Genomic DNA, 103206 nt, shown 5'->3' on the forward strand with positions numbered 1-103206 from the left:
TGAGCGAAACTCTTGCAATGACAATGAAGCCGAATGCAAATCCACGCGCAGGGAATTTGCAATGGACTGACCGCGAACGCAATACTGGCCGCACACCCGGAACCGACGCGGAGGCCATGGCGATGCCCGGAGGCAGACTGACCCATAACGAGCGACGGGAGATCGCCGAGGGACTCGGGGCAGGGCTCACCTACACCGAGATCGCCGGGCGACTGGACAGGCCGATCTCCACCGTCACCCGGGAGGTGGCCCGCAACGGCGGCCCCACCGCCTACCGGGCCGACGCCGCGCAGCACGCCACCGCGGGGCGCGCCCGCCGCCGCAGGCGGCCCCCGGCCCCGGCCGCCTCCCCGGCGGCGGGCGACGTCCGCGGACGCGACCCGGAGGCCGTCCTCGAACTGGAGGAACAGTTCACGGCGATGATGGTCGGCACGGGTCTGCCGCGGATGACCGCCCGCGTACTGACGTGCCTGTACGTCACCGATGGCGGCAGTCTGACCGCCACCGAGCTCGCCCAGCGCCTCCAGGTCAGCCCGGCCTCCGTCTCCAAGGCGGTCGGCGAACTCGAACAGCAGGAGCTCATCAGGCGTGAACGCGACGCCGGCAGGCGGCGCGACCGGTACGTCATCGACGCCGACGCCTGGTTCCGCGGCTGGATGGCCAGCGCCCGCCAGAACGCCCAGCTGGCCGACTTCGCCCTTCGCGGCGCCCGGGTCCTCGGCGCCACGACACCCGCCGGCATCCGGATGCAGGACATCGGCCACTTCTTCGAGCACGTCGGCCAGGCCATGATCCAGGCGGCCGAACAGTGGCGGCAGGCCGACGCCGCGCGGCGGAACACACCCGGCTGAGGCGACGGCGGCCCTGCGCGCGTCAACGCCGAATGCCGCCGCGCCGCGGAGGAGCGGCGGCGCGGCGGCACTGGCTGGGCAGTCCCCGGTGGTCAGGCGCCGTGCGGCTCCCGGACCGCCGGGACCGGGTACACCGAGCCGTCGTACGAGGCCGCGAGGAAGGTGTCCGCCTCCGGCGCGTAGTGGAGGCCGGAGATGCCGGCGGTGGTCGGCTTGCCGACGTACGGCCAGGTTCCGGTGCGCGTGTCGTAGACGGCGACCGTGCCCCCGTACGAGCCGGTGGCCACCAGGGCTCCGTCGGTGGAGGCGGCGACGCACTTGACGGAGTGGTCGTGCGGGGTGGGTACGGCCGTCGCGCCGTCGCCGTCCCACAGGCGCAGGACCAGGTCCCGGCTGACGCTGGCGAACCGGCCGCCGGGCAGCGGTGCGCAGCCGTTGGCGATCCGGGTGTGCGCCTCCTCCACGCGCGCGGTCTCCTGGAGGGTCCGCGTGCTGAACCAGCTGGCCGAGGCGTCCGCGCACACCGCGAAGATCGTGTCGCCCGATACGGCCAGGCCCTTCACGGCGTTGGCGAGCAGCGGGAGCGTCGCCACGTGCTCGACGACCCCGTCCGCCCGTACGGCGAAGACGAGGCCCTCACCGGTGTAGGCGCCGACGACCACGTGCGGTACGCCGTCGCGCTCGAAGGCGGCCGCGCAGTTCAGCGGGGAGCGGTGCTGGTGGAGCGTCTCGCCGGTGTCGGCGTCGAAGACCCGGCCCAGCTGGCCTCCGGTGAGCACCCTGCCGCCCACGGGGACCAGGAAGTTGCACAGGCTGTCCGGACGTCCCCCCTCGACCCCGTCGACGCGGACGACGCCCGCGTCCCCGACGGTGTAGGTGCGCCCGTCCGGCAGGGTGGTGACGGCGTTCACGCACCGCGTGCCCTCCACCAGCTCCAGGTTCCAGGTCGCGGAGGCGGTGTCGTACGTCGCGTACGTGGAGCCGAAGGTGGCGAAGGCGAGCGTGTGGTCGTCGAGGAAGGCACAGGACCGGGCCCAGATCTCCGCGGGGAACTCGGTGGTGTGCAGCGGACGCAGCCCCTCGGCCGTGTCCCAGACGCGCAGGGAGCGGTCGTAGCTGAGGCTGACGAGGGCGCCGGTCGCGGAGTTGAGGACGAGGCGCTTGATGCCGGCGTCGTGGGCCGGGAAGTACTCGGTCTCGCCGTTCTCGATGCGGATGATGGCCCCGTCGTCGTTGCCGGCGAACACCACGCCGCCGCGCGTGATCGCGATGGTGTCCGTCTCGACGCCGTCGAGGTCGATGTCCGCGGTCATCTCGCCCGTGGCGAGCGACCAGCGCTTGATCGTCCCGTCGTCGCTGGAGGAGATCAGCTCGCCGGTGGCGGGCAGCCACTCGACGGAGATCACATCGGCGGTGTGTCCCTCGAAGCGGCGGACCACGGCGCCGGTGAAGTCGTAGACGCGGACCGTGTGGTCGCGGGAGGCGGTGGCGACCAGCTGCTGCTCCGGGTGGAAGACGGACATCTCCACGTCGTCCTTCTGGTCCCCGAGCACCGCGCGCAGCCGCAGGTCGGGGACCGACCACAGGCGCGCGGAGTAATCGCTGGAGGAGGTGACGAGCAGCGAGCCGTCCGGGCTGAACGCCACCTGGTTGACCAGATGGTCGTGCACGCCGCGGGCCAGGGGCGTGTGCCCGGCGGCGTCCCAGAGGATGACCTGGTTGTCGTAGCCGGCGGTGGCCACGTAGCGGTCACCGAAGGTGGCGACCCCGCTGATCGGGCCCTGGTGTTTGATCACGCGATCTTCTCCTTGAGGCTGATGGTGTGCAGCGTCTTGTCGGCCTTCGCCGTGAGGTAAGAGATGTTGTGGGGGTTGGCGAACACCCCCGTCCGTACGGTGCTGCGCACGGCGATGCCGTGCCGGGTCAACTGGCCGGACTTGTCGGGGTTGTTCGTGAGCAGATCGACCTCGGTGACCCCGAGCGTCCGCAGCATCTGCGCCGCGGCCGTGTAGTCCCGCAGGTCGTCCCCGAGGCCCAGGGCGCGGTTGGCCTCGTACGTGTCCAGGCCGTCGTCCTGGAGCCGGTACGCGTCGAGCTTGTTGTAGAGCCCGATGCCGCGCCCTTCCTGGCGCAGGTAGAGCAGCACTCCGCCGACGCCGTCGATCATCCGCAGGGCCTCGTGCAGCTGCGGACCGCAGTCGCACCGGGCCGATCCGAAGACGTCGCCGGTCAGGCACTCCGAGTGGAGGCGGACCAGGGGGACTCCGTCGGCCGGGAGGACCCCCAGGCGCAGGGCCAGGTGCTCCTTGCCGTCGGCCAGTCCGTCGAAGGTCATCACCTGTGCGTCGAACTGGGGGCCGGTCCCGAAGTCGAGCGGTACGCGCACTTCGGAGCGGACCGTGGCACGGGACCGGAGGGGGCCCGGGTGGGCCGTCCTGCGGGATACTTCGGCAACTTCCTGCATGGTGATTCCTCCTAGACGTTCGATGCGGAGGCGACCGGCGCGGACGGCCGGGCCCAGTCCTTGCGGCCGCGCCTCAGGTACCAGAGGGCGGAGCACGCGCCGAGGCCCAGCACGAGGAACGTCCCCCGTGCTCCGACGGCCTCGGTCAGCGCCGGGGTGATTGCGGGCGAGAGCAGTGCGGCGCCGCCGGTGATGAGCCACATCAGCCCCGAGGCGCGCCCCAGCACCGGGCCTGGCAGGTACTTGACCCGCATCATCACGACGGTGCTCAGGACGGCGCCCTCGCCGAGCGCGCCGAGCGCGACCGCCGCGAGGAACACCGGCCACCAGGGCACGGCGAGCAGCAGCAGCGACAGGCCGCAGGCCGTCATGCCCAGCGTCAGGGAGATCCACGGGCGGATCCGCTTGCGCTGGGCGACGAGCAGGTTGCCGGCGAGCATGCACGCGTTCATCACGGTGATGACGGCGCTCACGGAGCGGTCGGAGAGGTGCCAGGTGTGGCCCAGCGAGTAGACGACCAGGGCCTCGAAGCCCGCACCGCAGGTGATGGCGAGCACCACCTGCACGATGAGCATGTCGAGGACGCGGCGGTCCGCGGCGATCGCCTTCCAGCCTTCGGAGAGCTTCCAGTGGCGGCCCCCTCCCGGCGCGCCCGGCTGCACGCGGGGCGGGTGCACCCCCGCCGCCCAGACCGCGATCGGGGCGAAGAAGGTGGCCAGGTTGAGCCACAGCAGACCCTCGTGGCCCATGAAGGGCAGGCAGAGGGAGAAGACCACGGGGCCGATGAGGGTGGCGGCGAAGAACAGGCTGTTCAGCGTCCCTCGTGCCCGCACCGGGCAGTCGGGGAACATCCCCGGCACCCCGGTCATCCAGCCCGTCCGGTACGCGGCTCCGCCGATCGCGACGAGCAGCGCGCAGACGAAGAGCGAGGCCGGGGTGGGCGTGCCCGCGTGCAGGACGAGGTTCATGGCCAGGGCCGCGGCGGCCTGCAGCAGCAGGCCCGGTACGACCAGGGCCCGCGGCCCCCAGCGGTCGGCCACCCAGCCCAGGGAGGGTGCGAGGAGCATGCCGAGGGGGACCGCGGCGGCCAGCAGGGTCATGATGGCGAGCGAGCCGGTCAGCCGGTAGGCGAGCAACGGCAGGGCCGTGGCGTACATCGCCTCGCCGATGTTGTTGATCGCGTTTCCCGCGGCGAACACCGTGAACCGCGGGTTCTGGAAGGGCGAGGGCTCGACCACCGCGTCCGAGCCGGAGGCCGGGCCCGCCTTGGGCGTGGTGGCCGCGGGAGCGCTCATCGTGCGCCGGCGTTCGGGTAGTCGCCGGCGGAGGTGGGCAGCCACAGGTCGCGCACGGCGGTCAGGACGCTGTCCTTGCGGTCGCGGTCCAGCCGGTAGAGCCGCAGGAATCCGCCGCGGCCGCCGATGACGACGTACGTGGTGCCGTTCTGGCCGCGCAGCAGGGCGATGCCCTTGGGGAAGTCGGGCAGGTCCTCGTGGAGCCCGAGCAGTTCACCGGATTCGTGGTCGTACGCCGCGACCTGGAGGCCGTACGTGATCGCGACGAGGATGCCGTCGGCCACGACGCAGTTCTCGCCGGTGTTGTCGAGCAACTCGGTGAAGCGCTGGTCGAGTCGGGGTCGGCCGACCTCGAACTCCTTGATGCCTCCGCCACCGGTGGCGCGTACCCGGTCGCCGTCGACGAGCAGGCGCTTGGGGTAGCCGCCGAGTTCGGTGGTCCAGGTGGCCTCTCCCTCGGCGGAGTAGGCGGCCATCACCCCGTTGCGGGTGGCGATGAGCCGGCTGCCGTCCTCCAGGTAGGCGCTCGCCCAGGCGCTGGCGGGCAGGCCGTCGATCCGGGACAGCTCCTCGCCGGTCGCGGCGTCGAGCTCGATCGCGCCGGCGTTGCAGGCGACGAGCAGCCGGCTGCCGTCGGGGGACCGGCTGAGCGTGTGCGAGATGGCGGGCATCTCCCGCTCCCACACCACCTGGCCGGCGCCGGAGACGCGGCGTACGGTCCCCGGCCAGAAGACTCCTGCCCAGCCGCCGTCGTCGAGGGTGACGAGGCGGCGAGTGAAGCCGAGGCCCGAGAACTCCTGTCCGGCCAGGACCAGCGCCGGGTGGCCCGGGACCTGCTCGACCAGGCGCAGCAGGGCGGTGCCGTCGTCGGTCGCGGCCAGCAGGGCGCTGTCGTCGCCCGGGACGGGCTGGAGGTCCCACACGCACTGGCGCTCGTAGCCGAGCCGGGCGCGTACGGTGCCGTCCGCCGTCAGCGCGGTCACCTCACCGTCCTGGGTGAGCGTGTAGACGTCGCCGTACTCGTCGACGGTGATGTCGATGATCTGGTGGCTGAAGCCGCCGACGCGCTTGGCCACGCGCAGCTCGGGGTCGGTGTTGTCGAAGATCAGCAGCTCGCCGTCGAAGCCGCCGGTGTAGACGGAGGTGAAGTCGGGCGAGAAGACGAGGCCTTCGACGTCGTTGCGCGCGTAGTCGAACCGCTCGCCGACGGTGCCGTCGAGACCGAGGGTGATCACGCCGTTGGCGATGTTGTGGGTCTCGTCGATGCCCGCGTCGCCGAGGGCCCAGAGGCGGTCGTGCCGGGCGTCGTAGACGACCCGGTGGACGTTGGACCTGTCGACCTGGACGACCGTCGGAAAGGAGAGCTCGGGCAGCGAGCCGAGGTGGATGCGGCCGGACCGGTCGGAGACGGCGTGCACCCCGGGGGCGTCGGTGCAGAACCATTCGAGCATGTCGTAGCCGTGCGGCCACTCGGTGATCCGCTCGATGGTGAAGGTCTCCAGGTCGATGACGACCAGCTGGAAGTACCCGTTGTTCGTGTAGAGCTTGCCGTCCCAGACGCCGATGCCGCGGAGCATCGTGGGGGCGGGCTGCTCGCCTTCGAGGAGCAGGGAGGTGTCGGCGGTCGCGGCGGCGTCGAGGCGGTCGGAGAGCCGCAGGGTGTCGGCGTGCCAGCGGGAGATCGTGCCCGCCTTGTCGCGCGTGACGATCCAGTCGTCGACGAAGGTGACGGCGTAGACCGGGTCGCCTGCCGGGTCCTGCGACGGGGCGGAGGAATGGGACGAACTCAGCACGTTGAGATCGCGGTCGAGCCAGTGCAGACCACCACGGGCATCCGCGCCCAGGAGGCCCCGGCCGGGACTGTTCACGATGCGGGTAAGGCGCTCCAGGTTCGCCACGGAAATACCTCCTGTTGATGAATGGATGCAATGGGACAGCCCCCGGGGAAAGCCGATCGCTTTCCCCGGGAGACGAGTGCCCGAGGGGTTCACCCCTCAGCCGCGATGCGGTTTGCGCATCAGATGTCGTGACGGACGACACGGCGAATGATCTTCTCCACGGAAATCACCTCCTTCAGCGGACGGGACACCGGGAGCGATCCGGCCCGGAAGGGCTCAGATCCTGTTGTTGACGACGCGACGGACGACATTCTTCTTCACGGAATTCACCTCCTTCGCGATGCGGGGACGGCGGCCCGGGAACGGAGAATCAGATGTCGTGGCGGACGACGCGGCGAACGATCTTCTCCATGGACATCACCTCCTTCTGCGGGTGGGGGATGGATGTGCCCGGCCGGAGACCACGGTCTCGACGGGCAGGTCTGTGGGTGCGTCCGAGGGGCCCGGTCTAGGCCGCGACGGGGACTCGGCGGTGGCCGCGCACCGCGGCGACGGTGGCGTCGACGAGGCCTTCGAGCTCCGCCACCACCGAGGGCTCGGTGATGGTCCCTTCGTGGCCGACCAGGAGCTCGGCGTTGCCGATGGCCACCCGCGCGTGGTCGACCAGTACGGCGCCGCACCGTTCGAGGACCCTGCGGGTGTCGGGCTGCGCGTCGGCGCCGCCGTACGTCCCCGGGGAAGCGGTGAGGAGCGCGACGGGCTTGCCGGAGAGCGAACTCGCCTTCCACGGCCGGGAGAGCCAGTCGAGGGCGTTCTTCAACGCCCCTGTCATGGCGCCGTTGTAGGACGGCGTGCTGATGATCGCGGCATCGGACGCGATGAGCAGCTCGCGTGCGGCGCGCACCTCCGCCGGCCCGGGACCCACGTCCAGATCCTCGTTGTAGTGGGGAAGATCGGCGACCTTGATCTCCCATGTGCGGAATTCACCTTCACGCCGGTCGAGAATGCTGCGGATGGTGGCGAGAGCAGCACTGTTCACCGAGTGCCGGCGCAGACTTCCCGACACGAGAACGATCCTGGCCATAACTCAACTCCCTACCGGTCGGCGACCCTCCGTCTCGTTGGCGGTTGGCCTTCCTCGTAGGAATGAGATTGCCGTCTGGAATGCAGTGGCGAGAACTCTGTTTTCAGGCTGAATCAAGTCGCGGCCGAATTGGTCCCGGAATCTCTCCTTCCCGCCCGGGCGGCCCGGGTGGGGAATACGTCCGGTCGGCCGCTCCGCAGATGGCGCGCTGCCCGTGGGGCGTGAGGGGGGTGGGAACGACCGGTTGGACCGGCCGTGGAGGGCGGTGGAGGGCGGTGGCGCACCGGTGGAAGGGTCCACAACCGGCCAGAGGATCTCCGCGGCCGTCCCGGGCCCGGTGATCGGAGCGGCTTCCGGAGCCGGCCCCTCGGGGGGGGCGGCTCAACTGCTCACCGAGGGGCGGTCGTTGGCCGGAACGCGGTCACGGCCACCGCGGAGCGCGTCGGGAGACGCGAACGCCGCCCCCCGAGCTCGGCGAGCTCGAACGGGCGGCGGAGAGGGCATGCGCGGCAGCGGATGCCGCCGTCTTCACGGCACCCGCCACGGAGACCCCGCGGCGGGTGGGGTGGGGGTGGTCGGACGGGTGTCAGGAGGTGGTCTCGCCGAGATAGGCGGCGCGGACGCGGGGGTCGTCGAGGAGGTCGTGTGCCGGGGCGTGCATGGTGATCCGGCCCGTTTCCAGGACGTAGCCGCGGTCGGCGATCCTGAGGGCCTGGGCGGCGTTCTGTTCGACCAGGAGCACCGTGGTGCCCTGGGCGTTGATCTCCTTGATGATCTCGAAGATCTGGGCCACGACCAGCGGTGCCAGGCCCATCGACGGCTCGTCGAGGAGCAGCAGTTCGGGGCGGCCCATCAGGGCGCGCCCCATGGCGAGCATCTGCTGCTCGCCGCCGGAGAGGGTACCGGCCTGCTGGGTGCGCCGCTCGGCCAGGCGGGGGAAGAGGGCGAACACCCGGTCCAGGTCCTCCTGTCGCAGCCGCTTGAAGCGGTAGGCGCCCATGTGGAGGTTCTCCAGGACCGTCATGTCGGGGAAGACCCTGCGGCCCTCCGGCGAGTGGCCGATGCCGAGCCCCACGACCGAGTGGGAGGGGATGCCGTCGATGCGCTCCCCGTGGAACCGCACCGCTCCCGCAGTGGGTCTGTGCAGGCCGGAGACGGTGCGCAGGGTGGTCGTCTTGCCGGCGCCGTTGGCGCCGAGCAGTGCGACCACCTCGCCCTCGCGCACGACCATGTCGACGCCCCCCAGCGCGCTGATCGCACCGTAGGACACGTGCAGATCGGTGAGTTCCAGGATCGCTCGCGCCGGTGTGGTGGCGGCGGTCCGGTGCTGGTGCCGTGTCGCGACGGTCATCGGGTGTCCCCCTGCCGAGAGTTCGTTTCGCGGACGCCGAGGTAGGCCTCCACGACCCCCGGGTCGCGCTGTACCGCGGACGGCGAGCCGGAGGCGATGACCTTGCCGAAGTTGAGCACGGTCACCCGGTCGGCCACCGAGGTCACCAGGGGCATGTCGTGCTCGATCAGCAGCACGCTGATGTCGAGTTCATGGTTGATGCGGCGGATCAGCGCGGCCAGTTCCCGCTTCTCGGTGGGGTTGGTGCCCGCCGCCGGCTCGTCCAGGAGGAGCAGCCGGGGGCCGGTGGCCAGCGCCCTGGCGATCTCCAACCGGCGCTGGTCGCCGTAGGACAGGGAGTCGGCCCGCTCCTCGGCCCGGTCGTCGAGGCCCACCAGTGCGAGCAGGCGCCGGGCCCTTTCCTCGGCGGCGCGTTCCTCCGCCTTCGCCCGGGGCAGGCCCAGCATGATGGCCAGCGGTCCGGAGCGGGTGGCGCTCTCGGCGGCGACCTTGACGTTCTCCAGCGCGGTCAGGGCGGAGAAGAGGCGGATGTTCTGGAAGGTGCGGGCCACGCCGAGCCGGTTGATGTGGTGGGGCTTGCGGCCGAGCAGGCTGTGTTCCGTACCGGCGTCGGCCCGCAGGAGTACGCGCCCCTCCTGCGGTGTGTAGGCGCCGGTGAGCGAGTTGAACAAGGAGGTCTTGCCCGCGCCGTTGGGGCCGATCACCGCGTGGATCTCGCCCCGGCACACCGTGAGGTCCACTTCGGAGAGGGAGACCAGGCCGCCGAAGCGCAGGGTCACGCCCGATACCTGCAGGACGGGAGCGGAGGCGGGGAGTGCCGGTGCCGTGCGTTCTGCGAGTGTGGTCGTCATGATGCCTCCCGCGTGCGGACGGTGCGCCTGCGGCGCCTGGCGGGCAGGAGTCCCTGCGGACGGTAGATCATCATGACCACCAGCAGGGCGCCCAGGTACATGAACCGGTCCTTCTGGTCCACCACGTCCTTCAGGCCGTGCGGCAGATAGGCCAGCAGTGCGGCTCCCAGCAGGACGCCGGGGATGGAGCCCATCCCGCCGAAGATCACGTAGGCGAGGACCAGCACCGAGTACAGCAGCGGGAAGTTCTCGGGGTTGATGAAGCCGACCTTGCTGGCGTAGACGGCGCCGGCGACTCCGGAGGTGGAGGCGCCGATGGCGAAGGCCATCAGCTTGTACTTCACCGTGTCCACGCCGTGCGCGGCCGCGGCGACCTCGTCCTCGCGGATGGCCTCCCAGGTGCGTCCGATCTTGGAGCGCACCAGCTTGCGGAAGAGCAGAACCAGGCCCGTGATCAGGCCGATGAGCAGCCACAGGTAGTCCAGCGGGTCCAGGCCCCAGCGGTACTGGACGGGGCCGAGGTCCACGGAGAAGTGCGGGATGCCGAAGACCCCGAGGGAGCCGCCCGTCACCGATTCGGCGTTCTTGGCGATCAGGTAGATGATCTCGTGGAAGCCGAGGGTGACGATGGCGAGGTAGTCGCCGCGCAGGCGCAGGGTGGGGGCCCCGAGCAGGATGCCCGCGAGGAGGCAGGTGACCATCGCGACCGGGATGGACAGGAACGGGTTCAGCTCGAACGGCGGCTTGACGGGCAGCTGTCCGCTCCAGAAGGCGGTGCTGTAGCTGCCGATCGCGAAGAAGGCCACGAAGCCGAGGTCGAGCAGGCCGGCCCAGCCGATCACGACGTTGAGGCCGAGGGCGAGCAGGATGTAGATGCCGACCCAGTCGACCAGTACCTGGTTCGTGGACCGGTCGAACAGCAGCGGCAGGAGCACGGCCGCGGCCAGCCCGGCCACGACCAGCGCCACACGCAGCCGGGGGCGGCTCTCGAGCGCCGGGCGGATCCGGGTCAGCGGCGCGGCGGCGGCCCTGGCGCCGACGGCCACGGCGCGGCGCGGGGCGGCGCCGAACTCGGCGACGGCCCAGAGGGCGAAGGCCGCGGCGATCCAGGCCCACAGCGCGGTTCCGGTGAAGGTCGTACGGAGGGAGAACAACAGGTCCGCTCCGGATCCCTGCTCCCCGGTCATCACTGCGAGCAGGACGCCGACGGCGGTGAGGGAGCACAGCCTGCGCCAGCGCGGACGCCGGTACCAACGGACCCTGCGCAGGGCCGCCAGGGCCTCGGCGGAGGGGCGGCCGGCGGCGGCAGCGGCCGGGGCCGGGGCCCGCCCGGGGGCCACCGCCTTGGTGTCGTGCAGCACGGTGCTCATGCCGTCCTCCCGAGCTTCGCGCCGAGGATGCCGGTCGGGCGGAACATCAGTACGACGACCAGGACCGCGAAGGCCGCGACGTAGCGCCATTCCTCGCCGAACAGCGGAACGTTGTAGGTCTCGACGAGGCCGAGGAGCATCCCGCCCAGCATGGCTCCGCGGATGTTGCCGATGCCACCGAGGACGGCCGCGGCGAAGGCCGTGATGCCGGGGATGAAGCCCATCGTGAACGAGACCTGGCTGTTGAGCCCGAAGAGGAATCCGGCGATTCCGCCGAGGACCCCGCCGATCACGAACGTACGGGAGACGATCCTGTCGATGTCGACGCCCATCAGGCCCGCGGCCTCGGGGTCCTGTGCGACGGCGCGGATGGCGGAGCCCAGCTTGGTGCGGCGCACCAGCAGGTCCAGGCCCACGATCATCGCCAGCGCGGCGACGATCAGCAGCAGCTTGACGACGTCGACCGGTGCCCCGAGGACGTGGAAGAGCACGCCGTTGTCGAACAGCGCGGGCATGGCCTTGGGGTCGCGTCCGAAGAGCTTGCCCGCGAGGTTGTAGAGGAAGAACGAGGCGCCGATGGCGCTGATCAGGAAGATCAGCGCGGGCGCGTTGCGCTTGCGCAGCGGCCGGTAGGCGACCTTCTCCAGACCGAAGGCGGTGCCCGCCCCGACCAGGCCGGAGACGACCAGGCCGAGGAGGACCAGCAGGACGGAGACCAGTCCGGAGGGGTGGCCGGGGGCGACCTCGGTGAGCACGATCAGCGCTCCGAAGCCGCCCAGCATGAACACCTCGCTGTGCGCGAAGTTGATCAGCTTGAGCACGCCGTAGACCAGGGTGTAGCCGATGGCGATCACGGAGTACAGCGCGCCGAGGGCGAGGCCCGGGACCAGGTAGTCTCGGAATTCCAGGAGTGTCATCGGTGGTCAGCCCGCGCTCACCAGCGTGTCGACGTCGCCCTTGAGGGTGATCCGGCCGCCCTTGACCTCGCTGAGGTAGATGCCGTTGCCGGCGAACTCGCCGTTCTCCTTGAACGAGAACTGCCGGGTGAGGCCCTTGTAGGTGGCCTTCTTCACCTTCTCCAGGACGGCTTCGCGCCGCACGTCGCCACCGTCGCCGCCGCCGAGCGACTTGATCTGCTCGATGATGAGGTTGGTGGCGTCGTAGGACTCGGCCGCGTACAGGCCGGGCGCGGCCTTGTACTCCGTCTTGTAGTCCTCGGCGAACTGCTTGGTGCCCGGGTCGACATTGGCGTCCAGGCACTGGCAGGTCAGCAGCCAGCCCTCGGCGGCGTCGCCGGCCAGCTCGGTGAACTTCTTGTCGTACGTCCCGTCGCTGGCGATCTTCGGCTTGTCGAAGCCGACGTCCTTGAGCTTCTTGGCGAAGGGCGCCGCGTCCGAGTAGAGCCCGTTGTAGACGAGCGCGTCGGCGCCGGAGTGCTTCACGGCGGTGGCGGCGGCGGTGTAGTCGGGGGTCTTCGCCGGGACGCTGGCCTTGACCACCTCGACGCCGGCCTCCTTGAACTGCTTCTCGGCGACCTTGGACAGGCCGACGCCGTACTCGCTCTTGTCGTCGACGACGTAGACCTTCTTGGTCTGGAGCTGCTTGGTGAAGTACGTGACCATGGCGCCGCCCTGGGCGTTGTCGTTCGGGACGGAGCGCACGAAGGAGCGGAAGCCGAGCTCCGGCAGGCCGGGGTTGCTGGCGTGGGAGACGGAGACCAGGCCTGCCTCCGAGTACAGCCGGCCCGAGGCCTTGGCCGCACCGGAGAAGGCGGGGCCGACCAGGCCGAGGACGCTCTCGTCGTCGATGAGCTTCTGCGCCGCGGCCGGGGACTGGTCCGGGGAGCCGGCGTCGTCGGAGGGTGCGTACTCGACGTGGAAGGGCAGGTCACCGCGGGCGTTGGCCTGCTTGACGGCCAGCTTGACGCCGTTCTCCATGTTCACGCCGATCGCGGAGCTCTCGCCCGTGAGCGGACCCTGGAAGCCGATCTTGTAGATCGCCTTCCCGTCGCTGCCGACGGCGGCGGCACCGCCGCCCTTGTTGCAGCCGGTCAGCGCGGTCGCCCCCGTGACGACGAGTGCGACGAACATCGACAACTTGATGCGGTTCACTTCTGCTCCCTGCGGCTGTCCGTGGATTGACAGGGGCGGCTTGCTCTACCCCCCGAAACCGCACGTCGATCGCGTGCGACTGGGGCACAGTAGTCAGCGGTGCCGCGCAGGGCCGCGGGTGCGTTTTCAGAGCTGTCAGGTCCGCGAGGAGCTGTCAGGTACGAGGACGTACGGGCACGGCCGGTGGCGGCCGGCCGCGCCCGCGTACGTCTTCTCGCGCGGCCGGGCCGCCTTCACCCGGCGGTGCGGCCGCCACGTCGGCTCCGGAAGCCGAACAGGACGCCCACGAGGGCGAGCAGGAGAAGCGCCAGCCACGGACCGTTCCCGCCCGTCAGCCTGGTGGCGTCGTCCTTGAGCCCGTCCCAGACGCTCTGCTCCGGCGCCCGGACGGAGCCGCCCAGCCAGACCGAACCGTCAGGCGTGGTGACCGGTTTGGCGGCGGAGCCCTGCGCAGCCTGGGTGACCTGCGGGTACCGCTGTTGCACTTCGGCCGCGCCCACGGTGGTCAGCCGGACGTTCGTCAGGTCGGCCCCGCCGTAGACGTACCGGGTGACGCGTCGGACACCGCCGTCGGTGGTCTCCCGCGTGACGTCGAACTCCTTCTCGCGGTACGAGCGGACGTAGTCGTCGAAGACCTGCTTGGGCCGCCAGGTGCCGTCCAGCTTGGCCGGCCCCAGGTCCTTGGAGTCGATGATCTTGTCGAACGAGGTCCGGTGCCCCTGTTGGTGCCGCTCGCGGACCCACTGCGCGATGATCCGCGCCATGAAAGCGCGGCGCAGGGGTGCGTACTCCGGCGCGGAGTTCACCGCCTTCACCACCTCGGGCAGCACGAGGGTGCGCTCCAGTTCCTCGTTGCGGGCGTCGGTGGCCGGGTCGGAGGTGCACGGTTGGGAGTACGGGTCGTCGATGTGGTCCGACTTCGTCTTCACGTCGAGCAGCGCCTTGAGGATGTAGAGCGACCCGCCGTCCTCGCGCACCTCCACCTGCCCGGGCACGATCCACATCCGGGCGGAGAAGCAGAGCGAGCCGTCCGCCCCCGGCTGGATCTGCTGCCAGTACTTCGCCCCCGTCTCCGAGTCGGGGTGCAGGATCTTCGCCTCGGTGCGCTTCATCTGGAGGTCCGCCTCCAGCATGGCCTTCCCCGCGTTGGTCTCCCCCAGGGCGGGATCGACGATGCGGTCCGGTTCGGTGGGGTTGAGGTTCACCCAGAACTTCTGCGGGTCGAGCACCAGCCAGGTCCGCAGGTCGTCGCCCTGGTTCTCGACCATGCGCACCCCGAGCCCGGCGTCCTGCTGGTAGCCCTCCGGCAGCGCCTGCGAGGAGTACGCGTACCGCACCCCGCCCGGGCCGTCGGAGAAGTAGCGCATCTCCAGCGTCGAGAAGTCCACCCCGCCGTAGGCCGTACCGGACGGTGCGAGCGCCTGGTCCAGTGCCCCCGGCCGCGCACTCCCGTCCGCCTGGCCGCACGGACCCGCGGCCGGGCGCAGGGACATCGCCATGACGGTCCGTCCGCCGCCGCTCCCCATCGAGATGCACTGGGAGGCCTGGCTGCCCGGCACCGGCAGCGCCGCCTTGGCTTGCTTCTCCTTCTTCTTCCGCTCCGCCCTGAGCTGGGAGAGGCTCTGACTCGTGATGGCCGCCACCCGGTTCGCCGAAGCCTTCTTGTCCTGGCTGGTCTCGTACGGCGTCCCGGACTTGAATTTCTCCTCGGGGATGCTGCTGGTGAGCTTCTCGCAGGGCCCGCAGCGGCCCCGGTCCGAGTATCCGGCGACCGCCTTCGCCTTCAACTGGTCGATCGCCTTGGCCCGCAGACCGAGCACTCCGAGGACGGTGTTCAAGATCTTGTCGTAGATGACCGACTCGGAGTGGTTCCAGCCCGGGTCGTTGACGGCGGCGAACTCCAGCAGTGGGCCGTCCCCCGCGATGCCGATCTCGTCGAAGAGCGCCTCATTGCCCTCGCGCCTGAGCAGCCGGCCGTAACCGGTGTAGTAGTCGGTCTTGGTCGGGTCCTCCCCGAACGTCCTGGTGATCGACTCCAGATGGAGCGCGCGGAGGTCGGTCAGGTCGAACCAGATGACGGCGAGGTTGCGCGTGCCGTCCTCCATCTTGAGCCGCTCGTGGGCCTCGATGCCGGCCCGGCTGATCGGGTTCGCCAGGAGCTCGCGCGCGATGTCCGCGAACTCGCCCGCGACCTCGGACGGGCCGGGAGACGGCGTCGGCGCCGCCCACGCCGGAGGTACGGGCAGGCCGACGGACAGCAGCGCGACGGCCAGCACCACTGCTCGCACGCAGCGGCTCCACCTGCCCGGCCCCGGGCGCCGGACACTACTCACCGGCATGGCCACGTCCGTCCTCCGGCGGGATCACACCCGCGGCGTCCAGGTATTCGGTCAGTGCCGGGCCCGAACCCATGGCCTCCTCACCCCGCCGGTAGGCGCGGCGGCTCGCCACCGCGAGGGCGCCGAGGACCAGCACGGCGACCCCGCCCGCCCCGGCGAGCGAGGTGCCGGTCGAGCAGGTCCGGTGACGGCCCAGATCACCGATGTCCATGGACGGCTTGTAGCCGATGCCGACCACGCAGGCCGAAGCGGGCGGGGCCGACAGCAGTGTGCTGCAGGCGAGCAGGGCGGCGGCCCCGGCGATCCGCGCGGCGGCTCGACGGCCCGTCATGAGCCGGCCCCCGTTCGTACGCCCTTCAGCCGCAGTATTCGTGCGCGCAACTCGTCTCCCTGTGCTTCGAGGTCCGGATTTCCCTGCACCCGCCGGCTCACGAGCTCCAACTGCGCGCTGTGCAGGCGGTGCAGCCGCAGGGCCGCCTGCCGCCCGTACCGGCGACCGGTATGCGCCACCGCCCAGAGGCGCAGCGTGGGTGAGACCAGGACGGGCTCCTCCGCCCGCGTGACGGCCGATTGGCCTGTCGCGGCCTCCGCTGCCGTCGCGGCCCGCAGGGCCGTGCCGCGCCCGCGCAGTCCGAGCACCAGGAGCACCACGGCCAGTGCCATGAACGGCAGTTGCGGGAGCAGCCAGAGCAGTGGCGAGACCACCAGGGTGTCCATCGCGCTGCCGGTGTCGACGTGGCCCCGCAACTGCGAGGACAGCCACCCGGAGAGCGTCTCGGCCGCCGTGGCCCCGCCTGCCGCCGCCACCAGGGCCGCCGAGGCGACCAGCCCGCGGCGCTGCGCCCGGGCCGCGAGCGCGAGGCCGGCTCCCAGCAGCGCCCCGAAGACCACCTGTCCGCCGAGCAGGCCGACCGACTGCCGGATCCAGTACTCGAAGCCGCCGGTCGTCCCGAAGAAGGAGCCGAACGAGCCGTAGATCTTGATGAACAGGATGCTCTCCACGAAGCTGTAGCCGAGCCCTACGGCGGCGCCGAGGGTCAGGCCGGTCACCGCGTCGGTGACGGGGTACCGGAACAGCAGCAGGAGCAGCAGCACACCGGCCGCGATGACGAGTGCGTTGACCACGCCGAGGTGCACGATCACGAGGTCGATGGTGCGGAACTGATTCCTGGCGAACTGGCCGAGGTCGCTGCCGGAGGGGCTCAGGTAGCCGTTGATGGTGGCGAACGCGAGGCCGGTGTAGGCGCGGCCGAGACCGAAGACGATCAGTGCGCCCCAGCCGAACGCCGCCAGCAGCGCGGCGAGCGGCACCCGGGCGAACCGCACCCCGGCGCGCAGCAGGAGCAGCACGAAGGCGGTACTGGGCAGGCAGGCCAGCGTCACCGGGAAGTACTCGACCACCACCACCAGCGGGATCAGTCCGAACGGCAGCAGCAGGAACGCCAGCGTCACCCATGTCAGCACCGCCGCCCGCCGGTCGGGCTGCCGCGTGACGGCGACGAACACCTGGATCAGGACGCCCACCACGATGCCCGCCAGCACGCTCCAGAAGACGGCGCGCGGCATCGACAGCACCCGGTCGAGCGAGCCCGGGAAGCCCGGCATCCTGGCGAGCTCGGGCGGCAGCTTGTAGAAGATCGACAGGGCCGGTTCGTCGGGCAGCAGCCGATGGCGGGTCAGGTTCCCCAGCAGCTCGACCAGGTACAGCGCGATGGCGCCACGGGCGATCAGCAGTGCCCTCGCGGTGGCCGCCCGGTCGTCCCGGAGGGCCTGGAACACGCGTCCGTTCACGATCCGCCTCCCGGCAGGCCGGGGAGGGCGGGCATGGATGTGGGGAGCCCGGGGAAATCGGTCGGGAAGTCCGTCGGGAAGTCCGTCGGGAAACCGGACGGGCGGCCCGTCGGAAAGTCCGTCGGGAAGCCCGTCGGGAAGCCGGACGGGAGACCCGTCGGGCGGCCCGTCGGCAAGGACGTCGGCAGCGAGGGCAGCTTCGGCAGCTGCGGGACGCTCACGTCGTTGGCTCCGGAGAGGTCGATCACCAGCGTGGCGGCCAGGAGCACCGCCCCGAGGAGCCCTGCGCCCAGCACCACCCGGATCTGGCGGCCTGGCGGGCCGCCGGGGGCGGGCTCGGGGACGGGTTCGGGCAGCGGTTCGGTCACGCCAGACTCCACTCACCTGGACAGCAGCAGCACACGTCAGGTCCCGGCGCACAGCCGCGGACGCATCGACAGGACGCTACGAGGGACCGATGAAATCGCCCTGAAACGGTGTCGCGCGGTGCCGCCCCGCACACGGCCGGGCCGGAGGGGGAAGGAGCACCGATCCATGGCGTCACGTTCCCGGTACGCGCCGTGGCCGTGGCCCCGCCTCAGCCGGCCCCGGCTCGCAGGCGGCCACGAAACGCGGTTGGGTGGGTGGAGAGGGGCGTGCCCCCCGGCGGGCCCGGCGCCGCGGTACTCCCCCGCACCCGACGGAGGTGGGCGCCATGCCCGGACCCGGACCGACATCCGCCCGTGGCCGCCGCGCCGGCGCAGCCCTCGCCGTGACGGCGGCGATCTGCTCGACGGTCCTCGCCGCCCCCGGATCCGCCACCGCGTACGGGCCGCCGTCCCCCTCGGCGAGCGTCCCGCGGCTGGACTGGAGCCCCTGCACGCCGGACAGCCCGTACGACTGCGCCACCGCCCGGGTCCCGCTCGACCACGCCGATCCAGCCGGCCGCACCATCGACCTGGCCGTCGTCCGGCGCAAGGCGAGCGACACCGCCCACCGCATCGGCACCCTCTTCGTGAACCCGGGCGGTCCCGGCGGCCCGGGCACGGTACAGGTGCCGCAGAACTTCGACGCCCTCCCGAAGACGCTGCGGGAGCGGTTCGACATCGTCAGCTGGGACCCGCGCGGCATCGGCAGCAGCACGGCGGTGAACTGCTTCGCCGACGCCGCCGAGGCCGAGGCCTGGGGCAAGACCAAACCGACCGGCTTCCCCGTGGGCGAGAAGGAACGGAAGAAGTGGATCGCCGCCTACGAAGACCTCGGACGGCGCTGCGAGAAGCGCGACCCCGCCCTCCTGCGCCACGTCTCGACCACCGACACCGCCCGGGACCTGGACCTGCTCCGCCGGGCGGTGGGCGAGGAGCGGCTCAACTACCTCGGCGTCTCCTACGGCACCATCCTGGGCGCCACCTACGCGAACCTGTTCCCCGACAAGGTCCGCGCCATGGTCCTGGACAGCAACATCGACCCCAGGGCCTGGACGAACGACGCCCGCCCGGTCGCGGAGACCACGACCCACCTGCGCATGGGTGCCGACCGTAGCGCCGCGGCCACCCTGCACCGGTTCCTCGACCTGTGCGGGTCGGCCCCCACGGACCGCTGCGCCTTCTCCGCCGGCACTCCGCAGGGGACCCGCGACAAGTTCGACCGGCTGATGCAACGCCTGCGGGAGCGCCCCGTGGGCCCGTGGACGTACGCCGCGACGGTGGCCGACACGGTGAGCAGCCTCTACATCGTGGACCCCGGATGGAAGGACCTCGCCGCCCGCCTGCAGGAGCTGTGGCGGGGCAAGGCGCCGAAGCCGCCCGTGTTCCCCGCCCCTCCCCCCGTCGCCGATCCCTCCCCGTACCTCGGGGAGGAGCAGGCCTCGGCCGTGTGGTGCGGCGACAGCCCCAACCCGCGCGATCCCGCCGCGTACCAGCGGCTGGAGGAGGACAGCGCACGGCGGGCGGGCGACGCCGGCCGCTACTGGACCTGGTCGGGAGAACCGTGCGCCACCTGGCCGGCCCGGGCGGCCGACCGGTACGAGGGCCCGTGGAACACGCCCACGGCACACCCCGTCCTGGTGGTCGGCACCAGGTACGACCCCTCCACCCCCTACGCGGACGCCGAGGCCATGGCGAAGGAACTGGCCGGCGCCCGCCTCCTCACCCACGAGGGCTACGGTCACACGGCCCTGTTCAACAACGCCAGCAGCTGCGTCAACGCGTACGAGAGCCGCTACTTCGTCGACGGCACGCTCCCGCCCCCGGGGACGACGTGCCGGCCGGACGAACAGCCCTTCTCCTGAAGGCGGAGGGCAGCAGGGCGCCCAGGCCCTGCGTCGACGGCACCGTGACGCGGTCGCACCCCGGACCGCGAGCTGTCAGGCCGCGGCGGGGGCCGCGCGCCGGGCGAGAGCGTCGGAGGCCTTGACGGTGACGTAGAGGGAGGCCGCCAGGGTGACGACGAGCAGCGCGCCCACCGCGAAGACGCTGCCGGTGGAGACCGCGGACGGGCTTCCCGCCTCGGAACGGGCGGAGCCGCTGAGGAAGGGGACCACCGCCAGGACCGCGATCCCGAGGACGACCTCGCCCCAGACGACCTTGGGGAAGTGCCGCAGGGTCAGGTGCAGGAGCGAGGAAGCGTCGTCGTCCTGGCGGGCCTTGACGATGCGGGGCATCAGCCAGAACTGGTTGACCGCGCCGGCCGCCACCATGCCGAGCACGAGGAGGATCTTGACGAGCAGGAAGAGTCCGTAGGTCGTCGTCCACAGCTGGCTGACGGAGCCCACGTGCTTCCAGCTCAGCCACAGTCCGGAAGTGAGCACCGCGCCGACGCAGACGAGGGCGACGAGCGAGAAGCGCCGCCAGATGTCGGCCCACAGCAGGCCCGCGTCCTCGCCCAGCCGGCGGCGGGAGGTGGCGAGGACGGCGAGGAAGGCCAGGCCGCCGACCCAGACCACGCCGCTGACGATGTGGACTTGGCCGAACACCAGGTCCAGCACCTTCTCCGCGTTCTTGGGGGCGGTGGCCGGCACGGCCGCGATGAGCGTCACCGCGAGGCTCAGCGGCAGGGCCGTCAGCGCGACGGTGTTGAGGTGTCGCCGCGCACGCGGCAGGAACAGTGCGATCAGGACGGCGGAGGCGAGCAGCAGCACGGTGTTCTGGACCAGGTAGATCGTGCCCTGGGCGATCCAGGCGTCCTTGCCCGCCGGGGCCCGGAGGAAGTCCCAGATCCGGGCCGGGGAGAGCGCGTCGCCGAACGGCATGCCCTTTCCGGCCCGGGCCAGCCGGGCCGCAAGCTGGAAGTAGCCGGCGACGAGCAGGACCACCCCGGCCCAGGCCAGGTAACTCGCCGTTCTTCGTCTGGTGACCGCCACGTCGTCGCCGTGACTCGTCGACTCGCGCAGGGATGGACGCACCGATGCCGCGTAGGTGACCGTCGAGCCGATGGCCCCGGACAGGCCGATGAAGTAACCGGCCTTGGTGAGTACTCGCCAGGACGCGGGCATGGTGTAGTCGGCCGAGGCGGCCAGATGTATGAATTGCATAAAGTGAGGCTAGCCTAAGTAAAGCAAGCCTCACCTACCTCGACCCCGGACATGGTGGAACCTTTACCGACCCTCTCGTACGGCGGCCCGTGCGTCAGGACGCCGGCCGGTGGAGCCAAGGTGCGCTGGTTGCCCAGAACATGACGTCCGCGCCCAGGCGCCGGCCGCCGAAGTCGACGAACTCCTCCTTGGTGTAGGGCTTGCCGGTCGAGGGGTTGGTGTACTCGAAGTCCGGTTCCTGCACCGCCATCGCCACCATGGGGAGCTTCCCGCGATACCGCTCGAAGAAGGGGTAGGAGTTCTCCATCTGCGCCGGACGGTTCGGCAGCACGTCGGGTCCGCCGAGACCCACTCCGTGGGCCTCGGCGAATGCGAAGGCCCTCTCCATGTAGCCGTGGTCGTTGTTCCACTCACCGGGCCAGAAGTTCACGTACTGGATGAACCGCGTGCGCTTGAAGACCTTGGCGCCGAAGGCCATGTTGTCGAGTTCGGCCCGGAAGTACGACTCGTCGGTGTAGCCGGTGCGGTCCTTGGCCAGGTCCACCTGGGTGGCGGTCTCCGGAAGGTTCACCCCCGCGAGCCGTCCGTCGAAGCGGTCGGCCAGCGCCGCGAGCAGGCTCTGGAAGCGCCGGCGCACCTCGGGGTTCCACTGGGCAGCGACGGCTCCGGGTTCGCCGGGGCCCAGTCCGCTCTCGTTCGTGGTCGGCGCGGCGCCGCCGGCGTACACGGGGTCCGTGAGCAGGTAGTTCGGGAGCCGTGTGGGGGCGCTGAAGAAGCGGTCCTGTACCTGGACGAACAACTTCTTGTGGCGTGCCTGGAGGGTGGCGAGGGCCTCCTCGATCGCGGAGAAGTCGTACTGGCCCTTCGTCGGTTCCAGGGCCTTCCACGCCACGACCACCTGGGCACCGGCGATGTCGGGCCGGTCGAGCAGGGGCTTGACCTCGGTGTCGAAGTCCCCGATCGAGGAGTAGAGGTACTGGGCCGGGACTTGGGGCCGGGCCGCGCGCCCGGAGCCGCCGGGAGCCGCCGCGGCCGCCGGCGCGAGCGCGGTGTGTGCGAGGGCCGTGGCAAGGAGAGCGCCGAGCAGGGCGGACAGTCGTCGGGTCGTCATGGACGGCGACAGTAGGGAGCACTCCTAAGAAGATCTTAAGAGCACCGCGACGGGTCACGCGTGGACCAGGGGCCTCAGACGCGTCCGTGACAGCCGCGTGGCCGCGGCCTCGGCGTGACGGGACAGCAGCGGGGCCAGGGTTCCGGCGACGAGGGCGCCCAGGACCAGCCCGACGGCGATGTCGTGCGGGTAGTGCGCACCCACCCAGACGCGGGACACGCCCATCGCCGTGGCCGCGATCGCGGCCACGGCACCGAGGCGTACCGATACACACCAGATCGCGGCGGCCGCGGCGGCCGCGAGGGCCGCGTGGTTGCTGGGGAAGGACCAGTCGCCCGGCGCCGGGCACGCCTCCGGGGTGACGACGCGGATGGACTGACAGGGGCGGCTTTCGTGCAGCAGCGGCTTGAGGAGGGAACTGACGCCGAAAGCCGGCACGGTCAGGAGGGGCGCCGCCAGGGCGATGACGGCTTGGCGGGGCCGTTGATGCCGGGCCCGCTGCCAGGCGAGCAGCATGAGGACCGCGAACAAGGCCGGACCGTGGGTGGAGTACGCGCCGATGAGGCTGTCGAGCCAGGCCGGTGCGCGGTGGGCGGCGTCGACGACGTCCAGGTAGCTGTTCGCGTCGAAGACGGCGGCGGCCGGTGCGGGCGGGGCCGGAGCGGTCACGGAAGGCGCCGTCACGCGTTGCCTCCCGCCCGACGGGCCCGGTGCGAGCGCAGGAGCTCGAGGCCGACCGGTACGAGGGAGAGGGCGACGATCACGGCGATGATCGGCAGGAGGTAGCGGTCGACGTCGGGCACCGAGGCGCCCAGACCGTAGCCGGCGAGGACCAGGCCGACCGTCCACAGCAGTCCCCCGAGGATCTGCCACAGCGCGAAGGTGCGGGCCGGCACCGCCAGGACGCCGGCGAGCGGGTTCAGTACGGTCCGCACGATGGGAAGGAAGCGGGCCAGCACGATCGCCTTGGCGTGGCCGTAGCGGTGGAGGATGTCCGCGGCGCGGTCGGCGCCCTCGCGGATCTTGCCGGACTTGGCACGGGCCAGGAACGCCGGCCCGGCCTTGCGGCCCAGCAGGTATCCGGTCTGGGCACCGGCGAGGGCTCCGGTCGCGGCGGCGAGGAGCACCCAGGGCAGCGAGAGGTGTCCGGGCCCGCCGGCCGAGCCGGCGCACAGCAGTCCGGCGGTGAACAGCAGCGAGTCGCCGGGCAGGAAGAAGCCGACGAGCAGGCCGGTTTCGGCGAAGAGGATGACGGCGATGCCCAGCGTGCCGAAGGCGGCGAGCAGGGACTGGGCGTCAAGCAGGTTCACGGCGAGGTTGACCGGTGTCGCGGCTGCGTGCGCGATCGGCATGGGCGAGCCCCTTCTGCTGGGCGGGTACGGGCATGCGTCCGGAGGGACCTGAACACCCGAAGGCGCATGCCGGCGGCGAGCGCCTATCCTGTCTACAAGACAGTAGTCGGTCTACTGCACTGTAGACGTCATTTGAGTGGAGGGGGTTCCGTGACGGACTCCGTGGGCGAGCGCAGACCCGCCGGCGAGCTGGAGGCCAGCGTGCTCGCGGCGCTGTGGGCGGCCGACGGACCGCAGTCGGCCGCCCAGGTCAGAGCGGCGATACCGCAGGAGCTGGCGCGGACCACCGTGGCGACGCTGCTGGGCAGGCTGTGCGAGAAGGGGATGGCGGGACGGCGGCCCGGAGGGCGCGGATTCCTCTACTTCGCCGTACAGGATGCCCACGGCCTGGCCGCACGGCGCATGCACCGGGAGCTCGATCAAGGAGCCGGGGACCGCAGTCTCGTCCTGGCCCGCTTCGTCGAGGGACTCGACTCCCACGACGAGGCCGAACTGCGCCGGCTTCTGGACGAGGCGCGCCCGTGATCGCGCTGCTCCTGCTCCCCCTGTTGCTGCCCTGGGCCCTGCCGCCGCTGGCACGCCGTACGGCCGAGCGGGTGCGTCCGGACATCGCCCTGCGCGCGATCACCGGCGCCGCGGCGGCCCTGGCCCTCGGCGTCGTGGCCTGCCTCGGCGCCCTGCTCCTGCCGCTCGCGCTCCACGTGCCCGCGCTCGCCCGCCTCGCACACCTCCTCCAGCCGGTCCAGGCGGGCCCGGCGGTCCTCGCGTTCGGCTCTTCGGCACTGGCGGCCGGCGCACTCGCCGTATGCGCGATCGCCGGGGTGCGGGGCACCGCGGCGGAAGTCGGTCGGCTGCGCGCGGCGCACGAACGCGTGGCAGGACTGCCGGAGGCCGGGGGCATGTGCGTCCTCGACGAAGACCGGCCGGACGCCTTCGCGCTGCCGGGGCTGCGGGGCGCGGGCCGGATCGTGGTGACCGCGGGCATGCTCCGCGCCCTGGACCCGTCGGAACGGGAAGCCCTCCTCGGTCACGAGCGCGCCCACCTGGCCGCCCGCCACCACCTGTTCCTGGCCCTCGCGCAGCTCGCCGGCTGGTGCCATCCGGCGCTGGCCGCGGTCGTCCCCGAGGTCTCCTTCGCCGCCGAGCGCGCCGCGGACGAGGCCGCCGCCCGGGCCTGCGGGGACAGGCGGCTGGCCGCGCGAGCCGTCGGCCGGGCGGCCCTTGCCGCCACTCCCCGCCGGGACGGAGCGCGGCAGCCGACCCTGGCGGCCGGTGGAACCACGGGACCGGTGCCCGCACGGGTCAGGGCCCTGCTCGCCGAGGGTCCCGTACGGCGGGTGATCCCCGCCGCGCTGGCGATGGCGCTGCTGTGCACCGCGGCGGGTGCGTCCTCCCTCGCCGGGAGCATCTGGCTGCACCGCGGGGTGGAGATCGCACAGGGCGAGCACCCCTCCGACCGGGGCGAGTCCACCGGAGCGCCCTGAACGCAGAGGATCCTTCCTTCAGTGACTACATTTATGTAGACTCCGGTGGCCCTCTTCCTCCTCCCCCGACGCGCCGAGCGGGCCACCCCGGCGGCCGCGGTCAGCGAGCCGCCACGCAGGTGGGGGCACCACACGACGGCGGGACGGGCACGCGCGAGGGGGAGGGAAGTGTACGAACCGAAGGAGCCCGGTCCCGCGTCGGCCCAGGTTCCGCCGCAGGCGCGCCGGGTGATCGGCTGGCTGGAGGACCGGGGCACCGTCGAGCAGGTGCTGCAGACCTCGCTCGGAGAGCTCCCGAGCGAGCGCGATGTCGCCCTCGCACGGATGGGGGACGTACTCCAGGCCACCGCACAGGGCCTCTCGCGGCGGGCCGCAGCCGTGTGGGCCAACATCCCCGAGCACGTTCTGCAGGGTTGGATCGACCAGGACCCCGCCTTCGCGGCAGCTCTCGACGCCGCGGCCCACCTGGCGGCCGCGCACGGAATCCGTCCGGGGAAGCAGAGCACGCCCGCCATGCTCCGGGTCCTCCTGGTCGCCATGGGCAAGGGGACCACCAAAACCGACGCCATGGCGCTGGCAGGCTTCCGCCACACGGAGTTCCGTGCGCTGCTCAAGGCCTCGTCCGCGCTCGAGGACCTGTTGGAAGCGGCACGTCGCGTACGGCCTCCGAAACCTCGCGGCACCTACGTACCGGGGAAGTACCGCCCTCGCCGACCCGGGAGGAAGCCACCGCCCCGAGGGGCGTTCCGTCTCGTGCAGCGCGGCGCTCCCGAAGCACCACGCGACGACACCGACGTGTGAGCCCGGTCAGATGCCCGCCTCGGCTGCGGCGGGCGAGGCCGCCGCCCGGGCGTTCAGCGCCGTGCTGTACCGGCGCAGGAGCAGGACGGCGGTGGTGGCGAGGCCGATGAGCAGGCCGATCCACAGGCCTCGGGTGGCGCCGCCGAGGGGGTAGGCGAGGATCCAGCAGGCCGGCAGGCCGACGGCCCAGTAGCCGATGAGCGTGATGCGGAAGCCGCTCCTGGTGTCGTCCAGGCCGCGCAGCAGGCCGACGCCGATGTTCTGCGCGCAGTCGAAGAACTGCAGGACGGCGACGACGGCGAGCAGGCCGGTGGCGATCTGCAGGCCCTGCCGGTCGGCTTCGACCGCGGCGTCGAAGTAGGGGCGCAGTACGAGCCGGGGCGCGGCGAGGTAGAGGATGCCGACGAGCGTGGTGGCGACGGCTCCGCAGGCCAGGGCCGTGTTCTTGATGCGTCGGGCGGCGGGGTGGTCGCCGAGGGCGAGTTCGCGGCTGACGTTGATGGAGGCCGCGTGCGAGAGGCCGACCGCGACCTGGAAGACGATGTAGATCAGCTGGTTGACGGCCGTGTGGGCGGCGAGCGCGGCCGCGCCGAAGCTGCCGGCGAACAGGGCGGTGACGAAGAAGAACCCTGCTTCGGAGCCGTAGGTGGCGGCGATGGGCGTACCCAGGCCGAGCAGGCGGCGCACGGTCGGGGCGTCGGCGCGCCAGAAGTCCAGGCGCATGAGCGGGGCGAGCCGGGCGTCGCGGCGGGCGGAGAGGTGGAGGGCGAGGAAGGACAGCAGGTGGACGCTGCTGGTCGCGACACCGATGCCGGTGAGGCCGAGGACGGGCAGGCCGAAGGTGCCGTGGATGAAGACCCAGTTGAGGGCGGCGTTGACGGCGACCGAGGCCAGGGTGATCCGCAGGAGTGCCTGGGGGCGGCGCATGCCGACGGTGAACTGTCGTATCGCCTGGAACCACAGGCAGGGGACCAGGCCCGGGGCGAGCGCGGCCAGCATGCCCTGGGCGCGGTCGGCGACGACTGCGTCCTGGCCGAGAAGGGTGGCCGCCTGTCCTGTGAGGATCATCAGGACCGCGCCGGCGATTCCGGCGAGGGTGGCGACCGCCATCGCGGCGCGGACCAGCGCCCGTACCTCGCCCTCCCCTTCCTCCGCGTCGGCTTGACCGGCTTTCTCGGCGCGGGCTGCCGCGGCCGCCACCTGGTTGCCGACCGAGGTGACGAGCCCGACGCCCATGGTGCGCAACTGGTTGAAGACGACCAGCGCGAGGCCGCCTGCGGCCAGGGCCTCGGTGCCGAGCAGGCCCATCATGACGGTGTCGGTGGTGGTGAGCGCGACCTGGGCGAGCTGGGTGAGGGCGAGCGGGACCGCGAGGGCGGCCAGGGCGCGGCTGTCGCGGGCGAGGGTGGTGAGCTGGGGCATGGGGCGTCAGTTCCTGCGGAGTTTGGTGAGGGTCTCTTCGACCTCGGCCTCGACGACCGGGTCGAGGAGATCGCGGGCGTTCATCCAAGCGTCGTTGAAGACGGTGTCCATGTACTTCTCGCCGCCGTCGTTGACGAAGGCGACCATCACACTGTCGGGGGCGAGATGGGGCAGTCGGGCCAGGGCCTCGTGGACGACGCCGCCGGCCGAGCCGCCGATGAGCAGGCCGCACTGGCGGGCGACGGCGCGGGCGGTGGCGAAGGCTTCGACGTCGCCGACCTTGGCGCCTTCGTCGATGAGGTCGTAGTCGACGAGGAGTCCGATGGTGGCGCCTTCGGGGGTGCCGGTGCCGGACTGGTAGTAGTCGTGGGCGGGCGGGCCGAAGGCGATGGAGCCCTTGGGCTCGACCCCGATGACGGTCAGGTGGGGGACGGTCTTCTTCAACTCCCGCGCGCTGCCGCACAGTCCGCCGCCGGTGCCGACCGCGCCGATCAGGACGTCGACCCGGTTGTCCAGGGCCTGGGCGATTTCGCGGCCGACGTCGTGGTAGCCGACCGCGTTGCTGGGGTTGTTGTGCTGTTCGGTGAAGAAGGTGTTGTCCTTGCCGCGGGCCATGTCCTCGGCGAGTTCCTCGCGGGCGGCGGTGTGGAGTTCGTCGCCGTCGCTGTCGGCGTCGACGTAGACGAGTTCGGTGCCCATGGCCTTCATGCCGCGCAGTTTGTCGGCGGCGGCATGGTGGTCGACGACCGCGGTGAAGCGGTAGCCGCGCTCGGCGGCGACGACGGCCAGGCCCAAGCCGGTGTTGCCGGAGGTGGACTCGATGATGTGGCCGCCCTCGCGGAGTTCGCCGCGTGCTTCGGCGTCGTCGACCATCTGGCGGGCCATGCGGATCTTGGCGCTGCCGGTGGGGTTGAACATCTCCAGCTTCAGCAGCAGGCGGGCGCCGTTGTCGGCGCAGGCGAGCTCGTACAGCGGGGTGTAGCCGATGAGATCGGATATGCGATTCACCACTGGCGGGCGGTTCAGGGCATCGGTCATGGCGTGAGGGCTCCGTGGGGACGGGCGGACGTGGGCGGGTCGGTCGGGTCGGGGACGCAAACGCGGGCGCGGGCGCGGGCGGTTCAGCGGTCGAGGCGCCAGCGAGGACGGCCCGTGTCCTCGGGGAAGTCGACGACGACCTTCGGCGGCAGTGGCAGCTCGTGGAAGGGCGACTCGTTGGAGTCCATCTGGTAGCCGGCGGTGTTCGGGTAGACGAGCAGATCGCCGGCCCGGGGGCGGACCGGGAAGGCGATCTTGCGCCAGGTCAGGAGGTCGGAGTCCAGGCAGCTCGCCCCGGCGATGCAGGCCCGGTACGGCGCGCGGTCGTCGGGATGCCCGGTGCCGGCGGACAGCAGCCGGGGGTCGGGGAGGTATTCGCTGTTGAACCACTGCTCGGACAGGCTCAGGCTGGTGCCGTCGACGGTGACGATCCCGTACCCGTCCCGGTCCTTGACGCCCTGGACCGTGAAGACGGATGATCCGGCCCGGTCGAGCAGCGCGCGGCCGGGCTCGAGCAGCAGCATCACCCCGGCCTGCCGCAGGCGCTCCGCCAGACTCCCGTCGGCGCCCGGGGGGCGGGCGGCGAGGACGGCGGCGAGGGCGTCGGCACCGGCGACGGGCGAGTGGTACGGGTAGAAGTCGCCCTCCGCGAACGCCTTGCCGGCGTGGTAGTCGGCGGGGCCCTGCCGCTCGAGGAAGCCCCGCCAGGCATCGGCGGGTACGTAGTCGACGGCGAACCCGCCACCGATGCTGATCCGGTCGGCCTGCAGGCCCGGCACCCGCGCCTTGAGGCACAGGTCGACCAGGTCTCCGGCGAGGTCGGCGCGCTGCTGGACGTCGTATCCGGACAGGTGGAAGCTGAAGCCCTCCATGCGGACCCGGTCGCCGGCCTCGGCACAACCGCGCATCGCCCCGTCGAGATCCTCCTCGCCGAGGCCGAAGCGGCTCCCGGGCTGCGCCGGCGGGTGGACCCGCAGCAGCACCCTGGGGGGCCGGGACAGGCGGAGGGTGAGGACGCGGTCGAGTTCGTCGAGGGCGTCCACGGCGATCAGGGCGCCCTGCTGCGCGGCGACCCGCAGCAGGGCGTCCGGCTTTGCCGGGCCGGTCACGACGAGGTCCTCACCGCGTACCCCGTGTCCCAGTGCCTCGCGGAGTTCACCGAGGGAGGCGACGTCGACCCCCGCGCCCTGTGCGGCGCAGCGCTCGATGAACACGGCGGCCTTGTTGGCCTTCTTCGCGTAGTAGACGCGCCCTTCGACCCCTGCGTCGGCCAGGACGCTGCGGAATGCGGCCAGGTTGGTCCCGAAGGCCTCCGGCAGCAGGTAGTGGAACGGGCCGCCGAGGCCGTGGGCGAGCTCGACGAGGAGTCCACTGGCGTGCAGTCGGTCGGCGAGCGGATCTCCATGGGCGGGCAGGGTCAGCGCCACAGGGCCACCTCGGTCCCGAGCTTCTGCTCGGCGGCGAGCTGGGCGAAGCGGTGTCCGAGCGCGATGTCGGTGACGACCAGGCCGCTGTTGTAGGCGAATATGCGCTGCTCGGCCGAGGTGCGGGCCTTGGACGCGCCGGAGATGACGACCGGCAGTTCCACGTCGACCGGGGGCAGGTTGCCTTCGGCGTCGGCCATGTCGGTACCCGTGACGCGCATCTGGGCCTCGCTGGTGGCGATGATCCGGTCGGCGCTGTGCAGCGTGGAGGGGGCCAGGCCGTGACCGACGAGGATCGCGGTCGCACCGGGCCGCAGCCGGCCCGCTTCGATGGCCGCGGGGGTGTGGGCGCCGGCGGTGGCGACGATCACGTCGGCGTCGCGGGCCGCGGCCGGGAGGTCGGCGACCAGTTCCACGTCCCGGTCGGGGAAGTGGCGGGCGAGTTCGGCCCGTACGGCGGCGATGCCGTCGGGGTGGGTGCCGGACAGCAGCAGGCGGTCCAGGTCCGGCAGGGTGGTCAGCAGGAAGGGCAGCGCGAGCCTCCCTTGTGTGCCGGTGCCGATGACCAGCGCCGTCGTGGCACCGGGCGCGGCGCACTCGCGGGCCAGGAGCGCGGAGACGGCCGGGGTGCGCAGGGAGCCGATGCGGGAGCAGTCCATCATGGCCACCGGCAGGCCGGTGACGTCGTCGTAGATGGTCAGGGTCGTGTAGTAGTGCTGCTCCTCGCGGCCCTTGTCGAGGCCGTGCTTGTACGAGGTCTTGATCGCGACCACGTCGCGGACGCCGTCGCGGCCGAGCATGGCGTAGGAGACGGAGTGGCCGTCCTCGGGCTTGACCGTGAGCTTGCGCGGGTTGTCCGACTTGCCTGCCGCGAGGGTGCGGTAGGCCTGCTCGACGGTGTCGACGACGTCGGCGAGGGAGATGTCCAGGCCGGCGAGGTCACTGGTGGACAGTACGCGCAGGGTGGTGTCGTCCCGGTCCATGAAGGGGCCCTTTCGAAGTGGTGGTGGGGCGGGTGGAGCGGGTGGGTCAGACGGCCCAGGCGGTGAGGGCGGCCTGACCGTAGCCGTGCTCGTCGTGCTCGGCCGGGGGGCGGGTGGGACGGCCTTCGACGCGGACGGAGGCCCGCTTGAGCCAGCGGTCGGTGCCGTCGTAGCGGGCTCGGAACGGCACGCGGCCGTGGACGACGATGTCGTTGTCGACGACCAGGACGTCGCCGGGTTCCAGGCTCACCGCCACCGACACGCGGGCCAGTTCCTCCTCCAGGCGCCCGTATGCCGCTCGCCAGGCCTCGTCGGCCTCCTCCATCGGCGTGTAGGCGGGGTCGAAGCGCAGGGTCAGACCCTCGGGGGTGCCGAAGAGGGCCGGGACGGGGGCGGGCCGGCCCGCGAACCGCCGGGCCTGCTCGTAGGCGTCGTCGGGCAGGATCGGCACGACCGGCCGCTTGAGCTGCTCGACGTCCTCGTCGGCCAGGCGGGTCAGCCGGATGCTGGCCGCGGTGGTGGCGATGTCGTCGTGGTTGCGCATGCAGCACAGCAGGAGCAGGTGGGCGCGTCCGGGGTGGAAGGCGTCCTCCGTGTGCGGCGTGAGCAGCACCGAGCTGGAGGCGCCGGTCTGCGCGCTCTCGTGGCCGGGCGAGGGGACGATGTTGTGCACGAACCGGCCGTCCTGCTGGCCGTCCCAGGCGATCGGGGTGCCCATCAGCGCCGAGACCAGCAGCAGGACCACGTCCCAGACCGCGCCGGCCTCCGCGACGGCCGACCAGTGGCCGGGGGTGGGCCCGAGTCCGGTGTCGTCCGGGCGCAGACCGCGCAGTACGAACAGGCCGTCGGCGGTGTCGACGGGCCGCAGCGCGTTGCGTACGTCGTCGCCGAGCCGGGCACATGACGCGGGCAGCGCCGCGAGCAACTCGGGTGAGGTGGCGGTGCCGTGGTCGGCGAGCAGCTTCGCCGCGAGGGCGATGAGTTCGTCGGCGGCAGCGGCGTCGAGAGGGCGTACGGGGGCAGGCGTGGGCACGGTGGCACCTTCCGGGGCAGGACAAGGCCGAGCGCGGGCGTGCGGCAGCGCCGCACCGGCTCGAAAGCGGCGGGAAGAACGCGGAAGTCGTGGGTCCGGCGCGGCTCGGGGGCGCTGCCGAACACCAGGAACGTAACAACGACCGGAAGGTAAGGCAACCCTAACCAAAATGATCGACTACATAAACGTAGTCTCAGTTTTGACCGGATTCACCACATTGGAAGAAACGTCAATCCCCTTGCCGAACAGGCAAGTTGCGCGTTCGGCGCCACTTCGCCGAGCGGACCGGAGCCCTGCGGAGCGGCTTGCGCAACCTGGCCGAAGCCGGTTAGGTAAGCCTAAGCAACCCCAGCACGAACGCGAGACGAGGACCTGACGTGGGTGTCACCAGACGACAGCTGCTGTGGGCCGGCACCGGAATCGGTGCGGCCGGAATTCTCACTGCCTGCGGCAGCGGGAGTGGGGACTCGAAGAGCACCACGCCCGAGGCCGGAGCCGGCGAACAGCCCCGCCCCGGAGGCACGTTGAGGGTCGGCGCGCTCGGCAAGGCCGCGTCGGTCACCCGCGACCCGCACGGCACCCAGTCCAACGAGAGCGACTACCTGATCATCAGCCTGGTCTACGACACCCTCGCGGTCCCCGGCGACACCTCCAACACCGTGCCCCGCCTGGCCGCCTCCTGGAAGCCGTCCGACGACCTGAAGACCTGGCGCTTCACCCTCGCCGACGGCGCCGCCTTCCACGACGGAACGCCCGTCACCGCCGAGGACGTGGTGTGGTCGCTCAAGCGGCTGCGCAACACCCCCGCGGGCAGCGCCCGCCTGCCCGGCATCCGGCCGGAGTCCATCAAGGCCGAGGACGCCAAGACGGTCGTCCTGGAATCCGACTACCCCAACGCCGAGCTGCCCCTGCTGACCCGGCTCACCACCTTCGTCCTCAAGAAGGACACCCCCGACACGGCGCTCGCCACCGCCCCGGGCACCGGTCCGTTCAAGCTCGACTGGTACCGCGACGGCAACGCCCGCCTGGTGCGCAACGACCACTGGTACGGCGGCAAGGTCCTCCTCGACGCCATCGAAGTCAAGATCTTCGAGAGCCCCCAGGCCATGTCCAACGCCCTGCTCGCCGGACAGATCGACCTCGCCTCCAACACCGGCGCCGTGGCGGCCCGCACCGCCGAGGCCCGCAAGGACGTACAGGTCCTGCGCCGCCCCAACGACATGGCCATGCCCCTCGTCATGCGCACCGCCGACGGCCCCTTCGCCGACCCGCGCGTCCGCGAGGCCATGCGGCTGGTCGTGGACCGCGAGGCCATGGTCAAGCAGGTCCTCTCCGGCTACGGCGGCGTCGCCAACGACATCCTCGGCACCGGCGACCCCGCCTTCGCCAAGGACATCCCCCTGCGCGGGCGCGACATCGCCAGGGCCAGACAGCTCCTGTCCGACGCCAAGTTCGACACCTCCCAGACCTACGACCTGCTCACCACCGAGGACATCGCCGGCCTCGCCGAGTCCGCGACCCTCTTCGCCACCCAGGCCCGCGAGGCGGGCGTGAAGATCAACGTCGTCAAGCAGGACTCCAAGGCGTTCTGGGACGGCACCTGGCAGAAGGGAACCCTCTACACCACGTACTGGGGCACAAACGACTCGGTGGTGTTCTTCGCCTCCAAGACGATGCTCTCCGACGCCGGACAGAACGAAGCGGGCTGGAAGAACCCCGCCTTCGACGAGGCCTACCGCAAGGCCATGGCCACCAAGGACGCCACCGAGCGCGGCGCCCTGCTCCACAGGCTGCAGGAGATCGAGTACGCCGAATCCGGTTACCTGCTGTGGGGCATGGCCGACGGAATCGACCTCGCCGGCAAGGCCGTCCGCGGCCTGCCCAAGCTCCCGGGCTACGGCCGCGTCCAGCTCGAGAAGACCTGGCTGGCGCGTTGACCACGCTCCACCCGCCCGGCGCCGCCGCCGCGCCGGACACCGCAATGGCCCGCATCCTGCACGGTGCGGGCCGGGCCGCCCGGCTTGCCGCCCGCCGCCTGGCCATGCTCGCCGTACTGCTCGCCCTCGTCTTCACCGCCGTCGAGCTCCTGCCCGGCGACGCCGCGGGGGCCACCGCCGAACGCGGCGCGACCGCGGCCGAACTCGCGGCGCGCCGAACGGCCTTGGGCCTGGACCGGCCCCTCGCGGAACGGTTCCGGGACTGGATGACGGGCCTGCCCGCCGGCGACCTCGGCACCACCGCGCGCGGGGAGCACGTCACCGACGTGCTCGCCGGCCCCTTCCCCAACACCCTCGTACTGGGAGCCCTCGCCCTCGTCCTCGCCATCGTCGGCGCCCTGCTGCTCGGCGGCTGGAGTGCGCTGCACCCCGGCGGGCGGGCCGACCGGGCGATCGACGCCCTGTCCACCACCGCGTTCGCGCTTCCGGAATTCGTCTTCTCCGTCGTCCTGTTGCTGCTGCTGTCCCAGTGGACCGGATGGCTGCCCGCCGTCACGCTCACCGGCCCCGACGGCGCACCGGAGTCGTGGAACATGCTCGTCCTGCCCCTGCTCGCCCTGGCGATCCCGCAGATCGGCTGGAACACCAGGATCGTCCGCGGCGCCCTGTCCGACCAAGCCGCGCTTCCCCACGTCAAAGCCGCCGTTCTGGACGGCCTGCCGCGCCACCGGATCCTGACCCACCACATGCTCCCCGGGGCTCTGCCCGCCGTCGCCGCCGGCATCGCCACCTCGGCCGGCATGCTGCTGGGCGGCGCGGTCGTCGTCGAGACCTTCTTCAACCACCCGGGCATCGGCGCCGTCCTGGCCGGCGCCATCACCGACCGCGACACCCCGCTCGTCGCCGGAGTCGTCGCCGCCGCGGGCGCCGCCATCAGCGGGCTCCTGCTGCTCGCCGACCTCGTCCGTACGACCGCCCTCGGAGAGCGTCGATGACCGCACCCGCCCCGACCGGCCCCAGGACCGAAGGCGGCCCGGTCTCACCCGCCCGGAACCCCGGAGGGCGAAAGCGCCTGGTCCTGCGGGCCGCGCCCGCGGCCCTGCTCGTGCTGCTCGCCCTGACCGGCCCGCTCCTCGCACCCCGCGCCACGGACGCTCCGCTCACCTTCCCGTACGCGCCTCCCGAAGAAGGTGCCGCACTGGGTGGCGACGTGCTGGGCCGTGACGTGCTCAGCCGCGTGCTCGCCGGCGGTGCGCCCCTGATCGCGACCGCCCTGGCGATCGCCGTCACCGTCACCGCCGCCGCCACCTTCCTCGGCATCGTCGCCGCGCTGCGCCCGGCCCTCGGACGCTGGATCGAACGCACCGCCGACCTGGCCATCCTCCTGCCGGCCGTGCTCGGCATCATGCTCATCGCCCTGGCCTGGCCCGGCGGAGGCCGCCTCGCCATCGGGGCCGCGGCGACCGTCCTCGGCATCCCCTACGCCGTACGGATCGTCGCGGCCGCTGCCGCCCCGATCGCCGCCACCGGCTACGTCGAAGCCGCAGCGGCAGGCGGCGAGGGCCTCTGGCACCTCGCCCTGAGGGAAGTACTGCCCAACCTGCGTGCCACCCTGCTCGCCCTGTTCGGGCTGCGGTTCGTCGAAGGCGTCTACGTCGTCTCCGTCGCCGCCTTCCTCCAGCTCGGCCCACAACCCCCGGAAGCCGACTGGGCCCTGATGATCCGTGAGAACGCGGCCGGCATCACCCTCAACCCGTGGGCCGTCGCCGCCCCCTGCCTGGCCATCGGCCTCCTCGCCATCACCGTCAACCTCGCCGCCGAAACCCTCGCCCCCGCACGGCCCACTCCGGAGACGTCGCTGTGAGCACCCCCTCCCCCGTTGCCACCGTCACCGGCCTGTCCATCTCCCTGGGCGGCACCCCGCTCCTCGCCGACGCCGGCTTGACCCTCACCCCCGGGCGCGTCCAGGCGATCACCGGGCCTTCGGGTGCCGGCAAGACCACGCTGCTGTCCGCGCTGATCGGCGCCCTGCCACCCGGCGCCCACATCGCCTCCGGCGCGGTCAGCGTCCTGACCGAAGACGTTCTCGCGCTTGCCCCCGACCGACTGCGGCGTCTACGACGCCACCGAGTCGCCTTCGTCGGCCAGGACCCCGGCTCCGGGCTGAACCCGCGCATGCGGGCAGGCCGCATCATCACCGAGACCGCCGCGGCCCGAGTCACCCGCACGACCGTCCCCGAGCTCTTCCGCCTCGTCCGCCTCCCGACGGACCAGCGCCTCGAACGTCGAAGAAGCGCGGGCCTCTCCGGCGGACAGCAACGGCGCGTCGCCCTCGCCCGCGCCCTTGCCCGCCGACCCGACATCCTCCTCCTGGACGAGCCCACCGCCGGTCTCGACCCGGCCCTGCGGGACGACATCGCCGACCTGCTGCGCGACCTCGCCAGGCGTGACGGCATCGCCATCGCCCTCACCAGCCACGACCCCGACTTCGTGGCCCGCTGCGCCGACGACGTCCTCGCCCTGACCGCCCCCGGTGCGCCGGCGGGCCCGCCCGCGCCACGGTCCGCGGCCGGCGCCGGCGCCGGCGCCCATCCGGCCCGCGCGGGGGAGCCCGTCCTGACCGTGCGCGGGCTCGGCGCCCGCCACGGAAGGGGCCCCGGCCGCCGTACGGTCCTGGCCGACCTCGACCTCGACCTGCACGCCGGCACGCTCACCACGGTCGTCGGCCCGTCGGGCTGCGGCAAGACCACCCTGGTCCGCGCGCTCGCCGGACTCCACGAGTCCTTCGACGGCACGCTGTCCCTCGGCGGCACACCGCTGGCCGGCTCCTACCGGCGACGTACCCGCGAGCAGCGCCGGCGCATCCAGCTGGTGCCGCAGAACCCGCTCGGCGCCCTCAACCCCGTTCACACGATCGGCGCCACCCTCACCCGGCCGCTGCGACTCCATTTCGACCTGTCCGCCGAGCAGTGCGGGAGCCGCGTCGCCGAACTCCTCACCGCCGTCGGACTGCCTCCCGACCACGCCGGCCGCCACCCCCACGAACTGTCCGGTGGGCAACGCCAACGCGTGTCCATCGCCCGCGCGCTGGCCGCCGAGCCCGACGTGCTCCTGTGTGACGAGGTCACCTCCGCGCTCGACCCCGCCACTGCCGCCGGCATCATGGCCCTCCTCGCCGCACTGCGGGCCGAGCGGGGCCTCGCGGTCGCCTTCGTCACTCACGACCAGGCCTTGACCGCCCTCCACGCCGACCGTGTCCTCGACCTCACCGCCTCCGACCACCACGCACCGGGCGCGCAGCGGCAGCCGAAACCGGTCCACGGCTGAGCCCCACCCGCCGGGCGGATACGGCAACGGCGGCACCCCGGTCCCCCGGTGTGCCGCCGCGGGTCCGATCGATGCTCAGCTTCCGCGTACGGCGACGGCCGCGTATTCGACGTACTCGTGCAGCCCGTAGGCCAGGGCGAGGGCGGCCGGCGCCGAGGCGGCCACGGTCGCCGCCAGGCCCAGGGCGCCGGCCCGGCGAGCACCGCCCCGTGGGGCCACCGGCTCCGGCCCGAGCAGCGCTTGGACCCGCCGGGGCACCGGGCCGGTCGCGACCGACAGCAGCGGATACCCGCCACCGGCGCGCCGCTGCTGCGCCGTCCCGGCCAAGGCCGCCCGGGCAATGGCCGCCGCGGCCGCCTTCCGATCGCCGACCGAGGCGGCCGCGACTTCGTCCGCCCACCGCTCGAGGTGGAACTCCAGGGACTCCCGCACCCGCCGCACCGCGGGATGGACCGTCGTGGACAGGTCCACCACGGCCGACAACACGTGGTGACGGCCGGTCAGATGAGCCCGCTCGTGGGCGAACAACACCTCCCGCTCGCCGGCCTTCAGCGCACGCATCATGCCGGAGGTGACCACGATCCTGCCTCGACGGCCCCGGTATCCGGGCAGCGCGAAGGCGTCCACTTCGCTCCCCGGTACCACCAGCAGGTCGCCACCGCCCGTTCCCCCGGCCACCGACTGCCAGGCGGCCTTGAGCAGGGAACGGTGGCGCAGCCACCGGCGTACCAGCAGGACGAGTTGGAGGAGCATGAGCACGCCGGCCGCACAGGCCGTCGGAACCGCCGCCGGCCACACCTCCAGCACGCGACCGGGAGGAACCTGTTCCAGTGACGCGAGGAACGGCACGTGGAGCAGACCGGACAACGCCGCGATCGTGCCGCCGGCCATGAGGAGGGCCGCGGCCGTCAGGGTCCAGCACGCCGCTCGGGGCGGCAGGGCGCCGGCCAGTCGACGGGCCACCGCGGACGCTCCCCAAGGAAACGCGAGGGCCACCACGACCGACAGCAGTACGTACGTCACTCGGGGGCGTCCTCGGCTTCGAGGAGCAGGCGCCGCAGCGTCTCCTCGTCGTTCTCCGACAGGGAGGAGACGAACCGCTTCAGCACCAGGTCACGGCGCGGTTCGCGCTCCAACTCGCGGCGCATGCGGCCGGCCACGAGCCCGGCCGCGTCCTCCACCGGTTCGTAGGCGAAGCCCCGCCCCGACGGGATCCGACGCAGCGTGCCCTTCTCGTAGAGGCGGGTCAGGATGGTGGCCATCGTCGTCCGCGCCAACCCCTGGTCGAGCGCCGCGTTGACCTGCTGAGCGGTCATGGGCGCACTGGCCTCCCACAGCACTGCCAGCACGTCCGCGACGAGCTCACCGTGCGGACGTCTGTCGTCCCGGCGCTTCTCCGCCATCTCCACCGACCTCCGGCATCATCAGCTGGAGTGACTCGGCCCACCCGCCCCACCAGCGTCTACATCAAAGTAGACAAAACATTTCCAAGGTATGCGTAATCTACCGGCCGGACTCGGACGCCGGCCGTCGGAGGGATGCCGGAGCCGGTCAGGACGTTTCCGGCGCCGGTTCCGGGGTGTGCGCCGAGCGTCCTGTTCCTGGCCGACCGCCCACTGTTCGGTCCGTGGGAACTGACGTACAAGTGGAGGCCGTACGACATCCGGTCGGCCCGTGCTCGGGGAGGCACGCGGTCCGCCGAGCCGTGCGCGGTTCGATCACTCGTCTCAGGGGGCATCATGCGCATGCGTTTACGTGCCTGGACCTTGGTGGGCGCGGGCCTGCTCGCCGTGGGCGCCGGTCCGGCGTACGGGGCCGAGGGGCCGCCCGCCGAGGCGGCCCGAGGGTCCGCGCAGTACGCCGTACAGGACCTCGGCACCCTGGGCGGCAGCCGCAGCAAGGCGACCGCCATCGACGGCAACACGGTCGTCGGGGCCTCACTGACCGGCGGCGACGCCGCCGAACACGCCTTCGCGTACGACCTGCGCAGGCACGTCATGACCGATCTCGGCACGCTGGGGGCCTCCAGCAGGGCGACCCGCGTGCAGGGGGACCATGTCGTCGGCGAGTCGGAGCTCTCCCCCGGCGGCCCGACGCACGGTTTCGCGTACAACCTGCGGACCCGCCGACTCGTCGACATCGGCACGCTCGGCGGCAGCGGCACCAACATCAGCGGCCTCGACGGCGACACCGTGGTGGGGACGTCGTCGCTGCCCGGCGACGCGGTCACCCACGCGTTCGCGTACAGCCTGCGCACCCGGACGATGACCGACCTCGGCAGCCTCGGAGGCCCGGCGGGCAACAGCACGGCGGCGGCCGTCAGCGGTGCGACCGTCGTGGGCAGCTCCTCCCTGCCGAACACGCCGGCCGCCACGACGCACGGGTTCGCCTACGACCTGCGCACCCGGACGATGGCCGACCTCGGCACCCTCGGCGGAAGCTCCAGCACGGCCAACGACATCAGCGGTTCGACGGTGGTCGGCCGGTCCCGGACGGCCGCCAACGCCCTCACCGGATACGCCTACGACCTGCGCACCGGGATCCGTACGGACCTGGGGCCCCGCTTCCTGACCGCGCAGCTGGTCAGCGGGAGCACCGTGGTGGGCGGGGACGGCATGCTCTCCAGCTCGTTCGACCTCACGACCCGCACGAGCGCCGTGATCGGCTCCGGGCGGGGTGTCACCGAGGTCAAGCAGATCTCCGGGCCCCTCATGGCCGGCAACAACTTCGCCCCCAACTCCTTCGCCTTCGTCGCCCGCGCCGACAACGGCGACTTCACCTACCTGACCTCCCTCGGCGGCCTCAACTCCTCCGCGGCACAGGTCAACGGCAAGGGCATCGTCGCGGGCAGCGCGGCGCTTCCGGCCGCCGACCCGGCCACGGCCAACGGCCCCTTCCACGCCGCCGTCTGGGTGCCGCACCCGGCGGCGTAGCCGAGCGGAGCCGGCCCCGCGATCAAGCCTGCACGTCGGCGGCCCGGGGCGCGGGCCCCTCGGCCCGCGCCCCGGTGGCCGCCCGGGCGCGCGGGCGGTAGCGGGAGACGGCCACCCCGGCCAGGCACAGCAGGCCGCCCAGCAGGCTCAGCCAGGCCGGCACCTCGCCCAGGAGGATCCAGCTCAGCAGGACGACGATGGCCGGCACGGCGTAGGTCGTCGCGCCGAGCTTCCCCGCCGGCATCCGCGCGAGGGCGTAGGTCCAGGTCGTGAAGGCGAGGGCGGTCGGAACCACGCCCAGGTAGACCATGTTCAGGGTCGCGGAGAGCGGGGCCCGCGGAATCTCGGCCACCAGCTGCCCGGTGAACGGCAGGCACGCCACGGCCCCGGTCAAGCAGCTGTACGCGGTGATCTGCAGCGGCGTCCCGAAGGAGAGAGCGGGCTTCTGCGCGACGACGCCCGTCGCGTACGCCACCGCCGCGAGCAGGCACAGCGCCACCCCGAGCAGCGAGGTCGAGCCGTCGCCGCCGGACGACATCGACAGGCCGACGACCACGGCGCCGGCGAAGGAGACCCCCATGCCCGTCAGCAGCCGCGGCGGCAGGGCCTCACCGAGCAGCCGCGCGGCGAGGAGCGCCATCAGGATCGGCCCGGTGTTCACGAGCAGGGACGCGGTGCCCGCGTCGACGAGGCGTTCGCCCCAGTTCAGCGCGACCGTGTAGCCGCCGAACCACACGAACCCGGACAGCAGGATGCCGCGGCGGGCGCCGCGCGGGGGCAGGCCCTCGCGGCGCAGGAGGAGCAGCACGACGAGGACCAGTGAGGCGGCGAGCAGCCTGCCGAGGGCGAGCGCCCCCGGCGAGTAGGCGGCCCCGGCGCTGCGAATGGAGACGAAGGCGGACGCCCAGGCGAACACCGTGAAGCACACGGCTCCGACGGTGAGGACGCCGGGCGGAAGGGCACGCGAGTGGGTCTTCATGCCCCGACTCTACACCCAACACTTCGGCATTCACCGAAGTATTTCCCATCGCAACTCTCGGGAGCGCGTGCCGGGCGCCGCGGGGCAGGCGCGACTGTGCGGACACCCCCTAGCTCCACGCCCTCGGGACGAGCCCCAGCAGTTCGCCGAGGGCCTCCTCCCCCGCCCCCGTCACCAGCAGGCCCCGGCCGCCGCCCTCCGGGCGCACCACCCAGGCCTCGCCGAGGGCCCGCGCGCACAGCCTCGCCCCGACCAGGCCGCCCAGGTGGCGGCGGCGCTCGGTCCAGTCCAGGCAGGAGCTCGCCAGCGGCCGGCGCCCCGCGCCCGCCACGTCGACACCCGCCCGGCGGCACCAGTCGAGTCCGCTCTCGGTCAGCGCGAAGACGCCCTCCGTGCGCAGCAGGCCCCGGTGTTCCATCGCGTCCGTCACCGCCATGCCGAGCCGCCCCGCGAAGTGGTCGTAGCAGGTGCGGGCCCGCGCCAGCGGGTCGGGCGCGGCGACCACCGGCACGGCGTGCGCCGCGTCCCGGCCCGGGACGGCGTAGGAGGCCAGCTCGTCCACCAGGCGGGCCGTGGCGGCGTCGGCGATGCGCACGTAGCTGTGCCGCCCCTGCCGCTCGGTCACGCAGATTCCCGCGTCGAGGAGCCGGGTCAGGTGCCCGCTGACGGTGGAGGGGGCCACCCCGGTGGTCCGGGCCAGCTCGCCCGCGGTCCAGGCCCTGCCCTCCAGCAGGGTCATGCAGATCGCCGCGCGGGTCTCGTCGGCCAGGGCCGCGGCGAGAGCGGCGAGCCGCGCGGCGGGGGCCGGGGCGTCCGCCGGTCCGGAATCGGGTACGTGGTCCATGGCTCCAGGGTGCCTCATCGTTTCGGCATTTGGCGAATGATCGGCCCAGGGATCCGGCACCGCCGCGGCCACGGCGGTCACGGCAGCCGTCGCACCCCGGATGTGACCGTCCCATGATCCTTTCGTTGTCCGCACCGTGGGACAACGTGAAGGCTCCGGAACCGGTCTGCGCCAGGCTGAGGCGATCATCGTCGAGCGCTACCCCCAACTGCTGCGCCTGGCCTACCTGGTGCTGCCGCCGGACCTCGACCGGCACACGCGGCTCCTGCGCGCCCACCGCGCAGTCCAGCACTCGCTGCAGGCCGCGGGACGCCGGGCACGGCAGGGGGCGGATCCGCTGGCGGCCGTACGGGCCGAGGTGGTGCGGCACGCGGCCGGCCGGCCGCGCGGGCCGCTGCCGCCGTGGGTGTGGGGGCTGCGGATGTGGCCCAGCGCCGAGGGGCTCGACGAGGCGGCCCGGGGGCTGGCGGGGCTGACCCCGTACGCGCGCGCCGCGTACGTGCTCGGCCGGTTCGACGGACTGGACGAGGACGCCGCGGCCAGGGTGCTGGAGCAGGCCGGGGCCGGTGATCCGGCCGGCGAGGTACGGGCGGCCCGCGCGGCCGGGGCCGGAGCGGACGCCGACGGAGCAGGGGCGGCGGCCGGAGCGGGGGTGGCCGGGGCCGCGGGCGCGGCGGGTTCCGGCACGGGGGCGGAGCCGGGCTCCCCGGGCGGTGTCGGTGCCGGGCAGCGCTCCGATGGCAGCGCCGGGCTGCCGGCCGGTGCGGGGCCCCGGACCGGAAGAGAAACGATCTTGCACCCGGCCGACGTCCACACCCGTCCCACCGATCTGCTGCTGCGCCGCACCCGCGTACGCGCCGCCTGGGGCCTGGCCGCCGTCCTGCTGCTGGCCGCCGGACTCACCCGGGCCACGGTCGCCGGGCCGGAGCCCGGCCTCCCCGCCGCGTACGCCGGAGCACCCGCCGCCCGCGCGGCCCTCGATCCCGCGCGCCTGGTCCGGGTGCCCGCGCAGGCCTGGGCCGACACCGGCCGCGTGGACTTCACGGCCTGGCCGGCCCGCGGTACGCGCACCGGGGACCGGGCCCTGCTCGCCCGGGCGCTGGGCACCTGGGCCGCACCGGCCTCCGGTACGGCCGTCACCGTCGCGCCCGCGGCCTCGGCGGAGCCGCCGGGGCACCCGCCGCAGCTGCTGTTCGCGGGGGATCCCGGGCCGGGAACGGCCGTCGTCGTGTTCCTCGACGCCGACCGGATCGTCCGCTACACCGAGCGGGACGGCCGCCGGAGCCTGGACATCGCCGCGGCCGACGACGCCGGCGTCACCACGGCGGCCGCCGTCACCCTGACCCGGGACGGGGACAAGGCCCGCCGCCTCCTCGCGCCGTGGATCGCCACCGCGGGGACCCGGGACCTCACCGCCCCCGCCACCGGCGCCCGGCCCCTGCCGATCGGCCCCGACGGGACGCTCGCCACCGAGCTCCCGCACGGGGCGGCGGGCGGGCACGAGGGCGACGGCGCCGCGCACGGCGCCGGGAACGAGGACTGCGGGCCGCGCCCGGTCCTGGAGGTCGCCTCCTCACCGCGGATCGTGGAGAAGCACTCCTTCCTCCTCGCCGACCTCGGCGGGCTGATCCCCGTCCACCTCACCTACACCCCGCCCGCGGAGGGCGCCGACGCGCCACCGGCCCGCCAGCCCCGCGAGGCGACGGGGCCGGCCGCGCTGGCCCGCTGGGCCCAGGAGGCCTGCACCCTGGGCGAGGTGGACGGGCGGGAGGTCCGGGCGGTCAACCTGTGGGACTTCGCCGTCACCGAACTCCCGGAGACCGCCGGGCGGGCCGTCTGGTCCTGCACCCGCGCCACCCACTGGACCGGCCGGGGCGACGTCCAGATCAGGCTCCGGCCGCCCACGGGGGCCGCCTTGGCCGTGGCGCGGGCCCGGTCCACGGCCGCCTGCGGGCGGTTCGGGCAGCACGTCCTCGCGGCGACGGTCTGGCGGGCTCCGTCGGGCCGCGGCTACCAACTGGGCGCGGGCAGCCGGGAGGTCGCCGAGATCACGGCCACGGGATCGCTGCACACCCGTACGCCCGGCCGGACGCTCTCGGTCCCGGCGCCTGCGGCCCCCGCTCCCCCGGCCGCCCTGACGGCGACGCTGCGCAGCGGCGCGGTGATCACCGCCCTCGATGCCCGGGGCGGCGGCCGCGACTGAACTGGTCGGCGTGGTCGACGGAACGCAGACCGGGCCCGTGGCGCCGGGACTTGCCGCACCCCGAGGGCGGATCGGGGTGGGGTCGGGGGCGGCTCAGGGCGATCACCGATGATCAACGCACCTTGCGGGAGGGATGGTTGGTGCAACGCGAACAACGCGTTGATCCGAATCGCCTTCGACGCCTCCGGAGTCCTCCGATGACCACCCGTCCCCGCGCCGCCCGCCGTCTGACGGCCACCGCCATGGCCGTGGCCGCCATCGCTTCGGGTCTGGCCCTCGCCCCCGCGGCCACGGCCGCGCCCCGCCCGTCCGCCTCGTCCGGCGGCCCCGACACCCGCGATCCCGCAGCGGTGAGAGCGCTGCTGGCCTCCCTGCCCGACGGGGTGACGGACGCGGCGGTGGTACGGGTCGCGGGCCGGGGCATGCGCACCCCGTACGTGGGGACGGCCGGGCCGGTGGGCGCGGACGCACGGTTCCCGGTGGGCAGCGTCACCAAGGTGTTCACCGACGCGGTGGTGCTCCAGCTGGTCGCCGAGCACCGGATCGGCATCGACGAACCCGTCCGACCCCGCCTTCCCGACTTGATACCCGCCGCCTACGCGGGAGTGACGGTGCGTCAACTCCTGGACCACACCAGTGACCTGCCCCGACCGGCCCGGGTGCCTCTCGATGCGCACGGGGTGGTGACCGCTTCCTTCGAGGCGGACGCCGCATCCCGCCCCGGCCGCGTGCCGGCACCGGGAAGCGTCCAGCAGTACAACGGCCTGAACAGCTTCGTCGCCGGGCTGCTCGTGGAGCAGGTCACCGGCCGTCCCTTCGCCCGGGAACTGGACCGGCGGATCCTGCGCCCGCTGGCCCTGCGCGACACGGCGCTCTCCGAGGAGCCGGCGATCGCCTGGGCCTGGGCGGAAGGCGGCCTCATGTCCACCGCGGCCGATCTCGACGTGTTCCTGCGCGCCCTGCTGGACGGGCGCCTCCTGCCTCCGGCCCAGCAGCGCCACCTCTTCGAGGTGCCTTCGATACCGAGCGGCCCCGAGAACACCAGCTGCCCCGGGCCGAGGGCGTGCTTCAGCGCCGGCGGGCTGATGGGCATCGAGTTGAACGGCACCAAGGTCTGGGGCAAAACCGGCTCCAGCGGCGGCTGGACCAGCGGAGTCTTCGCGAGCCCCGAACAGCGCCTCCGGACGGTCTACACCCTGCGACCCGATCCGCTGGCCACACCCGCGCAGCAGCGCACCCGAGTCGAGTCGCTGGTCAGCGCGGCGCTGGGGGGTGGGGCCGCGAGCAGCTCGTAGCCGCCGGGCCCGGGCGGGGCACGGGAGCGGCCGTGTAGATCATGTACGCATGACGCACACCTCCCGCCGCAGTCTGCTGTCGGCCATCGCCGCCGCCTCGGCCGCCGTTCCGCTCTCCGCACTCGTCGCGGCTCCCGCCGCCCGGGCTGCCGAGGCCACCGAGGCCGCCGGGAGCGCCGGCACGGCCTCGCTCCCGACCGGGCTCGCCGGACCCGCATCGTCCGTCACCATGGCTCCGCTGGACGCCTCTTGGTTCACACACATCACTCTGACCTCCCCCCTCACGGCCACCGTCCGGCCGGGCACCCCGGCCCGCACCGAGGTCACCTCCGCGGGCCGCCTGGTCGCCCGGCTCACCCATGGCGCCCGTACCGTCATCGTGCCCGGGCCCCGGCGCACGTTCACGGAGAACAAGCGGCCGTTCATCGAGGACTTCAACCGCACCCTCCCCAACCCCTCCGACCACTCGGAGAAGCGCCCGTACTGGGGCAACTCACCGGGCGGCGGCACCTGGGAGCCGGAAGGCCCCACCATCAACGACTTCGAGGTGCGTCCGCATCGCGGTCTGATCACGCTCAGCACGGACGGCACGAGCCGGTACGCCACGCTGAAGGACGACGAGATCACCGACGTCGAGGTCGAGGCGGTCGCGAGCTTCGACGCGGTCCCCACCGGGGACGCCTGTTCGTTCGCCGTGGTCTTCGGCTACACCTCGGCGGACGACCACCTCCGCGCCAGACTCTCCTTCCTCACCACGGGGGCGGTCGAGCTGCGCGTCGAGAAGGTGAAGGGCGGCACGGCGACCCCGCTCGCACCGCCCCTCACCCGGGCCACCGGCGTACCTGCGGGAACGCCCTGGGCGATACGGGTCCGGCGGGAAGGGAGCCGCATCCGGGTCAAGGCGTGGCGCGCATCGGCGAGCGTGCCCGACTGGCAGGTGGACGTCGTCGACGCCACCGCACCCAAGGGCCGGGTCGGCCTGCGCGCCCTCGCCAACCAGGGCTGCACCAGCCTGCCCGTCACCCTCTGCGCGACCAGCTTCCAGGTCGTCGACGCCGGGTGGGCCGCCCCTCCGAGCGTCACGCACGGCGACTGGGTGCGGGTACTGCCCGAGCCCTTCGACGGCACGTGGACCCCGGCCCTGGAGCAGACCGTACGCGGCTGGATCGGCTCCCCCGCGCCGGACGCTCTCGCCTACGCCGCCATGTTCCTGCCCGGGGCGCCCGACGTGGTCGCCGGTGCCGGGCCGGCGGCCGGCAAGAAGGTCCTCGGCAAGGCGCAGTACAGCCCCGCCGACGCCTACGGGGAACGCCGGATCGGAGCCGACTTCCACGAGTTCACGGGCGTCGACTGGCCGTTCCCGACCGGCAAGGTCGCGCCGGACGAGGCCTTCCTGGACTCGCTGGACTGCTCCGGCTACACGCGCATGGTGTACGGCTACCACATGGGGGTACCGGTGGCCGAACTCCACGACACCTCGACCGCCCGACTGCCGCGCACCTCCGACCAGATGGCCAAGCGCGCACCCGGAGTCCGCCTCGCCCGCACCACCACCGGCGCCACCACGGAGCTCGTCTCCACCCTGCAGCCGGGCGACCTGCTGCTCTGGGACACGGACGGCGACGGGGAAGTGGATCACGTCGGGATCCACCTGGGCACCGATGCGCTGGGCAAGGCGCGCTTCGTCTCCAGCCGCAAGACGGTCAACGGCCCCACGATGGCGGACGTGGCCGGAGCCTCGCTCCTCGAGGGGGGCGGCACGTACGACAAGAGCCTGCACACGGTGCACCGTCTCTGACGCCGTGGTTCGAGGGCCCGGCGCCGGGCGGTCCTGGCCACTGCGAGCACATCGGCTGGCCAAGAGGCCTCCCGGAACAGGACCATGTAGGGATGGATCATTTGACATCCGTGCCGCCGACGGCGGTGCGCCTCACGCGCTACACGAAGACCGAGCAGGCGGAGATCCTCGGTGAGGGTGCCGATCCGTTCGGCGTCGCCGACACCGGCTTGGCCTGGCTGCCCAAGGACGAGCACTTCGGCATCCGGCTGGACGGCCGGCTCGTGGCGCACACGGGCCTGCTTCGGATACCCGTGTCGGTCGGCGGCGCCGAGACCGAGCTGGTGGGAGTCGGAGGGGTGGCCGTCGCGGCGGACGTACGTGGACGGGGGCTCGCCCGCCTCGTCATGGCGGCGGCCCTCGACCACGCCCGGACGATGGGCCCCCGCCACGGACTCCTCTTCTGCCGCCCGCCGCTCGTCCCGCTGTACCGGCGACTGGGCTGGCGCGTGCTGGATCAGGACGTCACCGTGGAACAGCGCGAAGGGCCCGTGGTCATGCCGCTGCGCACCATGTGGACGCCGCTGCACGACGGTGCGGACTGGCCGCCCGGGGCGGTACGCCTGCTCTCGTACCCCATGTGACCGACCGCCCCGTACGCCGCCACCGGGTCCGGGGTCAGGAGACCCGCTTCAGGGTCCAGGCGTTGTTGTTGAAGCCGGAGTTCGGGAAGGCGACGCAGCTGCTGCTGTAGTACGAGGCGGTCTGGACCCACCCGGCGGGGTAGTACGCCGAGCCGCAGGCCTGGACGACGGTGCCCACGGGCAGGCCGGTGAGCTGCTTGATCTGCTTGATGTTCGGGGCGAAGTTCTGGGTGCCGCAGCTCGCGCTGTAGCCCCAACTGACGTCGACGTAGCCGACGGGGGTGGCGGTGTTCGCGCAGGTCGTGGTCACATCGCCGGGGGCGGCCTGGGCGGGAGCGGCGGTGAGCGCGAACACGGCCGCTCCACCCGCGAGGGCCATGACGGTGCTGCGCAAACGGGTCACAGTGGTCTCCTGGGATGCGAAAACTGCATAGGGGGAACAGCAGCCCATTCCTACGGCCTGGCCGAAGCCCGTGACAGCAGGTTTCCGGTCGGGATGATCACGCCACCCGCCCACCCGCCCACCCTTCCGGACGACACCCCCTAGGAGCGGGGGGACCGTGCCGGTGCGGTGGCGCGGCGGCGCAGGAGCTTCTTGTCCGGCTTGCCCGCGTCGGTCAGGGGCAGCGCGTCGGTGAAGTCGATGCTCGCGGGCTCGTACATGGCGCCCTTCCTGTTCCGCACCAGGGCGCGCAGCTCCTCCTCGCCGACGTCGCCGCCCGGTGTGCGGACGACGACCGCGTGGACCCGCTCCATGCGGTGGGCGTCGGGGACTCCGAGCACCGCGCTCTGCAGCACCTGCGGATGGGAGTTCAGGACGTCCTCCAGTTCGACCGTGTACACGTGGCCCCCCACCACCACGATCATGTCCTTCAGCCGGTCCACGATGGTGATGTAGCCGTCCGCGTCGAGGAACCCGATGTCACCGGTGTGGAGCCAGCCGTCCCGCAGTACCTCGGCGGTGAGCTCGGGCTGCTTCCAGTAGCCCTTCATCACGTGCCGGGAACGTACGCAGATTTCGCCGTGCTCGCCGGCGGGCAGGTGCCGTCCGTCGGGGTCACGGATGGCGACCTCGACGCCTTCCATGATCTTCCCGGCCGTTCGCAGCAGCTCGGGGCGCTGCGGATCGTGGTCCTGCGGGGAGAGGATGCTGATCCCGCCCGCTTCGTTCTGGCCGTAGAACTGGTTCAGTACGGGGCCGAAGCGGCGGATCGCCGCCGCGAGGCGGGTCGGGGAGGAGGCGCAGCCGCCGTAGGTGAGCATGCGCAGGCCGGAGGTGTCGGTGCGGTCGATCGCGGGGTGGTCCATCAACTGGTAGAGGAGCGGCGGCAGCAGGAACAGGTGCGAGATGCGCTCGCTCTCGATGGCGGTGAGCACGGCGCCGGCTTCGAACTCGTCCAGCAGGACGACGGTGCCGCCGCGGCGCAGCGCGGTGTCGGCCATGAGGCCCGCCGCATGGGCGAGGGTGGTGCACACCAGGGCCCTGATCCGTCCCTCCTCGGACCAGTCCGGTCCGATCGACACCAACTGCTCGAAGGTGGTGCAGATGGCCTTGGGATGGCCGGTGGTCCCACCGGTGTGGCGGATGGTGCAGATGTCCTGCGGCTGCGCCGCACCCGCCAGGGCCTCGCCGGACTCCTCGGCGGCGAGCTCCACCAGGTCCGGTCCCACGGCGGCGCCTGCGCCGAGGAGCAGCACCCGTTCGAGCGGCACCCGCCGGGCCAGTTCGGCGGCGCGCGCGCCGTAGGCGGGGTCGACGATCAACGTCCGGGTTTCGACGTCCCGGAGGATGTCGGCGTGCACATCGGCCGAAAGGCCGGCGTAGAGGTGGTTCACGGCGCAGCCGAGCAGCCCGGCGGCGTAGCGGGCCGCGATGGTCTCGGGGAGGTTGCCCGCGAGGAGGGTGACCGTCTGGCCGCGCCTCACCCCCTGGGAGCGCAGCGCCCGGGCCATGCCGTGGACGAGGCCGCGTAATTCACCCGCGGTCACACGCCGGTCCCGGTACACCAGGGCCTCACGGCCCGGTTCCTTTTCCAGGGCGTCAAGAATCTCTTCCACGTGGCTGCGGAAGTGCTCGGTGGTGTCGTTCATACCGATCCCCATTGGTTGACTTGAGCAACTAGTGGGAGGATAACGGCCGATGATCCACACGCCCAAGCCGGCCGCCGACATCCGGCCAGGGCGGGGGCGACCGGTTCGAAGGCGGCTACCCCTTGGCGGGGTCGGCGCCCGGCCGCTTCACGATCCGATCGCCGACCGCGATCGACTTCCAGAGGCCGCGACCGATCCGGACCTTGACGGTTTCCCCGTGGACGAGCCGGATCTCGGCGAAGTGGTACATGTTCGAGCCGTCGAGCATGCCCCGGGAGAGGTTGACCACGACGCCTTCCCAGGAGTCTTCGCGTCCGGCTTTGTGTGAGTTCGACATGGTGTGGAGCCTACGGAGAGGGACGCCCCCTCCGGCAGGGCCACGCATCCCGTCTCGGGCGGTACAAATGTCATGCGGAAGCGACGGTCCACCTCCGACGACCACCTCCGACGACCCCCGCCGGCGGCACCTCGACACCCCCGACGGCCACCCCTGACGGCCCTCAGTACGAATGGTCGACCGTGACGTCCGCCGACAGCCGCAGCGCCGCTTCGGCCGGCGCCCCGCGCAGCCCCAGCAGGGTGAGGGTGAGGGCATCGACCACGGTGAGGTGGGCCAGCCGGCTGGCGACGGTTTCCAGTCCGAAGACCAGGTCCTGGCCGCCCGCGACCAGCGTGCAGTCGGCGGTCTCGCTCAGGGGCGAGCGGGCGTAGCTGGTCAGGGCGGCGACCCGGGCTCCGGCCCGCCGCGCCCCGCGCGCCGCGTCCACCGTGCTGCGCGTCGCCCCCGTGTGGCTGATGGCGAGGCAGGCATCGGCGGACGTCAGCTGCGAGGCGGCCAACTGCGCCGTCAGCGGGTCGGCCGGGGCATCGACCGCGCAGCCCAGCGCGCGGAGCCGGTACGCGGTGTCCAGCGCGACGGCGCCGGACAGTCCCGCGCCGACGACCAGGACCCGGCCGGCCGTGTCGATCAGTCCGGCCGCCGTGCGCAGCCGCTCGGGGGTGATCGTCGCCGCCACCCCGTCCAGCGCCTCCCGGGCGGCACGGACCGTGTCGACCAGGGCGCGGGCCGCCGGGTCGCGGTCCCGGGAGGGCTCCTGGGCGGGGGCCTGCCGGGCGGCGGCGATCTTCAGCTCCTGGTACCCGCGGAACCCCAGTCGCTGGCAGGCCCGTACGACCGAGGAGGGGGCGGTCCCGGCCAGCGCCGCGACGTCGCTGACGCTGAGGTGCACCAGCTCCGCGCCCTTGTCCAGGACGACCTGCGCCACCCGCACCTCGGTGTCACGCAGCTCGGACAGGTGGGCCCGGATGTAGGCGGCGAGCCCGCCCCTCGCGGTGGAATCAATTTCCATGGAGATACCCTAGCAAGGAAATATATTCCATCGTCAGTCGCGGGGAGCGAACGTGCCGGCAAACCTGCAGTCCATGACGGGTGCGGCCGCCGTGCCCGCCGTCGTCCTCGCCTCGGCGGTGCTGCACGCCACCTGGAACGGCCTCACCCACGGCCTGCGCGACAAACTGGCCGGCTTCACGCTCATCAGCCTTGCCTCCGCCGGCTGCGGAGCCGTACTCGTCTGCCTCGCACCGCTGCCCGACCCGACGGCCTGGCCGTACATCGCCGCCTCCGCCGCGCTGCAGGTCGCGTACCAGCTCCTGCTGCTGCGCTCCTACCAGCTCGGCGACTTCGGCCAGATGTACCCGACCGCCCGGGGCACCTCACCCGTCGTGGTGGCCTTGGTCTCCAGCGCCTTCCTCGGCCACTCCCTGCCCGCCGGCCAGGCCGTCGGCATCGCGGTGGTCTCCTGCGGGCTGGCCGGTCTCGCCTTCGCCGACGGAATCCCCGGCCGCGCCCAGCTGCCCGCGCTGGCCGCCGCGGTCGGCACCGGCGTGATGATCGCCTCCTACACGCTCGTCGACGGCAGCGGCGTCCGCGTCTCCGGCAGCGTCTTCGGCTACATCGCCTGGCTCTTCCTCTGCCAAGGACTCGTCCTCCCGGTCATCGCCTGGGCCCGCCGGGGCCCCGCCCTGCTCACCGCGCTGCGCCCGCTGTGCGGTCGCGGTCTGGCCGGCGGGCTGCTCTCGCTCCTGGCGTACGGGCTCGTCGTATGGGCGCAGTCCCGCGGCGACCTGGCCACCATCGCCGCCCTGCGGGAGACCAGCATCGTCTTCGGCGCCCTGATCGGCGCGGTCGTGTTCCGTGAACGCCTCGGACACCGCCGCATCACCGCAAGCGCCGCCGTCCTGGCCGGCATCGCGGTGCTCCAGCTCACCGGCGGCGCCTGAGGAGCCGGTCAGCGCCGCCGACTCGACGACAGCCGTGCCCCGTTCCAGTCGTCTGCTTCGCTCATGTCGCACTCCTCAACCCACCCGACCGGACGGCCCGGCGGTGATGCCGCGTCAGCCAAGCGCGCGGTCGAGGTTGAACGCGGCGCTGATCAGCGAGAGGTGGGTGAAGGCCTGCGGGAAGTTGCCCAGTTGTTCACCCGTCGGGCCGATCTCCTCCGCGAAGAGGCCGAGGTGGTTGGCGTAGGTGAGCATCTTCTCGAAGGCGAGCCTGGCCTCCTCCAGCCGGCCGGCGCGGGCCAGCGCCTCCACGTACCAGAAGGAGCAGATCGAGAAGGTGCCCTCGGGGCCGTGCAGGCCGTCCGGGCTGGCGGTCGGGTCGTAGCGGTAGACCAGCGAGTCGGAGACCAGGTCCGCGGTGAGCGCGTCCAGCGTGGAGAGCCACTTGGGGTCGGTGGGCGAGACGAACTTGGCCATCGGCATCATCAGCAGCGAGGCGTCCAGCACGTGGTCGTCCAGTCCCTGTACGAACGCCCCGCGCTCGGCCGACCAACCGCGCGCCATGATCTGCCGGTAGATCGCGTCCCGGGACTCCCGCCAGCGCGTCAGGTCCGCCGGCAGACCGCGGCGGTTCGCCATGCGCATCGCGCGCTCCAGCGCCACCCAGCACATCAGCCGCGAGTACACGAAGTTCCGCCGGCCCGCCCTGGTCTCCCACACCCCCTCGTCGGGCTGGTCCCAGTGCTCGCACAGCCAGTCCACCACGGCACCGACCTCGTCCCAGCGGTCACTGCTGATCGGCTGCCCCCACTTGTCGTAGAGGTAGATCGAGTCGATCAGCGCGCCGTAGATGTCCAGCTGGAGCTGGCCCGTGGCGGCGTTGCCCACCCGGACCGGTGCGGAGCCGAGGTATCCCTCCAGGTGCCCGAGTTCGTATTCGGGCAGCTCGGTACGCCCGTCGATGCCGTACATGATCTGCAAAGGGCCGGTCTCCCCCGTGCCCCGCAGGATGCCCCGCTCGGAGATGAACCCCATGAACGCCTCGGCCTCCGAGGTGAACCCCAGGCGCAGCATCGCGTAGACGCAGAAGGCCGCATCGCGGACCCAGACGTAGCGGTAGTCCCAGTTGCGTTCGCCGCCGATCTGCTCGGGCAGGCTGGTGGTCGGTGCGGCGACGATCGCACCGGTCGGCGCGTAGGTGAGCAGCTTCAGCACCAGTGCGGAGCGGTTCACCATCTCCCGCCACCGCCCGTGGTAGCGGGAGCCGGCCAGCCAGTGGCGCCAGAACCGTACGGTCGCGTCGGCCTGCTCCTGCGCCTCGGCGCGCGGGCAGGACCGGGGCGGGACCCCGTCGCCGATCTGGTCGAGTGCGAACACGTGGGACTCGCCCTCGAGGAGCTTGAAGTGCGACCGGATGTCCGGGCCGTCGGTTTCCAGGGGTGCGGTGGCGGTCAGCGCGAGCGTCAGTGACGGGGAGCGGAAGACGGCCGTGTGGCCTTCGAGGGAGGTGGTGTGCTCCTCGGTGCCGTAGCCGAAGCGGGGGGCGATCCGCGCCCTGAACGGGAGGGTTCCGCGGACGCAGATCACCCGCCGGATCAGCCGGTGCCGGGCCGCCTCGCGCGATTCGTCGACCACGGGCATGAAGTCCTGGATCTCCGCCACCCCGTCAGCGGCGAAGAACCGCGTGATCAACACGTTCGTGTCGGGGAAGTAGAACTGCCTGGTGCGGGTCGGGACCTCGGCGGCCAACTCGAACGACCCGCCCCGGTCGGCGTCGAGGATGGACCCGAACACGCTGGGCGCATCGAAGCGCGGGCAGCAGTACCAGTCGATGGTGCCGTCCGTGCCGACCAGGGCGGTCGTACGGAGATCCCCGATCAGTCCGTGCTCGGAGATCGGGGTGTAGCGGCAGCCGCCCGTCTGCGCGAATCCAGCCGTGTCGAACGCCATACCGGCCTCCCTGCCCTCACCAGCGCAGATAGAGGGAGATGGCCCCAGCGTACGCCTCCGCCGCGGGCGGCGCGGAGCGGCCGGCCGACGGCCCGCGCCGTCGGCCTGTGCGCGACCACCGAATTCCCGGTGCCGGGGCTGCGCCGATTCGTGACACTGGCCCGATGATCGACATACCTGCCGCCGCGCTGGACTCGTTGTCCGGGCTCGCCTTCGGTGATGCCTTCGGAGACCGCTGGTTCGGCATCCTGCGCCGCGAGGGTCCTGCGGCCCTGGAGGAGCGGATCCTGCCTCCGGAGCCGCTGTGGCCGTGGAGCGACGACACCGCCCAGGCGCTCGTTCTCGTCCGGGAACTCGCCGAGGGCGGCGGCGCCGTCGACCAGGACCGCTTCGCCCTGAGCCTCGCGGCCGCCTACGCCGACGACACGCACCGCGGCTACGGAGCCTCGATGCACGACGTGCTCCGCCGGATCGGTGCGGGCGAGCCCTGGCGGGACGTGGTGGCCGGACAGTTCGGCGGCCAGGGCTCCTGGGGCAACGGCGCGGCCATGCGCGTCGCCCCGCTCGGCGCCTGGCACGCCGCCGATCCCGACTCCGTCGCCGAACAGGCCGCCAGGCAGAGCACGGTCTCGCACCACCACCCGGAAGCCGTCGCCGCGGCGGTCGCGGTGGCCCTCGCGGCGGCGCTGGCGACGCGCAGCCGGGGCGGGCCCGCCCCGGCCCGTCCGGACTTCCTCCGGGAGGTCGCCGCCCGGCTGCCCGACAGCGACGTCCGGTCAGGGCTGCGGGTCGCGTCCCGGATGCCCGCACACACCTCGGTTCAGCACGCCGCCACGGTGCTGGGCTCGGGCTACCGGATGTCAGGGCCCGACACCGTCCCCTACGCCCTGTGGTGCGCGGCAGGGCATCTCGACGACCTGCACGAGGGCCTGTGGTTCACGGTCGGCGGGCGCGGCGACATCGACACCACCTGCGCCATCGCGGGCGGGGTGATCGCCGCCCGCACGGGCGTCGCCGCCCTGCCGGCCGCCTGGCACACGGCCCGCGAACCGCTGCCCCCGCTCGGGTCGGAGTAGCCGTACGACAGGTACCTCGCGCCGTGGAAAACCCCACGCCTCCTCGGCAGGCGTGGGGTTAGCGTGCCCGCATGACGACCGCTCACGATTACGAGAAGCACGTCGCGGAAGCCCGACAGGCCACCGTGTCGGGCTGGGACTTCGGTTGGCTGGAGGGCCGGGCGCACGGCGAGGGCCCCTCGTGGGACTACGCGGAGCACGCCCGCGCCCTGCTCCCGTACGCGGGCAGCCTCCTGGACATCGACACCGGCGGCGGTGAACTCCTCGCCTCGCTCGCGCCGTTGCCACCGCGGAGCGCGGCCACCGAGAACTGGCCGCCCAACCTCCGCGTGGCCCGGGAGCGCCTTGCCCCACTGGGGGTGGAGGTCCACCACGCATCGGGCTCGAACCTGCCCCCCGGCCCCTTCGACCTGGTACTCGACCGGCACGGGGCCCTGGACGCGGCGGCCATCCGCGCCGCACTCGCGCCGGGCGGCCGGTTCCTCACCCAGCAGGTGGGCAGCCGCAACCAGCTGGAACTCAACGAAGCCCTCGGCATCCCCTCACCGGCCGACCCCGATGGCTGGACCCTGGACGTCGCCGTACGGGCACTGGAAGCCGCGGGCCTCCACGTGACCACGGCGCGGGAGGAGACGAGCCCCTACACCTTCCACGACATCGGTGCGGTCGTCTTCCAACTACGCGCCATACCATGGCAGTTCCCGGGGTTCGAGCCGTCCGGGCACGAACCCGCGCTGCGCCGCCTCGACCGGCACATCAGAGCCGCGGGCGGTTTCACCGTGCACGACCACCGCTTCCTGATCGAAGCGCGAGCGGGGAGCTGAGGACCGGGACGCCGCCGGTCGTTCGCGGCCGCGAGCAGGCTCGCGCCGGCGCCCCCTGCCCGGGCCCGCCGCACACCCCGGTGGCGGCCCGCGGCGGGCGGGGGACGATGGAGACGGGGCCCGCGCACAGAAGGAGGCCTGATCATGCAGCTCACCCTCCTCGGCGCGACGGGCCCGATCGGCCAGCAGGTGCTCCGGCAGGCCCTCGCGGCCGGGCACCGGGTCACGGCACTGGTGCGTGACGCGGCCCGGCTGCCGCAACGCGAAGACGAGCGCGTCACCGTTGTCGTCGGCGACGCCGCCTCGGCCGCGGACGTCGAGTCGGCGGCTCGGGGCGGCGACGCCCTCATCTGCGCCCTGGGACCGGGCAAGGACTACAAGTCCACACTCGCCACCCGCACCGCCGGCCCCGTCCTGGAGGCCATGGCCGCGGCCGGCGTGGAGCGCCTGGTCTGGCTCTCCGCCCTCGGCTCGGGCGACACCGCCCGACGCCAGTCCCTCTTCCAGGCCGGGGCGGCGAAGCTGGTGATGGGCGCGCTCATGGCGGACAAGGGCGTCGCCGACGAGACCATCGCCCGCAGCGACCGCGCCTGGACCATCGCCCTGCCCGTGATGTTCGCCAACGGCCGGGCCGCAGGCGACTACGAGACGATCCCGCTGGACGGCACCCGAGGGCGCGTCGGCGGCAGGATCGACCGTGCCGACGTCGCCGACTTCCTGCTCTCCGCCGCGACCGACGGCCTGTGGGTCCGCCGGCGCGTCATCCTCACGCGCTGAGCCGTCCGAGCCGCCCGCTCCTCGTCCGGGGTTCCGCGCCGGACCGCGGCGACGGACCGTCACCCGTTGTGCCCAGTCGGCCGGCACTTTCCATGCGCGACAGGCGGGGCCTGTGGTTTCCTGGGCCCGCCTCGCACCGTGACGGGGCAACTGCACAGAGTGAAGGGTATGGTGCCGTGAGCGTTCTGGACATCAAGCTGGAGCGGGCGTTCGACGTCTTCGACTCGGACCGCGACGGGCGGCTCGTGAAGTCGGACGTCATCGGCCTCTCGGACAGGCTCGCCGAGTCACTCGGCTACGACCCGGACACCGTGGCCGGACTGCGCAATTCGCTGGCGGACCTCTGGGACACCGTCTTCCACAAGATGGACAAGAACGAGGACGGCTGGGTCGACCGGCAGGAGTTCCGGGCGGCGTTCCGCGCGCGGATCGTCACGGACCAGAACCGGATCTGGGAACGGATCAGGAACATGAGCAACGCCTGGACCGAGCTCGGCGACCGGGACGGCGACGGCATGCTGACGCGCGAGGAGTACACCTCCCTGCTGCACGGGATGTTCCGCCTGCCCCGGGAGACCTTCGACGAGGCGTTCAACCAGCTGGACATCGACGGTGACGGGCAATTGAGCCGTGACGAGATCAGCTCCGCGATGAAGGAGTACTACACGAGCGAGAACCACTCGGCACGCGGGAACCAGTTCTTCGGCCGTCTCTGAGCAGCGCGCAGGGGGGACTGCGCTCCCCCCTTCGCCGCGCGCCCCTTCGCCGCGCGCCCCTTCGCCGCGCGCCCCTTCGCCGCGCGCCCCTTCGCCGCGCGCCCGCAGCGGTCCTTCGCGGGCCGATGCGTAACGCGTCCCCGCTCGTTGATCACGAGGGGAAGCCGCCCCGTACGAGACTTACCTGGAGGACCTCTTGATGGCCGATGCCGCACTGCCCGTGATCGTTCTCTCCGACTCCGATCCGCTCCGCCGGCACGAGACGGCCGAGCTGGTGCAAAGCTGGTACCGGACCTCGTTCCGCGTGCTGCAGGTCGGAGGACCGGCGGAGGTGGTCCGGGCGCTGACGTCGCTGGCCGACCGGAAGGTGCCCGTCGCGGCCGTGCTCGCCGACGAGGCCCCCGACCCCGGCGCCGCACATCCGGGCGTCCGCTGGCTGCCGCTGGCCGGGCACGCGGACGCCGTGCCCGGCGCCCGTACCGGGTCGGCCGGGGGCGACGAGGGCCCGGCCGCGCACCTTCGCGGCGCGCTCGACGACTCCCTGTGCACGTGGAACGCCGACTGCCGGGGGGACCTGGCCACCGCCGAGGTGCGCGGCAGCCGGTTCTCGCCCGCCGCCTACGCGGTACGCGACTTCCTCGGCCGCAGCGGCGTGCTCTTCCGGTGGCTGCCCGAGGAGGATGCGCGGGAGGCCCCGGTGACCGTCCGGCTGGGGGACGGCACCGAGTTGGTCGACCCTTCGATCAGCGAGCTGGCCGAGCGGCTCGGCCTCATCAGGCCGGCCGAGCAGGACCACTACGACGTGGCGGTGATCGGCGGTGGCCCCGGGGGCCTGTCGGCGGCGGTGTATGCCGCCGCCGAGGGCATGAGCGTGGTCGTGATCGAGGACGACGCCCCCGGCGGGCAGGCGGGATCGACCTCGCGGATCGAGAACTACCTCGGATTCCCCGTCGGTCTCACGGGGGGTGACCTGGCCCAGCGCGCCCTGCAGCAGGCGCGCAGGGCCCGCGTCGAGTGGCAGCCCACCCGTGTGGCCAGCCGCGTCACCCCGAACGACGCGGGCGGGCACACCGTGGAGTTCGTCAAGGCCGGCACCGACGAGACGGCCTCGGTGACCGCGGCCGCCGTGGTGGTCGCCACCGGCGTGGACTGGAACCGCCTGACGGCTCCCGGGGTGGAACGCCTCCTGAACTCAGGTGTGTACTACGGATCTTGCCTGTCCGACGCCCCCTCGACCGCCGGGGAGGACGTGTTCATGGTGGGCGCGGGCAACTCCGCCGGGCAGGCCGCCCTGTACTTCGCGCGCTACGCCCGCTCCGTCACCCTGGTCGTACGGGGCACGGACATCGGCGCGTCCATGTCGAGCTACCTGGTGCAGCGCATCGAGCGGACCCCGGGCCTCACGGTGCTGCTGGGCACCGAAGTGACCGAGTGCCTCGGCGGATCCACCCTCACCGGTCTGAGGCTGCGGGACCGCCGGGGCGACGAGCGGACGGTTGCCGCGCACTGCCTGTACGTCCTGATCGGCGGCCGCCCGTCGAGCGAGTGGCTCGGCGGCGCGCTGAGGCTCGACGAGCGCGGGTACGTCCTGACCGGGAGCGGCGGAGCCGGCGCGGACGCGCTGCCGATGGAGACCAGCCGTCCCGGCGTGTTCGCCGTGGGCGACGTACGGTCCGGATCCGTCAAGCGGGTCGGTGCCGCCGTGGGCGAAGGCGCCGCGGCGGCCCAGTCGTTGGTCGAGTACCGGCGGCGGCACCCGGAGCGCTTCCAGGACGCTCGGACGCCCTGCGGGTTCTGACCGGCACGCCCCGGTTGCCGTGCCGTCGCCGCCCCGGCGGTGACGGCACGGCCGGAAGCCGTCGTACCGGGCCGGGAGGCTGATGACGGAGAATGGCGAGTCGTGATCGAACTCAAGCGCGCCATCGCCGTCTTCTCAGCCTCCCTCGTGGGCGTCGTGGCCCTGGCCCCACCCGGTACCGCCGCTGAGCACGCACTGCACGTGCCCGCCGACGCCAGACCGCTCGCGGTGATCGGCCCGGGGATACCGGGCCGGGCGACGATCACGGAAGGGCAGGTCAAGGAGGTCGCGCCCGGGGGCGTGATCACCTATCCCGGCGTCACCAGCTGCCTGACCGTGACCGTACGCCTGCGGGACGGCGGACTCGTCGGTGCCCACGCCAGCCTGTTCCAGGTGCCGGGCGAACTGCGGTCCGACGAGATCCTCACCGCGCTGGGGCGACTCACCGGAGACCGCCCCGTGGTCGCGGTCCAGGTCAAGGGGGCCGTCGGCGCCTGGCATCCGGGCTACTTCGCCAAGGCGATCGAGACTACGGCGAGCAAGAGCAGCCGCCGTACCCGTCGCGCCCGGACCCCGAAGGGCTTGCCGAAGCGGTGTCACGGGGGCTCTCGGTACCCGTCGGCCTCGTCACGGTCGAGGACGTCCCCGACGGGGACCAGACCGCCGGCTGACGGCCCGGCGGCCGCCGCGTGCACCGCACGGTGTGCGGTCACCAGTAGTGGCGCCGGCCGCCGACCGCGTGCCCGACCGAGCCCAGGAGCCACAACACGGCGCCGACCACCAGCAAGACGACTCCGACCGTCCACAGGATGGAGATTCCGGTCAGAAGACCGATGAGCAGGAGAATCAGTCCGACGAAAATCATGGTGACCTCGTTCTCACGTTGGGGGTTCGGCGCAGCGGCGGGAACCGCCGTGGCGCCTCGGACCGCGTCTACCCCGGAATTCCGTCCCCACCGGTGCCGTGCCCGCCGATGGCAACTGGTGTGACAGTGGGCGGCTTTCGGACATCTCACGCGGATGCCGTGCGCAGAGGCGCATGCGGGGCTTTCGGGGGCAGGCGAGAGGTGTCCATCCCGCGCGCCGCCCCTGCCGGTCGACCCGGCCGGCCGCAAGCGGCGCCCGACTCAAGGAGGTTTCGCGATGCTGATCACCGTCACCCGCACCGGCGGGTTCGCGGGCAGGGAACGCAGCGCTTCCCTCGACACGGAGTACCGCAGCGACGGCGCCGAGCTGGAGCGGCTGGCCGAGCGGGCCCTGAGCGGCGAGTGCCCCGCGGACCGGGAACCCGTACCGGACGGGTTCGGCTACGTCGTCCGCGTCGACGACAAGCTGGTGGAGTTACGGGATCCGTACCTCACCGAGGAGCAACGGCAGCTGATCGCGGCCGTCCTGGGCGAAGGCGCCTGACCCTCCCACCGCGCCCCGGCTCCCGGCCGGGTGCCGTACCGGGCCCGAGTGGACCCGGTACGGCGCCGGCGTGAACGAGGTGAGCAGGGCCGTTCAGGCCGCCGCCCCCATGCCTTGCGCGTCAGCGGGCCATACTGCGGCCATCCGCTCCCGGGCCGAGGCCAGCGCGGCGTCGATGTCGCGCGTCCCGGTCGACACGCACAGCGTGTAGACCACGTCCTCCAGGCGCTGCCGCGGCGGGTCCTGAACGCCTCCGGCCCCGAGCTGCGACACCATTTCGTACTCCTGCACCAGACGCGCCAGCACCGCAGGGTGAGCCATCAGCACGATCTCGCTCCTTCACACGTCGCCTTCACGGGGCCGGAACGCCACCTGCGCGTCACGTGCCCCCGATGCGCGTCGTGTGCCCCCGGCCCGCCGCCCCATGCGCCACACGGGTCGGCGGGGTGTGCGCGGTGTCCCGCGTTCAGGCCGGCCAGGTGCCCGACACGCGTCGTACGGCCACGGCCCCGGACCTCTCGACGGCCGCTTTGACCAGGGCGAAGATCGCGCCCTGGATGGCCGCGGCGATCAGCACCTCGCGCCAGTTGCGTTCCTCGTCCGTGGCCTTGGGGGCGTCCTGTTCGTGCCCGGCGAGTTTCCAGACCTCTTTGAACAGCGCCCCGGCCAGCAGGCCGGCGCCGGCGCCGAGCGCCAACCCGACCGGCTTGTAGGCGACTTTCGATGCCTTCATCACGCGCCTCCGCTCTCCCTCGCTCCGCAGCCGACGCGGCTCCCCGACGCCCCTGGGCGTCGGGGAGCCGACCCGCGGAGGGCTCCCGCCACCGTCCCCGCGACGGCGCCGGATCACATGCGGCTGCCGCCGAACGGCCCGCCGATGCCGTAGTACTCGGCGATCTCCGAACGGTAGCGCTCGTCCTGCAGGTGCCGGTCGCGGTGGAACTCGGGGGCGTTCTTGATCTGCTCCTTCGTCCGGTCGACGTAGATCTTCTCGTCGTCCACATCGATCCGGGACACCGTGCCGGCCGGCAGGAGGACCCCCTTGCCGAAGATCCAGGGACCGGTGTCGACCACGATGTACGCGGAGCCGGCCTCGTCGGAGTGCCTGTCCACCTTGCCGATGCCGCCGTCGACGGCCTCGACCTTGAATCCCGTCAGGTCGACGCCCTGCGGACGGCCCGAGGCCGCGCGATAGCCCCACACGTTCTCCGCCATGAAAAGCCCTCCGTGCTGGTTGGGTCGGACTCTCGTCACGGCGCGCCTGCCCCTCACCCGCGGTCTCACACCCGGCGATCCGGACTCCGTGAATCCGCGCCGTCGCGGACCCGCTACGCAGGGGTGTCGCTCGGTACGGGGCTGTCGCAGCCCGGATGTCCCCACCGGGTGCCGAGCTTGGTGATCTGGTCGCCGGCCGCGTACGACCTTCCGCAGGGGCAGCTTCCGGGGAACTTCGCCTTGACGGAGCCGCCACGGCTGCGCGCGGGCTTCTTGGCTCCGGCGGCCGCGGGCCTGGCGCGGGGCGCGGAAGCGCGGGCGGGGGCGGGTACGGGGAGCGAAGGGCTGCCGAGGGCCGTACCGGCTGCCTGCTGCGTGGCGGCGGCGTCGCTCGCGGCCTGGTCGGCGATCGCGTTCAGGAGGTCGCCGTCCTCGCGGTGGGCCGGAACGTAGCGGAATTCGACATCCCGCTCGGCGAGCAGCGCGTCGATCTGCTCGACGAGCTCCCGATTGGCGACGGGTTTGCCCGCCGCGGTCTTCCACCCGTTGCGCTTCCAGGCCGGGAGCCACTGGGTGACCGCCTTCATGGCGTACTGGGAGTCCATGCGGACCTCGACGGCCGTGCCGGGGTCCAGGGACTCCAGCAGCCGCTGCAGGGCCGTGAGCTCGCCCACGTTGTTGGTGGCCCGGCCCAGGGGCCCGGCCTCCCAGCGCTCCGGGCGGCCCTGCGCGTCGGCGACGACCCACGCCCAGGCCGCCGGTCCGGGGTTCCCCTTCGCCGCGCCGTCACAGGCGGCAATGATGCGATCAGACATCCCCCGATCATGCACCACGGCCGCCCCGGCACGAATTCGCCGCTCTCCCGTGCGACGGCGGCCGCGCCGATTGCGGGGCGGCGGCGCCGGCCCCATAGTCCGAGGTATGGACGCGCGACAAGAGGCGCTCCGACGGGCGTACGGCCATGCCGCCCGGTGGCTGGCGAGCCTGGACGAGCGCCCTGTTCCCGCCCGTGCTTCGGTCGGCGAGATCGTGGACGCACTGGGCGCCGGGCTGCCCGACGGCCCGAGCCCGCCGGGCGATGTCGTCGACCTGCTGGCCACGGCCTGCGAGCCGGGGCTCACCGCCTTCCCCGGCGGACGCTTCTACGGGTTCGTGATCGGCGGCACCGAGCCGGCCGCACTGGCCGCGGACTGGCTGGTCAGCGCGTGGGACCAGAACTGTGTGATGCGCGCCGTCTCGCCCGCGTACGCGGCGGTGGAGGACGTCGCCGGCGGGTGGCTGCTCGATCTGCTCGGGCTGCCGGGTGACAGCGCCGTCGGGTTCACCACGGGCGCCGCGATGGCGAACTTCACCTGCCTCGCCGCCGGGCGCGACGCGGTGCTGCGCCGCGCGGGCCGGGACGTCGCCCGCGACGGTCTCGCAGGCGGGCCGGCGGTGCGCGTCCTCGTCGGCGAGGAGCGTCACGTCACCGTCGACCTGGCGCTGCGCCATCTCGGGCTCGGCAGCCCGGAGGCGGTGGCGGCCGACGGCCAGGGACGCATCGTGCCCGAGGCGCTGCGGAGCGCGCTGGCGGCCGGCGAACCGGGGCCGACGATCGTCGTGCTCCAGGCCGGGAACATCCATTCCGGCTCCTTCGACCCCTTCGGCGAGGCGGTCCGCGCCGCCCGCGCGTCCCGGGCGTGGGTGCACGTCGACGGGGCGTTCGGACTGTGGGCGGCCGCCTCGCCGCGGTACGCCCACCTGACGGCGGGCTGCTCGGACGCCGACTCCTGGGCGACCGACGCCCACAAGACCCTGAACGTGCCCTACGACTGCGGGCTCGCGATCGTGCGGGATCCGACCGCCTTGCGGGCCGCGATGGGCATGCAGGGCGATTACCTCATCCGGCACGAGCACGGCGACCCCAGCGACAAGGTCCCCGAACTCTCCCGGCGCGGCCGGGCCTTCACCGTGTGGGCCGCGCTCAGGTCCTTCGGCCGGTCAGGGGTGGCCGACCTCGTCGAGCGGCTGTGCCGGCACGCCCGCGCGTTCGCCTCCGGCATCGCCGCGATCGACGGCGCGACGGTCCTCAACGAGGTGGTGTTCACCCAGGTGTGCGCCGAGTTCGGCAGCGACGAACGCACCGAACGGGTGCTCGCCCGGCTGCTCGCCGACGGCACGGCGTGGATCAGCGGCTCGACGTGGCGCGGCCGCCGCGTCATGAGGATCTCGGTGAGCAACTGGTCGACGACCGATGAGGACGTGGCCCGCACCCTCGGCGCGATCCGTCGCGCCTGCGCCGGCTGAGGGATGCCGCGTGCCCCGGGCGGGGCCGCCGGGGTGCGGCTGGGCGAGGGGTTCCCCAGACTGATCGGGATGATCGCCACGACGGAAGCCACCGGGCCCGCCCGCCGCGACCGGCGGCAGGCCCTGCTGCCTCCGTTCGTCGCGTGGCTGATCGCGAACCTGATCACCTGGCTGGTCGCGGCGGCGTCCGTCTCCGGCGACGGGTCCGAAGTGCCCTACTGGTCCACGCAGAGCCGTCGCCGCTGGGATTCCGAGCACTATCTGTCCATCGCCAGGACCGGCTACGAATTGTTCCGGTGCCGGGAGCGGTACCCGGAATTCCCCGATGTCCTGTGCGGAAACGTCGCGTGGTTCCCCGGGTACCCCATGGGAATCCGCGCTCTGTCCGCCACCGGGCTCTCCTTCGAGGAATCGGCCGTCGTCCTCACCGAAGCGTCCCTGCTCGGCATGTTCGCGGTGCTGTGGTGGCTGCTCGGCGCCCGGCTCACCTGGGCCACCGGACTCACCCTCGCCATCGGCACCGTGTTCCCGGGCGGTGTCTACTTCCACGCGGTGTTCCCGATCGCCACCGGCACGCTGGCGCTGCTCGTCTGCGTCCTCGGGGTGAAACGCGGCTCGTGGGGCCTTGCCGCCGCCGGTGGCTCCGTCGCGACCGCCTGCCATCTCGTCGGCGCGGTCGCCGCCGGCATGCTGCTGCTCAGCGTGTTCTTCGCGTGGCGGGCGGACGCCTGGCCGGTCCGGTGCGCGAAGGCCGGGGCCTCGGCGGCGCTCGCCGCCTGCGGCGTGCTCTGGGCGAAGTGGCTGATGTGGCGGGCGACGGGCCGCTGGGACGCCTACGAGGTCATCCAGGCGTCCAGTTACGGGCAGGGCGGCCTGCGGCAGCCCTTCGCCGAGATGGGGAAGGCCTACGACTTCCCCTTCAAGGACTGGTACACGCCCAAGGGGCACCTGCCGTGGCTGGTGGAGCACGGTCTCACCGCGCACAGGAGCCAGCTCTGGCTCAATACCGCCTTCGTCCTGCTCGTCGTGGCGGGCGCCGCGGTCCGGCTCGTGCGCAACCGCCGGATCGACGCCGCGGAGTGGGCCGCTCTGCTCCTGACGGTGGCGATCTTCCTGCTGCCGTTCTTCGCCGGAGCGGAAATGTCCTGGTACCGCAACCATGCGCAGATGTTCGTCGGGCTCGTGCTGGTCGGGAAGATGTCCCGGTGGATTCAGGTACCGCTCCTGCTGGTCTGCGCGGTCCAGTACGCCCTCCTGGCGTCGATGTTCTTCGCCGGGGTGCTGGTGTAAAAGCGCAAAGAGTTCTCCAAGCCCGTATCGCGCGGACGTGGCGAGCATCTCTTGGCCGGGCATAGATAGCGGACATATATGGACAAGGAGCTTGAATTTCTGCGCGTGACGGACTTCATCATGTGTGCATCGCCATTGCCCGCCCCGATCGGATTTGCGCATAGTTGCCGCTGCTATGCCCCCGAACTATCGAGCGAAACGGACCTTGGCATGACCCTCCCGCCCACTGCGCCGTACGCTCCCGGCCCGGGGCGGCGCGGATGAGGACCGCGTCCGAGCGGCTGCGCGCCGGGCTGGCCGCCGGTGCGGTCGTCGTCACGCTGCTGTGGGCCGCCCAGGTGAACCCCTCCGCCCGGCCCGACGAGCTCATCGGGGCCGCCGCGCACCTCACCGGGCTCCTGGCCGGTTACGGCATCCTCGTCATGCTGTTCCTGATGGCACGCGTACCGGCCGTCGAGCACGGGGTCGGCGCCGACCGCCTCGCCCGATGGCACGCCTTCGGCGGCCGCTGGGTGCTGCTCCTGTGCGGCGCCCACGGTCTGTTCGCCCTCGTCGTGTACGCCCTGCGCACCGGGACCGACCTGCTGACCGCCACCGGGGCGATGTTCCGCTACCCGGCCCTCATCGCCGCGTTCGCGGGCGCCGCCCTGCTGGCGGGTGCGGGGCTGTTCTCCGCCCGCGCCGTACGCCGCCGCGTCTCGCACGAGGCGTGGCGCGCCGTCCACCTGCTGACGTACCTCGCCGCCGCCCTGGGCTTCGTCCACCAGCTGGCCGGCCCCGACGTGTCCGTCACCGCCTTCACCACCTGGTTCTGGGCCCTGCTGCACACCGTCGTGGGCGTACTGCTCGCCTGGTACCGCGGGATCGTCCCGGTCCGCCAGGCCCTGCGGCACGGACTGCGCGTCGCCGCCGTCGAACAGGAAGGCCCCGGAGTGGTCTCCGTCACCATCCAGGGCGACCGGCTCCGCGAACTGCGCGCCGAGCCCGGGCAGTTCTTCCGCTGGCGGTTCCTGCGGGGCGGCCTGTGGCACACCGCCCTGCCGTTCTCGCTGTCCGCGCCCGCCCGCGACGACCGCCTGCGCATCACCGTGAAGGCGCTCGGCGGGCACTCCCGGCGGGTCCGCGGGCTGCGGCCCGGCACCAGGGTCCTGGCCACCGGCCCGTTCGGCGCACTCACCGAGCGGCGCCGCACCCGCCCCAAGGTCCTGCTGATCGCCGGCGGCATCGGCATCACGCCGATGCGCGCCCTCTTCGAGTCCCTGCCCGCGAGCCCCGGCGACCTCACCCTGCTCTACCGGGCGGGCGACGCCGGCCAACTGGTCCTGCGCGACGAGCTGGAGGCCATCGCGGCGTCCCGCCAGGCCGCACTGCACTACCTGGTGGGCCGTTCCGACAACGCGTACGATCCGCTCGCGCCGCAGGCCCTGCGCGCGCTCGTACCGGACCTGTCCGACCGCGACGTCTACCTCTGCGGGCCGCCCGGCATGTCCGACGCGACGACCGCGTCGCTGATCAGGGCGGGGGTCCCGGCCGCCCGCATCCACTCGGAGTGCTTCACCTACTGAGGAAACCGATTCCCCGATGAACCAGAACCGCGCACCGCGGGAACAGGCGCGTCTCCCCCGGGCCCGCCGGCCGGCGGCCCGGCACCGGAAGTCCTCGCCGTCCCGCCGGCTCTTCGCCGCGCTCGCCCTGGCCAGCGCACTGACCGCGACGCTCATCACGCTGACCGTGGACCCGGCCGCACCGGCCGCCCCCGACCCGGCCCCGCACGCACAGCCCGCGCGCTGAGCGGCACGACGGCGCGGCTCGGTCCAGCGCACCGCCGTGCTGGTGCTGCTCGGGCAGGCGGCCCTCCGGACGGACCCACAACAGCACGTTGTCGGGGCGCCGGCGCCCGGCGCCGGGCCTCGCCGCAGGGGTGGTCAGAGCGTTTCGCTCAGCGAGTCCGCCAGCCTGCGCCGGGCGGTCCGGATCGCCGGCACCAGCGCCGCCACCACCGCTCCGAGCACCGCCCCGGTGACGACGGCCGACAGGACGCGCGCCGAGGGGATGCGGGCGATGCCCGCCCCGATCCCGCTCGACGCTCCCTGGGCGTCCACCAGCCAACTGCCGGACAGCGCCCCCAGCGCCGTCCCGGCCAGGGCGGATGCCAGCGCGGTCAGTGCGGCGGCCGTCACGATCACCGAGCCGATCTGCCGGGGGGTCAGCCCGATCGCCTTCAGTGCGAGCAGGTCACGGCCCCGGTCGCGGACGCCCGTGCTGATCAGCGTCAGCAGTTCCGTCAGTCCGATCAGCGCCAGCACCGCGATCAGGGCGGCGATCACCGCGCGCGCCGGCTCCAGCCCGTCGGCCGGATTGGGTGTCTGTCTGACCTCCAGCGTCCCGCCCGTGGCCGTGGCGAGCGCGGCGCCGACCGCGCGCGGGTCCGCGCCGCTGCGCAGCACCAGGGCGTGGAAGTCCGGCCGCAGTCCCGGATCGCGCTCGCGCAGTGCGTCGAGGGTCGTGGTGATCACCCGGCCCCCGGATTCGGGTTCGATGGTGCGGCCGACGAGGTGCAGGATCTGCGGCCGTCCCTCGACGGTCATCCGCACCCAGGCGCCGACGCGCACGCCCAGGAGATCGAGCAGTCCCTGCCCGGCCACCGCCTCGTCCGGGCCTGCGACCGCGCGCCCCTCCACCACCTCGGAGGGGTAGGGGGATCCGGCCGTGCCGAGCCCGCGCAGCGTGATGGTGCCGGTCTGGCCCGGTACGAGCGCCGCCACCTCCGCGCCGGGATGGACCGCGGCGACGTCCGGTACCGCCGCGAGGGTCTTCTCCAGTTCCGCGTCGAGGGCTCCCGCGGGCTGTCCGGCGCGTACGGTCAGTGCCGCGGGCAGGCCCATCTGCGCGGGCCGGCTGCGGAACTGGTCCAGCGTCGACCACGTGACGAGCGCGACGGTGATCAGGGCCAGCGGCAGGGCGAGCCGGGCCACCGCCGCGATCGTCCGGCCGCGGCGCGGGAACGCCGCGCGCCACCCCAGCACCAGCGCGGGCGGCACCCGCAGGCCCAGGGCCCGCCTGCCGAGTGCGGTCATGGGCGCGGCGGTCGGCAGCGCCGCTCGGGCCACCGGCACCGGCGGTACCCGGCCGGCCCGCCAGGCCGAGAGACCCGTGGCGGCCGCGATCATCAGCAGCGCGCCGCAGGGCACGCCGATCATGAGCGCGGTGTGTCCGGGCAGGTCCTGCCACACCGCCGCCGCCTCGCCGATCCGGCCGGGTATGCGCGCGCCGAGCAGGCCGATCGCCGTCGTGCCGAGGGTGACGCCGAGCAGCGCGCAGGCGAGGTGCTGGACGAGGAATCCGCGGGTCACCTGGCCGGGGGTGAAGCCGACGGCCTTGAGGATCGCGATGTCCCGCAGCTGGCCGCGGACCCGGGAGCCGATGGCTCCGGCCGCGGCGAGCGCCGCCGCGAGCAGCGCTCCGAGTCCGAAGACGGCGAAGACCTGCCCGAGGAGCCGGTCGTCGCCGCCCGCCTCGGCGCGTGCCTGCTGCCACTTGGTGACCTGCGCCACCCGGTCGGCGCCGAGTAGGGTCACGGCGCGCTGGACGACGAAGTCGGTGTCGTCGGGGTCGGCCAGGCGCAGCCCCACGCTCTGCCCGGTGTCCCCGTGGGCGATCTCGCCGAGGGTGCCGGCGAGCACCCAGCCGATGCCGGGCCCGCCGCCCGGGTGGTAGCGGGGTTCGGCCGCCTCGGCGATGCCGCTCACCCGCAGCGCGTGCGGGGCGCCGTCCGGTCCGGTGACGCGGACGGTGTCACCGGGCTCGGCCCAGAGCGCCCGCGCGACCGAGGCCTCCAGTACGACGGGCTCGCGGGCGCCGCCGTCGGCGACGGGCGCGTCCGCGCCGCGGGCGGCGTCCTCGCCGGGGGCCGCGTCCTCGCCGGGGGCCGCGTCCGCGCCCGTACGGGTTGCGTCGCCCGGCCCCGTGAGCCAGCTGCCGGCGGTGACGAGCGGCCGTCCGGCTTCCGGGGGCGCCACCTCGGCGCCGCGCAGGGTGACTCCGGCCCGCGCACCGTGCGCCTCGACCGTCGTCGCCGTCGTGCGGTAGGGCCCGGAGAGCGCCTCGACCCCGTCCAGGCCGGCCAGCGCGTGCGTGTCCGCCCCCGCGCTGGTGTGGAGCCAGATGTGGGCGCCTCGGGACTGGTTGAAGATCCGCTGCCAGGGGTTGGCGGCGTAGCCGAACAGTGCGCCGGCCAGCAGGAGCGAGGCGATGATCCCGGCGCTGGCCAGTACGGCGAAGAGGGCTTCGCCCCGGTGTGCGCGGAAGTCGGCGTGTGCCCAGCGCAGAGTGGCCCGCACGGTCACTCCTTCGGTTCCAGGTCCAGGTCCAGGACGCCGGAGACCCCGCGGACGGGCCCGCGGCGCCCGCCGTCGAGGGGTGCGTCGTCGGCTATGCGCCCGTCGAAGAAGCTGATGACGCGGTCGGCGGCGCTGGCCATCCGGGCGTCGTGGGTGACCATGATGATCGTCTGGCCGCGCTGGTGGAACCGGGAGAGCAGCCGCAGCACCTCGCGCGTGCCCTTGCTGTCGAGGCTGCCGGCCGGTTCGTCGGCGAGCAGGAGCGCGGGCCGGTTGACGAGTGCGCGGGCCAGCGCGACCCGCTGCTGTTCGCCGCCGGACAGCTCGCCGGGCATCGAGCGCTCGCGGCCTTCGAGACCGAGTTCGGCGAGCAGTTCGGCGCGGGACGCGCGGGCGGCCTTCGGGGAGGCTCCGGCGAGCAGGGCGGGCAGTTCGACGTTGTCGGCGACGGTGAGGTTGGAGACCAGGTTGAAGAACTGGAAGACGACGCCGATGCTGCGGCGCCGGAGGACCGCCCAACGGGCCTCACGGTACGCGTCGACCCGCTCGCCGCCGAGCCACAGTCTGCCGCTGTCGGGCCGCTGGAGTCCGCCGATCAGGTGCAGCAGCGTGGACTTGCCCGCTCCCGACGGTCCGGTGACGGCGACGAACTCGCCCGGCCGGACGGACAGGTCCACCCCGCGCACGGCGTGGACCGGCACGCCTTCGCCGTGGTGCGTCTTGGTCAGGCCTTCGGCCCGCACGAGGGGAGCGGCGGGAGCCGGGGCGGCGGCCTCGCTCATTCCAGCTCCTCCTGACAGCGTTCCAGCCAGTCGAGGTCGGCCTGCAGGTGCAGCATGGCGCCCTCGATCAGCAGTTGGGAGATCTTGTTGTCGCGGTCCTCGGCCGCGGCCAGCCTGGACAGGTCCCGCATGGTGTTGAGGTACTGCCGCCGCTGCTTGTTGATCAGGGCGATCGGATCGGCCAGGCCCGACTGCGGGGCGAGCGCCAGCTTCATGAAGAACTCGTCCCGTACCCGGGGTTCCTCGGCGGTCTCCTCGAACCAGGCCAGCACGGCCTCGCGCCCGGCGTCCGTCAGCCGGTACGTGCGCTTGTTGGGCCGGCCCGACTGCTCGACGTCCTCGCCTTCGATCAGGCCGCTCTTCTCCAGCCGGCCGAGGGTGACGTAGATCTGGCCGACGTTGGGCTGAGGGTACGCGGCACCCAGGAGCTTCTCAAGGTCCTGCTTCAGCTCGTAACCGTGCGCAGGGCTACGGGTGAGGAGCGCAAGGAGCGCCAGCCGCACTCGCTCCCCCTCCTTCCCGCTCCGTAGTCAACGGTTCACTCGGCAGCGGACCGAGTACCGCCCCGTCCGTCCCGTCTGCCTGGACGTCTAGTATCGCCCATGCCTAACGGGTATATATAGGCCACGGCGGTCGGCGGCGCAGCCGGATCGTGCACTGGGCGGTGCGCTGGGAGGAATCTATGCGGTGGACACGTGCCGCGGGTAGAGCGCTCCTGGTCGCCGCGGTGGTGCTGGCGGGCTACGCCGGCTTCGGCGTCCGCTCCGACGCGGGCGCGGCCTCCGCGGGCCGCGGCCCCCTCACGCTCGTGACGGCGGGCGATCTCACCGACTACCTCTCCCCGCTCCTCGACGACTGGAACGGCGCCCACCCCGGCGAGCGCGTCACGCTCGTCGAGCTGCCCGACTCGGCCGACGAGACCCGGGCGCAGATGATCAGCGAACTGCGATCGGGCCGCGACCGGTTCGACGTGCTGAACATCGACGTCGCCTGGACTTCGGAGTTCGCGGCGGCCGGCTGGATCGCCCCGCTCGACCGCGGCCGTTTCCCGCTCGACGCCTTCCTGCGTCCGGTCGTCGACACCGCGACGTTCGACGGCCGCCTGTACGCGGTCCCGTACGTCACCAACGCGGGACTGCTCTACTACCGCAAGGACATCCTGGACCTGGAGGGCGAGCAGCCTCCGCGCACCTGGGCCGAGCTGGCCCGCCAGGCGCGCACGATCGCCCCGAAGTACGGACTGGACGGGTACGCCGGCCAGTTCCTGCCGTACGAGGGACTCACCGTCAACGTGACCGAGGCCGTGCACTCGGCGGGCGGTTCGATCCTGCGCGACGACGGCGCGCGGGTGACGGTGGACTCCGACGCGGCACGCACCGGACTGCGGTTCCTCGCGGACGGCGTACGGGACGGCTGGATCTCCCGCGACGCGCTCGGTTACAAGGAGGAGGAGTCGCGGCGGGCCTTCCAGGACGGCCGGCTGCTCTTCCTGCGGAACTGGCCGTACGTGTACGCGGACGCCGGGGCGAGCGGCTCGAAGGTCGCGGGCAGGTTCGGCGCCGTACCGCTGCCCGGACCGGACGGGCCCGGCACCAGTGTGCTCGGTGGTTCCAACCTCGCCGTGAGCAGCCGTGCGCGGCATCCCGCGTCGGCGGCCGACCTCATCTCCTACCTCACCAGCGAACGGGTCCAGCGGCAGGTGCTGACCAAGGGCTCGCTGCCGCCGGTGCGCGCCGCGCTGTACGAGGATCCCGATCTGGTCCGCGCGTACCCCTACCTGCCCACGCTCCGCCAGAGCGTGCTGTCCGCGGTGCCCCGCCCCAAGAGTCCGCGCTACGACCAGGTCAGCCTCGCCGTGCAGGCCGTGGCGCAGGACGTGATGGCGCTGCGCCAGACACCGGAACAGGCCGCGGCGCGGCTCGCGCGCGAGCTCGGGCCCCTCTCCCGCAAGGGCTGACCGCCTCTTTCCACGGACACCCCGAAGGGCCTCTACTTACATGTTAAGTAGAGGCCCTTTCTTGTGCACTCGCGCATACCCCCACAAACCACCCCAGCTTTCCGCTGTTTCTGGACACATCGTTGACACCTTCCAGTCGCCGCTACTTAACATGCATGCATAACGGCGCACCCGCTCTGGGGCGCTCTCGCATTCAGCAGAACAGGTCGACGCGAGATGCTCAGCACCCTTCCGGCCGACACCGGCCCCTCCTCCCGCACCGCCCCGACGCCGGCCCCCTGGTGGCGCGACGCGGTGATCTACCAGGTCTACGTCCGCAGCTTCCTCGACAGCACCGGCGACGGCATCGGCGACCTGGCCGGTGTCCGGGCCGGACTCCCCTACCTGCGCAAGCTCGGCGTCGACGGCATCTGGCTCAGCCCGTTCTATCCGTCCCCGCAGCACGACCACGGCTACGACGTCGCCGACTACTGCGGTGTCGACCCCGTCTACGGCGACCTCGCCGAGTTCGACCGGCTGGTCGCCGACGTCCACCGCCTCGGGCTCAAACTGCTGCTCGACATCGTCCCCAACCACTGTTCGAGCGAGCACCCGTGGTTCCGCGCGGCGCTCGCCGCGGCGCCGGGCAGCGCGCAGCGCTCCCGCTTCCACTTCGCCCCCGGCCGCGGGCCGTCCGGGGCCGAGCCGCCCAACAACTGGCGCGCGATGTTCGGCGGTCCCGCCTGGAGCCGCGTCCAGGAGCCCGACGGCGCCCCCGGCGAGTGGTACCTCCACCTGTTCACCCCCGAGCAGCCCGACCTGAACTGGCGGGACCCGGCCGTCGGCGACGAGTTCGAGCGGGTGCTGCGCTTCTGGCTGGACCGCGGTGTCGACGGCTTCCGCATCGATGTCGCCGCCGGACTGTTCAAGCACCCCGAACTGCCCGACTCCGAAGACCCCGGAGCCGACGAGCGCGCCCGCGACGCCGTCAACCAGCTGGCCTGGAACCAGCCCGAGGTCCACGGCGTGTGGCGGCGCTGGCGGGCGGTGTGCGAGGAGTACGGCATGCGGGACGGCCGGGAGCGGCTGCTGGTCGGCGAGGTGTCCGTACCGACCGCGCGCGAGCACGCCGCGTACGTCCGCCCCGACGAACTGCACCAGGCGTTCTTCTTCGACCTGCTCAGCGCGCCCTGGGACGCCGGCGCCTTCCGCGCGACGATCACCGAGGCGATACGCGACATCGCCGGCACCGGTTCCACCGTCACCTGGGTGCTCAACAACCACGACCAGGTCCGTACGGTCACCCGCTACGCGGGCGAGCCCGGGGTGGAGGGCAGCGGACTGGGCGCCGCCCGGGCCCGCGCCGCCGCCCTGCTGATGCTCGCCCTGCCCGGCGCGGCCTACGTCTACCAGGGCGAGGAGCTCGGACTGCCCGAGGTCCTCGACCTGCCGGACGAGGTCCTCACCGATCCGATCTTCCACCGCACCGGCAGCCGCAAGCACGTCCGGGACGGCTGCCGGGTGCCGCTGCCCTGGTCGGGGCACGCCTCCCCGTTCGGCTTCAGCCAGGGCGTGCCGGGCGCGAGTCCGTGGCTGCCGCAGCCCGAGTGGTTCGCCGAGCACTCCACCGACCGGGCCCTGGCGGACACCCGTTCCTTCTGGCACCTCTACCGCGAAGGCCTCCAGCTGCGGCGCAGCCTCCCCCAACTCGGCGAGGGCACCCTGCGCTGGTTGGAGGCCCCCGAGCAGGTGCTCGCGATGGCCCGCGGCGACGGCCTCGTCTGCGCCGTCAACTTCGGCCCGGATCCGGTGCCCGCCCCCGTCGCCGGGGCCCCGCTGCTCGCCAGCGGCCCCTGCCCCGAAGGCGTGCTGCCTGCGTCGACCGCCGCGTGGTGGACGGCCGAGTGCCCGGCTCCGTGAGCCGCGGCGTCCGGCCAGCCGGGCCGTTCCGGCGGCCTCCCCTCCTCCCCGAACCCGAACCCGAACCCGTAAAGGACCTCATCATGCGACGACCCGGCAAGACGACCCGGCGCACCGCGGCCACCGCCTCGGCGGCCCTCGCCCTCGCCCTCGGCGCCACCGCCTGTGGCGGCGGCACCACCGGACCGGCGAGCGGCGGCGAACTCAGCGGCCAGACCGTCACCGTGGCCGGTGTCTGGACGGGCAGCGAGCAGAAGAACTTCAAGAAGGTCCTGGACGCCTTCACCGCGAAGACCGGCGCCAAGACCGTCTTCGTCCCCTCCGGCGACAACGTGTCCACCTTCGTCGGCAGCAAGATCGAGGGCGGCAACGCACCCGACGTGGTGATGGTCCCCCAGGTGGGCGTGCTCCGGCAGTTCGCCAAGGAAGGCTGGCTCCAGCCGCTGTCCGACGAGGCCGCCAAGACGGCCGGCTCCTCGCTCGCCCCGGTGTGGAAGGAGTACGGCAGCGTCGACGGCACGTACTACGGCGTGTACTTCAAGGCCGCCCACAAGTCGACGGTCTGGTACGCCCCGCAGGCCTTCAGCCAGGCCGGCGTCGCCGAGCCCAAGAGCTACGCCGACCTGCTGAAGGCGGGCCGCACCCTCGCCGACTCGGGCCGCCCGGCCTTCGCCATAGCCGGCGAGGACGGCTGGACCCTCACCGACTGGTTCGAGAACATCTACCTCTCGCAGGCGGGGCCGCAGAAGTACGACCAGCTCGCCCGGCACACGCTCAAGTGGACCGACGACAGCGTCGTCAAGGCGCTGACCACGCTCGGCGAACTGTTCAAGGACAAGCAGCTCGTGGCCGGCGGCGCCCAGACGGCCCTCGGCACCGACTTCCCCTCCTCGGTCGAGCAGGTCTTCGGCCCCGACCCCAAGGCGGGCATGGTCTACGAGGGCGACTTCGTGGGCGGGATCGCCAAGGACCAGTTCGGCAAGAAGCTGGGAGAGGACGCGAAGTTCTTCCCGTTCCCCGCGGTCGACGGCGGTACGGCGCCCGTGGTCAGCGGCGGTGACGCGGCCGTCGTCCTCAAGGACGGCAAGAACGGCAAGGCCGGCATGAAGCTCCTCGAATTCCTGGCCGGCCCCGAGGCGGCCGAGGTCTGGGCCGGCGCGGGCGGCTTCCTCTCCCCGAACACCAAGGTCGACCTCGCCGCGTACGGCGACGACACCACGCGCAACACGGCCAAGTCGCTGGTCGCGGCGGGTGATTCGGTCCGCTTCGACATGTCGGACCAGGCCCCGGCGGCGTTCGGCGGCACGAAGGGCGCGGGCGAATGGAAGCTCCTCCAGGACTTCCTGCGCGACCCGTCGGACCCGCAGGGCACGGCCGCGAAGCTCGAAGCCGAGGCCGCCAAGGCGTACGGGAACTGAGGCGGCCCACCATGGCTGACACCCTGACCGCGGGCACGCGGACGCCCGGCACCCGCACACCCGGCACCCGGAGCGTCCGCACCCCGCCCGACCCCCGGCGCCTGGCCCTGCGGAGGAAACGCCGCCTCGCGATCGTCTTCGTACTGCCCGCCCTGCTGCTGCTCGGGGCACTGGTCGTCTACCCGGTCGTCTTCTCCGTCGGCCGCAGCCTCTTCGACGCCGACGGCGACCGGTTCGTCGGGGTCGGCAACTACGCGGCGATCGTGCACGACCCCGCCACCCTCAAGGCGATCCGCAACAGCACCATCTGGGTCGTCGCCGCCCCCGTCCTGCTGACCGGGCTCGGGCTGATGCTGGCCGTGCTCACCGAGAAGGTGCGCTGGGCGACCGCCTTCAAGCTGGTGCTCTTCCTGCCGATGGCCGTGTCGTTCCTCGCCGCGGGCATCGTCTTCCGCCTCGCCTACGAGCAGGACCCGAACCGGGGCGTGCTCAACGCGGTCGTCGTCGGCGTCCACGACGCCTTCGACGACGCCGCCGCCTATCCGACGGCCCGCATCCGGGAGGGCCAGGGCCTGACCGGCCGGGCGGGCGGCCCGTACAGCACCGAGAAGACCGTACGGACCGGGGGCTCGGTCAGTCTCGGCTTCGTCGGGGTCGCTCCCGGCGAGGTACCCGGCGGCGCGAAGTCCGCCGCCGCCGCGGCCCCCTCCGCGGACGGGATCGGGGGCGTCGTCTACCTCGACTTCGCCCCCGGCGGCGCCGGCACACCGGGCAAGGTCGACCCGGGCGAGAAGGGCCTGCCCGGCATGAAGGTCGAGGCCGTGCGGGACGGCCGGGTCGCCGCGGCCACGACCGCCGCCGAAGACGGATCGTTCCACTTCGCCGGGCTGGCCGACGGCGAGTACACCGTACAGCTGCCCGCGGCCAACTTCGCGGCCCCCTACCAGGGCGTGAACTGGCTCGGACCGGCGCTGGTGACGCCCGCCATCATCGGCGCCTACCTGTGGGTGTGGACCGGCTTCGCGATGGTCCTGATCGGCGCCGGGCTCGCGGCGATCCCGCGCGACGCGCTGGAGGCCGCGCGGATGGACGGCGCCAGCGAGGGCCAGATCTTCCGCAGGATCACCGTCCCGCTGCTCGCGCCGGTGCTCACGGTGGTGTTCGTGACCCTCGTGATCAACGTGATGAAGGTCTTCGACCTCGTCTACATCATCGCGCCGGGACCGGTCCAGGAGGAAGCGAACGTACTGGCCACCCGGATGTGGCTGGTCTCCTTCGGGGGCGGCAACGACCAGGGGCTCGGCAGCGCCCTGAGCGTGGTGCTCCTCCTGCTGGTCGTCCCGGCGATGGTCTTCAACATCCGGCGTTTCCGAAGGAGTGGAGCATGAGCAGCCACGGCGGCGTCGCACGACGCCGGCCCTCGCGCCTGCTGGGCGGTTCGGTGGTCCAGGGCCTGCTGATCCTGGTCGCCCTCGTATGGATCACCCCGCTCGCGGGCCTGTTCCTCTCCTCGATGCGCTCCGAGCGGGACAACTCGTCCGACGGGTGGTGGACGGCACTGGCCGATCCCTCGCAGCTGTCCCTCGACAACTACGGCGCCCTGCTGAAGGACTCGGGCATCGCGGAGGCCTTCGGGAACACCGTCCTGATCTCGGTTCCCACCACCGTCCTGGTCGTCGGCATCGCGGCACTCGCCGGATACGCCTTCGCCTGGCTCGACTTCCCCGGGCGCGACGGCATCTTCCTGGTCGTCGTCGGGCTGCTGGTGGTGCCCGTACAGATCGGGCTGCTACCCGTGGCCAAACTCTTCGGGGCGGTGGGGCTGTTCGGCACGATCGCCGGCGTCGTCCTGTTCCACGTCGCCTACGGGCTGCCGTTCGCGGTGTTCCTGCTGCGCAACTACTTCGCCGAGATCCCGGGCGAGATGCTGGAAGCCGCGCGGATGGACGGAGGGGGCGAGTGGCGGATCTTCTTCCGGCTCGTGCTGCCGCTCGGCCGGCCGGCCATCGCGAGCCTGGCCATCTTCCAGTTCCTCTGGGTCTGGAACGACATGCTCGTGGCGCTGCTGTTCGCGGACAGCGGGTCCCAGCCCCTCACGGTCGCGCTGCAGTCCCAGATGCGGCAGTTCGGAAGCAACATCGGGGTCCTCGCACCGGGTGCCTTCCTGTCCCTGGTCGTACCGCTCGTCGTCTTCTTCGCCTTCCAACGGCACTTCGTGCAGGGGGTGATGGCGGGTTCGGTGAAGTAGGGCGCACGCTTTGCGGTTTGTCGTGCATGGGGCGATTGCCCGGATCGGCCCTGTGCTCATCCTGCGGGCTTCCTTAAGGGAACTTGAAGAACCCCTCCGGATCGCTCTTTTCGCTGGTCACCAGCCTAGGCTCGGACACAACTCCCCTCCTCCCCTGCCTTGTGAGGTGTTACCGGCATGAGCCCCAGCCGTACTCCCGGACGTCCGTCCCGCGTCGAAGAACGACGGAGGAAGACGGTGCGCACGCGCATCGTCCTGTCCGTCACCGCGGCCGCCGCGGCGGTGGCGGTCGGCGTCGCGGTGGCCGACTCCGACGGTGCTGCGCGCGGGGGCGGGCACACCGACGGAGCCGCCGGACCGTCGTCCGGGACGGCGGGCGCCGATGCCGGAACGGCGACTGCCACCCCTGCCGCCCCCACCGCGGAGGCCTCGGCCACGCCGAGCCCGAGCCCGTCCGGGACGCCCGGGGCCGAGGCCTCCGGTTCCGCGACTCCGGCGCAGCCCGCGGCGGCGGAGAGCAGCATCGCGGCCAAGGCGGCGCCGGCCCAGACCGACAAGCCCACGCGCAAGCCCTCGACCACGGGCAGCGGCTCCGGTGGCTCCGGGGGGTCCGGTGGCTCCGGTGGCTCCGGTGGCTCCGGCACGGTGGACGCGGGCAGCGAGTCCGCGGTGCTCGCCCTGGTCAACAAGGAGCGGGCCACCGCCGGCTGCGGCCCCCTGACCACGAACAGCAAGCTGAGCGCGGCCGCACGGGCCTACAGCGACACCATGGCCCGCAGCGGCGTCATGTCGCACACCGGACCCGACGGGTCCACCATGACCAGCCGGGTGGAAGCCGCCGGGTACGCGTGGTCCCGCCTGGGCGAGAACATCGCGCGCGGCCAGTCCGACGCGGACGCGGTGATGAACGCGTGGATGAACAGCCCCGGCCACCGGGCCAACATCCTCAACTGCGCCTTCAAGGAGATCGGCATAGGCGTGCACAAGGGCGACGGCGGCCCGTGGTGGACGCAGGACTTCGGCGCCTCCAAGTAACCGGCCGGCATCGGGCCGCCACGTCCTCCGCACCTCTCCCCGGGTGCGGGGGACGTCGGCGTTCGCCCGCCCGGCCGCCGGGCCGCCCGTACCGGCCCCGCGGTTCCCCGGCCATCCTGCTTACCCCCCGGCCCTGCGGCTTCCGCGGAAGAGGGGAGGCGGTGACGGGCTTGGCGGCGCGTCCGCCACTATGGGGCCGTGCCCCGACTTCCGCGTTACCTGCTCATATGGCTGTCGTGCACGGCCGCCAGCGTGACCGCCGTGCTCGCCACGGTCCAGTTCGTCGTCGGCTCGACCCGGCATACGCCCCCGGTGGCACGGTCCGCCCCGACGGTCATCGAGACGCCGCCCGCGTGGCAGGCGGGCACCCCGTCGCCGAGCTCGCCGTCCCCGAGCGCGTCCGCGAGCCCCTCGCCCTCGGCGACGCAGCGGCCCTCCCCCTCGGCGGCGGCCACGCCCGCCAAGGCCCCGCAGGGAACCCCTCGGGCCAACGCCTCGAAGAGCGCCGTGGACTGCGCGGAGGGCGGAGCGGGCCTGTACACCGTCCCCTCGCAGGGCGGCAAGGTCACCGTGCGGTACGGGAGCCGCGGCGTGTGCCTGATCTCCGCGGTCCCGGACCGCGGTTTCAAGACCACCACCTCGCAGACCGCGGACGACACCCTCACGGTCACCTTCACCAGCGCCGACCACCGGTCGGTCGTGACGGCGACGATCGAACCGTCGGCGAAGGCCACCGTCCGCGAGTCCTCTCTCTGAGAGCTGATCACGCCGCGCGTACCGGCCGGGCCGGCGACGACCCCGCCCGGATCCGCCCCCTTCGAGGGGATTGGCCGCCTTGCCCCCGCCCCCGGAACGCGCTCCGGCGAAGCGGAAGGTGAGCTGTTCCTTAGGGCAACCTCAAGATCCGGCCGAGCCGGTTCCGGCGGCCCGGAGCGGTCCTATGCTCGCCTCAGCCGAGCGGCCCTCGGCGCCGGGGCGTGACCCGTGCGAACCGTCGGGCCGCCGGTTTCACCGAGCCGGGGGGCGCCGTGCCCTTCCCGCATTCCGATCCGTGTCCTGGGGTGTCTTCGCCATGAGTTCTCGCATGCTCCGACCCGTCCGCGCCGACCGCCGTACGCAGCCGCCCCGCCCCGGCACGCCGCGGGGGATGCGGCTGCCGCTGGTCGCCGCGGCCGTGGTCGCGGCGGGACTGACCGCCGCCTGCGGGCCGTCCACCCAGCCCGTGGGTTCCGCCGCGCCCTCCTCGGCCCCCGCCTCCTCGGAGCCCTCCGCCACCGACTCCGCCACCGCGTCGCCCGAGGCGTCCCCGACCGCGACGGCCTCCGCCTCCGCCTCCGCGTCCGCGTCGGCGACCCCCCGGCCCGGCTCCTCGCCGGCCCGGGCCGGGTCCGCGGCCGCCACCGGCGCCTCGGCCAAGCCGGCCCGTACGTCCACCGCGGCCAAGCCGGCCGCCGTACCCGGGCCCGGCTACGACAGTTCGGCCGACGCGCAGAAGCTGATCGACGCGGCCCTGCGCACGGCCAAGTCCGAGGGGCGGATGGTGCTGCTCGACTTCGGTGCGAACTGGTGCGGCAACTGCAAGGCCGCCGACAAGGTGTTCGCCCAGCCCCAGACCGCCGCGATCCTCGGGGGCTCCTACCAGCTCGTCAAGATCGACATCGGCGGCAATAGCTCCGCCAACTCCGCGCTCCTGCGCAAGTACAGCCCCTCCGGCGGCACCTACACGATGCCCGTGCTGGTCGTCGTCTCCCCGTCGGGCACCGTGCGCACCGACACCCACGTCACCGGCAACCCGTCCCTGACCGCGGAGGGCATCAACTCCTTCCTGCGCCAGTGGGCGTCATGAGACGACCGCTCCGGACGTACGCCCTCGTCCCGGCCGGGGCCGGACTCGCCGTCGCGGCCGCCCTCGTCCTCGCCGGGCTCGCCACGGACGGCGGACCCGGGGCGCCGGACGGGCGGGCGGGAACGGTCGTGGGAACCGCGGCCGGGGCCCGGGTCATGGAGCCCGGCTCCCGGCCCGACGCGCCCGTACTGGCCGGCGACGACCTGGACGGCAGGGCGGTCAGCCTCGCCGGGCTCCGGGGCCACGTCGTCGTCCTGAACGTCTGGGGTTCCTGGTGCGGGCCGTGCCGGACGGAGGCCGACGGCCTGGAGCGGCTCAGCCGCCGGACCCGGGACGACGGAGTCCGGTTCCTCGGCATCAACACGCGCGACCGGGACCCGGCCGCCGCGCGGTCCTTCGTACGGGCACACGGCCTGAGCTTCCCCAGCCTGCCCGACCCCACCGGAGAGCTGCTGCTGCGCTTCCCGCCCGCGCTGCTCAACCCTCAGGCGGTCCCCGCGACCCTCGTGATCGACCGCCGCGGGCGCATCGCCGCCAGCATCGGGGGCGCCGTCACCGAGGAGCAGCTGCGGCCCGTGCTCGCGCACGTCGCGGAGGAGGAGTCATGACGCCCGCCGCGACGGACGCCGCCTCCCTCGTCAACGGAACCCTCCTGATCGCGGCCCCCGTGGCGCTCGTCGCGGGACTCGTCTCCTTCCTCTCGCCGTGCGTCCTGCCGCTCGTTCCGGGCTATCTCAGTTACGTGACCAGCCTGTCGGTCTCCGACCTGGCGGACGCGCGCGGCGGGCGGCGCAGCCGCATGGCGGCGGGAGCCCTGCTGTTCGTCCTCGGCTTCACGGCGGTCCTGGTCTCCGGAGGCGCCCTGTTCGGCCACTTCGGCCGCGCCCTGCTGGCCCACCAGGAGGTGATCACCCAGGCGGTCGGCGCGTTCACCGTACTGATGGGGCTGTCGTTCATGGGGTTCCTGCCGGGCTTCGCACAGCGGGAGTTCCGCAGCCACCGGCGGCCGGCACTGGGGCTCGCCGGAGCCCCCGTGCTGGGGGCGGTGTTCGCGGTGGGCTGGACCCCCTGCATCGGCCCGACGCTGGCCGCCGTCCAGGCGCTGGCCTGGACGGAGGCGAGCGCGGCCCGCGGAGCCCTGCTGATGGCCGCCTACTGCCTCGGGCTGGGCCTGCCGTTCGTCCTGGCCGCACTGGCCTTCCGCCGCGCCCTGAACGCATTCGGCCTGGTCAAACGCCACTACCCGTGGGTGCTGCGGACCGGCGGAGGTCTGCTCGTCCTCGTCGGCGTACTGCTGGCCACCGGGGTGTGGAACGACCTCGTGTACACGCTCCAGTTGTGGAGCGCGGACTCCACCGCCGCCCTCTAGAGCCGGTCCGGCCCCTTCCCGGCCACGAAGCCACAGACACGCAGACATGCAGACATACGGATACGGACATACAGAGATGCAGAGACGCACATGAACGTTACGCAGCACATACGGCGTTCCCGGACGGTCCGGGTCTCGGCCGCCCTCCTCTTCTCCGCCGCCCTCGCGGCCTGCGGCGCTCAGCAGGCCGGAGGCACCGGGGGTGCCGACCGCTCCGCACCGCCCACGACGAGCTTCACCGAGCAGGGGGTCACCGTCACGCTTTCGGTGTCCGACTGGCACGCCTCGAAGGGCACGCTCACCGCGGTCTTCACGCCCGAGCGCAAGGGTTTCCACCTCTACAGCACCGATCTGCCGCCCGGCGGCGTCGAGGGCGTGGGCAGGCCGACGGCCCTGGCCGTCACGGGCGCCTTCAAGGCGGACGGCAAGCTGGCGGCGGCCGCGGAGGTACGGTCCATCACCGTGCCCGGTGTCGAAAGCCCGGTGCCCGTCTACCCGGACGGCCCGGTCACCACCACGCTGCCCGTACGCGCCGACGGGGACGGGGACGCCACGGTGCTGATCGGCTACGCGAGCTGCAGCACTCAGGACGGCTGTACCATTCCGGTCTCCGACCGCCCGGTGCACCTGCACGTCACCGGCGACCGCGCGACGTTCAGCCCCCACTAGCCGCACCCCGGCCGGCCGACCCTAAGGTGTCCCCCATGCCCAGCGTCCTGGTCGTGGAAGACGACCCCAGCATCCGCCAGTCACTGATCGAGGTCCTGACGGAACACGGGTATGCCGTACGCAGCTCGGCCGACGGGTTCGGAGCCCTGCGCGAGGTCACCCAGACGCCCCTCGACGCGGTGGTCCTCGACCTGGGCCTGCCCGATCTGGACGGAGGAGACGCACTGCGCATGATCCGGGGCATCTCCTCCGTACCCGTCCTGGTGGCCACCGCCCGCGACGACGAGCGGGAAATCATCAGCCTCCTCAACGCGGGCGCCGACGACTACCTGGTCAAGCCCTTCTCCGGCGGGCAGCTCGTCGCGCGCCTCTCGGCCGTCCTGCGGCGCACCACTCATGTCCCCGCCACCGGACCGGCGCCGGGAACGCGGGGAGCGCCGGTGGCACATCCCGCTCCGGCGGCCGACGGGCTGCACCCCACCACCGTGGGCGAACTCGCGGTGGACCCGGGCGCACGCACCGCGTACCTGGCCGGGGTGGAGCTGCGCCTCACCCGGCGGGAGTTCGACCTGCTCGCGTTCCTCGCCCGCCACCCCGGCCAGGTCGTCTCCAAACGCCGTCTGCTGACCGAGGTCTGGCGCGAGCCGTACGTCGACGACCAGACCGTGGACGTCCACCTGTCGTCCCTGCGCCGCAAGCTCGGCGAACGGGCGGCGGCCCCGCGCTACCTGCTGACCGTGCGCGGAGTCGGCATCAAATTGGTGGCACCCCGTTGAGGCGTTCGCTGGCCGGAGTGGCGCTCGCCGTGACCTCCATGGTCGCCCTCTCCTTCCTCATACCGCTGGGCGCACTGGTGATGTCGCTGGTCAAGGCGCAGGCCGTCACCGCGGCCGAGCAGCGCGCCGCCGCCCTGGCCCCCATCCTCACCCTCACCACGGATCCGTCCGCACTGCGGGAGTCCGCCGCGAGCCTGGACCCGGCACAGCAGCTGGTGATCCACCTGCCGGCGGACGCCGAGGCCCTCGGCAGCTCCAAGGCGCCCGAGGCGCTGCTCGAACGGGCCCAGCAGGGGCGGGAGTCCATCTCCCAGGAGATCCCGGACGGCTGGATATGCCTGCAGCCGGTGGTGCTCCCCGGCGACCGGGTCGCCGTGATCGAGAACTTCGTGCCCGAGGAGGAACTGACCCACGGGGTCAAGGAGTCGTGGGCCGTCATGTCCTTCCTCGCGGTGGCGCTGATCGGCGGTTCCGTCCTGGTCGCCGACCGTCTCGGCGCGAAGGTCGTCAGGTCCTCCAGGAAGCTCGCCCAGGCCTCGCGCGCACTCGGCCAGGGCGACCTGGACACCCGCGTGGACCCGGTGGGCCCCAGGGAGCTGCGGGACGCGGGCATCGCCTTCAACGCGATGGCGCACCGGATGACCGAACTGCTGGCCGTCGAGCGCGAACTCGTGGCCGATCTGTCCCACCGGCTGCGTACGCCGCTCACCGCACTGCACCTCGCGTCGGAGCGCATGGCGGGCACACCCGAGTCGGCGCGGGTCGAGGCGGCCGTCGGTGAACTGGAGGCCGAACTGCGGGCGATCATCGCCGCGGCGCGCACCCCGCTCGCCGTGGGCCCCATGGGCCAGGGCATGCTCGGCACGGAACCGCACGCGGGCCCGGACACGGCGGGCGCCGGGGCGTCCTGCCCGCGCTGCGAGGCCGCCGAGGTGGTGCGCCGCCGCACCGCCTTCTGGTCGGTCCTCGCGGAGCAGCAGAACCGGTCCTGCTGCGTCGATCTGACCCAGGAACCCACGGCCGTCGGCCTCTCCGACGACGACGTCGCCGCCGTGGTGGACGCGCTCATCGGCAACATCTTCCGCCACACCGCGCCCGGGACCCCGTTCGGCGTGCGGGTGGTGCGGACGGCCCAGGCGGTGGAGCTGGTCGTGGAGGACGGCGGGCCGGGCATCCCCGAACCGGAACTGGCGCTCTCCCGCGGGAGCAGCACCGGTTCCACCGGGCTGGGTCTCGACATCGCGGGGCGGGCCGCGACCGCGACGGGCGGCTCGGTGTGCATCGGCCGCAGCCCCCTGGGAGGGGCCCACATCACGGTGTCGTTCGCCCTGGCCCCGCAGGCCCCGTCCGAACGCGGACGCCGCATCTCGCGCCGCCGGCCGGCCTGGCCGCACAGACGGTAGCCGCGATCCGGTCGTGGACGCCGCGGACACCGTGTACGGCGCACGCCGTGGCGCAGGCCCCGCAGGCCCCGCACACCCGGCCGGGTAGAACGATCACCGCTCCGTGGAGTGTCCGCGCCGCCGGCGGACCAACCTGGTCTTCTGTTGGCGTTCCGGGAGATGCGGCGACGACGGAGCCGCACGGGCAAGGCAGGGAGAATCCGGCATGCGAACGAACCGTACGCGCGTCATCGTCACCACCCTCGTTCTCGCGGCCGTCGCAGGCGCCGGCAGCGCGCGTGCGGTGACGGCGGGCGGCGTCGCAGCCCCGTCGGCCTGCCGGCCGGCCAACCACCTCGCGAAGATCACACGGGACCGGGCCGGTTCGGGGCACCTCCACTTCCGCGTCACCCTGACCGCGCCGAAGGGGTACGCGGCCTGCAGGCTGCTCGGTTCCCCCGCCGACGTGGCCTTCGCGCACCGCGGAACGACGCTCGGTCTCACGCCCGGCCGCTACGGCGACCAGACGGCCGTCGTGACCTTCGGGCCGGGCCGACCGGTCCACTTCGACATCCGGGTCCCCGAGCAGGGTCACGGCACCCCTGCGGACGAGGCGTCGTTCACCCTCCGCGCCCCGGGCGGCGACATCCCGGGCACCTCCGTCGCCGCAGGCGGCTTCGAGGTGGCCCCCGGCACCGCCATCGGCCCGGTCCGACCCGGAGCCTGACCCGAGGACCCTCGGCATCGTCGGCGCCCTCGGCCTCCTCCCGTCCCCCGGCACGGGCGGATGCCCGGCGGGGCGGGAGGCGCGTACGGTCGGGCCGATGGGCCGTGGCCCTTCGTCACGGCGGTCGTTCTCGTCCGTTTGATGTCGCCGGAACAGGAGCATCCCATGCGCCTCTACGCCCAGACCCGAGCACGCCGCATCCGGCAGGTACTGGCCGATCTGCTGGCCGTGGTGCTGGTGGCGGCCGCGGTGAGGTTCGCCGTGGCGGTCCACGACGGGATCATGGTCCTCGCCGAGCCGGGGCGGAAGCTGGAGGACGCGAGCGGCAGCCTCGCCTCCGGCCTCGACGACGCGGGGAACGCGGCGGCGGACGTACCGCTGATCGGGGGGATCCTGAAGAAGCCGCTGCAGTCCGCGGCCGAGGCGGGCAACGGGCTCTCGGACGCGGGGCAGTCGATGCAGGACTGGGTGGGCCGGGTGGCCGACCTGACGGCGATCGGCCTGATCGTCGTCTGCGTGGCGCTCGTACTGGCCCTCTGGCTTCCCCCGCGCGTGCGCTGGATCAGGCGCAGCGCCCGGATCCGCGGGCTGCTCGACGCTCCCGGCGGCGCCGATCTCCTGGCCCTGCGGGCGCTGACCGGACCGGTGAAGGACCTGGCGGCGGTCCCGGTCCCGGCGGGGGGCCTCGCCGATGCCTGGCGGCGGGGTGACGAGCAGGCCATCCGCGACCTGTCCCAAGTAGCGCTCAGGCGGGCCGGCCTCACCGCCTGAACGCCACGGACACGGGACACGGGACGCTCTAGCCGGCGCTGATGGCCGTCACGTGCGTGGTGCCGTCGCGCAGGGCGGTGATGTGGACCTGCCCGGCGGGGAAGGGGTCCCTCCCGTTCGGGCCGGGTATCCGGCCGAACGGGGTCCAGGAACCGTCCGGCAGCCTGACGTCGTGCCAGACCCGTCCGTCGAGCCCGACCGCCACGACCTGGGCCGAGCCGTCGGGCGTTCCCGCGATGCCGATGGCACTCGCACCCATGGTGGGGGTGGTGACGCCCCGCGGGGGCCGGAATCCGGTCCAGGAGCCGTCGGGCCGCCGCAGTTGGTGGTACACGATCCCGTCCAGCCCGATCGCCAGGACCTGAGAGGACCCGTCGGGCATCCCGGCGATCGCCAGGGCCGGGCCGGAGAACGTCGCGGCCCCGTTGTAGCCGGCCAGGCGTCCCCAGGGCGTCCACGTACCGCCGCGCCCGCGCACGCAGTGGTACATGGCGCCGTCCATGCCGTAGCCGAGCAGCTGGGCGGACCCGTCGGGCATGGCGGTGATCGCCACCTTCGTCGCACCCCAGCGGCTCGTCGCGGGCGAGCCGGGCACGGCCCGGAAGCCGGGCAGCGCGCCGTCGGCACGCCGCTGCTGGTGGTAGGCGGTGCCGTCCATGGCCGTCGCCACGATCTGGCAGGTGCCGTCGGGGAAGGCCGCGATGTCCGCCTCCCGGACGGTGAAGCCGGTCGAGCCGTCCGGTCCCGGGACGCGCTGCCAGGGCTGGAGCGTGGCCGAGCCCCGCAGGGTGGTCAGCCACAGGCCGTTGTCGGGCGCGATGCCCAGCACCACCACGGAGCCGTCCGCCATGCCCGCCGCGGCGCTCTGCGCCCCGGCGAACGAGGCGGCGCCGACGGCACCCGGCAGCGGACGCATGCTGCTCCACGAGCCGTCGGTACGGCGCTCCGTGTGGAAGAGCACGCGCCGCTCGACGTCGTACGGGGGCTGTTGCGCGGAGTAGAACCACACCGGGTTGGTGATGGCCACGAGTTGATCCAGCGTGGTCGAGGCGGGCCCCAGCCGGCGGACCTCCGCCCGGGCGAACATCGAGGCCTTGCCCCAGCCGCGCCACCTCAGTCGCCCCCGGCCGCTCCCGTCGATGCCGGTGGCGGCCATGATGCCCCACTCGGTGTAGAGGGTGGCGATGCTGTCCGGGGCGCCCGTCACGTCCAGGGTCACGTCGACCGCGTCGAAGAACGACAGGGGCAGCTCCTCACCGGGCCCGGCGACCGCCGCGCCGTTCCGGGCGGTGAAGTCCAGGGTCACGGCGGCGGATTCGACGGCGTACGACCGGCCCGTGCGCAGCGCGTCCAGGACCGCGGGGGTCGACAGACCGGCCGCGCGCACCACGTTGTGCGGGCGGCCGACGGCGTCCGCGGGGCTGTGGGCGTCGCTGTTGCCGACGGCGGCGACCCGTTTGCCGAGGCAGAGCATGGCGTGCCAGGCGGCGATGTTGGCCGCGTCGTCCAGGGTCCACGGTCCGTTCCACACCTCCAGCGCGTCCACCCGGTCGAGGCCGAACTCCCAGAAGGACCCCGGTGCCGGGGTGAGCGGATGGGCGGCGATCGTCAGCCCGCCCAGACTGTGCACGCGCCGGGCGTGCTCCTCGAACACCCCCTGGTTCGCGGGGCCGTAGCGCCAGTCCACCCACTCGCCCTGCGGCAGGCCGACGGCCAGCCAGTGGCCGTGCCGGGTGGTGACCTCCTCCGCGTTGATCACCAGCAGGTCGGTGGGGACGTTCCCCTGCCACGTCACGCCGGTGGAGCTGGTGTTGTGGTCGGAGGTGGCGATGAAGTGCAGCCCCTCCCGGCGGGCGGCCGCGACGATCTCGTCCACCGTGCGCTGGCCGTCGGAGTGCACGCTGTGCAGGTGCAGGTCGCCCCGGTACCAGCCCGGGCCCCGCCCGGCCACCGCGGCGGGCAGGATGTCGTACGGCGCACCGGGCAGCGGGGCTCCGTGGTGGAGGGTGACGTCGACCTGCCAGGCCATGCCGTCGGGGCTGGCGACCATCGGCCCCAGGATGACGGACCAGCGGCCGGGCTCGACGGGCCCGGGCACGTAGCCGGGGGTGGCGTCCGACGCGGCGAGGGTGAAGCCGGTCCGTGCGCCGCCCGACCAGCCGCGGAAGCCGGTGGTGCCGAAGACGCCGAGATCGAGGATGCCGGCGGAGCCGTCGTGGGTGGTGGCGACGGAGATCCGCTGCACTCCGGCGGGGACCTCGAAGGCGACGTACGCCCACTGGTCGTTGCCGTACGGGGCGCGGCCCGTGTAGGTGGTCGTCACCGTGTCGGTCCCCTGGCCGCGCGTCGAGGCGGAGGCGATCGGCGCGGGGACCACCGCGGCGGCTCCGCCCGCGGCCAGGAGGGCTCCTAATCGGAGCAGTGACCGGCGCTCGACACCGGGACCGGGGGGCGGGCCGGGCACTGCGCCGGGGTGGTGTTGGCTCGGCACGGTCATGCACTCCGTTCACATGAGGGGGCATGGGAGGGGTACGGGGCGAGGACGTGCGGGTGCGAGTACGGACGGGACTGCCGGACACTCCTACCGGTGCGAGCGCTGGGCCTCGACGATCTGTCGCACGGAGCCGTCGATGCCCGCTCGGGCCTGGATCCGCTCGGCGAAGCCGGGGAACTGTCCGGCGATGGCGCTGAGCAGCCTCAGCTCCAGCGGCGCCACGTTGACCTCGCACCGGTCGTGGCGGACCGCCCGTACGACTCCGCCGGCGACCTGCGCGGGTGTCACGGTCCTGATGCCGCTCGGCGGGGTGGCGCCCGTGGCCGCGAACATCCCCGCGTCACGGACGAACCCGGGCTGGACGAGGGACACCCCCACGCCCGTGCCCCGGAGTTCCTGGCGCAGCGCGAGGGCGAATCCGCGCAGTCCGAACTTCGTCGCGTTGTACAGGGAGGTCGACTTGGTCGCCGCCTTGCCGGAGATGGAGCCGACCAGCACGATGTGGCCGCGGCCGCGGGCCACCATGTGTGCGGCGAGGAGCCGGGAGAGCTGGAGGGGCGCCCGCAGGTTGACGTCGAGGGCGCGGTCGAGCTGTTCCCCGGTGTAGTCCAGGAGGTCGCCGCTGGCGGGCAGGGCCGCGTTCGCGACGAGGACGTCCGTCTCCGCACAGGCCTCGGCGAGCCGGACGACGTCGGACCGGACGGCCAGATCGGCGACCACGGTGCGGGCGCCGCAGGCCTCCGCGGTGGCCCGGAGGGCCTCCGGGCGGCGCCCGGTGACCGTGAGGCGGGCGCCTTCGGCCGCCAGACTCGCCGCCAGGGCGGAGCCTATGCCGCCGGTGGCCCCGGTGAGGAGAACGTTCGATCCGGATATGTCCACGCTGACTCCCGTGCGGCGGCCTTGAGTTGTTCGTTCGAACGAACAATAGGGACCCCTCCCCTGCCTGTCCACACCCCGGACGGCCCCGAATCCCGCACCCTGCCGGGTCGTTCACGGCGGCCGATGGGGCAGAATGCCGACATGCCCGCTGCTTCCGACACCCGCCAGAGCATCATCGACGCCGTGCTGAGGATCATCGGGCAGGACGGCGTGGCCGCCGTCACCAACCGGCGGATCGCCAAGGAGGCCGGGGTCTCGCTCGGTTCGGTCACCTACCACTTCGCCACCCAGCACGAGCTGCTGCGCGAGAGCCTGCTGCAGTTCGTGGCCGAGGAGACGCGGCACTTCACCGCGCTCGCCGACGCGTGCACCGACGAGCGGTTCGGCATCGGCCAGGCGGCCGAGGTGGTGGCGCAGGTCGCGGGCGGCAACGCCTTCGACAGCCGCCACATCGCGCCCTTCGAGCTGTACGTCCAGGCCGGCCGCGACGAACGGCTGCGCGCCGCCGCGGCCGAATGCTTCGCCGCCTACGACCTGCTGGCCGCCCGGATCCTGACCCGCCTCGGCGTCGCGGACCCCGAGCGGCTGGCGGGCGCGGCGGTCGCCCTGGTCTTCGGGCAGCAACTGCGCCGCCTGGCCACCGGCGCCCCCGCAGAGGACCTCGTCGACGCCCTGCTCGTCCTCACGCAGCTCGCCCCGACGCAGACCACGTAGGGGGTCTCCACCGGCGCGGCGTCCCGCGCGAGGGCCTCGGCCCTGGTATCGGTCCGTCATGGATCTCACGAACCCGACGGCCCGGGCCCACGCGCGCGCCGGGACCGTTCACCGCTCCGGCCCCGGTGTCCCCGTACCACGGGGGGCGCGATGACCGCCGAGGCGGATCCGGGCCGCCCCCGGGCCGCGGTGCTGACCTTCGCCGGAGGCCTCCCGCCGGTCCGCCTCGACGGCGCCGTACTGCACTCCCATCCCATGGGCACCACCACCCTGAGCGGCCTGGCACGGTCCGGCGCCGTGGCCCCCGGCGGGGAGCGGTGCCTGCCCCTCGCCGAGTACGGGAACCGGCGCTGGTCCGTGGCGGACGTGCACGTCGAGGTCGCCCCCGCGGGGGAGCGCCACGACCGGGTCACCGTCGGCTGGCACGGCGGCCACGAGCTCGAGGCCGTCGACCCCAACGGCCGCTACCGGATGGAGGTGGCGTGGCTGCTGCGGGCCCGCACCCTCAGGCTGCTGCCGCTCGACGAGCTGATCGACGGCCACCTGGCCCCGTACGCCCTCGCGCTCGCCGCCGGTCTGCGCGACCCGGAAGTGGCCCGCCGCCTGGAACTCGCCTGCAACGAAGTGACCTCCCGGGACCCGCTCGTGACCCCCCGGCGCTCCCGCCGGTCGGCCGAGACGGGCCCGCTGCGGCTGCTCCACGACGTGACGGCGGCCGGCGGGCACCTGGCCGCCACCACGGGCACGGTCCGGGCCCGCGCCGAGAGCCGCGACCGCCTCGCCGTCCTGTCGCTGGTCACCGTCCCCCACCGGATGCCCGCCGCCCCGGACGCCCCCGTCCTTGTGGTCAGTTCGGCAGCCCCGACCCTGGACATGCTGCGGGCCTGCGAGACCATGGCGGCCGTGGAGCGGACCCGGCTCCACGCCCGCTGCGAGGCCGCCGGGGAGCCGGCCGACGGCGGCGAAGCCGCGTTCGAGTCCGCGCGCGAGGCACTGCACCGGCGCTACGCCCGCCCTCTCCCCCACCGGCGACGGCCGCCCGGCACGCCGGACCCGTGACCGGGGCCGCCCGCCACCGGTCAGTCGGCCCACACGTCCCACCACTGCTGTGACTGGAAGTTCTTCTGCCACAACTGGACGCGGGCGCCGTTGCCCAGGACGTTCGCGTCGCGGTCCATGACGATGTTGCCGCCGCCGTGGAAGCGGGCGTTGTAGACGGCCCGGTCGCCCGAGGGGTGGGACCAGCTCTGCTGCGGTGTGTTGTTGCAGTCCCAGATCTGTACCTTGGTGCCGTTGTTGCCGCCCCCGTTGAGGTCCGCGTCCAGGCACTTGCCGGGGAAGCGGTAGCTCTCGAGCGCGCCGTTGTTCCAGAGGTACCAGCGCTGCTGGGTGGTGCCGTTGCACTGCCAGACCTGGACGACCGTGCCGTTGCCCCCGCCGTTGGCATCGACGTCCAGGCACTGGGTGGTGGGCCGTTTGGCGAAGTCGTTGGTGATCCGGACGGGCTGGTTCAGCAACCGCTGCGGAGCCGCGGCCGTCGCACCGGGCGGCTGCGCGGTCCAGTACACGGGGGTCGGCGCCGCCTGGGCCCGGGCGGCGGCTCCTTCGGCGGCGCCGGCACCGGGAGTCGCGGCCAGTACGGTGGCGAAGGCGACCGCGGTGACCGCGGTCCATCGTGCGATGCGGGGCATGACCTCTCCTGCCTCATCGGGATGTGCGTGGCCGTGCGGCGGCATGCCGCGGGCGTACCGCGGACCCACCGGTGGCGTGCGCGGCGGTGCGCGGCCGTGCCGGGACGTAGCTGAACACAGCCCGGCGCGGTCGCGTCAGAGCGCCGATCCGGCCACGGCTCCCGGGGAGGAGCCGCCGGGGACCAGGAGGCGGGGTTCGCCCGAACCGTCCGCCGGGACCGACCAGATGTCGTCGGCGCGCCCTTCGCGTCCCGGCAGGGCGTAGCCGACGGTCCCGTCGTCCAGCCAGGCCGCCTGGTCGTCGACGCTGCGCGTCTCCGCGAGCGGGTGTTCTCGCATGTCCGCCAGGTCCAGGACGTACAGCCGCCACGGTGCGGCGGGATCGTCGGAGACCTTCTTCTTGAAGGCGATGCGGGTGTCGTCGGGTGACAGGGAGGGGCATTCGACGTTCTCGCGCAGGGCCTTCGCCGACCAGTTGCGCAGGTCCCCCTCGACGAGGTGGGTGCGCCCCTTGGTCGACACCGTGGCGTAGAAGCGGTTGTCGTCCCGGGCGAAGGTCACGCCCCAGTAGTTGACGTCGGGCGCGTGGTAGCGGGCTCCGTCGATGGTCAGCGGGATCTCCTCCATCGATTTGACCAGGTAGCCGGTGCGCAGGTCGAGGAGGGAGGTCCGGGTGGAGAAGGCGGTCGTGGCGTACGAGTCGCCCGTCGCGAAGGCCGTCCAGGCCAGTACGTTCCCCGAGGCCGAGACGCGGGCCCGGTTGGGGATGCCGGGCACGGTCACGCTCTTGACCTCGCGCAGCTGCCGGTCCAGTACGAGGGCCTGGGTGCGGGCCGGGACGCCGGGCAGCTTGCGCAGGCACAGGGCGCGCTCCCCCGCGGCGTGGAAGCGCTCGCAGGCGGGGCCTCCCGTGGCGGGGGGCCCGCCGGCGGCGCCGCGGCGGGCGACCCGGCCGGTGGCCGAGTCCCGGTAGTAGAGCCCGGGTTCGGCCAGGCTGAACGATCCGTCCGCGGCGGCCGCCGGCGGCTCGCGATGTCTGGCGTGCAGGACGTAGCCCAGGGAGCCGCCCCCGAGCAGCAGGACGGCGAGTACGACGAGGACGAGCCGGCGGAGCTGTGGCGCCCGGGGGTTCACGGTGCCTCCTGGGTGTCGAGGGCGGGGGCGGGTACGGCGGCGGGTACGGGGGACGGCAGGATGCGCCAGGCGGCCGCGAGCGCCCCCGCGAGGGTGAGCGCCGCCGTCCACAGGGCGGGCCCCTGCCCCCAGAACGTCCAGGCGGCCCCGAAGCCCGCGGCCCCCGCCAGGCGGGCCAGCGCCTGCCCGGTCTGGAGCACCGCGAGCCCGCCGGCGCGGCGGTGCGCGGGCAGTACGGGGCCGGCCAGCGCCATCAGGACCCCGTCGGTGGAGGCGTAGAAGACGGCGAGGAGCACCAGCACCGCGGCCACGGTCGGCCAGGCCACGGGGAGCAGCAGGACGGCGTACGCGCCGAGCAGCGCGGCGTGCCCGGCCAGGAACGGCAGCCGGCGCCCGACGCGGTCGGCGATCCGGCCGGCCGGGACGGCGAGCAGCAGGTATCCGGCGGCGGCGCCGAGCGGCAGCAGCGGGAACAGGGCAGCCGGCAGGTCGAGGGCGCGCTGGATGAGCAGGTAGAGGAAGGCGTCGCCGATGGTGGCGGCGCCGAGCAGGGAGGCGGCGTACAGGATGCGGCGGAAGGCGGGGTCGCGAAGTGCCGTGTGCCGGAGGGGTGTCGGCCGCGCCGGTGGCGCGGGGGCCGCGGAGGGGACGTACAGGGCGAGCAGGAGCACGCCGAGCAGGCCCGTGCAGAAGCTGACGGCGAACACCGCGTCGTAGGCGTCGGCGGTCGCCCACAGCACGGCGAAGGCGGCGAGCGGGCCCAGCAGCGCGCCGGTGGTGTCCATGGCCCGGTGCACGCCGAACGCCCGGCCCAGTGTCTCGGGCGGGCCGCTGAGCGAGATCAGCGCGTCGCGCGGGGCGGTGCGCACGCCCTTGCCGAGACGGTCGGCGGCGAGCGAGCCGGCGATCCCCGCGGTGGCGCCGTCGGCGAGGAGCAGCCCGAGCCGGGAGAGGGCGGAGAGCAGGTAGCCGGCGCCGGCGACCCTCTTGTGGCGGCCGCCGCGGTCGGCGAGCCGCCCTCCGAGGAGCCGCACGAGGGCGGTGGCTCCGTTGAACATCCCGTCCAGGAAGCCGAATTGGAGCGGCGAGAGGCCGAGGCCCAGGACGAGGTAGAGCGGCAGCACGGCCGTGACCATCTCGGCGGAGACGTCGGTGACGAGGCTGACCGCGCCCAGCGCGATGACGGTGGCGGGGACGCGCCGCCGGGCCCCGAGGGGGCGGGGCGGCGCGTCCGGGCGGCCGGTGTTGGCCAGGTACATCAGTGGCAGCTGTACTTGGGGCTGGTGTCCTTGACCGACCCGTCGGCGGCGACGTAGGTCCAGCTGTAGCCCGAGTCCGTGAAGTCGAGCTTCAGGACCCCGTACTGGCCGCTGATGCGCTTCTGGCTGTTGGGCTGCACCTGCTCGATCGGGTAGGGCTCGGCGCCGCCCATGCCGCCGACGATCTCGACGATCCCGTCGGCGGCTGCCTTGCCGTCGGGGTTCTGCGGGGCGAACCGTTCGTAGTGGTGGTCGTGTCCGTTCAGGACCAGGTCGGCCTTGGCGGCGTAGAGGATCTTCCAGACGGGCTTGGAGACGGGGTCGTTGCCGTGGCCGCCCGAGGAGTACAGCGGGTGGTGCCAGTAGGCGGCGACGCACTGCTTGCCGTTGGCGGCGAGGTCGGCCTTGAGCCAGTCGATCTGGGCGGCCTGGTCGAAGGCGTTGGAGTCGAGGGCGATGAAGTGCCAGTTGCCCTCGTCGAAGCTGTAGTAGCTCTTGCCCTGCGGGTAGGCGATGTTCCCGAAGTACGCCTTGTACCCGGCGAGGGGGCCGGCCGGGTCGTACGTCTCGTGGTTGCCGGGTACGGGGCGGGTCTTGGCCTTGAAGGCGCCCCAGCTCTTGTCGTAGTAGGCGCGGAAGTCGGCGATCCGGGCGTCGTCGTACTGGTTGTCGCCCATCGTGAGGTAGAACTGCGGGTCGATCTGCCGGGCCAGGGCGGCGGTCTTCGGGTGCGCGCATCCGCTGTCGGAGGCCGTGCACTGGGCGGCGATGTCACCCGCCGCGACCACCGTGAAGGTGCGGCCGCCGGGGGGCGGGCCGCCGTCCACGGTGCCGTACACCTCGGCCTCGAAGAGGGAGTAGCCGTACGCCGTGCCGCGCGCGGTGCCGTACACGCGCAGGTACCTGCCCTTGCCGGAGAGGCCGGCGAGGTCGTCGGTGCCGCCGTTGCCGGCCTTCTCCTCGGCGATCCTGGTCCAGGTCGCGCCGTCGGCGGAGACCTCGATGCGGTAGGCCTTGGCGTAGGCGGCCTCCCAGGTCAGCTTGACCCGGGAGACGGTGGCACCGGCCCCGAGGTCGACTTGGATCCACTGCGGGTCCTTGCCCTCGGCGCTGGCCCAGCGGGTCGAGGCGGCGCCGTCGAAGGCGTTGGCGGCGCCGAGGGAGGAGCTCTCCGCGGAGGAGGCGGTGGCGGGCCTGCCGCGCGAGATGAGCGGGTCGGCGGCGGCCCCGGCCCGGCCGGGCCAGGCGAGCAGCAGCCCGGCGACGAGTGCGAGCACGGCGGTCACGACGAGGAGTGCGGGGCGAAGTCGGCTGCCCGATGCGGGTGGTGGGGTGGAGGCGTACAGGTGCATGCCTGGACTCCTTGGCCTGGGAACGGCGAGAGCTGGACACCGGTGCGGAGAGCGCCGCCCCCGGACCGTGGAGGCGAGCAGGGGGCAGCGTCACGGCGGCCGGGTCAGAGCTCTCGCTGAGCGCGTCATGCCCATGACACCAGGCACCGCGCCAAGCCGCCGTCGGGGAGCGTAGCGGATAGGAAAGTTTCCTACCAGTGGTTCAACGCGGCGGCCGACAGGGGCGGACGGGCACGGCACGGGCGAACGGGCACGGCCCGGACGGGGCGTTCAATGCGCGGCCGGGCGCCGCTCAGGCCAGGCCGGCCCCGATGGCGAGGCGTACGGCGTCGGCCCGGCTGCGGATGTCCGCCTTGGCGAACAGGTTGTTGATGTGGGTCTTGACCGTGGCTTCGCTGATGAAGAGCCGCTCGGCGATGGCCCTGTTCGGAAGGCCCTCGCCGATGAGGGCGAGGACTTCCCGTTCGCGGAGGGTGAGGTCCTGCGGAAGGGACGCCGGCGCCGGCCGGTGCGTGTGCGCGGCGGCGAGGAGGCGGGCCTGTACCTCGCGGTCGAGCACCGACTGCCCCGCGGCGGCGGCCCGGATCGCCCTGGCGATGTCCTCGCGGCCCGCGTTCTTCGTCAGATAGCCGCGGGCTCCCGCACCCAGTGCGCCCAGGATCGAGTCGTCGTCGGCGAACGTGGTCAGGGCGACCACCGCCACACCGGGGTGTTCCGCACTCAGGCGCCGGGTCGCCTCCGTGCCGTCCATGCCGGGCATCCGCAGGTCCATGAGCACGACGTCCACCGGGCTCGCGGCGACGGCCGCCAGGACCTCGTACCCGTCCCTCGCGGTGGCGACGACGTCGATGTCCCGGAGCAGCGAGAGGACGGTCGCGAGCGGCTCCCGTACCGCGGCCTGGTCATCGGCCACCACCACCCTGACGGACGGGGCGGCGTCCGCGGTCTCGCTCATCGCGGGATCACCGCTTCCACCTGCCAGCCTCCCGAGTCCGGTCCCGTGGTGACGGGTCCGGTGGTGATGGTGCCGCCGAGCAGGGCAATGCGTTCACGCATGCCGATCAGTCCCATTCCGCTTCCGCCGGCCGCGGTCACCGGCAAGGTCGCGGGCCGGTTGCGGACGCTCAGTACGGTCGCGTCCCCGGTGAAGGTCAGCCTCATGCCGACCGCGCCGCCGGGGGCGTGCCGGGTGGCATTGGTCAGCGCCTCCTGGGCGATCCGCAGCAGGCACTGCGTCGACCGCGCCGACAGCTCGCGGACGTCTCCGACCACGGTGAGGGCATCGTGGTGGCCCGAGGACTCGAGCATCGCGGTCAGGCTCTCGCGCAGCGGCAGACGGTCCTCGCGCAGCGCGTGCACGGTCCACTGCGCCTGCCGCAGGCTCTCCCTGACCAGGCTGTGCGCCCTGTCGTTGGCCTCCCGGATCCTGGCCAGGTCTCCGGTGTCGATCAGCGCGTCGACGAGTTCCAGCTGCATGTTGATCCCGGCGAGCGAGTGGGCGAGTACGTCGTGGACGTCCCGGGCGATCCGGGTGCGCTCTCCCAGTACCGCCGTCCGGGCTTCGGCCCTCGCGGCCTTCTCCGCCGATTCGGCCGCCGCGATGGCCGCCCGCGTGGCCTGCGCCCTGCTCCTCCCGGCGATGCCGCCGAGCACGGCGGCGCCGGTCGCGAGGCCGAGAACGGTCGTCGCGTACTGGCCGGGCTCGGCCTGTGCGTACAGCACACCGCCGCACAGGAGGCTGCAGGACGCGGCGAGGACCAGGGCGGGTCCGGTGTTCAGGCGGGACCCGGCGAAGGCGACGAGGAAGAACGCGAAGAGGTAGGAGGTCCCCGAGCTGCTGGCGCCGATCAGCGCCGCCGCCGCCAGTACGCCGAGAGCCGACCAGAGGGCGACGAGCCGCTCGGGAACGGCGGACTCGGGCACGAGCCGCATCGCCAGCACCGCGCAGTTGACCAGGAAGAGGAGGAGGACGACCAGGCCGCGGCCGCCGAGGCCCATCGGCCGGATCGTCACGATCCCCGCGATCACGACGGCCGCGACCAGCACCCACTGGGAGCGGGAGCCGCGTCCCCCTCCATCGAACGGACTCCACCGGGCCACGCCCACGGGCCCGTCCGTCTCTCGTGCCGGCATGGCGCGACCATAGCCCACGGTCAGGCCCTGCGACCGGCAACTGCGGCGGTCCGCGCAGCCGCCGCCGACTGCTGCGGACGCGTCAGCAGCCGGCTCCGGACGAAGATCGTGGCCAGCCGCGTGACCACCTCGGTCAGGGCCATCAGCACCAGCGCCGCCACCCACGCCTGCGCGCCGGTGATCCAGTGGTCCGCGCTGAAGCGCGCGACGTCGGCGGCGCCCCCGTGGTCGACCCAGACCTGGAAGCCCAGCCGGGCACCCATGCCGATTACCCACAGTGCCGCCGAGACCGCACCGGCCTTGATCAGGACCTGCCCGTCCGCGCGCCGCATCCAGGTGAAGACGCCGCCGGCGACGCCGAGCGCCGCGCCGACGGCCGTGAAGGCACCGATCAGGACGAGGTCGTTGCCGCCCGTGGGGACGGTGTCGAGGTAGCTGGAGCCCACGAAGGTCACGATCCCGAGCGGGAGCAGGTAGGACTTCGGGGTCAGCGGGCCCTCGCGCAGCTGTCGGAAGACGATCAGGATGAGGGCGATGTCGGTGATCCATGTGGTCGTGGTCATGCCCTCAAGCCTGCTGTGAGCGGGCACGCGGCGCCTGGACCCACGGGTGGAGACGGGGGTGGAGATCCGGGACGCCGGCCGCGGCGCCCCGAACGGCCGCGCGTCGTCAGCGGGCGAACTTGGCGCGGGCGGCCGGGGTCACGGGAGTGAAGAAGTTGACGAGGTTGCCGTCGGGATCGCGCAGGAGCAGCGAGCGGTTGCCCCAGGGCATCGTGGTGGGCGCCTGGACGCAGTCTCCCGTGGAGCCGGCCAGGTTCCGGTACACGTGGTCCACGTCGTCGACGAGGAACTCGACGATGACGCTGTGGTTGTCGGCCGGGCGGGCGGCGCCGGGCGCGAAGAGGGGCACGGTGCGGGTTCCGGCGATGGCGAGGGTGGCCGAGTCGGTGCCGATTTCGGCGAAGTCTTCGGTCGACCACTTCGCCGCCACACCGGTGGCGCGCTCGTAGAAGCCGACGAGGCGGGCGACGTCGCCCGTGATGATGCGGATCGAGACGAAGTCCATGGGTCTCTCCAGACATGTCGTGGTGGTGACCTCACGCTAAAGCGGATACCGGACAGGATCCGCCCGGTATGTGCGGGAGACTTCTCGGCATGTCCCGACCCATCGCGCGCGTCCTCATGCTGCTGGAGCTCCTGCAATCGGGCGGCCTGCGGACCGTCCCCGAACTCGCCGCCCGGCTCGGGGTCGACGAGCGCACGGTGCGGCGGTACGCCGACCACCTCCTCGACCTGGACGTACCCGTCGAGTCGGTACGCGGCCGCCACGGCGGCTACCGGATCGCCGCCGGCTACCGCATGCCCCCGCTCATGCTGAGTGACGACGAAGCGCTCGCCGTCCTGCTCGGCCTGCTCGCCGGTCGGCGGGCCGGCCTGATGACCGCCACGGGCTCGGCGGGCGACACGGCAGCCGCCAAGATCCGACGGGTCCTGCCGGAACGGCTCGGCCACAAGCTCGACGCCGTACTCGGCTCCCTCGCCTTCACGACTGCGCCCCGTACGCCCGCCGCCCCGCAGACCGCGGTCCTGCTCTCGATCGCCGACGCGGTACGCCATCACCGGCCGGTCTCGATCCGGTACACCACCGCCGACGGCCGGCACGGCGAACGCACGCTGCACGCTTTCGGACTCGTCGCCCACTCGGGCAGGTGGTACGTGACGGGCGTCGATCCCGCGATCGGCGAGGACCGTACGTTCCGGCTGGACCGCATCGCCGAAGCGAGGACCCTGCCCGGCACGTTCGACCCGCCCTCCGGCATCGACCCCGCGGAACGCGTCCTGTCGGGGATCGCCTCGGCTCCGCACCGGCACGAGGTGACCGTGCGGGTCCGGGGGACGGCCGAGTACGTCCGCGCCCGGCTTCCCGCCGGCCTCGCGATCGTGGAGGAGCTGGGGTCCGAGGACGGCCCGGATGCGCAGGACGAGCGCTGGTCCCGCGTCGAGATGCGTGTGGAACGGCTCGACTGGCTTCCTGCCGTACTCGCCTCGCTCGACCGCCCGTTCACCATCGAGCGGCCCGATGCACTCCGCGGGCTCGTCACCCGATTCGCCGCGCGGCTCGCGGACTCGGCCCGAAAGGAACCGCCTCACATGCTGTGAGTCCTCTGGCAACGCGAATATCCCCGCCCCTCCGGAGGGGCGGGGAATTCACGAACGACCATTCCGGCGGCGCGGCCCGGACGATCAGTCTTCGTCCGCCGAGCGGGAGTGGCGTTTCTTCTTCCAAACCGGGCCACCCACCGCACAAGCGATGAGGAGCACGAACAGAAAGGGGACAAGCGGACCGAAGCCCATGGCGCTGAACACGAATCCTCCCCGGTGTACAGGAAGCCAATGGGCCGAGTCAGGAATTCAGCAGGAATTCCCGACCATGCGCGGGCAGGTGTGTTCAGAATTTCCCGCCCGCTCGGCCCGGATTATCGGGCCTACTCGTCCTTCAGGTACCCGCCGACGAAGCCGCGGTAGTCACCCCAGACGCGCTCGCGCTCGTCCCAGGAGCTGCCCCAGCACTTCGCCGTCCAGACGGTCTCGCTCTGGGCGTTGTCGGCCGGCGGCGAGGAGATCCACTCCTTCACCGGGCTGTGGGAGAAGTCGCATCCCGGCACGAACAGGTACTGGCTCGCACTGCCCGGGTACACCTTCGTGGTGTCCTTGCCCTTGACCTGGTAGTTGGTCCGCACCGTGACGCGCGAGACCTTCACGCCCAGGAACTTGTCGGTGTACGAGTACGAGGCCCACATGTCCCGGTAGCCGGAGGCCCTGAGCGCCGCGGTGCTGTTCGGGGACGCGTCGTCGCTGCCGCCGGCGGCCTCGCGCTCCACCACGACGTCGCCGCCCGCCAGCTCCGACCGCGTGATGCCCGCCGCGGCCGGGGACTCGCCCGCCTCGAAGAGGTGGGCCATCAGGGCGCGGTCCTCGAGCAGGTCCAGGAAACGGGTCTTCTGGGCGGCCGAAAGGGCCGAGAATCCCTGCGCGGTCTCCTTGGCCTGCTCGTCCCCCTGGGCCACCTTCATCGCGAGGTAGGCCTGGTACTTGGCGACCCGCCCGGCCTGCGAGACCAGGCCGTCGTCGGCCTGGGCCGACGCCGGCAGCATGGCCAGGGTTATTCCGGCGAGAGCGGCGGTGGTGGCGAGGCCTTTTCTGATCGCGGAGCGCATTCTGATTTTCTCTCCTCTTTGCTTTCCACTCGATTGATTCAGGCAGGAAAGGGTGAAGTGCACGAATGCGTACTCCAAGGCCCCCGGCCCCCCGGTGTTGCGCGACCGCTTTTTCGATCCCCGTCGGTCGCGCCTCACAAAGACTGCCCGAGAGCTCCACGACAGGTCAATCGATCTCTCATCATTTGAGGTTCATCTGAGTTACGGCGACACATACAGTCGACCACGATCCGGAATTAAAGAATCCGCCAATAGCGAATTTACGAATCCGTGAGACCGATGCAGCCCAATGTCCGGGAATACCCGGCTTTTCTTCACTACGCCGCGACTACGGGGTTCGTCGAGTTCTGGGCAGGGGAGTCGGGTTCGCCCGCCACACCGCCGGGCCTCAGGAGCATGCGGCCGCACTCACGCAGGGCAGGGGCGCCGGGAGCGGGTCCGGGTCGCTCCGCCCCGGTCAGAGCCCGGACCGCTCCCGCCAGATGCGGCGGGACGCCGGGAGCGGGTCCTCGGTGAGCGTCGGTACGACGTCCCAGATCCGGGTCGTCGGGCGGTCTTCCGTGAAGCGGGGCCAGCCGGGATCCCCCGATGCGGCGAACGAGGTCCAGGAGGACCGGAGTTGCTCGGACAGTCGGATGAAGTCCGGGGAGGGGGGCTTGCCGCCGAGCAGGAAGCCGGAGAGGTGGCCTCTCGTGTGGCCGAAGGTCACGGGGATGTCCACGGCGTGACAGGCCCCCAGCGCCCCGCCGAAGGCCGGGCTGCTCCAGGTGAAGTCGTACAGCCAGGCCCGGCCGCCCGCGGCGGCGTGCGCCTGCGCCAGCCATGTCGCGGGCATCCGGAACAACGCGTCGGAGAACATCTCGACGTACAGCCGGGGGTCGGTCAGGCCGGGGTGCGCGGCGCGGTACTCGCCGACCGCCGGACGGCCGAGGCCCAACCCCTCCCCCACGGCGTCGAGGTCGAGACGCCGGATCCTCGCCGAGGGCTGGGCCGGCTCGCGCGAACCGCGCTCCCGCAGTCCCTCCCGTACGGTCGCGAGCAGCATGGGCGCGGCTTTGACCATCGCGCCGAGTCCGATCCTGACGAGCCCTCGCTGCATGGCGAAGAGGGTGAACTCGTCATGCGTGTAGCCGCAGATCAGGTCGACGTCCCGGGCGCATCCCGAACGGACGGCCAGCCACGGCTTGTCGACCACCGTGACGCCGTCGACGACGGGGGAGAACGAGGTGATCGCCTCGGGGGTCGTCCAGTTCGCCGGATCGGCGCGCATCGCGGGCAGCGCCACGTCCTGCACCGACAACAGGGCCTGCGGGGAGGCGGAGGCCAGCCCCTCGAGGCCCACGCCGAGCGCTTCCCCGGTCATCGTGGAGATGCGCCGAGCCTCTTCCTCGGGCAGGAAGCGTCCGGCCATGCTCTGGACGATGGCGCGACGGAACAGGCCGCGCGCGGCGGGAGCGGACAGCAGGGCGGCGACGGAGGCGCCGCCGCCGGACTCGCCGAAGACCGTCACGTTGTCCGGGTCGCCACCGAAGGCGGCGATGTTCTCGCGTACCCACGTGAGTGCGGCGGCCTGATCGAGGAAGCCCCGGTTGGCGGGCGCTCCCGGCACGTACCCGAACCCCTCGAATCCGACCCGGTAGTTGAACGTGACCATGACCACGCCGTCCCGGGCGAGCACCTCGCCGTCGTAGCCGGGATCGGCGGAATGGCCGGTCTTCCAGCCGCCACCGTAGATCCAGACCATGACGGTCGCCGGCGCCCCCCGGGGTCCACACGTTCACGCTGAGGCAGTCCAGGCCGTCCTCCGGCCGCCAGGCCCGGGGCATGTCGGGGACCATGGGCAGCTGCGGGGGGGGGGGGGGGGGGGGGGGGCGGGCCCCCGGGGGGGCCCCCCCCGGGAACCGAAAAATTAAGAAAATCTGAAGATCGAAAGCGGTACTTCCTAACCCCGTGCGG

The 103206-nt window shown here is 72.8% G+C and carries 94 protein-coding genes and 1 pseudogene; 43 read left to right on the plus strand and 52 right to left on the minus strand.

Annotation, left to right across the window (positions count from 1 at the left end; translation table 11 throughout):
* Positions 1–122: 122 nt before the first annotated feature.
* On the plus strand, positions 123–851 hold the full coding sequence (locus ACFYZS_RS05690) for a MarR family transcriptional regulator (RefSeq protein WP_389007164.1): 729 nt from the start codon (positions 123–125) through the stop codon (positions 849–851).
* A 92-nt stretch (positions 852–943) separates the two neighbouring features.
* Here ACFYZS_RS05690 and ACFYZS_RS05695 read toward each other — a convergent pair whose 3' ends face one another.
* The 14 genes from ACFYZS_RS05695 to ACFYZS_RS05760 form a co-directional block, all read right to left on the minus strand.
* Positions 944–2647, minus strand: a complete 1704-nt coding sequence (locus tag ACFYZS_RS05695; protein ID WP_389007166.1) for a WD40 repeat domain-containing protein — start codon at positions 2645–2647, stop codon at positions 944–946.
* Positions 2644–3315 (minus strand): GTP cyclohydrolase II, encoded by a 672-nt coding sequence (gene ribA, locus ACFYZS_RS05700; RefSeq protein WP_389007167.1) that lies wholly within the window; start codon positions 3313–3315, stop codon positions 2644–2646. The genes ACFYZS_RS05695 and ribA overlap by 4 nt, the downstream gene beginning before the upstream one ends.
* 11 nt (positions 3316–3326) lie before the next feature.
* The gene (locus ACFYZS_RS05705; RefSeq protein WP_389007169.1) at positions 3327–4610 is read right to left on the minus strand and encodes an MFS transporter; all 1284 of its coding nucleotides are present in this window, start codon (positions 4608–4610) and stop codon (positions 3327–3329) included.
* Positions 4607–6508: a PQQ-binding-like beta-propeller repeat protein gene (locus ACFYZS_RS05710; RefSeq protein WP_389007171.1), complete on the minus strand. Its 1902-nt coding sequence runs from the start codon at positions 6506–6508 to the stop codon at positions 4607–4609. The genes ACFYZS_RS05705 and ACFYZS_RS05710 overlap by 4 nt, the downstream gene beginning before the upstream one ends.
* A gap of 448 nt (positions 6509–6956) precedes the next feature.
* A complete protein-coding gene (locus ACFYZS_RS05715) occupies positions 6957–7532 on the minus strand; it encodes an NADPH-dependent FMN reductase (protein ID WP_389007173.1) in 576 nt (191 codons plus the stop codon).
* A 586-nt stretch (positions 7533–8118) separates the two neighbouring features.
* Positions 8119–8883: an ABC transporter ATP-binding protein gene (locus tag ACFYZS_RS05720; protein WP_389007174.1), complete on the minus strand. Its 765-nt coding sequence runs from the start codon at positions 8881–8883 to the stop codon at positions 8119–8121.
* On the minus strand, positions 8880–9734 hold the full coding sequence (locus ACFYZS_RS05725; protein ID WP_389007176.1) for an ABC transporter ATP-binding protein: 855 nt from the start codon (positions 9732–9734) through the stop codon (positions 8880–8882). Before ACFYZS_RS05725 ends, ACFYZS_RS05720 begins: the two co-directional genes overlap by 4 nt.
* On the minus strand, positions 9731–11104 hold the full coding sequence (locus tag ACFYZS_RS05730) for a branched-chain amino acid ABC transporter permease (RefSeq protein WP_389007178.1): 1374 nt from the start codon (positions 11102–11104) through the stop codon (positions 9731–9733). Before ACFYZS_RS05730 ends, ACFYZS_RS05725 begins: the two co-directional genes overlap by 4 nt.
* On the minus strand, positions 11101–12021 hold the full coding sequence (locus ACFYZS_RS05735) for a branched-chain amino acid ABC transporter permease (RefSeq protein WP_389007180.1): 921 nt from the start codon (positions 12019–12021) through the stop codon (positions 11101–11103). Before ACFYZS_RS05735 ends, ACFYZS_RS05730 begins: the two co-directional genes overlap by 4 nt.
* Positions 12022–12027: 6 nt before the next feature.
* Positions 12028–13215, minus strand: coding sequence for a branched-chain amino acid ABC transporter substrate-binding protein (locus ACFYZS_RS05740; RefSeq protein ID WP_389007182.1), 1188 nt, complete (start codon positions 13213–13215; stop codon positions 12028–12030).
* Between the two features lie 233 nt (positions 13216–13448).
* Complete coding sequence (locus ACFYZS_RS05745; RefSeq protein WP_389007184.1) at positions 13449–15503, minus strand: hypothetical protein; 2055 nt, start codon at positions 15501–15503, stop codon at positions 13449–13451.
* Positions 15504–15540: 37 nt separating this feature from the next.
* Entirely contained in the window at positions 15541–15885 is a 345-nt protein-coding gene (locus ACFYZS_RS05750) for a hypothetical protein (RefSeq protein WP_389007185.1), read from the minus strand.
* Complete coding sequence (locus ACFYZS_RS05755) at positions 15882–17345, minus strand: PrsW family glutamic-type intramembrane protease (RefSeq protein ID WP_389007187.1); 1464 nt, start codon at positions 17343–17345, stop codon at positions 15882–15884. The genes ACFYZS_RS05750 and ACFYZS_RS05755 overlap by 4 nt, the downstream gene beginning before the upstream one ends.
* Complete coding sequence (locus tag ACFYZS_RS05760) at positions 17342–17713, minus strand: hypothetical protein (RefSeq protein WP_389007189.1); 372 nt, start codon at positions 17711–17713, stop codon at positions 17342–17344. Before ACFYZS_RS05760 ends, ACFYZS_RS05755 begins: the two co-directional genes overlap by 4 nt.
* A gap of 326 nt (positions 17714–18039) precedes the next feature.
* Between ACFYZS_RS05760 and ACFYZS_RS05765 the strand changes: the two genes are divergently transcribed.
* Complete coding sequence (locus tag ACFYZS_RS05765) at positions 18040–19614, plus strand: alpha/beta hydrolase (RefSeq protein ID WP_389007191.1); 1575 nt, start codon at positions 18040–18042, stop codon at positions 19612–19614.
* 75 nt (positions 19615–19689) lie between these two features.
* Here ACFYZS_RS05765 and ACFYZS_RS05770 read toward each other — a convergent pair whose 3' ends face one another.
* The 4 genes from ACFYZS_RS05770 to ACFYZS_RS05785 all read right to left on the minus strand — a co-directional run bounded on the left by ACFYZS_RS05770 (position 19690) and on the right by ACFYZS_RS05785 (position 23319).
* Positions 19690–20856, minus strand: a complete 1167-nt coding sequence (locus ACFYZS_RS05770) for a copper resistance D family protein (RefSeq protein ID WP_389007193.1) — start codon at positions 20854–20856, stop codon at positions 19690–19692.
* A 94-nt stretch (positions 20857–20950) separates the two neighbouring features.
* The gene (locus ACFYZS_RS05775; protein ID WP_389007195.1) at positions 20951–21967 is read right to left on the minus strand and encodes a hypothetical protein; all 1017 of its coding nucleotides are present in this window, start codon (positions 21965–21967) and stop codon (positions 20951–20953) included.
* Positions 21968–22021: 54 nt separating this feature from the next.
* A complete protein-coding gene (locus ACFYZS_RS05780; protein ID WP_389007197.1) occupies positions 22022–22651 on the minus strand; it encodes a phosphatase PAP2 family protein in 630 nt (209 codons plus the stop codon).
* Complete coding sequence (locus tag ACFYZS_RS05785) at positions 22648–23319, minus strand: DedA family protein (RefSeq protein ID WP_389007199.1); 672 nt, start codon at positions 23317–23319, stop codon at positions 22648–22650. The genes ACFYZS_RS05780 and ACFYZS_RS05785 overlap by 4 nt, the downstream gene beginning before the upstream one ends.
* A gap of 150 nt (positions 23320–23469) precedes the next feature.
* Between ACFYZS_RS05785 and ACFYZS_RS05790 the strand changes: the two genes are divergently transcribed.
* The 3 genes from ACFYZS_RS05790 to ACFYZS_RS05800 all read left to right on the plus strand — a co-directional run bounded on the left by ACFYZS_RS05790 (position 23470) and on the right by ACFYZS_RS05800 (position 25604).
* Positions 23470–23844, plus strand: a complete 375-nt coding sequence (locus ACFYZS_RS05790; protein ID WP_389007201.1) for a BlaI/MecI/CopY family transcriptional regulator — start codon at positions 23470–23472, stop codon at positions 23842–23844.
* The gene (locus ACFYZS_RS05795) at positions 23841–24803 is read left to right on the plus strand and encodes a M48 family metalloprotease (protein WP_389007203.1); all 963 of its coding nucleotides are present in this window, start codon (positions 23841–23843) and stop codon (positions 24801–24803) included. The genes ACFYZS_RS05790 and ACFYZS_RS05795 overlap by 4 nt, the downstream gene beginning before the upstream one ends.
* 168 nt (positions 24804–24971) lie before the next feature.
* Complete coding sequence (locus ACFYZS_RS05800; protein WP_389007205.1) at positions 24972–25604, plus strand: hypothetical protein; 633 nt, start codon at positions 24972–24974, stop codon at positions 25602–25604.
* A gap of 6 nt (positions 25605–25610) precedes the next feature.
* Here ACFYZS_RS05800 and ACFYZS_RS05805 read toward each other — a convergent pair whose 3' ends face one another.
* From ACFYZS_RS05805 to ACFYZS_RS05825, 5 genes are all read right to left on the minus strand, one after another.
* Positions 25611–27026 (minus strand): MATE family efflux transporter, encoded by a 1416-nt coding sequence (locus ACFYZS_RS05805; RefSeq protein WP_389007206.1) that lies wholly within the window; start codon positions 27024–27026, stop codon positions 25611–25613.
* Positions 27027–27032: 6 nt separating this feature from the next.
* Positions 27033–28064 carry a cysteine synthase family protein gene (locus ACFYZS_RS05810; RefSeq protein ID WP_389007208.1) on the minus strand — a complete coding sequence of 344 codons (1032 nt, stop codon included), beginning with the start codon at positions 28062–28064 and terminating at the stop codon, positions 27033–27035.
* 83 nt (positions 28065–28147) lie between these two features.
* Positions 28148–29491: a Y4yA family PLP-dependent enzyme gene (locus ACFYZS_RS05815; protein ID WP_389007210.1), complete on the minus strand. Its 1344-nt coding sequence runs from the start codon at positions 29489–29491 to the stop codon at positions 28148–28150.
* A complete protein-coding gene (locus tag ACFYZS_RS05820; protein WP_389007211.1) occupies positions 29482–30471 on the minus strand; it encodes an ornithine cyclodeaminase family protein in 990 nt (329 codons plus the stop codon). Before ACFYZS_RS05820 ends, ACFYZS_RS05815 begins: the two co-directional genes overlap by 10 nt.
* Positions 30472–30517: 46 nt before the next feature.
* Positions 30518–31504, minus strand: coding sequence for a TauD/TfdA family dioxygenase (locus ACFYZS_RS05825; protein ID WP_389007213.1), 987 nt, complete (start codon positions 31502–31504; stop codon positions 30518–30520).
* Positions 31505–31881: 377 nt separating this feature from the next.
* Between ACFYZS_RS05825 and ACFYZS_RS05830 the strand changes: the two genes are divergently transcribed.
* From ACFYZS_RS05830 to ACFYZS_RS05845, 4 genes are read left to right on the plus strand one after another with little or no spacing between them, the layout of a single operon-like run.
* Complete coding sequence (locus ACFYZS_RS05830) at positions 31882–33441, plus strand: ABC transporter substrate-binding protein (RefSeq protein ID WP_389007215.1); 1560 nt, start codon at positions 31882–31884, stop codon at positions 33439–33441.
* A gap of 44 nt (positions 33442–33485) precedes the next feature.
* A complete protein-coding gene (locus ACFYZS_RS05835; protein ID WP_389007552.1) occupies positions 33486–34436 on the plus strand; it encodes an ABC transporter permease in 951 nt (316 codons plus the stop codon).
* Complete coding sequence (locus ACFYZS_RS05840) at positions 34433–35305, plus strand: ABC transporter permease (RefSeq protein ID WP_389007216.1); 873 nt, start codon at positions 34433–34435, stop codon at positions 35303–35305. The genes ACFYZS_RS05835 and ACFYZS_RS05840 overlap by 4 nt, the downstream gene beginning before the upstream one ends.
* A complete protein-coding gene (locus ACFYZS_RS05845; RefSeq protein WP_389007218.1) occupies positions 35302–36768 on the plus strand; it encodes an ABC transporter ATP-binding protein in 1467 nt (488 codons plus the stop codon). The genes ACFYZS_RS05840 and ACFYZS_RS05845 overlap by 4 nt, the downstream gene beginning before the upstream one ends.
* 75 nt (positions 36769–36843) lie before the next feature.
* Here ACFYZS_RS05845 and ACFYZS_RS05850 read toward each other — a convergent pair whose 3' ends face one another.
* Entirely contained in the window at positions 36844–37791 is a 948-nt protein-coding gene (locus tag ACFYZS_RS05850; protein ID WP_389007219.1) for a M56 family metallopeptidase, read from the minus strand.
* Entirely contained in the window at positions 37788–38171 is a 384-nt protein-coding gene (locus ACFYZS_RS05855) for a BlaI/MecI/CopY family transcriptional regulator (protein WP_389007221.1), read from the minus strand. Before ACFYZS_RS05855 ends, ACFYZS_RS05850 begins: the two co-directional genes overlap by 4 nt.
* A 342-nt stretch (positions 38172–38513) precedes the next feature.
* On the opposite strand from ACFYZS_RS05855, the gene ACFYZS_RS05860 reads away from it, so the two are divergent.
* A complete protein-coding gene (locus ACFYZS_RS05860; protein ID WP_389007223.1) occupies positions 38514–39701 on the plus strand; it encodes a hypothetical protein in 1188 nt (395 codons plus the stop codon).
* 22 nt (positions 39702–39723) lie between these two features.
* Here the strand turns inward: ACFYZS_RS05860 and ACFYZS_RS05865 are convergent, their stop codons facing one another.
* Both ACFYZS_RS05865 and ACFYZS_RS05870 read right to left on the minus strand, forming a co-directional pair.
* Positions 39724–40680 carry a DMT family transporter gene (locus ACFYZS_RS05865; RefSeq protein ID WP_389007225.1) on the minus strand — a complete coding sequence of 319 codons (957 nt, stop codon included), beginning with the start codon at positions 40678–40680 and terminating at the stop codon, positions 39724–39726.
* 109 nt (positions 40681–40789) lie between these two features.
* Complete coding sequence (locus ACFYZS_RS05870) at positions 40790–41524, minus strand: ArsR/SmtB family transcription factor (RefSeq protein WP_389007226.1); 735 nt, start codon at positions 41522–41524, stop codon at positions 40790–40792.
* Between the two features lie 136 nt (positions 41525–41660).
* On the opposite strand from ACFYZS_RS05870, the gene ACFYZS_RS05875 reads away from it, so the two are divergent.
* The 4 genes from ACFYZS_RS05875 to ACFYZS_RS05890 all read left to right on the plus strand — a co-directional run bounded on the left by ACFYZS_RS05875 (position 41661) and on the right by ACFYZS_RS05890 (position 47443).
* On the plus strand, positions 41661–43727 hold the full coding sequence (locus tag ACFYZS_RS05875; RefSeq protein WP_389007228.1) for a hypothetical protein: 2067 nt from the start codon (positions 41661–41663) through the stop codon (positions 43725–43727).
* A gap of 197 nt (positions 43728–43924) precedes the next feature.
* A complete protein-coding gene (locus ACFYZS_RS05880; RefSeq protein ID WP_389007230.1) occupies positions 43925–45022 on the plus strand; it encodes a serine hydrolase domain-containing protein in 1098 nt (365 codons plus the stop codon).
* A 49-nt stretch (positions 45023–45071) separates the two neighbouring features.
* Positions 45072–46820 (plus strand): NlpC/P60 family protein, encoded by a 1749-nt coding sequence (locus ACFYZS_RS05885; protein ID WP_389007232.1) that lies wholly within the window; start codon positions 45072–45074, stop codon positions 46818–46820.
* Between the two features lie 92 nt (positions 46821–46912).
* On the plus strand, positions 46913–47443 hold the full coding sequence (locus ACFYZS_RS05890) for a GNAT family N-acetyltransferase (protein WP_389007233.1): 531 nt from the start codon (positions 46913–46915) through the stop codon (positions 47441–47443).
* A 34-nt stretch (positions 47444–47477) separates the two neighbouring features.
* On the opposite strand, the gene ACFYZS_RS05895 is transcribed toward ACFYZS_RS05890, so the two are convergent.
* The 4 genes from ACFYZS_RS05895 to ACFYZS_RS05910 all read right to left on the minus strand — a co-directional run bounded on the left by ACFYZS_RS05895 (position 47478) and on the right by ACFYZS_RS05910 (position 50883).
* Positions 47478–47846 (minus strand): hypothetical protein, encoded by a 369-nt coding sequence (locus tag ACFYZS_RS05895; RefSeq protein WP_389007235.1) that lies wholly within the window; start codon positions 47844–47846, stop codon positions 47478–47480.
* Positions 47847–47986: 140 nt separating this feature from the next.
* On the minus strand, positions 47987–49534 hold the full coding sequence (locus ACFYZS_RS05900) for an AMP-binding protein (protein WP_389007236.1): 1548 nt from the start codon (positions 49532–49534) through the stop codon (positions 47987–47989).
* Positions 49535–49649: 115 nt separating this feature from the next.
* Positions 49650–49871: a hypothetical protein gene (locus tag ACFYZS_RS05905; RefSeq protein ID WP_389007238.1), complete on the minus strand. Its 222-nt coding sequence runs from the start codon at positions 49869–49871 to the stop codon at positions 49650–49652.
* A gap of 163 nt (positions 49872–50034) precedes the next feature.
* Complete coding sequence (locus ACFYZS_RS05910; protein ID WP_389007239.1) at positions 50035–50883, minus strand: MurR/RpiR family transcriptional regulator; 849 nt, start codon at positions 50881–50883, stop codon at positions 50035–50037.
* Positions 50884–50956: 73 nt separating this feature from the next.
* On the opposite strand from ACFYZS_RS05910, the gene ACFYZS_RS05915 reads away from it, so the two are divergent.
* Entirely contained in the window at positions 50957–51814 is an 858-nt protein-coding gene (locus ACFYZS_RS05915; RefSeq protein WP_389007554.1) for an EamA family transporter, read from the plus strand.
* A 114-nt stretch (positions 51815–51928) separates the two neighbouring features.
* Here the strand turns inward: ACFYZS_RS05915 and ACFYZS_RS05920 are convergent, their stop codons facing one another.
* Positions 51929–53764, minus strand: coding sequence for a glycoside hydrolase family 15 protein (locus ACFYZS_RS05920; RefSeq protein ID WP_389007241.1), 1836 nt, complete (start codon positions 53762–53764; stop codon positions 51929–51931).
* 164 nt (positions 53765–53928) lie between these two features.
* On the opposite strand from ACFYZS_RS05920, the gene ACFYZS_RS05925 reads away from it, so the two are divergent.
* The 5 genes from ACFYZS_RS05925 (at position 53929) to ACFYZS_RS05945 (ending at position 58955) form a co-directional block, all read left to right on the plus strand.
* The gene (locus ACFYZS_RS05925; RefSeq protein ID WP_389007243.1) at positions 53929–54840 is read left to right on the plus strand and encodes an ADP-ribosylglycohydrolase family protein; all 912 of its coding nucleotides are present in this window, start codon (positions 53929–53931) and stop codon (positions 54838–54840) included.
* 71 nt (positions 54841–54911) lie between these two features.
* Positions 54912–55664 carry a class I SAM-dependent methyltransferase gene (locus ACFYZS_RS05930; protein ID WP_389007245.1) on the plus strand — a complete coding sequence of 251 codons (753 nt, stop codon included), beginning with the start codon at positions 54912–54914 and terminating at the stop codon, positions 55662–55664.
* Positions 55665–55808: 144 nt separating this feature from the next.
* Positions 55809–56441, plus strand: a complete 633-nt coding sequence (locus tag ACFYZS_RS05935) for an NAD(P)-dependent oxidoreductase (protein WP_389007247.1) — start codon at positions 55809–55811, stop codon at positions 56439–56441.
* A 176-nt stretch (positions 56442–56617) separates the two neighbouring features.
* Positions 56618–57157 (plus strand): EF-hand domain-containing protein, encoded by a 540-nt coding sequence (locus ACFYZS_RS05940; protein WP_389007249.1) that lies wholly within the window; start codon positions 56618–56620, stop codon positions 57155–57157.
* A 199-nt stretch (positions 57158–57356) separates the two neighbouring features.
* A complete protein-coding gene (locus ACFYZS_RS05945) occupies positions 57357–58955 on the plus strand; it encodes an NAD(P)/FAD-dependent oxidoreductase (RefSeq protein ID WP_389007250.1) in 1599 nt (532 codons plus the stop codon).
* A 709-nt stretch (positions 58956–59664) separates the two neighbouring features.
* On the opposite strand, the gene ACFYZS_RS05950 is transcribed toward ACFYZS_RS05945, so the two are convergent.
* Positions 59665–59820: a DUF6131 family protein gene (locus ACFYZS_RS05950; RefSeq protein ID WP_389007252.1), complete on the minus strand. Its 156-nt coding sequence runs from the start codon at positions 59818–59820 to the stop codon at positions 59665–59667.
* Positions 59821–60097: 277 nt separating this feature from the next.
* Here ACFYZS_RS05950 and ACFYZS_RS05955 point away from each other — a divergent pair, with 277 nt between their 5' ends.
* Complete coding sequence (locus ACFYZS_RS05955) at positions 60098–60364, plus strand: protealysin inhibitor emfourin (protein ID WP_389007253.1); 267 nt, start codon at positions 60098–60100, stop codon at positions 60362–60364.
* 93 nt (positions 60365–60457) lie between these two features.
* Here the strand turns inward: ACFYZS_RS05955 and ACFYZS_RS05960 are convergent, their stop codons facing one another.
* From ACFYZS_RS05960 to ACFYZS_RS05975, 4 genes are all read right to left on the minus strand, one after another.
* Positions 60458–60685 (minus strand): DUF5133 domain-containing protein, encoded by a 228-nt coding sequence (locus tag ACFYZS_RS05960; protein WP_389007556.1) that lies wholly within the window; start codon positions 60683–60685, stop codon positions 60458–60460.
* Positions 60686–60830: 145 nt separating this feature from the next.
* Entirely contained in the window at positions 60831–61097 is a 267-nt protein-coding gene (locus ACFYZS_RS05965) for a DUF4235 domain-containing protein (RefSeq protein WP_389007255.1), read from the minus strand.
* A gap of 113 nt (positions 61098–61210) precedes the next feature.
* Positions 61211–61579: a PRC-barrel domain-containing protein gene (locus ACFYZS_RS05970; RefSeq protein WP_389007257.1), complete on the minus strand. Its 369-nt coding sequence runs from the start codon at positions 61577–61579 to the stop codon at positions 61211–61213.
* A gap of 113 nt (positions 61580–61692) precedes the next feature.
* Positions 61693–62394: a ribonuclease H gene (locus ACFYZS_RS05975; protein WP_389007258.1), complete on the minus strand. Its 702-nt coding sequence runs from the start codon at positions 62392–62394 to the stop codon at positions 61693–61695.
* Positions 62395–62500: 106 nt separating this feature from the next.
* On the opposite strand from ACFYZS_RS05975, the gene ACFYZS_RS05980 reads away from it, so the two are divergent.
* The 4 genes from ACFYZS_RS05980 (at position 62501) to ACFYZS_RS05995 (ending at position 66946) form a co-directional block, all read left to right on the plus strand.
* Positions 62501–63865 (plus strand): pyridoxal phosphate-dependent decarboxylase family protein, encoded by a 1365-nt coding sequence (locus ACFYZS_RS05980; RefSeq protein WP_389007260.1) that lies wholly within the window; start codon positions 62501–62503, stop codon positions 63863–63865.
* A gap of 69 nt (positions 63866–63934) precedes the next feature.
* Positions 63935–65155 (plus strand): hypothetical protein, encoded by a 1221-nt coding sequence (locus ACFYZS_RS05985; RefSeq protein WP_389007262.1) that lies wholly within the window; start codon positions 63935–63937, stop codon positions 65153–65155.
* Positions 65156–65415: 260 nt separating this feature from the next.
* Entirely contained in the window at positions 65416–66720 is a 1305-nt protein-coding gene (locus tag ACFYZS_RS05990) for a ferric reductase-like transmembrane domain-containing protein (RefSeq protein ID WP_389007263.1), read from the plus strand.
* Between the two features lie 16 nt (positions 66721–66736).
* Positions 66737–66946, plus strand: coding sequence for a hypothetical protein (locus ACFYZS_RS05995; RefSeq protein ID WP_389007265.1), 210 nt, complete (start codon positions 66737–66739; stop codon positions 66944–66946).
* Between the two features lie 134 nt (positions 66947–67080).
* On the opposite strand, the gene ACFYZS_RS06000 is transcribed toward ACFYZS_RS05995, so the two are convergent.
* The 3 genes from ACFYZS_RS06000 to ACFYZS_RS06010 are packed head-to-tail and all read right to left on the minus strand — an operon-like array spanning position 67081 to position 70780.
* Positions 67081–69495, minus strand: a complete 2415-nt coding sequence (locus ACFYZS_RS06000; RefSeq protein ID WP_389007267.1) for an ABC transporter permease — start codon at positions 69493–69495, stop codon at positions 67081–67083.
* A gap of 2 nt (positions 69496–69497) precedes the next feature.
* Entirely contained in the window at positions 69498–70277 is a 780-nt protein-coding gene (locus ACFYZS_RS06005) for an ABC transporter ATP-binding protein (protein WP_389007268.1), read from the minus strand.
* Positions 70274–70780, minus strand: a complete 507-nt coding sequence (locus ACFYZS_RS06010) for a PadR family transcriptional regulator (protein WP_389007269.1) — start codon at positions 70778–70780, stop codon at positions 70274–70276. The genes ACFYZS_RS06005 and ACFYZS_RS06010 overlap by 4 nt, the downstream gene beginning before the upstream one ends.
* 179 nt (positions 70781–70959) lie before the next feature.
* Between ACFYZS_RS06010 and ACFYZS_RS06015 the strand changes: the two genes are divergently transcribed.
* The 15 genes from ACFYZS_RS06015 to ACFYZS_RS06085 all read left to right on the plus strand — a co-directional run bounded on the left by ACFYZS_RS06015 (position 70960) and on the right by ACFYZS_RS06085 (position 86374).
* Positions 70960–72234 (plus strand): ABC transporter substrate-binding protein, encoded by a 1275-nt coding sequence (locus ACFYZS_RS06015; RefSeq protein ID WP_389007271.1) that lies wholly within the window; start codon positions 70960–70962, stop codon positions 72232–72234.
* A gap of 216 nt (positions 72235–72450) precedes the next feature.
* The gene (locus ACFYZS_RS06020; protein WP_389007273.1) at positions 72451–74133 is read left to right on the plus strand and encodes a glycoside hydrolase family 13 protein; all 1683 of its coding nucleotides are present in this window, start codon (positions 72451–72453) and stop codon (positions 74131–74133) included.
* Between the two features lie 83 nt (positions 74134–74216).
* The gene (locus ACFYZS_RS06025; protein WP_389007275.1) at positions 74217–75551 is read left to right on the plus strand and encodes an ABC transporter substrate-binding protein; all 1335 of its coding nucleotides are present in this window, start codon (positions 74217–74219) and stop codon (positions 75549–75551) included.
* A gap of 11 nt (positions 75552–75562) precedes the next feature.
* Complete coding sequence (locus tag ACFYZS_RS06030; protein WP_389007277.1) at positions 75563–76939, plus strand: ABC transporter permease subunit; 1377 nt, start codon at positions 75563–75565, stop codon at positions 76937–76939.
* On the plus strand, positions 76936–77799 hold the full coding sequence (locus ACFYZS_RS06035; protein ID WP_389007279.1) for a carbohydrate ABC transporter permease: 864 nt from the start codon (positions 76936–76938) through the stop codon (positions 77797–77799). Before ACFYZS_RS06030 ends, ACFYZS_RS06035 begins: the two co-directional genes overlap by 4 nt.
* A 237-nt stretch (positions 77800–78036) precedes the next feature.
* Positions 78037–78834, plus strand: a complete 798-nt coding sequence (locus ACFYZS_RS06040) for a CAP domain-containing protein (protein ID WP_389007281.1) — start codon at positions 78037–78039, stop codon at positions 78832–78834.
* 198 nt (positions 78835–79032) lie between these two features.
* The gene (locus ACFYZS_RS06045; RefSeq protein ID WP_389007283.1) at positions 79033–79590 is read left to right on the plus strand and encodes a hypothetical protein; all 558 of its coding nucleotides are present in this window, start codon (positions 79033–79035) and stop codon (positions 79588–79590) included.
* A 328-nt stretch (positions 79591–79918) separates the two neighbouring features.
* Positions 79919–80680 carry a thioredoxin family protein gene (locus tag ACFYZS_RS06050; RefSeq protein WP_389007285.1) on the plus strand — a complete coding sequence of 254 codons (762 nt, stop codon included), beginning with the start codon at positions 79919–79921 and terminating at the stop codon, positions 80678–80680.
* Positions 80677–81288: a TlpA disulfide reductase family protein gene (locus tag ACFYZS_RS06055; RefSeq protein WP_389007287.1), complete on the plus strand. Its 612-nt coding sequence runs from the start codon at positions 80677–80679 to the stop codon at positions 81286–81288. Before ACFYZS_RS06050 ends, ACFYZS_RS06055 begins: the two co-directional genes overlap by 4 nt.
* Complete coding sequence (locus tag ACFYZS_RS06060) at positions 81285–82049, plus strand: cytochrome c biogenesis CcdA family protein (RefSeq protein WP_389007289.1); 765 nt, start codon at positions 81285–81287, stop codon at positions 82047–82049. The genes ACFYZS_RS06055 and ACFYZS_RS06060 overlap by 4 nt, the downstream gene beginning before the upstream one ends.
* 90 nt (positions 82050–82139) lie before the next feature.
* Positions 82140–82718: a hypothetical protein gene (locus tag ACFYZS_RS06065; protein ID WP_389007291.1), complete on the plus strand. Its 579-nt coding sequence runs from the start codon at positions 82140–82142 to the stop codon at positions 82716–82718.
* A gap of 35 nt (positions 82719–82753) precedes the next feature.
* Positions 82754–83494, plus strand: coding sequence for a response regulator transcription factor (locus tag ACFYZS_RS06070; RefSeq protein ID WP_389007292.1), 741 nt, complete (start codon positions 82754–82756; stop codon positions 83492–83494).
* Complete coding sequence (locus ACFYZS_RS06075; protein WP_389007294.1) at positions 83491–84897, plus strand: ATP-binding protein; 1407 nt, start codon at positions 83491–83493, stop codon at positions 84895–84897. Before ACFYZS_RS06070 ends, ACFYZS_RS06075 begins: the two co-directional genes overlap by 4 nt.
* 205 nt (positions 84898–85102) lie before the next feature.
* Positions 85103–85603 (plus strand): DUF4232 domain-containing protein, encoded by a 501-nt coding sequence (locus tag ACFYZS_RS06080; RefSeq protein WP_389007295.1) that lies wholly within the window; start codon positions 85103–85105, stop codon positions 85601–85603.
* A gap of 165 nt (positions 85604–85768) precedes the next feature.
* A complete protein-coding gene (locus ACFYZS_RS06085; protein ID WP_389007297.1) occupies positions 85769–86374 on the plus strand; it encodes a hypothetical protein in 606 nt (201 codons plus the stop codon).
* A 28-nt stretch (positions 86375–86402) separates the two neighbouring features.
* Here ACFYZS_RS06085 and ACFYZS_RS06090 read toward each other — a convergent pair whose 3' ends face one another.
* Positions 86403–88871: a CehA/McbA family metallohydrolase gene (locus tag ACFYZS_RS06090; protein WP_389007299.1), complete on the minus strand. Its 2469-nt coding sequence runs from the start codon at positions 88869–88871 to the stop codon at positions 86403–86405.
* Positions 88872–88955: 84 nt separating this feature from the next.
* Positions 88956–89747, minus strand: a complete 792-nt coding sequence (locus ACFYZS_RS06095; protein WP_389007301.1) for an SDR family NAD(P)-dependent oxidoreductase — start codon at positions 89745–89747, stop codon at positions 88956–88958.
* Positions 89748–89888: 141 nt separating this feature from the next.
* Here ACFYZS_RS06095 and ACFYZS_RS06100 point away from each other — a divergent pair, with 141 nt between their 5' ends.
* Entirely contained in the window at positions 89889–90461 is a 573-nt protein-coding gene (locus tag ACFYZS_RS06100) for a TetR/AcrR family transcriptional regulator (protein WP_389007302.1), read from the plus strand.
* 150 nt (positions 90462–90611) lie between these two features.
* Positions 90612–91520, plus strand: coding sequence for a hypothetical protein (locus tag ACFYZS_RS06105; protein WP_389007304.1), 909 nt, complete (start codon positions 90612–90614; stop codon positions 91518–91520).
* 20 nt (positions 91521–91540) lie between these two features.
* Here the strand turns inward: ACFYZS_RS06105 and ACFYZS_RS06110 are convergent, their stop codons facing one another.
* The 8 genes from ACFYZS_RS06110 to ACFYZS_RS06145 all read right to left on the minus strand — a co-directional run bounded on the left by ACFYZS_RS06110 (position 91541) and on the right by ACFYZS_RS06145 (position 99098).
* Positions 91541–92152 carry an RICIN domain-containing protein gene (locus ACFYZS_RS06110; protein ID WP_389007306.1) on the minus strand — a complete coding sequence of 204 codons (612 nt, stop codon included), beginning with the start codon at positions 92150–92152 and terminating at the stop codon, positions 91541–91543.
* Positions 92153–92287: 135 nt separating this feature from the next.
* Positions 92288–93286 (minus strand): hypothetical protein, encoded by a 999-nt coding sequence (locus tag ACFYZS_RS06115; RefSeq protein WP_389007308.1) that lies wholly within the window; start codon positions 93284–93286, stop codon positions 92288–92290.
* Positions 93283–94545: an MFS transporter gene (locus ACFYZS_RS06120; protein WP_389007310.1), complete on the minus strand. Its 1263-nt coding sequence runs from the start codon at positions 94543–94545 to the stop codon at positions 93283–93285. The genes ACFYZS_RS06115 and ACFYZS_RS06120 overlap by 4 nt, the downstream gene beginning before the upstream one ends.
* Positions 94545–95897, minus strand: coding sequence for a discoidin domain-containing protein (locus ACFYZS_RS06125; protein WP_389007312.1), 1353 nt, complete (start codon positions 95895–95897; stop codon positions 94545–94547). The genes ACFYZS_RS06120 and ACFYZS_RS06125 overlap by 1 nt, the downstream gene beginning before the upstream one ends.
* A 292-nt stretch (positions 95898–96189) precedes the next feature.
* Positions 96190–96852 carry a response regulator gene (locus ACFYZS_RS06130; RefSeq protein WP_389007313.1) on the minus strand — a complete coding sequence of 221 codons (663 nt, stop codon included), beginning with the start codon at positions 96850–96852 and terminating at the stop codon, positions 96190–96192.
* Entirely contained in the window at positions 96849–97895 is a 1047-nt protein-coding gene (locus tag ACFYZS_RS06135; RefSeq protein ID WP_389007558.1) for a sensor histidine kinase, read from the minus strand. The genes ACFYZS_RS06130 and ACFYZS_RS06135 overlap by 4 nt, the downstream gene beginning before the upstream one ends.
* 155 nt (positions 97896–98050) lie before the next feature.
* The gene (locus ACFYZS_RS06140; RefSeq protein WP_389007315.1) at positions 98051–98593 is read right to left on the minus strand and encodes a hypothetical protein; all 543 of its coding nucleotides are present in this window, start codon (positions 98591–98593) and stop codon (positions 98051–98053) included.
* Between the two features lie 106 nt (positions 98594–98699).
* Positions 98700–99098: a VOC family protein gene (locus ACFYZS_RS06145; RefSeq protein ID WP_389007317.1), complete on the minus strand. Its 399-nt coding sequence runs from the start codon at positions 99096–99098 to the stop codon at positions 98700–98702.
* A gap of 89 nt (positions 99099–99187) precedes the next feature.
* Between ACFYZS_RS06145 and ACFYZS_RS06150 the strand changes: the two genes are divergently transcribed.
* Complete coding sequence (locus tag ACFYZS_RS06150; RefSeq protein WP_389007319.1) at positions 99188–100192, plus strand: helix-turn-helix transcriptional regulator; 1005 nt, start codon at positions 99188–99190, stop codon at positions 100190–100192.
* Between the two features lie 326 nt (positions 100193–100518).
* Here the strand turns inward: ACFYZS_RS06150 and ACFYZS_RS06155 are convergent, their stop codons facing one another.
* Both ACFYZS_RS06155 and ACFYZS_RS06160 read right to left on the minus strand, forming a co-directional pair.
* Entirely contained in the window at positions 100519–101250 is a 732-nt protein-coding gene (locus tag ACFYZS_RS06155) for a hypothetical protein (RefSeq protein WP_389007321.1), read from the minus strand.
* Positions 101251–101707: 457 nt separating this feature from the next.
* Positions 101708–102997: pseudogene (locus ACFYZS_RS06160) on the minus strand (carboxylesterase/lipase family protein); the annotation flags it as partial.
* Positions 102998–103206: the final 209 nt, after the last annotated feature.

The organism is Streptomyces sp. NPDC001903 (assembly GCF_042891345.1).
GTDB lineage: Bacteria > Actinomycetota > Actinomycetes > Streptomycetales > Streptomycetaceae > Streptomyces.

Coding starts and splice junctions, on each gene's coding strand:
- ACFYZS_RS05985 (WP_389007262.1), top strand. CDS start 63,935: ATGATCGCCACGACGGAAGCCACCGGGCCCGCCCGCCGCGACCGGCGG.
- ACFYZS_RS06015 (WP_389007271.1), top strand. CDS start 70,960: ATGCGGTGGACACGTGCCGCGGGTAGAGCGCTCCTGGTCGCCGCGGTG.
- ACFYZS_RS05855 (WP_389007221.1), bottom strand. CDS start 38,171: ATGGCGGAGAAGCGCCGGGACGACAGACGTCCGCACGGTGAGCTCGTC.
- ACFYZS_RS05950 (WP_389007252.1), bottom strand. CDS start 59,820: ATGATTTTCGTCGGACTGATTCTCCTGCTCATCGGTCTTCTGACCGGA.
- ribA (WP_389007167.1), bottom strand. CDS start 3,315: ATGCAGGAAGTTGCCGAAGTATCCCGCAGGACGGCCCACCCGGGCCCC.
- ACFYZS_RS06090 (WP_389007299.1), bottom strand. CDS start 88,871: ATGACCGTGCCGAGCCAACACCACCCCGGCGCAGTGCCCGGCCCGCCC.
- ACFYZS_RS06065 (WP_389007291.1), top strand. CDS start 82,140: ATGAACGTTACGCAGCACATACGGCGTTCCCGGACGGTCCGGGTCTCG.
- ACFYZS_RS05955 (WP_389007253.1), top strand. CDS start 60,098: ATGCTGATCACCGTCACCCGCACCGGCGGGTTCGCGGGCAGGGAACGC.
- ACFYZS_RS06145 (WP_389007317.1), bottom strand. CDS start 99,098: ATGGACTTCGTCTCGATCCGCATCATCACGGGCGACGTCGCCCGCCTC.
- ACFYZS_RS06120 (WP_389007310.1), bottom strand. CDS start 94,545: ATGTACCTGGCCAACACCGGCCGCCCGGACGCGCCGCCCCGCCCCCTC.
- ACFYZS_RS06005 (WP_389007268.1), bottom strand. CDS start 70,277: ATGAGCGAGGCCGCCGCCCCGGCTCCCGCCGCTCCCCTCGTGCGGGCC.
- ACFYZS_RS05840 (WP_389007216.1), top strand. CDS start 34,433: ATGACCGCACCCGCCCCGACCGGCCCCAGGACCGAAGGCGGCCCGGTC.
- ACFYZS_RS06135 (WP_389007558.1), bottom strand. CDS start 97,895: ATGGGCCTCGGCGGCCGCGGCCTGGTCGTCCTCCTCCTCTTCCTGGTC.
- ACFYZS_RS05980 (WP_389007260.1), top strand. CDS start 62,501: ATGGACGCGCGACAAGAGGCGCTCCGACGGGCGTACGGCCATGCCGCC.
- ACFYZS_RS05725 (WP_389007176.1), bottom strand. CDS start 9,734: ATGACGACCACACTCGCAGAACGCACGGCACCGGCACTCCCCGCCTCC.
- ACFYZS_RS05750 (WP_389007185.1), bottom strand. CDS start 15,885: ATGACGGGCCGTCGAGCCGCCGCGCGGATCGCCGGGGCCGCCGCCCTG.
- ACFYZS_RS06110 (WP_389007306.1), bottom strand. CDS start 92,152: ATGCCCCGCATCGCACGATGGACCGCGGTCACCGCGGTCGCCTTCGCC.
- ACFYZS_RS06100 (WP_389007302.1), top strand. CDS start 89,889: ATGCCCGCTGCTTCCGACACCCGCCAGAGCATCATCGACGCCGTGCTG.
- ACFYZS_RS05775 (WP_389007195.1), bottom strand. CDS start 21,967: ATGACGACCCGACGACTGTCCGCCCTGCTCGGCGCTCTCCTTGCCACG.
- ACFYZS_RS05820 (WP_389007211.1), bottom strand. CDS start 30,471: ATGGACCGGGACGACACCACCCTGCGCGTACTGTCCACCAGTGACCTC.
- ACFYZS_RS05720 (WP_389007174.1), bottom strand. CDS start 8,883: ATGACCGTCGCGACACGGCACCAGCACCGGACCGCCGCCACCACACCG.
- ACFYZS_RS06105 (WP_389007304.1), top strand. CDS start 90,612: ATGACCGCCGAGGCGGATCCGGGCCGCCCCCGGGCCGCGGTGCTGACC.
- ACFYZS_RS05835 (WP_389007552.1), top strand. CDS start 33,486: ATGGCCCGCATCCTGCACGGTGCGGGCCGGGCCGCCCGGCTTGCCGCC.
- ACFYZS_RS05965 (WP_389007255.1), bottom strand. CDS start 61,097: ATGAAGGCATCGAAAGTCGCCTACAAGCCGGTCGGGTTGGCGCTCGGC.
- ACFYZS_RS05935 (WP_389007247.1), top strand. CDS start 55,809: ATGCAGCTCACCCTCCTCGGCGCGACGGGCCCGATCGGCCAGCAGGTG.
- ACFYZS_RS05880 (WP_389007230.1), top strand. CDS start 43,925: ATGACCACCCGTCCCCGCGCCGCCCGCCGTCTGACGGCCACCGCCATG.
- ACFYZS_RS06085 (WP_389007297.1), top strand. CDS start 85,769: ATGCGCCTCTACGCCCAGACCCGAGCACGCCGCATCCGGCAGGTACTG.
- ACFYZS_RS06150 (WP_389007319.1), top strand. CDS start 99,188: ATGTCCCGACCCATCGCGCGCGTCCTCATGCTGCTGGAGCTCCTGCAA.
- ACFYZS_RS06020 (WP_389007273.1), top strand. CDS start 72,451: ATGCTCAGCACCCTTCCGGCCGACACCGGCCCCTCCTCCCGCACCGCC.
- ACFYZS_RS05910 (WP_389007239.1), bottom strand. CDS start 50,883: ATGGAAATTGATTCCACCGCGAGGGGCGGGCTCGCCGCCTACATCCGG.
- ACFYZS_RS06060 (WP_389007289.1), top strand. CDS start 81,285: ATGACGCCCGCCGCGACGGACGCCGCCTCCCTCGTCAACGGAACCCTC.
- ACFYZS_RS05900 (WP_389007236.1), bottom strand. CDS start 49,534: ATGAACGACACCACCGAGCACTTCCGCAGCCACGTGGAAGAGATTCTT.
- ACFYZS_RS05770 (WP_389007193.1), bottom strand. CDS start 20,856: ATGCAATTCATACATCTGGCCGCCTCGGCCGACTACACCATGCCCGCG.
- ACFYZS_RS05810 (WP_389007208.1), bottom strand. CDS start 28,064: ATGACCGATGCCCTGAACCGCCCGCCAGTGGTGAATCGCATATCCGAT.
- ACFYZS_RS05905 (WP_389007238.1), bottom strand. CDS start 49,871: ATGTCGAACTCACACAAAGCCGGACGCGAAGACTCCTGGGAAGGCGTC.
- ACFYZS_RS05715 (WP_389007173.1), bottom strand. CDS start 7,532: ATGGCCAGGATCGTTCTCGTGTCGGGAAGTCTGCGCCGGCACTCGGTG.
- ACFYZS_RS05690 (WP_389007164.1), top strand. CDS start 123: ATGCCCGGAGGCAGACTGACCCATAACGAGCGACGGGAGATCGCCGAG.
- ACFYZS_RS06070 (WP_389007292.1), top strand. CDS start 82,754: ATGCCCAGCGTCCTGGTCGTGGAAGACGACCCCAGCATCCGCCAGTCA.
- ACFYZS_RS05970 (WP_389007257.1), bottom strand. CDS start 61,579: ATGGCGGAGAACGTGTGGGGCTATCGCGCGGCCTCGGGCCGTCCGCAG.
- ACFYZS_RS06140 (WP_389007315.1), bottom strand. CDS start 98,593: ATGACCACGACCACATGGATCACCGACATCGCCCTCATCCTGATCGTC.
- ACFYZS_RS05870 (WP_389007226.1), bottom strand. CDS start 41,524: ATGGACCACGTACCCGATTCCGGACCGGCGGACGCCCCGGCCCCCGCC.
- ACFYZS_RS05865 (WP_389007225.1), bottom strand. CDS start 40,680: ATGAAGACCCACTCGCGTGCCCTTCCGCCCGGCGTCCTCACCGTCGGA.
- ACFYZS_RS05995 (WP_389007265.1), top strand. CDS start 66,737: ATGAACCAGAACCGCGCACCGCGGGAACAGGCGCGTCTCCCCCGGGCC.
- ACFYZS_RS06035 (WP_389007279.1), top strand. CDS start 76,936: ATGAGCAGCCACGGCGGCGTCGCACGACGCCGGCCCTCGCGCCTGCTG.
- ACFYZS_RS06155 (WP_389007321.1), bottom strand. CDS start 101,250: ATGCGCTCCGCGATCAGAAAAGGCCTCGCCACCACCGCCGCTCTCGCC.
- ACFYZS_RS05960 (WP_389007556.1), bottom strand. CDS start 60,685: ATGGCTCACCCTGCGGTGCTGGCGCGTCTGGTGCAGGAGTACGAAATG.
- ACFYZS_RS05930 (WP_389007245.1), top strand. CDS start 54,912: ATGACGACCGCTCACGATTACGAGAAGCACGTCGCGGAAGCCCGACAG.
- ACFYZS_RS05975 (WP_389007258.1), bottom strand. CDS start 62,394: ATGTCTGATCGCATCATTGCCGCCTGTGACGGCGCGGCGAAGGGGAAC.
- ACFYZS_RS06080 (WP_389007295.1), top strand. CDS start 85,103: ATGCGAACGAACCGTACGCGCGTCATCGTCACCACCCTCGTTCTCGCG.
- ACFYZS_RS05765 (WP_389007191.1), top strand. CDS start 18,040: ATGCCCGGACCCGGACCGACATCCGCCCGTGGCCGCCGCGCCGGCGCA.
- ACFYZS_RS05730 (WP_389007178.1), bottom strand. CDS start 11,104: ATGAGCACCGTGCTGCACGACACCAAGGCGGTGGCCCCCGGGCGGGCC.
- ACFYZS_RS05990 (WP_389007263.1), top strand. CDS start 65,416: ATGAGGACCGCGTCCGAGCGGCTGCGCGCCGGGCTGGCCGCCGGTGCG.
- ACFYZS_RS05860 (WP_389007223.1), top strand. CDS start 38,514: ATGCGTTTACGTGCCTGGACCTTGGTGGGCGCGGGCCTGCTCGCCGTG.
- ACFYZS_RS06055 (WP_389007287.1), top strand. CDS start 80,677: ATGAGACGACCGCTCCGGACGTACGCCCTCGTCCCGGCCGGGGCCGGA.
- ACFYZS_RS05735 (WP_389007180.1), bottom strand. CDS start 12,021: ATGACACTCCTGGAATTCCGAGACTACCTGGTCCCGGGCCTCGCCCTC.
- ACFYZS_RS05945 (WP_389007250.1), top strand. CDS start 57,357: ATGGCCGATGCCGCACTGCCCGTGATCGTTCTCTCCGACTCCGATCCG.
- ACFYZS_RS05915 (WP_389007554.1), top strand. CDS start 50,957: ATGACGGGTGCGGCCGCCGTGCCCGCCGTCGTCCTCGCCTCGGCGGTG.
- ACFYZS_RS05705 (WP_389007169.1), bottom strand. CDS start 4,610: ATGAGCGCTCCCGCGGCCACCACGCCCAAGGCGGGCCCGGCCTCCGGC.
- ACFYZS_RS06030 (WP_389007277.1), top strand. CDS start 75,563: ATGGCTGACACCCTGACCGCGGGCACGCGGACGCCCGGCACCCGCACA.
- ACFYZS_RS06050 (WP_389007285.1), top strand. CDS start 79,919: ATGCTCCGACCCGTCCGCGCCGACCGCCGTACGCAGCCGCCCCGCCCC.
- ACFYZS_RS06130 (WP_389007313.1), bottom strand. CDS start 96,852: ATGAGCGAGACCGCGGACGCCGCCCCGTCCGTCAGGGTGGTGGTGGCC.
- ACFYZS_RS05805 (WP_389007206.1), bottom strand. CDS start 27,026: ATGCCCCAGCTCACCACCCTCGCCCGCGACAGCCGCGCCCTGGCCGCC.
- ACFYZS_RS05890 (WP_389007233.1), top strand. CDS start 46,913: ATGGATCATTTGACATCCGTGCCGCCGACGGCGGTGCGCCTCACGCGC.
- ACFYZS_RS06025 (WP_389007275.1), top strand. CDS start 74,217: ATGCGACGACCCGGCAAGACGACCCGGCGCACCGCGGCCACCGCCTCG.
- ACFYZS_RS05920 (WP_389007241.1), bottom strand. CDS start 53,764: ATGGCGTTCGACACGGCTGGATTCGCGCAGACGGGCGGCTGCCGCTAC.
- ACFYZS_RS05885 (WP_389007232.1), top strand. CDS start 45,072: ATGACGCACACCTCCCGCCGCAGTCTGCTGTCGGCCATCGCCGCCGCC.
- ACFYZS_RS05785 (WP_389007199.1), bottom strand. CDS start 23,319: ATGCCGATCGCGCACGCAGCCGCGACACCGGTCAACCTCGCCGTGAAC.
- ACFYZS_RS06125 (WP_389007312.1), bottom strand. CDS start 95,897: ATGCACCTGTACGCCTCCACCCCACCACCCGCATCGGGCAGCCGACTT.
- ACFYZS_RS05925 (WP_389007243.1), top strand. CDS start 53,929: ATGATCGACATACCTGCCGCCGCGCTGGACTCGTTGTCCGGGCTCGCC.